This is a genomic window from Pseudomonas sp. KB-10 (genome assembly GCF_018221585.1).
Lineage (GTDB): Bacteria > Pseudomonadota > Gammaproteobacteria > Pseudomonadales > Pseudomonadaceae > Aquipseudomonas > Aquipseudomonas yangonensis.
Genome location: NZ_QYYB01000009.1, coordinates 56517 through 168167, shown reverse-complemented (window position 1 = coordinate 168167; position 111651 = coordinate 56517). Strand labels below are relative to the sequence as shown.

108 protein-coding genes and 1 tRNA gene (2 of these 109 running past the window's edge) are annotated in these 111651 nt (G+C 62.9%); 62 read left to right on the top strand and 47 right to left on the bottom strand.

Translation table 11 applies throughout. The features are described from left to right. Both DXK50_RS22235 and DXK50_RS22230 read left to right on the top strand, forming a co-directional pair. Nucleotides 1-476 carry the 3' portion of a paraquat-inducible protein A gene (locus DXK50_RS22235; protein WP_161867488.1) on the top strand. It extends 142 nt beyond the left edge of the window, so only the last 476 of its 618 coding nucleotides appear in the window; the start codon falls outside the window, past its left edge; the stop codon is at nt 474-476. Continuing rightward, entirely contained in the window at nt 469-2772 is a 2304-nt protein-coding gene (locus tag DXK50_RS22230; protein WP_212631771.1) for a PqiB family protein, read from the top strand. Before DXK50_RS22235 ends, DXK50_RS22230 begins: the two co-directional genes overlap by 8 nt. A gap of 141 nt (nt 2773-2913) precedes the next feature. Here the strand turns inward: DXK50_RS22230 and mksF are convergent, their stop codons facing one another. From mksF to mksB, 3 genes are all read right to left on the bottom strand, one after another. Continuing rightward, nucleotides 2914-5745, bottom strand: coding sequence for an Mks condensin complex protein MksF (mksF, locus tag DXK50_RS22225; protein WP_212631770.1), 2832 nt, complete (start codon nt 5743-5745; stop codon nt 2914-2916). After that, a complete protein-coding gene (gene mksE / locus DXK50_RS22220) occupies nt 5742-6434 on the bottom strand; it encodes an Mks condensin complex protein MksE (protein ID WP_011921066.1) in 693 nt (230 codons plus the stop codon). The genes mksF and mksE overlap by 4 nt, the downstream gene beginning before the upstream one ends. A gap of 84 nt (nt 6435-6518) precedes the next feature. Beyond that, complete coding sequence (gene mksB, locus DXK50_RS22215) at nt 6519-7760, bottom strand: Mks condensin complex protein MksB (RefSeq protein WP_115290849.1); 1242 nt, start codon at nt 7758-7760, stop codon at nt 6519-6521. A 297-nt stretch (nt 7761-8057) separates the two neighbouring features. On the opposite strand from mksB, the gene DXK50_RS22210 reads away from it, so the two are divergent. From DXK50_RS22210 to DXK50_RS22185, 6 genes are all read left to right on the top strand, one after another. Beyond that, a complete protein-coding gene (locus DXK50_RS22210) occupies nt 8058-9068 on the top strand; it encodes a DUF6160 family protein (RefSeq protein WP_212631769.1) in 1011 nt (336 codons plus the stop codon). Nucleotides 9069-9070: 2 nt separating this feature from the next. Beyond that, the gene (locus DXK50_RS22205) at nt 9071-10132 is read left to right on the top strand and encodes a hypothetical protein (RefSeq protein ID WP_249186969.1); all 1062 of its coding nucleotides are present in this window, start codon (nt 9071-9073) and stop codon (nt 10130-10132) included. After that, on the top strand, nt 10119-10709 hold the full coding sequence (locus DXK50_RS22200; RefSeq protein ID WP_212631768.1) for a DUF6160 family protein: 591 nt from the start codon (nt 10119-10121) through the stop codon (nt 10707-10709). Before DXK50_RS22205 ends, DXK50_RS22200 begins: the two co-directional genes overlap by 14 nt. Nucleotides 10710-10720: 11 nt before the next feature. Then, nucleotides 10721-13048, top strand: a complete 2328-nt coding sequence (locus tag DXK50_RS22195; protein WP_212631767.1) for a DUF6160 family protein — start codon at nt 10721-10723, stop codon at nt 13046-13048. 215 nt (nt 13049-13263) lie between these two features. Then, on the top strand, nt 13264-14361 hold the full coding sequence (locus tag DXK50_RS22190) for a carboxynorspermidine decarboxylase (protein WP_161867494.1): 1098 nt from the start codon (nt 13264-13266) through the stop codon (nt 14359-14361). 134 nt (nt 14362-14495) lie between these two features. After that, on the top strand, nt 14496-15740 hold the full coding sequence (locus DXK50_RS22185) for a saccharopine dehydrogenase family protein (RefSeq protein ID WP_212631766.1): 1245 nt from the start codon (nt 14496-14498) through the stop codon (nt 15738-15740). Between the two features lie 63 nt (nt 15741-15803). Here the strand turns inward: DXK50_RS22185 and DXK50_RS22180 are convergent, their stop codons facing one another. Further along, complete coding sequence (locus DXK50_RS22180) at nt 15804-17429, bottom strand: methyl-accepting chemotaxis protein (RefSeq protein WP_212631765.1); 1626 nt, start codon at nt 17427-17429, stop codon at nt 15804-15806. A gap of 295 nt (nt 17430-17724) precedes the next feature. Here DXK50_RS22180 and DXK50_RS22175 point away from each other — a divergent pair, with 295 nt between their 5' ends. Both DXK50_RS22175 and rimI read left to right on the top strand, forming a co-directional pair. Beyond that, nucleotides 17725-18528: an energy transducer TonB gene (locus DXK50_RS22175; RefSeq protein WP_212631764.1), complete on the top strand. Its 804-nt coding sequence runs from the start codon at nt 17725-17727 to the stop codon at nt 18526-18528. Between the two features lie 31 nt (nt 18529-18559). Beyond that, nucleotides 18560-19012: a ribosomal protein S18-alanine N-acetyltransferase gene (gene rimI / locus DXK50_RS22170; protein ID WP_212631763.1), complete on the top strand. Its 453-nt coding sequence runs from the start codon at nt 18560-18562 to the stop codon at nt 19010-19012. Nucleotides 19013-19111: 99 nt separating this feature from the next. Here rimI and DXK50_RS22165 read toward each other — a convergent pair whose 3' ends face one another. From DXK50_RS22165 to hmpA, 3 genes are read right to left on the bottom strand one after another with little or no spacing between them, the layout of a single operon-like run. Continuing rightward, nucleotides 19112-20287, bottom strand: a complete 1176-nt coding sequence (locus tag DXK50_RS22165; RefSeq protein ID WP_212631762.1) for an NnrS family protein — start codon at nt 20285-20287, stop codon at nt 19112-19114. Continuing rightward, nucleotides 20274-20525: a transmembrane sensor/regulator PpyR gene (locus tag DXK50_RS22160; RefSeq protein WP_161867500.1), complete on the bottom strand. Its 252-nt coding sequence runs from the start codon at nt 20523-20525 to the stop codon at nt 20274-20276. The genes DXK50_RS22165 and DXK50_RS22160 overlap by 14 nt, the downstream gene beginning before the upstream one ends. A 20-nt stretch (nt 20526-20545) precedes the next feature. Beyond that, a complete protein-coding gene (gene hmpA / locus DXK50_RS22155; protein ID WP_161867501.1) occupies nt 20546-21727 on the bottom strand; it encodes an NO-inducible flavohemoprotein in 1182 nt (393 codons plus the stop codon). A gap of 192 nt (nt 21728-21919) precedes the next feature. On the opposite strand from hmpA, the gene norR reads away from it, so the two are divergent. Further along, nucleotides 21920-23470: a nitric oxide reductase transcriptional regulator NorR gene (norR, locus tag DXK50_RS22150; RefSeq protein WP_212631761.1), complete on the top strand. Its 1551-nt coding sequence runs from the start codon at nt 21920-21922 to the stop codon at nt 23468-23470. 125 nt (nt 23471-23595) lie between these two features. Here the strand turns inward: norR and DXK50_RS22145 are convergent, their stop codons facing one another. From DXK50_RS22145 to DXK50_RS22135, 3 genes are read right to left on the bottom strand one after another with little or no spacing between them, the layout of a single operon-like run. Further along, entirely contained in the window at nt 23596-24522 is a 927-nt protein-coding gene (locus DXK50_RS22145) for a class I SAM-dependent methyltransferase (RefSeq protein ID WP_212631760.1), read from the bottom strand. Further along, a complete protein-coding gene (locus DXK50_RS22140) occupies nt 24515-24853 on the bottom strand; it encodes an FKBP-type peptidyl-prolyl cis-trans isomerase (RefSeq protein ID WP_212631759.1) in 339 nt (112 codons plus the stop codon). Before DXK50_RS22140 ends, DXK50_RS22145 begins: the two co-directional genes overlap by 8 nt. Nucleotide 24854: 1 nt before the next feature. Beyond that, on the bottom strand, nt 24855-25283 hold the full coding sequence (locus DXK50_RS22135; RefSeq protein ID WP_212631758.1) for a group II truncated hemoglobin: 429 nt from the start codon (nt 25281-25283) through the stop codon (nt 24855-24857). 210 nt (nt 25284-25493) lie between these two features. Between DXK50_RS22135 and DXK50_RS22130 the strand changes: the two genes are divergently transcribed. The 3 genes from DXK50_RS22130 to DXK50_RS22120 all read left to right on the top strand — a co-directional run bounded on the left by DXK50_RS22130 (nt 25494) and on the right by DXK50_RS22120 (nt 29401). Continuing rightward, a complete protein-coding gene (locus DXK50_RS22130) occupies nt 25494-27857 on the top strand; it encodes a DNA polymerase II (protein ID WP_212631757.1) in 2364 nt (787 codons plus the stop codon). Nucleotides 27858-28054: 197 nt separating this feature from the next. Further along, nucleotides 28055-29041: a TerC family protein gene (locus tag DXK50_RS22125; RefSeq protein ID WP_212631756.1), complete on the top strand. Its 987-nt coding sequence runs from the start codon at nt 28055-28057 to the stop codon at nt 29039-29041. Between the two features lie 63 nt (nt 29042-29104). Next, nucleotides 29105-29401, top strand: coding sequence for a hypothetical protein (locus DXK50_RS22120; protein ID WP_212631755.1), 297 nt, complete (start codon nt 29105-29107; stop codon nt 29399-29401). Between the two features lie 27 nt (nt 29402-29428). On the opposite strand, the gene DXK50_RS22115 is transcribed toward DXK50_RS22120, so the two are convergent. From DXK50_RS22115 to DXK50_RS22095, 5 genes are all read right to left on the bottom strand, one after another. After that, nucleotides 29429-29869, bottom strand: coding sequence for a hypothetical protein (locus tag DXK50_RS22115; protein ID WP_233787554.1), 441 nt, complete (start codon nt 29867-29869; stop codon nt 29429-29431). Between the two features lie 89 nt (nt 29870-29958). Next, nucleotides 29959-30213, bottom strand: coding sequence for a cytoplasmic protein (locus tag DXK50_RS22110; RefSeq protein WP_161867509.1), 255 nt, complete (start codon nt 30211-30213; stop codon nt 29959-29961). A gap of 51 nt (nt 30214-30264) precedes the next feature. Further along, entirely contained in the window at nt 30265-30543 is a 279-nt protein-coding gene (locus DXK50_RS22105; RefSeq protein WP_161867510.1) for a Rho-binding antiterminator, read from the bottom strand. 10 nt (nt 30544-30553) lie between these two features. Next, a complete protein-coding gene (locus DXK50_RS22100) occupies nt 30554-30808 on the bottom strand; it encodes a DUF2024 family protein (protein ID WP_161867511.1) in 255 nt (84 codons plus the stop codon). Nucleotides 30809-30863: 55 nt separating this feature from the next. Then, nucleotides 30864-31094, bottom strand: a complete 231-nt coding sequence (locus DXK50_RS22095; RefSeq protein WP_212631754.1) for a glutaredoxin domain-containing protein — start codon at nt 31092-31094, stop codon at nt 30864-30866. A 115-nt stretch (nt 31095-31209) separates the two neighbouring features. Between DXK50_RS22095 and DXK50_RS22090 the strand changes: the two genes are divergently transcribed. The 3 genes from DXK50_RS22090 (at nt 31210) to DXK50_RS22080 (ending at nt 33539) form a co-directional block, all read left to right on the top strand. Continuing rightward, nucleotides 31210-31776: a MarR family winged helix-turn-helix transcriptional regulator gene (locus tag DXK50_RS22090; protein WP_161867513.1), complete on the top strand. Its 567-nt coding sequence runs from the start codon at nt 31210-31212 to the stop codon at nt 31774-31776. After that, a complete protein-coding gene (locus DXK50_RS22085) occupies nt 31773-32477 on the top strand; it encodes an MOSC domain-containing protein (protein ID WP_212631753.1) in 705 nt (234 codons plus the stop codon). The genes DXK50_RS22090 and DXK50_RS22085 overlap by 4 nt, the downstream gene beginning before the upstream one ends. A 108-nt stretch (nt 32478-32585) precedes the next feature. Further along, nucleotides 32586-33539 carry a helix-turn-helix domain-containing protein gene (locus DXK50_RS22080; protein WP_249186968.1) on the top strand — a complete coding sequence of 318 codons (954 nt, stop codon included), beginning with the start codon at nt 32586-32588 and terminating at the stop codon, nt 33537-33539. Here DXK50_RS22080 and DXK50_RS22075 read toward each other — a convergent pair. Continuing rightward, a complete protein-coding gene (locus DXK50_RS22075; RefSeq protein ID WP_212631752.1) occupies nt 33526-33909 on the bottom strand; it encodes a helix-turn-helix domain-containing protein in 384 nt (127 codons plus the stop codon). The genes DXK50_RS22080 and DXK50_RS22075 overlap by 14 nt on opposite strands. A gap of 215 nt (nt 33910-34124) precedes the next feature. Here DXK50_RS22075 and DXK50_RS22070 point away from each other — a divergent pair, with 215 nt between their 5' ends. The 5 genes from DXK50_RS22070 to DXK50_RS22050 all read left to right on the top strand — a co-directional run bounded on the left by DXK50_RS22070 (nt 34125) and on the right by DXK50_RS22050 (nt 39089). After that, nucleotides 34125-35240, top strand: a complete 1116-nt coding sequence (locus DXK50_RS22070) for an SMP-30/gluconolactonase/LRE family protein (RefSeq protein WP_212631751.1) — start codon at nt 34125-34127, stop codon at nt 35238-35240. Nucleotides 35241-35385: 145 nt separating this feature from the next. Continuing rightward, nucleotides 35386-36210, top strand: a complete 825-nt coding sequence (locus tag DXK50_RS22065; RefSeq protein WP_161867517.1) for an alpha/beta fold hydrolase — start codon at nt 35386-35388, stop codon at nt 36208-36210. Nucleotides 36211-36262: 52 nt separating this feature from the next. Further along, nucleotides 36263-36832 (top strand): cysteine hydrolase family protein, encoded by a 570-nt coding sequence (locus tag DXK50_RS22060; RefSeq protein WP_212631750.1) that lies wholly within the window; start codon nt 36263-36265, stop codon nt 36830-36832. Next, a complete protein-coding gene (locus DXK50_RS22055) occupies nt 36829-37563 on the top strand; it encodes a hypothetical protein (protein WP_212631749.1) in 735 nt (244 codons plus the stop codon). Before DXK50_RS22060 ends, DXK50_RS22055 begins: the two co-directional genes overlap by 4 nt. A gap of 86 nt (nt 37564-37649) precedes the next feature. Continuing rightward, nucleotides 37650-39089: a catalase gene (locus DXK50_RS22050; protein WP_212631748.1), complete on the top strand. Its 1440-nt coding sequence runs from the start codon at nt 37650-37652 to the stop codon at nt 39087-39089. Between the two features lie 57 nt (nt 39090-39146). Here DXK50_RS22050 and rhlB read toward each other — a convergent pair whose 3' ends face one another. From rhlB to DXK50_RS22025, 5 genes are all read right to left on the bottom strand, one after another. Next, nucleotides 39147-40595, bottom strand: coding sequence for an ATP-dependent RNA helicase RhlB (gene rhlB / locus DXK50_RS22045; RefSeq protein WP_212631747.1), 1449 nt, complete (start codon nt 40593-40595; stop codon nt 39147-39149). Between the two features lie 99 nt (nt 40596-40694). Further along, the gene (locus tag DXK50_RS22040) at nt 40695-41858 is read right to left on the bottom strand and encodes a dipeptidase (RefSeq protein ID WP_212631746.1); all 1164 of its coding nucleotides are present in this window, start codon (nt 41856-41858) and stop codon (nt 40695-40697) included. Nucleotides 41859-41956: 98 nt separating this feature from the next. Then, a complete protein-coding gene (locus tag DXK50_RS22035; protein WP_212631745.1) occupies nt 41957-42895 on the bottom strand; it encodes a GGDEF domain-containing protein in 939 nt (312 codons plus the stop codon). A 189-nt stretch (nt 42896-43084) separates the two neighbouring features. Next, a complete protein-coding gene (locus tag DXK50_RS22030) occupies nt 43085-44986 on the bottom strand; it encodes an acyl-CoA synthetase (RefSeq protein ID WP_212631744.1) in 1902 nt (633 codons plus the stop codon). A gap of 24 nt (nt 44987-45010) precedes the next feature. Next, nucleotides 45011-45670 (bottom strand): alpha/beta hydrolase, encoded by a 660-nt coding sequence (locus DXK50_RS22025; protein ID WP_212631743.1) that lies wholly within the window; start codon nt 45668-45670, stop codon nt 45011-45013. A gap of 476 nt (nt 45671-46146) precedes the next feature. Between DXK50_RS22025 and DXK50_RS22020 the strand changes: the two genes are divergently transcribed. The 4 genes from DXK50_RS22020 to DXK50_RS22005 all read left to right on the top strand — a co-directional run bounded on the left by DXK50_RS22020 (nt 46147) and on the right by DXK50_RS22005 (nt 50482). Next, nucleotides 46147-47175 carry an amino acid ABC transporter substrate-binding protein gene (locus DXK50_RS22020; protein ID WP_212631742.1) on the top strand — a complete coding sequence of 343 codons (1029 nt, stop codon included), beginning with the start codon at nt 46147-46149 and terminating at the stop codon, nt 47173-47175. Nucleotides 47176-47272: 97 nt separating this feature from the next. Further along, nucleotides 47273-48457 (top strand): amino acid ABC transporter permease, encoded by a 1185-nt coding sequence (locus tag DXK50_RS22015; protein ID WP_212631741.1) that lies wholly within the window; start codon nt 47273-47275, stop codon nt 48455-48457. Between the two features lie 9 nt (nt 48458-48466). Next, complete coding sequence (locus DXK50_RS22010) at nt 48467-49564, top strand: amino acid ABC transporter permease (RefSeq protein WP_212631740.1); 1098 nt, start codon at nt 48467-48469, stop codon at nt 49562-49564. A 156-nt stretch (nt 49565-49720) separates the two neighbouring features. After that, nucleotides 49721-50482 (top strand): amino acid ABC transporter ATP-binding protein, encoded by a 762-nt coding sequence (locus tag DXK50_RS22005; protein ID WP_212631739.1) that lies wholly within the window; start codon nt 49721-49723, stop codon nt 50480-50482. Between the two features lie 57 nt (nt 50483-50539). Here the strand turns inward: DXK50_RS22005 and DXK50_RS22000 are convergent, their stop codons facing one another. Beyond that, nucleotides 50540-51481: a GlxA family transcriptional regulator gene (locus tag DXK50_RS22000; RefSeq protein ID WP_212631738.1), complete on the bottom strand. Its 942-nt coding sequence runs from the start codon at nt 51479-51481 to the stop codon at nt 50540-50542. A gap of 151 nt (nt 51482-51632) precedes the next feature. On the opposite strand from DXK50_RS22000, the gene DXK50_RS21995 reads away from it, so the two are divergent. From DXK50_RS21995 to DXK50_RS21980, 4 genes are all read left to right on the top strand, one after another. Continuing rightward, complete coding sequence (locus DXK50_RS21995; protein ID WP_161867530.1) at nt 51633-52103, top strand: nuclear transport factor 2 family protein; 471 nt, start codon at nt 51633-51635, stop codon at nt 52101-52103. Nucleotides 52104-52204: 101 nt separating this feature from the next. Beyond that, nucleotides 52205-52924, top strand: a complete 720-nt coding sequence (pcsA, locus tag DXK50_RS21990) for a phosphatidylcholine synthase (RefSeq protein WP_161867531.1) — start codon at nt 52205-52207, stop codon at nt 52922-52924. Beyond that, a complete protein-coding gene (locus tag DXK50_RS21985) occupies nt 52921-53202 on the top strand; it encodes a GIY-YIG nuclease family protein (protein WP_212631737.1) in 282 nt (93 codons plus the stop codon). The genes pcsA and DXK50_RS21985 overlap by 4 nt, the downstream gene beginning before the upstream one ends. Before the next feature lie 65 nt (nt 53203-53267). After that, nucleotides 53268-54203, top strand: a complete 936-nt coding sequence (locus DXK50_RS21980) for a glutathione S-transferase family protein (protein ID WP_212631736.1) — start codon at nt 53268-53270, stop codon at nt 54201-54203. 18 nt (nt 54204-54221) lie between these two features. Here DXK50_RS21980 and DXK50_RS21975 read toward each other — a convergent pair whose 3' ends face one another. The 10 genes from DXK50_RS21975 to yjeH all read right to left on the bottom strand — a co-directional run bounded on the left by DXK50_RS21975 (nt 54222) and on the right by yjeH (nt 64105). Beyond that, on the bottom strand, nt 54222-54542 hold the full coding sequence (locus tag DXK50_RS21975; RefSeq protein WP_212631735.1) for a glutaredoxin family protein: 321 nt from the start codon (nt 54540-54542) through the stop codon (nt 54222-54224). A gap of 75 nt (nt 54543-54617) precedes the next feature. Further along, entirely contained in the window at nt 54618-55625 is a 1008-nt protein-coding gene (gene yejK, locus DXK50_RS21970) for a nucleoid-associated protein YejK (protein WP_017362552.1), read from the bottom strand. A 142-nt stretch (nt 55626-55767) separates the two neighbouring features. Continuing rightward, nucleotides 55768-56466 carry a hypothetical protein gene (locus tag DXK50_RS21965; protein ID WP_212631734.1) on the bottom strand — a complete coding sequence of 233 codons (699 nt, stop codon included), beginning with the start codon at nt 56464-56466 and terminating at the stop codon, nt 55768-55770. Nucleotides 56467-56470: 4 nt separating this feature from the next. Beyond that, nucleotides 56471-57067 carry a hypothetical protein gene (locus DXK50_RS21960; RefSeq protein ID WP_212631733.1) on the bottom strand — a complete coding sequence of 199 codons (597 nt, stop codon included), beginning with the start codon at nt 57065-57067 and terminating at the stop codon, nt 56471-56473. After that, a complete protein-coding gene (locus DXK50_RS21955) occupies nt 57064-57405 on the bottom strand; it encodes a hypothetical protein (RefSeq protein ID WP_212631732.1) in 342 nt (113 codons plus the stop codon). Before DXK50_RS21955 ends, DXK50_RS21960 begins: the two co-directional genes overlap by 4 nt. Further along, nucleotides 57398-58702: an AAA family ATPase gene (locus DXK50_RS21950; RefSeq protein WP_212631731.1), complete on the bottom strand. Its 1305-nt coding sequence runs from the start codon at nt 58700-58702 to the stop codon at nt 57398-57400. The genes DXK50_RS21955 and DXK50_RS21950 overlap by 8 nt, the downstream gene beginning before the upstream one ends. Before the next feature lie 12 nt (nt 58703-58714). Continuing rightward, nucleotides 58715-60610 carry a KAP family P-loop NTPase fold protein gene (locus DXK50_RS21945; protein ID WP_212631730.1) on the bottom strand — a complete coding sequence of 632 codons (1896 nt, stop codon included), beginning with the start codon at nt 60608-60610 and terminating at the stop codon, nt 58715-58717. A 13-nt stretch (nt 60611-60623) separates the two neighbouring features. Then, nucleotides 60624-61289, bottom strand: coding sequence for a hypothetical protein (locus tag DXK50_RS21940; protein WP_212631729.1), 666 nt, complete (start codon nt 61287-61289; stop codon nt 60624-60626). Between the two features lie 90 nt (nt 61290-61379). Then, nucleotides 61380-62708, bottom strand: a complete 1329-nt coding sequence (locus DXK50_RS21935) for a TAXI family TRAP transporter solute-binding subunit (protein WP_212631728.1) — start codon at nt 62706-62708, stop codon at nt 61380-61382. A 143-nt stretch (nt 62709-62851) separates the two neighbouring features. Next, nucleotides 62852-64105 carry an L-methionine/branched-chain amino acid transporter gene (gene yjeH / locus DXK50_RS21930; protein ID WP_212631727.1) on the bottom strand — a complete coding sequence of 418 codons (1254 nt, stop codon included), beginning with the start codon at nt 64103-64105 and terminating at the stop codon, nt 62852-62854. 123 nt (nt 64106-64228) lie between these two features. On the opposite strand from yjeH, the gene DXK50_RS21925 reads away from it, so the two are divergent. Beyond that, the gene (locus DXK50_RS21925) at nt 64229-64648 is read left to right on the top strand and encodes an Lrp/AsnC family transcriptional regulator (RefSeq protein WP_024309293.1); all 420 of its coding nucleotides are present in this window, start codon (nt 64229-64231) and stop codon (nt 64646-64648) included. A 6-nt stretch (nt 64649-64654) separates the two neighbouring features. Here DXK50_RS21925 and DXK50_RS21920 read toward each other — a convergent pair whose 3' ends face one another. Both DXK50_RS21920 and DXK50_RS21915 read right to left on the bottom strand, forming a co-directional pair. Next, nucleotides 64655-66004, bottom strand: a complete 1350-nt coding sequence (locus DXK50_RS21920) for an APC family permease (protein WP_212631726.1) — start codon at nt 66002-66004, stop codon at nt 64655-64657. Between the two features lie 3 nt (nt 66005-66007). Beyond that, entirely contained in the window at nt 66008-66808 is an 801-nt protein-coding gene (locus tag DXK50_RS21915) for a 50S ribosomal protein L11 methyltransferase (RefSeq protein ID WP_212631725.1), read from the bottom strand. 213 nt (nt 66809-67021) lie between these two features. Between DXK50_RS21915 and sbcD the strand changes: the two genes are divergently transcribed. The 6 genes from sbcD to DXK50_RS21885 all read left to right on the top strand — a co-directional run bounded on the left by sbcD (nt 67022) and on the right by DXK50_RS21885 (nt 75374). Then, a complete protein-coding gene (gene sbcD, locus DXK50_RS21910) occupies nt 67022-68236 on the top strand; it encodes an exonuclease subunit SbcD (protein WP_212631724.1) in 1215 nt (404 codons plus the stop codon). A gap of 356 nt (nt 68237-68592) precedes the next feature. Beyond that, nucleotides 68593-69552, top strand: coding sequence for a quinone oxidoreductase family protein (locus DXK50_RS21905; protein WP_212631723.1), 960 nt, complete (start codon nt 68593-68595; stop codon nt 69550-69552). Between the two features lie 251 nt (nt 69553-69803). After that, the gene (locus DXK50_RS21900; RefSeq protein ID WP_212631722.1) at nt 69804-70901 is read left to right on the top strand and encodes a GGDEF domain-containing protein; all 1098 of its coding nucleotides are present in this window, start codon (nt 69804-69806) and stop codon (nt 70899-70901) included. 69 nt (nt 70902-70970) lie between these two features. Continuing rightward, the gene (locus DXK50_RS21895) at nt 70971-71336 is read left to right on the top strand and encodes a hypothetical protein (protein WP_212631721.1); all 366 of its coding nucleotides are present in this window, start codon (nt 70971-70973) and stop codon (nt 71334-71336) included. 58 nt (nt 71337-71394) lie between these two features. After that, complete coding sequence (locus tag DXK50_RS21890; RefSeq protein WP_212631720.1) at nt 71395-74829, top strand: AAA family ATPase; 3435 nt, start codon at nt 71395-71397, stop codon at nt 74827-74829. A 2-nt stretch (nt 74830-74831) separates the two neighbouring features. After that, nucleotides 74832-75374: an isochorismatase family protein gene (locus DXK50_RS21885; RefSeq protein ID WP_212631719.1), complete on the top strand. Its 543-nt coding sequence runs from the start codon at nt 74832-74834 to the stop codon at nt 75372-75374. 247 nt (nt 75375-75621) lie between these two features. Here the strand turns inward: DXK50_RS21885 and rlmF are convergent, their stop codons facing one another. The 9 genes from rlmF to DXK50_RS21840 form a co-directional block, all read right to left on the bottom strand. Further along, nucleotides 75622-76620 carry a 23S rRNA (adenine(1618)-N(6))-methyltransferase RlmF gene (gene rlmF / locus DXK50_RS21880; RefSeq protein ID WP_212631718.1) on the bottom strand — a complete coding sequence of 333 codons (999 nt, stop codon included), beginning with the start codon at nt 76618-76620 and terminating at the stop codon, nt 75622-75624. 158 nt (nt 76621-76778) lie between these two features. Beyond that, nucleotides 76779-78608 carry an SLC13 family permease gene (locus DXK50_RS21875; protein WP_212631777.1) on the bottom strand — a complete coding sequence of 610 codons (1830 nt, stop codon included), beginning with the start codon at nt 78606-78608 and terminating at the stop codon, nt 76779-76781. A gap of 262 nt (nt 78609-78870) precedes the next feature. Continuing rightward, nucleotides 78871-79167, bottom strand: a complete 297-nt coding sequence (locus tag DXK50_RS21870) for a winged helix-turn-helix domain-containing protein (protein WP_212631717.1) — start codon at nt 79165-79167, stop codon at nt 78871-78873. Nucleotides 79168-79203: 36 nt separating this feature from the next. Continuing rightward, entirely contained in the window at nt 79204-80580 is a 1377-nt protein-coding gene (gene nhaD, locus DXK50_RS21865) for a sodium:proton antiporter NhaD (RefSeq protein WP_161867552.1), read from the bottom strand. Between the two features lie 186 nt (nt 80581-80766). Continuing rightward, a complete protein-coding gene (gene nhaC, locus DXK50_RS21860; RefSeq protein WP_212631716.1) occupies nt 80767-82197 on the bottom strand; it encodes a Na+/H+ antiporter NhaC in 1431 nt (476 codons plus the stop codon). A 140-nt stretch (nt 82198-82337) separates the two neighbouring features. Beyond that, nucleotides 82338-85169 (bottom strand): valine--tRNA ligase, encoded by a 2832-nt coding sequence (locus DXK50_RS21855; protein ID WP_212631715.1) that lies wholly within the window; start codon nt 85167-85169, stop codon nt 82338-82340. 137 nt (nt 85170-85306) lie between these two features. Then, a complete protein-coding gene (locus DXK50_RS21850) occupies nt 85307-85759 on the bottom strand; it encodes a DNA polymerase III subunit chi (RefSeq protein WP_212631714.1) in 453 nt (150 codons plus the stop codon). A gap of 60 nt (nt 85760-85819) precedes the next feature. After that, nucleotides 85820-86239 (bottom strand): DNA polymerase III subunit chi, encoded by a 420-nt coding sequence (locus tag DXK50_RS21845; RefSeq protein ID WP_161867556.1) that lies wholly within the window; start codon nt 86237-86239, stop codon nt 85820-85822. A gap of 120 nt (nt 86240-86359) precedes the next feature. Continuing rightward, a complete protein-coding gene (locus DXK50_RS21840; RefSeq protein ID WP_212631713.1) occupies nt 86360-87847 on the bottom strand; it encodes a leucyl aminopeptidase in 1488 nt (495 codons plus the stop codon). 143 nt (nt 87848-87990) lie between these two features. Between DXK50_RS21840 and lptF the strand changes: the two genes are divergently transcribed. Together lptF and lptG are read left to right on the top strand one after the other, a co-directional pair. Continuing rightward, nucleotides 87991-89109: an LPS export ABC transporter permease LptF gene (gene lptF, locus DXK50_RS21835; protein ID WP_161867558.1), complete on the top strand. Its 1119-nt coding sequence runs from the start codon at nt 87991-87993 to the stop codon at nt 89107-89109. Continuing rightward, nucleotides 89102-90166, top strand: a complete 1065-nt coding sequence (gene lptG, locus DXK50_RS21830; RefSeq protein WP_161867559.1) for an LPS export ABC transporter permease LptG — start codon at nt 89102-89104, stop codon at nt 90164-90166. Before lptF ends, lptG begins: the two co-directional genes overlap by 8 nt. Before the next feature lie 63 nt (nt 90167-90229). On the opposite strand, the gene DXK50_RS21825 is transcribed toward lptG, so the two are convergent. The 3 genes from DXK50_RS21825 to DXK50_RS21815 form a co-directional block, all read right to left on the bottom strand. Continuing rightward, nucleotides 90230-90727 (bottom strand): RDD family protein, encoded by a 498-nt coding sequence (locus DXK50_RS21825; RefSeq protein ID WP_161867560.1) that lies wholly within the window; start codon nt 90725-90727, stop codon nt 90230-90232. A gap of 104 nt (nt 90728-90831) precedes the next feature. After that, nucleotides 90832-91044 carry a cold-shock protein gene (locus DXK50_RS21820; protein WP_003246255.1) on the bottom strand — a complete coding sequence of 71 codons (213 nt, stop codon included), beginning with the start codon at nt 91042-91044 and terminating at the stop codon, nt 90832-90834. 339 nt (nt 91045-91383) lie between these two features. Then, a tRNA-Leu gene (locus DXK50_RS21815) sits at nt 91384-91468 on the bottom strand. Nucleotides 91469-91685: 217 nt separating this feature from the next. On the opposite strand from DXK50_RS21815, the gene DXK50_RS21810 reads away from it, so the two are divergent. The 7 genes from DXK50_RS21810 to DXK50_RS21780 all read left to right on the top strand — a co-directional run bounded on the left by DXK50_RS21810 (nt 91686) and on the right by DXK50_RS21780 (nt 98576). Further along, nucleotides 91686-92459 (top strand): substrate-binding periplasmic protein, encoded by a 774-nt coding sequence (locus DXK50_RS21810; protein ID WP_349292198.1) that lies wholly within the window; start codon nt 91686-91688, stop codon nt 92457-92459. A gap of 39 nt (nt 92460-92498) precedes the next feature. Beyond that, nucleotides 92499-93542 carry a tRNA preQ1(34) S-adenosylmethionine ribosyltransferase-isomerase QueA gene (gene queA, locus DXK50_RS21805; RefSeq protein ID WP_212631711.1) on the top strand — a complete coding sequence of 348 codons (1044 nt, stop codon included), beginning with the start codon at nt 92499-92501 and terminating at the stop codon, nt 93540-93542. Nucleotides 93543-93562: 20 nt separating this feature from the next. After that, entirely contained in the window at nt 93563-94678 is a 1116-nt protein-coding gene (tgt, locus tag DXK50_RS21800; protein ID WP_161867594.1) for a tRNA guanosine(34) transglycosylase Tgt, read from the top strand. A gap of 41 nt (nt 94679-94719) precedes the next feature. Then, entirely contained in the window at nt 94720-95049 is a 330-nt protein-coding gene (gene yajC / locus DXK50_RS21795) for a preprotein translocase subunit YajC (RefSeq protein WP_024309267.1), read from the top strand. Between the two features lie 70 nt (nt 95050-95119). After that, nucleotides 95120-96988 (top strand): protein translocase subunit SecD, encoded by a 1869-nt coding sequence (secD, locus tag DXK50_RS21790; RefSeq protein ID WP_161867563.1) that lies wholly within the window; start codon nt 95120-95122, stop codon nt 96986-96988. 9 nt (nt 96989-96997) lie between these two features. Then, on the top strand, nt 96998-97915 hold the full coding sequence (secF, locus tag DXK50_RS21785) for a protein translocase subunit SecF (RefSeq protein ID WP_161867564.1): 918 nt from the start codon (nt 96998-97000) through the stop codon (nt 97913-97915). A gap of 118 nt (nt 97916-98033) precedes the next feature. After that, the gene (locus DXK50_RS21780) at nt 98034-98576 is read left to right on the top strand and encodes a glycine zipper 2TM domain-containing protein (protein ID WP_161867565.1); all 543 of its coding nucleotides are present in this window, start codon (nt 98034-98036) and stop codon (nt 98574-98576) included. Between the two features lie 58 nt (nt 98577-98634). On the opposite strand, the gene suhB is transcribed toward DXK50_RS21780, so the two are convergent. Then, the gene (suhB, locus tag DXK50_RS21775; protein WP_061241128.1) at nt 98635-99450 is read right to left on the bottom strand and encodes a type III secretion system regulator SuhB; all 816 of its coding nucleotides are present in this window, start codon (nt 99448-99450) and stop codon (nt 98635-98637) included. 145 nt (nt 99451-99595) lie between these two features. On the opposite strand from suhB, the gene trmJ reads away from it, so the two are divergent. The 16 genes from trmJ to hisS all read left to right on the top strand — a co-directional run. Next, nucleotides 99596-100375: a tRNA (cytosine(32)/uridine(32)-2'-O)-methyltransferase TrmJ gene (gene trmJ / locus DXK50_RS21770; RefSeq protein ID WP_161867595.1), complete on the top strand. Its 780-nt coding sequence runs from the start codon at nt 99596-99598 to the stop codon at nt 100373-100375. Next, nucleotides 100368-101153: a serine O-acetyltransferase gene (gene cysE / locus DXK50_RS21765; RefSeq protein WP_161867566.1), complete on the top strand. Its 786-nt coding sequence runs from the start codon at nt 100368-100370 to the stop codon at nt 101151-101153. Before trmJ ends, cysE begins: the two co-directional genes overlap by 8 nt. A gap of 136 nt (nt 101154-101289) precedes the next feature. Then, on the top strand, nt 101290-101787 hold the full coding sequence (gene iscR, locus DXK50_RS21760) for a Fe-S cluster assembly transcriptional regulator IscR (protein ID WP_013716861.1): 498 nt from the start codon (nt 101290-101292) through the stop codon (nt 101785-101787). A gap of 29 nt (nt 101788-101816) precedes the next feature. Beyond that, complete coding sequence (locus DXK50_RS21755) at nt 101817-103031, top strand: IscS subfamily cysteine desulfurase (RefSeq protein WP_212631710.1); 1215 nt, start codon at nt 101817-101819, stop codon at nt 103029-103031. Nucleotides 103032-103103: 72 nt separating this feature from the next. Beyond that, nucleotides 103104-103490 carry a Fe-S cluster assembly scaffold IscU gene (iscU, locus tag DXK50_RS21750; RefSeq protein WP_017362576.1) on the top strand — a complete coding sequence of 129 codons (387 nt, stop codon included), beginning with the start codon at nt 103104-103106 and terminating at the stop codon, nt 103488-103490. Between the two features lie 13 nt (nt 103491-103503). Further along, entirely contained in the window at nt 103504-103827 is a 324-nt protein-coding gene (iscA, locus tag DXK50_RS21745) for an iron-sulfur cluster assembly protein IscA (RefSeq protein WP_003246232.1), read from the top strand. Nucleotides 103828-103835: 8 nt separating this feature from the next. After that, nucleotides 103836-104357, top strand: a complete 522-nt coding sequence (gene hscB / locus DXK50_RS21740) for a co-chaperone HscB (protein ID WP_212631709.1) — start codon at nt 103836-103838, stop codon at nt 104355-104357. Between the two features lie 44 nt (nt 104358-104401). After that, nucleotides 104402-106267, top strand: a complete 1866-nt coding sequence (hscA, locus tag DXK50_RS21735; RefSeq protein WP_161867569.1) for a Fe-S protein assembly chaperone HscA — start codon at nt 104402-104404, stop codon at nt 106265-106267. 3 nt (nt 106268-106270) lie between these two features. Then, nucleotides 106271-106612 (top strand): ISC system 2Fe-2S type ferredoxin, encoded by a 342-nt coding sequence (fdx, locus tag DXK50_RS21730; RefSeq protein ID WP_003459694.1) that lies wholly within the window; start codon nt 106271-106273, stop codon nt 106610-106612. A gap of 18 nt (nt 106613-106630) precedes the next feature. Continuing rightward, nucleotides 106631-106831 carry a Fe-S cluster assembly protein IscX gene (gene iscX, locus DXK50_RS21725; RefSeq protein WP_024309256.1) on the top strand — a complete coding sequence of 67 codons (201 nt, stop codon included), beginning with the start codon at nt 106631-106633 and terminating at the stop codon, nt 106829-106831. Between the two features lie 101 nt (nt 106832-106932). Beyond that, complete coding sequence (ndk, locus tag DXK50_RS21720) at nt 106933-107364, top strand: nucleoside-diphosphate kinase (RefSeq protein WP_017675177.1); 432 nt, start codon at nt 106933-106935, stop codon at nt 107362-107364. A gap of 26 nt (nt 107365-107390) precedes the next feature. Then, nucleotides 107391-108539, top strand: coding sequence for a dual-specificity RNA methyltransferase RlmN (gene rlmN, locus DXK50_RS21715; protein ID WP_212631708.1), 1149 nt, complete (start codon nt 107391-107393; stop codon nt 108537-108539). Between the two features lie 13 nt (nt 108540-108552). After that, nucleotides 108553-109314, top strand: a complete 762-nt coding sequence (gene pilW / locus DXK50_RS21710) for a type IV pilus biogenesis/stability protein PilW (protein WP_161867571.1) — start codon at nt 108553-108555, stop codon at nt 109312-109314. Further along, complete coding sequence (locus tag DXK50_RS21705; RefSeq protein ID WP_212631707.1) at nt 109311-110309, top strand: RodZ domain-containing protein; 999 nt, start codon at nt 109311-109313, stop codon at nt 110307-110309. The genes pilW and DXK50_RS21705 overlap by 4 nt, the downstream gene beginning before the upstream one ends. Nucleotides 110310-110312: 3 nt before the next feature. Then, on the top strand, nt 110313-111425 hold the full coding sequence (gene ispG, locus DXK50_RS21700) for a flavodoxin-dependent (E)-4-hydroxy-3-methylbut-2-enyl-diphosphate synthase (protein ID WP_161867573.1): 1113 nt from the start codon (nt 110313-110315) through the stop codon (nt 111423-111425). Between the two features lie 21 nt (nt 111426-111446). Next, on the top strand, nt 111447-111651 hold the start of the coding sequence (gene hisS / locus DXK50_RS21695) for a histidine--tRNA ligase (protein WP_212631706.1). The gene runs 1082 nt beyond the window's last position; the window shows 205 of its 1287 coding nt (coding positions 1-205); its start codon is at nt 111447-111449; its stop codon lies off the right edge, out of view.

The window sequence follows — 111651 nt, the reverse complement described above, 5'->3', positions numbered from 1 at the left end:
GGGCCTTGTTGCTGACGTCGGCGATTCTCTATATCCCGGCCAACCTGCTGCCGATCATGACGGTCAACAGTTTGGGCAAGGGGGCGCCAGCGACCATCATGGGCGGTGTAGTGGAGCTCGTTCACCTCGGTATGCTGCCGATTGCGGCGGTGGTGTTCATCGCCAGTATTCTGGTGCCCACGTTCAAGCTGGTGGGTATCGCTCTATTGCTGTATTCGGTGCAGCGGCATCAGCCGATGTCCGCTCGCCAGCGTATTCTCATGTATCGCTTCATCGAGTGGATCGGCCGCTGGTCGATGCTCGACATCTTCGTCATCGCGATTCTGGTGGCGCTGGTGAATTTCGGCAGCCTGGCCAGTATCGAGGCTGGAGCGGGCGCCGCGGCCTTTGCCAGTGTGGTGATCCTGACCATGCTGGCGGCGCTGACTTTCGACCCTCGCCTTATCTGGGACAACACGGAAACCGATCATGACTGACCTTCCCCTGGCCAAGACGCGTCCCGCTTCTAACTGGTCGGCCATTTGGGTTCTGCCTCTGATTGCCCTGCTGATCGGCGGTTGGCTGGCCTGGCGCGCGTACAGTGACGCCGGCATTCAGGTCGAGCTGATCTTCGCCAGCGGCGAGGGCATCCAGGCCGGCAAGACCGAGCTGATGTACAAGGGCATGGCGGTGGGCAAGGTTACCGCCATCAGCCTCGACGATAGCGAGAAGAACCGAGGCGTCGTAGCCAGGCTGGAGGTGAACCAGGAGCTCGAGCAGTACCTGCGCAGCGGTACACGTTTCTGGCTGGTCAAGCCCAATGTCAGTCTTGCAGGGATCAGTGGTCTGGAGACGCTGGTCTCAGGCAACTACATCACCTTCAGCCCGGGCGATGGGGAGCCGAGCAAGAGTTTTACCGCGTTGGCTCATGAGCCACCGATGGGCGATGACGTGCCTGGCCTGCATCTCACGCTGAAAGCAGAGCGGCTTGGTTCGCTCAACCGCGATAGCCCGGTGTTCTATCGACAGATCCAGGTTGGACGGGTGAAGAGCTACACCTTGGGAGAGGACCAGAGCACTGTCGAGGTGAAGGTGTTCATCGAGCCCGCCTACGCCAACCTGGTGCGCAAACATACGCGTTTCTGGAATGCCAGCGGTATCAGTGTCGACGCCGACTTCTCCGGCTTCAAGCTGCGCAGCGAGTCGTTGGCCAGCATCGTTGCCGGTGGCATTGCCTTCGCGACCCCTGAGCACCGCAAGGACAGCCCGCCCACTGACCCTGCGCTGCCGTTCCGCCTGTACGAGGACTACGACGAGGCCCAGGCAGGCATCAAGGTCGTGGTAACGCTGACCGATTTCGAGGGCCTGCAAGAAGGCCGCACGCCAGTGATGTACAAGGGTATCCAGGTCGGTTCGCTGAAAACCATGAAGGTGGACCGTGACCTCAACAGCGCCACCGCTGAACTGACCATCAATCCGCTGGCCGAGGAGTATCTGGTCGAAGGGTCGGAGTTCTGGGTGGTCAAGCCGTCTATTTCCCTGGCCGGTATCACCGGCCTCGAAGCCTTGGTCAAGGGGAACTACATCGCTGTGCGTCCGGGCGAGAAAGGCAAGCCGCCAGCGCGCAACTTCGTCGCACGCAGCAAGGCTCCGCCCTTGGACCTCGGGGCGCCCGGCCTGCATCTGGTGCTGTTTACCGAACAGCTGGGATCCATCGAAGTTGGCAGCCCGGTGCTCTATCGCCAGATCAAGGTGGGCTCGGTACAGAGTTACCAGCTTGGCCGCGACAACAGCCAGGTCGTACTGGGGGTGCATATCGAGCCGGACTACGTGCATCTGGTGAATACCTCTACGCGGTTCTGGAATGCCAGCGGCATCACCCTCAAGGGGGGATTGTCCGGTGTCGAGGTCAAGAGCGAGTCACTGCAGACCTTATTGGCTGGCGGAATCGCCTTCGAGACGCCGGATCTACAGGCCGTCAGGTCGAACCGCCAGGTGCAGCGCTTCGCCCTGCATGCGGACCGCGAAAGCGCCTTGCAGCTGGGGCAGCAGATCAGCATCCGCGTTGCTGACGGCGATGGCCTGCAGCCCGGTACTCTGGTGCGCTACAAGGGCCTGGAGGTCGGCAAGGTGGAGAACCTGAGCCTGACCGATGACCTGCAGGCGGTGATCCTGAATGTGCGCATCACCCAGGCGGCCGAGCAGATCGCCCGTGAGGGGACGCAGTTCTGGGTAGTGAAGCCGGAGTTGAGCCTGACCCGTGCCGCGAATCTCGGCACGCTGGTCAGCGGTCAGTATCTGGAGGTGCAGCTGTCGGCGCACAAAGGCACGCGCCGTACCGAGTTCGTCGCCCTGGCCAGTGCGCCGAATCAGGCGGTGCGCGAGGAAGGCTTACGACTGGTGCTGAGCGCGCCGCGACGCGGTTCGATCAAACCGGGCGTGATCGTCAGCTATCGTGAGGTACCGGTGGGCAAGGTGGTGGATTTCGAACTGGGGCCAACCTCGGATCGGGTGCTTGTCCATGTGCTGATCGAACCGCGCTATGCGCCGCTGGTGCGTTCGGGTAGCCGTTTCTGGAATGCCAGCGGCATCGGCGTGGATGCCGGGCTGTTCAAGGGCGTGAAGGTGCGCACCGAGTCACTGGAGGCATTGCTCGAAGGCGGCATCGCCTTCGCCACGCCGAACAATCCGGAGATGGGCGGCCCAGCCCAGCCGGGGCAGACCTTTGCGCTGTTCGAAGAGCCGCAGGAAGCCTGGATGCAGTGGGCGCCGAAGATCGTACTGGAGAAGTAAGACGATCATGAAAACAAAAGGGGCCGCAGTGAGCGGCCCCTTTCATTCTTGCGGCTATAAAAGCTCGCGGCTGAAGCGGAATGCCGCCCAGCCGCTCCTACGTGTGCGTGAGTCGTAGGAGCGACTTCAGCCGCGATGCGGTCAGGCCGGCTCGGTGGCTTCCTCCTGTTGAGGCGCTTGCGCCTTGGCATTCTCGCGTGGCTTGATGAACTTCCAGTCCGCCTCGTCGATATAGATGCCATTGGGGCCACTGCCGCCTTCCAGGTCGATGGCCACGTGGGCCGAGACCTGCGGCTTGACCGAAGCCAGGATGGGCACGAAACCGAGCTGCAGGCTGGTTTCGATCAGCGCCTGCTGGTTGCGTTCGTCGATGTCCGCCGCCTCGTCGAGGTAGTAGGGCAGGCGCACGCGCCCGGCCTGCTCGCGGTCCATCAGGTGCAGCAACAGGTACATGTTGGTCAGCGCCTTGATGGTCATGGTGGTGCCGTTGGAGGCCGCACCATCGATATCGGTGTGAATCACCGGCTGGCCGTGCACCTTGGTGATCTCGAAGGCCAGCTCGAACAGGTCCTTCAGGCCCAGCTGGTTGCCATTGGCCGCCACCAGGCGTGACAGGTAGTCCTTGGCCTCTTCGTTCTTGGCGTCCTGCTCGGCCGACTGCGACAGGTCGAACACCGACAGGGTTTCGCCTTCCTCGTACTGGCCGGCGCTGTGGATGATCTGGTCGATATGGCGCAGGGCTTCCTTGTTCGGCGCCAGGACGATGCGGAAGCTTTGCAGGTTGGAGACCTGGCGCTTGTTGATCTCGCGGTTGAACAGGGCCAGCTGATGCTCAAGGTTGTCGTAGTCGCTGCGGATATTGCGCAGGGTGCGGGCAATGTCGGTGACTGCTGCACGGCGCGCCTTGGCCAGGGTGAGGGCTTCGTCCTGGCGGTGGGCGTAGGCGTTGACCAAGAGTTGCAGGCGGCGCTCGACGTCGTCCTCGCTGTCGAACTTGGCCACGCCTTTCAGGCGTACCTGGGCGTACAACGCCTCGATCTGGCCGTCGATACGCTGCAGCGCCTGCCAGGTGTCCTGGTAGTCGTTGAGCAGTGGCAACAGGTTGTCCAGCGAGTCGTCCACCGGATCCATGAACGGCGTGCCGAAGGGCAGGTCAGCTGGCAGCAGTTGGCGACGACGCAGGGCGTCTTCCAGGGTGCGCTCCTTGGCTTCCAGATCGGCCAGTTGACGGCCGACCAGTTGCAGCTTGGCGGAGAGTTGCTGCACGCGCTCGGCGAAGGCATCGCTGGCGCGCTTGAGTTCGTCCTGGGCGCCTTCCAGCTCGGCCAGGCGCTCCAGCTTCTGCGGCTCCTCGGCAGCCAGGGTCTGGCTCTTGCGGAAGTCTTCCAGGGCCTTCTGCGCATCCAGCACGGCCTGGTACAGCGTCTCGGCCTGGGCCTTGCTGGCGGCGCGGTCGGCGGCGACCGACTGCTGGGTCTTGAGCTGCTTGAGCTCGCGCTCCAGGCGATCCTTCTGATCGCGCAGGGCGGCGCGGTCTGCCAGTGCCTGCAGCGCCGGTGGTTCGATATGGCTGAGGTCGATGGACAGGCCCGGCACGGCGAAAGTATCGCCCTTGAAGCGATCCAGTACCGCTTCGACCGCCTTGACCCAGTCGTCGCCGTCGGCCTGGATGCCTTTCTCGCCCAACGGCAGGCTGAACAACTGGCCGTTGAACAGGCGCATCAGACGGTCGACGTCCTGCTGGCTGAACTCCTCGCGCAGGCGCGAGTAGCTGTTGTTGTCGGCGTGGTCGAGCTGCTGCTTGACCGACTTGAGGCGTTTTTCCAGGTCGCGCAGGCGCTCGTCCAGGTCTTCACTGGAGAACTGGCGCGACTGCGCCAGGGCGCCGGCCAGCTCGTCGTGGGCGTCCTTGGCGGCGAGCAATTGCTCTTCCAGCACCTTGGGATTTTCCACCAGGGCGAAGCGGTTCTTCAGCACGGAAAGCTCGCCCAGCCAGCGCTGGATTTCGCTGATCTCGCGCTCCAGGCGCATCAGTTCAGCCGTGCCGCCGCGCTGCTCGTTCTGCAGGCCGTCCTGCTCGCTGCGGTAGTGCTCGGCCTGGATCACCAGCTCTTCCTTGCGCGCGTCGGCGTAGTCGTGCCAGGTGCCCAGCAGGTTGTCGAGCAGCGGCGAGAGGCGATGCAGCTTGCCGCGCAGCACTTCGCGTTGAGTCACGCCAGAGGCCAGCGCTTCGATCAGCGGGCCGGCGGTGACCAGCGCCTGGTAGTCCTGCTCCATACGGCGCACATCACGGAAGGCTTCCTCGGTGGCGGCGATATAGTCGACGCTGCCCGAACGCAGGCTGTGTTCGAAGGCATCGAGGAACAGCTGCTTGAGCTTGGCCGCGGTGATCTCGCGCATGTGCAACAGGTTGATGAATAGCGCGCGGAAGGTCTTCAGGCTCTGTTCGCTGGTCGAACGCAGCGGGATCAGGGTCAGGTCCAGCGGGATGCTGGTGTGACCGCCGACCAGCAGGCGTCGCAGTTCGTCGGGTTTTAGTTCGTAGGCAGTGATGCCGGCCTGGCCGAGGTTCTTGAACAGTTCGCGCTGGCGCAGGCAGGTGCCGTTCTGCTGGTAGTGCTCCAGGTCCAGCTCGCCAGCGTAGGCGAAGAACTGGTGGCCGAAGCCGCCACCCGGGCCACGACCGGCCACGCCGATCACGTGCGGGCCATGGGGCAGGGCAACTTCGACGAGGATGTAGCTGGTGTCGCTGGCGAAGTAGAACTTGCGCGAGGCTTCCAGGCTGTACTTGCCGAAGCTCATGTCCGACATGCGCGCCAGGATCGGGAACTGCAGGGCGTTGATCGAGGCGGACTTGCCCAGGTTGTTGGCGCCGTAAACCGACAGCGGGTTTTCCAGCGGGAACAGGCCGAGGCTGTAGCCGGCGGTGTTCAGCAGGGCGAAGCGGCGGATGCCGTAGCGTTCCTGGCTCATGCGTCCATCTCCTGTGCGGCGCGTTCTTCAGCCATGGCGCGGGCCAGGGCGTCTTCCTCGGATTCTTCGATATCGATGACAGCGGTCGCGTCGGCGTCGCCGTCATCATCCAGCAGCACCGGCGCCGGCAGCGGCAGGTCGCTGCTGTGCAGGCTGGCGGCCAGGTCGCGGTCATGCTGTACCGACAGGCAGACGTCGAGGAAACGGTGCATCGGCGGCAGGAAGCGGTACACGCCGTTGCTGTCCTCGGCGAAGCCGAGCTGCACCAGGCGGCGAATGATCTTGTCCTCCAGCTCCTCGAAGGTGGTCACCTCGGCCTGAAGGAACAGGTCGCGGTACTTCTCCAGCAGCGCCGGCAGCTCGTCACGGCCGATGCTGCCGCCGTCGAGCACGGAGAGCGGGTCGCGGCCCTGGTCGGCCAGATGCTCGACCAGGATGAAGGTGAACAGCGCCAGGCGCTGGGCGGTCTTGTTCACCTGCGGGGCGACCTGCTCGGGGACGAAGTAGTAGAAACCGCGCGGGTCGCACACCAGCTCGAAGCCGAGGGCGCGGAACAGCGCGCGGTACTGGTCCTGCATGCTGGACAGCTGGGCGTAGCACTCCGGCTCGCTACGGGAGATGTGGTAGCCCTTGAACAGATCGCGGAAGGCGGCCGCGAGCTGGGTCATTTCTTTCAGATCGATGTTCATACGCAATGCTCACGGGCAGTCGTAGGGTGCGCTGTGCGCACCAGGTCGTCGGTTGCGGTGCGCACAGCGCACCCTACGGGCAGCTCAGCCATTGGGCTGGCCTACCAGGGCAAAGGAGGCGAGGCTGACCTCATGGTCGCGGGTCAGGTACTGGCGGCGCTCCAGGCGTTCACGCTGGAAGCGCGACTCGCGCGACAGGCGCGAGAACCAGTAGAGCAGCTCGTCGGTGGCGCCTTCGGGCTCCTGTTCCAGCAGCCAGGTCATCAAATCCGGCAGCGGCAGGGCCTGCTCGCAGCGCTCGATCATTTCCCGCGCGGTCTTCGGCGCCTTGGGCGCGCCCCCCTTGCGGCTGCCGCTGGCCTTGGGGAAATGCGCCGGCTTGGCTTCGAAGCGCGCCAGAGCGTAGACGTAGGCCTCGACCTGGCTGGCTGAGCCGAGGAAGTTGCTCTGCGGCCGGGTGAACAGCGGCATGGCTGCCTGCGGCACGGCGTCGATGCCCTTCTTGCGGATTACCGACAGCGCCAGCGCCGCGCCACGGGTCACGGCGTTGTGCCGGCGGGCTTCCTCGCGCAGCGGTAGCAGCAGCTCGCGGGCCTTGCGCAGGGTCAACTGGGCGGTGGTTTGCATCTCCAGGATGCGCGCGTGGGTGCGCAGCAGCAGGTCGTCGTCGACCAGTTGGCCGAGGCGCTGCTGGTCGCCGAGCAGGCGCAGCAGCACCTGTTCGACCCGGCGCACGCCCTGCTCGAAGGCGCCGTCGGCAGCGACCAGCTGGATCATCGGCTCGACATATTCGTCCCAGGTGGCCAGCACCTCGGCGTAGCGCTGGCGCAGGGGGATCTGCCGATCGCTGGTCTTGGCCCGGTCGGCCACGCCGACCAGCGCCTGTTCGTCGTTGGCCAGCTTCTTGAGTACGTCGCGCACGCGCATATCGAGCAGGCGCAGCTGGCGCGCCAGGTCGTTGGCGTCGCGCACCTCGAAGGCGTCCTGGATATAGCCGGCCAGACGCTCCAGATGGCGCAGGTAGGCTTCGATCTCCAGGCACAGGCCGAGGCGGTGCTCGCGGCGCAGGTAGGCCAGGAAGTCGTGGATCTGCGCGTTGAGCTCGAAACGGTTGGGGCTTTTGGCCACCGGCACCAGGATGTCCAGGCGGATCCAGGTGTCGAGCAGGGCGGTGGTGTCGCTGGGCGTGGCGTCGGGCAACTGCGTGGCAAGCTGGCTGCGCAGCTCCACCAGGCTCAGGGTGCCGGCGTCGAAACGCTCGCAGAGCGGTTCGAGCAACGTCCAGTGTTCGGCGAGGGCGCGCAATACGCGCTTGGGATCGATCATCGAGGCGCCGGGTCCAGGCAGGTTAAAAGGGGAGATTGTACTGCAAGCTGGACGCCTGTTTTGAGTCCCAGTCGATCAGAGGCAGGTAAGTCGATAGGCGAGGTGGCAAGACGAGGAGCGGTGTTACGCAGTTGTAGCGGCTGGTAACACCCGTCTCGCTTCGATGAGCGTGCTGGCGGCGTTGTAGTGGCACTTTCTCGACTATGGGTCGGGTCGCTCTGGCGCTGATCTCCCTATAGTGGCCATAAGGATTCGAGCCGGAGTGCTCGACGTCACTATAAGAACAGGGGTTTCGCCATGCGCCAGTCCTTCCGCTTCGCCAAACATGCTCTGGCATTGGTATGCGCCGCGGCCTTGAGCGGCCCGGTCCAGGCCAGGATGGTCGAACTGGAGGACGGGGAACTGTCGGGTATCACCGGGCAGGCTTTCATCAACCTGACCACCGACACGGCCGGACAGATCAATTACACCCGGGTCAACTTTGGACTCAAGGTCGACACCCAGCTCAATATCAAGAAGCTGGAGCTGGGTAGCTACGCACGGGCGGGTGAGACTCGCCCCTCGGACATTCTGATTAACAACTTCGCCCTGGGTACGGTCGGTGCCAACGACAGCATCAACCCGTTTCAGATTGTCGACCCTTATCTGGAGCTGGCTTATGAGGGCAATCAGGTCGTAGGCGTGCGCATCGGCTTCGGCCAAGCCAAGGGCGTGTTGTCTGGTGACATCTCCCATCTGACTGGCAAGATCGCAGTGGACCTGGAAGGTAAGGCCAAGCCGCTGCTCGACGAAGCTAATTTCTTTCAGCGTCTGCTGCTCGGCGCGACGGTGAACGAGAACTCCACCATCCGCTCCGAGGCAGAGCTGGTCAGCAATGGGACGCCTGATTCGGTGCGCGCCAGTCAGGCCGGGCTGAAAAACGGCTCGGTCGTACAGTGTGTGGCCAACTGCAACCTGCTCGGCGGACTGCTCACCGCTTTCCCCTCGCAGGGTTGTCAAATCATCGGCATTGCAACCTGCTTCAACCTCAGTCAGTTCCAATCGCTGAACATCGGTAACGTAAGTGCCCCCGGTATGGATCAAGCCGCCAAGGGTGTTTTCATCTCGCTGCAAGTCAAAGACGTGCAGTGGCGCGATATGGATACCTCTGCGCTGATCAATACCGTCGCGGGTGCTTTTCTCAATATCCCCAAGTACCGCGATGCCAATGGCAACCTGGTGGCGGGTATCAAGTTCGATTTCGATCAGGCGCTCAACGGTATTCCGCGTCAGGATACCTGCCTGGGTAGCGCCATCTCGGGGTGCTGAGCATGATCAGTCGTAGTCTTTCGCTGATGATATTCGCAGCGCTTGGCGTCTCCGCTCAGGCCATGGAGCCCCTGAGCGATGCCGAGCTGTCCGATGTGCAGGGGGCAGGCCTGGGTTTCGTGCTCGATCAGGTAATGCTCGATGGCTCCGGCGCGCAGATCGTGATCAACGACATAACCGACGGCCAGGGGCGCAACGTGCCGATCTCGGTGAAAAACCTCTACCTCGGCGCTGCCGGCAGCAACAAGGGCAGCAACCTGAGTCCGGTGACCATCGGCAGCCTCGATCATCCCTTCGAGTTGGAGCTGGCCAAGGGCGAGGAGCTGCGCAGCCTGCGCGACGACGGGCAGTGGGTACAGACCACCCCGAACAACATCACCGTACTGTCGTTCAAGTTTCCCGAGCGGCTGGTCGCTGGTGGCAATCCCTGCATCGATGGTTATGCGGCGGCAGGCTCCAATTGCTCGACCTCCGCCAGCGGGCGCGCCGACCTGGGCGTGCGCTTCGATTTCCAGGTGGCAGCCGGGCGTACCGAGATGCTGGCGCTGGACTTCCACCAGCTGGTGATGGACGGCTCCTACCTGCGCCTGTGGGGCGACCCCGGGCAGAACGGCAACGGCGAGCTGGTCGGCGAGGCGCGCATCAACATCTTCGCCAAGACCCTGGAAGTGATGTCCTGCGCCCAGGCCAACTGCAATACCGCGGGCGAGACCGCCGCCCAGCGCGGCGCGCGCACCCTCTACATCACCAACGGCTACGCCAATATCGCCCTGGGCTATGGCAAGTCGCAGCCGCTGCGCCTGCGCTCCAGCGCCGACGGTCAGTTCGTCCTGGAACTGCAGAATCCAACTGCGGGCGGCACCACGGCGGCGCAGCGCCAGGCCCTGGCCAGTGATTTCTATGCCAACGCGCCGCGTACCAATCTGGTATTCGAGAACCTAACGGTCGGCGGCACCCGGAGCAGCCCGACCGCCATTCCCACCGGCGGCTACAACTTCGGTCGCAACGAGATTTCCGGACTGAGCTTCAACTACCTGAAGGTGAGCAGCTATGACCTGCGCTAGAACGGCTGGAGTTCTGCTATCGCTGTTGCCGGTGCTGGCCCTGGCGGAAATGCAGGCGCTGGAAGACAGCGCTCTCAGCGAGATGAGCGGGCAGGGCGGGGTCTATCTGTCCGGCGAGTTCAGCATCAACAAGGACGGTGGTGTGCTCTGGGACACGCCCACCACCAACGATCCGGCGCAGTGGACAGCCAACCAGCGTAGCTGCGCCCTGGCCGGTGCGGCCAGTCCGGAAAGCTGCGGCATGCGTGTTGCCGTGCGCTCCGGCGCCAACTCCGGCTGGTACGTGCTGGACAATCTCAAGGGCATCTTCAGTTTCGAAGGCCTGACCCTGGATACCCGCACGCTCACCAGCGCCACAGGTGAACGCGAGGTGCTGGCACTGGGGCTGCCCAATGAGATTCGCTTCAAGGACGGCAATTTCGCCTTCGGGGTGGCCAGCCAGGGCGGCTGGAAGAACAAGGCGCTAAGCGCCGCCAATGGTGGTGATCCGAGCTATCAGCAGACCAATATCTTCTCGGCCAGGATCGATGGCGCCATCCGCATGCAGGGCAGCGTGCTGGTGTTTCCCACGAACTGAGGGGGCGGATCATGCAGCGTTACGGATGGCTTGCGGCGCTCGCACTTGGCAGTTCACCGGTGTGGGCCATGCAGGCGTTGGACGATGATGGTCTGGCCAGCGTCAGTGGCCGCGGTGGTATCAGCATCGAAACCGCCGGTGGTGGCTGGTCGGCCGAAAGCCTCGAATACCGCGAGGACGGCCGGAGCCTGCGCGTCGAGGGTATTTCCAACCGGCCGCAGCAGGCCGGCAGTGTGTCTACCACGAAGATCGACGTTATCGATGACCGCCTGCATGTGGAGCATCAGGGCCGTCCGAATGAGCTGGCAGTGAACAACATAGGTTTCGCCGGCAGTGACAAGAGCTTCGGTGCGTTCCGTGCCTTCTATACCCTCGGCGCCAGCCTCAAACTCAGCGGGGGCGGTGCCAGCGGCGTGGCCGGTTTCAGCGTCGACGGTAGCCGCCTGAGCCTGGATGCGGTGACCTTCTATTACCGCGACAACGGCTTCGACCTGATCGTGCGCAACGCCTCTTTCGATGCCTACCTGAACAATGCTTATCTGGATATCGTCAGCGGCGGCGATGGTTCGGCGGTGCGTCTCGACCTCGGCGATACGCGTTTCGTCGCGCATGTCGGCGGTATCGGGCTGGACCTGGCTCACGGCGATCCGGTACCCGGTGTCGCAGTAACGCCCGGCGCGCCGGATACACGGCATCCCGATCACGCGCGCAGTTTCGGTCAGCTGGACATGGATCTGCGTCTCGGCGGCAGCATCCGCATCGCCGGTGGCGGTGCCAGTGGCGAGGGGCTGCGCTTGATCCCGCAGATCACCATCGCCAACAGCCTGTTCCAGTACAAGGATGATGGCGTGCTGCGCGCCGAGAACTTCGCCGGCGTGCTCAGCAGCCAGAACGGCATCACTCTCGATCTGGGCGAGGATGGCAATGGGCGCTACGCCCAGCTGGCCTTTCAGGATCTCAAGCTCAACGCCAGCCTCGGCGGGCTGATCATCGGCAACCCCAACAATCAGAAGATCGGCAGCCTGGCGCTGGACCTCAACTTCCAGGACCAGGGTTCCCGGCAGAACTGGTTCAAGCTGCGTCCGGGCGGCGATCCCAATTCCGGACTCAAGGGCATCACTGCAGACCTGTCATGGAACATGGTCAGCAGTTCGCTGTCGCTCACCGATAATGGCAACAGCATGTGGTTCAGCGGCCTGCGCACCCACGGTAGCGGCCAACTGACGGTCGATCTGACCAAGAGCTGCGCAGGTGGTATCAGCGCCGGCTGTTACGCCGGCAGCGCCAACACCCAGCCCGGTAGTGGCGGCTACGACGGTCATTTCGATGGCCTGCGCCTGGGCCTGAACAACGTCAAGGGCAGCTACAGCTTCGACGGCCTGCGCGTCGGCCGCGCCGATGCACCACTGCAGGGCGGTACCGAGTTGCTGGTGTTGCTGGAAATCTTCCCGGCCTACGATTTCACCCTCAATGGCCAACTGACCCTGCGCCCCGGTGGCGCCAGTGGCGATGGCGTGCGCTACAACGCCGACTTCGTCGTCACCGATGCCAATGCCGCGATCACGGTCGACGAAACCGGCAAGGGTCTGTGGCTGGCCGGCACCCGCTATGACATGCGCTTTCGCGATGGCTCGCTGGACGTGACGCAAAATGGCGTGCAGCTGAGCAAGGGCACCTACTGGTCGACCCTGGATGTGCACGATGTGCGTTGGGGCGATCGCAGCACAGGGCAGAGCCTGGGCCGTATCGTGCTGCGTCGCTACGAGCAGGGCTCCACGCTCAGTCTCAGCTCCGGTGGTGCAGGGGCGTTGTGCGTCGGAGGCAGTGGCGCCAGCGCATCGGCCTGCACGGCCAGTGGCGGGCGCTGGGAGGATCGTGGCAACGAAGGGCTGACGGCAGGGCTGAAGAACGTCTTCGTGCGCGATACCTCGGGCAACCCGGCCAGCAGCGTATCGACCAGCGAGAAGCGCAACCAACTGATCATCGAGACGGACCGTGTCGGTGGTGTCAACGGCACCGGTGCGCAGCTGGTGGTCGACAACTTCCATACCTCCGATGGCAACCCGAGCGATGCTAATGCCAACACTTACGGCGTGCGCGTCGATCTCAACCTGGACGTGGCGCCGACCAGGGTCTGCGACAAGGGCGCCAGCGGTTGCCCGCCAGTCTCGCCCGACCCGCTCGGGTTCGCCGTGAACGGCCGGGTGCACTTCAAGGAAATCAACATCGACCGCATCCAGAACGTGCACCCCACGGGCGGGGCGGTTACCTCCATGTACGGCATGAAGCTGCAGAATGCCGATATCCGCGCCAACCTGACCGCCACGCCGATCAACTGAGGTACCTCGGGGAAGGGCGCAGCTGCCTCGGTCATACCGCTGTAACCGCCCTGTCTTAAGGTCTGCGTGCAGGCGGGCCAATCTCCGGTCATCACCGGTTGTACAAAAAATCTCCAATGCCCTTTCGATATGCGCCGGTTATCGGCACAATTCGCGTCCACTTTTTTCCGGGGGGCTGAAAACCCTCCATTGGCCGACCTTGCTGGGGCGACGAGATGATCCAGACGCCGTACTACCTCATCGACAAACAGAAGCTTCTGGTCAACCTGGAGAAGATCGCCTACGTGCGCGAGAACTCCGGTGCCAAGGCGCTGCTGGCGCTGAAATGCTTTGCCACCTGGTCGGTGTTCGACCTGATGCAGCAATACATGGACGGCACCACGTCGTCTTCGCTGTATGAGCTGAAACTGGGCCGGCAGAAGTTCGCGGGCGAAACCCACGCCTACAGCGTGGCCTGGGCCGACGACGAGATCGAAGAGATGGTCGCCAACTGCGACAAGATCATCTTCAACTCCATCGGCCAGCTCGAACGCTTCGCCGAGCGTACCCAGGGCACCATCCGCGGCCTGCGCGTCAACCCGCAGGTGAGCAGCTCCGACTACCTGTTGGCCGACCCGGCGCGTCCGTTCAGCCGCCTGGGTGAATGGGACCCGGCCAAGATCGAGCAGGTCATGGGGCAGATTTCCGGCTTCATGTTCCACAACAACTGCGAGAACGGCAGCTTCGAGCTGTTCGACAAGATGCTGACGACCATCGAGGAGCGCTTCGGCCACCTGATCGCCCAGGTCGAGTGGGTCAGCCTCGGCGGCGGCATCCACTTCACCGGCGAGGGCTATCCGATCGATGCCTTCTGCGCGCGCCTGAAAGCCTTCTCGGAAAAATACGGCGTGCAGGTGTATCTGGAGCCGGGCGAAGCGGCGATCACCCTCAGCGCCTCGCTGGAAGTGACCGTGCTCGACACCCTGTACAACGGCAAGAACCTGGCGGTGGTCGACAGCTCCATCGAAGCGCACATGCTGGATCTCTTGATCTACCGCCTCAACGCCAAGATGGCGCCGAATGACGGCGAGCACACCTACATGGTCTGCGGCAAGAGCTGCCTGGCCGGGGATATCTTCGGCGAGTACCAGTTCGACAAGCCGCTCAAGATCGGTGATCGCCTGTCGTTCATCGACGCAGCTGGTTACACCATGGTCAAGAAGAACTGGTTCAATGGCCTGAAAATGCCGTCCATCGTGGTCAAGCAGCTCGACGGCAGTGTCGAGGTGGTTCGCCAGTTCGAGTTCGACGACTACCTGTCCAGCCTCAGCTGACAGGCTCATGTAAGGTGGACGGCGTTCATCCCTCCACCATTTGCCAAGCGCTGGTGGATGAGAAAAGCGTCATCCACCCTACAGTTTCCAACGCAACCATTGTCTAAAAACGCGGTATCCAGGAGGTGGAACAATTGAAGAAGAATGTCCTGATCATTGGTGCAGGAGGTGTTGCCAAGGTGGTGGCCCATAAGTGCGCGCAACACAACGACGAACTCGGTCGTATTGCGATTGCGTCGCGCAACATCTCCAAATGCCAGGCCATCATCGACAGCGTACAGGCCAAGGGCAGCCTGAAGCAGCCCGGCGAGATCAAGGCCTATGCACTGAACGCCCTGGACGTGGAAGCGACCAAGGCGCTGATCCGTGAAACCGAGTCGCAGATCGTCATCAATGTGGGCTCCGCCTTCCTCAACATGTCCGTGCTGCGCGCCTGTATCGATACCGGTGTGGCTTATCTGGACACCGCGATCCACGAAGACCCGAGCAAGATCTGTGAAACCCCGCCGTGGTACGGCAACTACGAGTGGAAGCACCTGGCCGAATGCCAGGAAAAGGGCGTGACCGCCATTCTCGGCGTCGGCTTCGACCCGGGCGTGGTCAACTCCTATGCCGCTCTGGCGCAACAACAGTACTTCGACAAGATCGAGTCGATCGACATCCTCGACGTCAACGCCGGTTCGCACGGCAAGTACTTCGCCACCAATTTCGACCCGGAAATCAATTTCCGCGAATTCACCGGCACGGTCTACAGCTGGCAGAACAGCCAGTGGACCAGCAACAGCATGTTCGAAGTCAAACGCACCGACGATCTGCCGGTGGTTGGCGTGCAGAACCTGTACCTGACCGGCCATGACGAGGTGCACTCGCTGTCCAAGCACCTCGACGTACCGAACGTCCGCTTCTGGATGAGCTTCGGCGACCACTATATCAACGTGTTCACCGTGCTGAAGAACCTCGGCCTGCTCTCCGAGCAACCGGTCAAGACTGCCGAAGGCCTCGAAGTGGTGCCGCTCAAGGTGGTCAAGGCCGTGCTGCCGGATCCATCCTCGCTGGCGCCGGGCTATACCGGCAAGACCTGCATCGGCGACCTGGTCAAGGGCACCAAGGACGGCCAGCCGCGCGAGCTGTTCATCTACAACGTGGCCGACCACGAAGAAGCCTTCGCCGAGACCGACAGCCAGGGTATCTCCTACACCGCCGGCGTACCGCCGGTCGCCGCCGCGCTGCTGGTCGCGCGTGGCGAGTGGGATGCCACGCGTATGGTCAACGTCGAGGAGCTGCCGGCCGAGCCCTTCCTCAAGCTGCTGGACGCGATGGGCCTGCCGACGCGCATCAAGGATGAGCACGGCGACCGCCCTTGGGATCAGCCAGCCTGATAGTGCCCGCAGCATGAAAAAAGGATCGCCTCGGCGATCCTTTTTATTTGCCTGCTCTTTGGCTCAGACCCGGAAGCGGCTCACCAGTTGGTTGAGATCGGCCGCCAGGCGCGACAGCTCATGACTCGAGGCGCTGGTCTGGTGCGCGCCGGTGGCGGACTGCAGCGACAGGTCGCGGATGTTCACCAGGTTGCGGTCCACCTCGCGAGCCACCTGGGCCTGCTCTTCCGCGGCACTGGCGATCACCAGGTTGCGCTCGTACATCTCGCTGATGCCCTCGGTGATTTCATTCAGCGCCTTGCCTGCGCTCTGCGCCAGTTCGCGGGTCGTGCGCGCCCGCTCGCTGCTCGACTGCATCGAGGTCAGAGCCTGGCTGGCGCCGTTGCGCATGCTGGAAACCATCTGCTCGATTTCCTGGGTGGAGTTCTGCGTGCGGTGGGCGAGAGCACGTACCTCGTCGGCCACCACGGCGAAGCCGCGACCGGATTCCCCGGCGCGTGCGGCCTCGATGGCGGCGTTGAGCGCCAGTAGGTTGGTCTGTTCGGCGATGGCGCGGATCACGTCGAGCACCTTGCCGATCTCCTGTGATTGCTCGGCGACGCGCTGCACCAGTGACGAAGTGCCTTCCACCTCGCCGGACAGGTCGTTGATCGCAGCGATGGTTTCTGAAACACGAGCCTGTCCGGCCTGCGCGGACTGGTTGGAGTGTTTCGAAGCCTCGGAGGTGGAGACGGCGTTGCGCGCTACCTCGTCCACTGCCGCGCTCATTTCGTTGACCGCGGTGGCGGCCTGCTCGATCTCGTCATTCTGCCGCTGAATACCGCGGCCGGCCTCTTCGGTCACCGCATTGAGCTCCTCGGCGGCTGCGGCCAGTTGAGTCGAGGAACCGCTGATTTCGGCCAAAGTGTCGCGCAGGCGCTGCTGCATCCGCGCCAGCGAGGTCTGCAACTGGCTGACCTCGTCGCTACCGGCGACCTGGATGCGCTTCGTCAGATCGCCCTCGGCAACATGCTGGGCGGCCTCGACTGCACTCCTCAGCGGTCCGACGATGCTGCGCGTCAGCAGCCAGGCCAGCAGCACGGTGACCAGGCCGGCGAGGACGATCACGGCGGTCACGATCAACCGCGATCGCGCGTACTCATCCGCCGAGACCTGGCCCTCCAAGGCGATGCCCTTGCTGTATATCTCGCCAAGTTCGGCGAGCTGAGCGCCGGTGCCGTCGACCACCGGCTTCATGTCCACCAGCAGTAGCTTGTAAAGTGCGTCGCGCTCACCCTTGCGGGCAAGTACGAAGGAGTCGGCCATACCGCGCTGGTAAGCAGCGAAGTCGCGGCGGAACTGGTCGTAGATGCGCTGTTCTTCGGGCGTGTCGACGAAGGGCTCGTAGTCGCGGATGTTCTGCTCCAGCACCTTGTTGCGCGCCTCGTACTGGCCCACATAGGTGCTGACGTTGGCAGGATCGGGGTCCAAGGCTACACGCAGGGAAATGGTGCGGATGCGCAGCATGTTCTCGCGAATGGAATCTACGGCGCGGATGCTCGGCACCCAGTCCGTTTCGATGTTGGTGGCACGCTCGCGGATGTTGGACATGGTGACGAGCGAGAAGATGCCGAGAAAGGCGACCATCAAAGCGATCAGGGCAAAGCCAAAGGCAGCGCGGGGCGCGATGTTCCAGTTGCGTAGCAGCATGTAAGCCTCGTAGGCGGGCAGATGTCGGTGTTGTCGGTGGTGTTTGGCTGGTCATGCGACCATGCAGAGAATAGTTACACGGTTGTGTGATGACTGACCACTCAAAGCGCAGGGCGGCGGCATTGATTTTGAGCGCCAGCAACTGCCGTCTAGCCCGAGCGACGCGCGGCTGGATTCGCAGCTGATTTGGTGCGCGCTGAGCAAGGTCGAACAGCCGCGCCGATGGGGCTATCCGACCACGCCGATTCACGCGACAATTGCCGCCCTCGAGAATCGATGTGTCGAGTACTGACGTTTGAATACAGAGCTGCGCCGCCGCGCCTATCTGGATGCCATGCAGGTTGCGACCTGGCTGCCGCGTGCCGAGCTGCCGTTCGCTGCGCCGTCGCGCCCGGAATTGCTCGAGCTGCCGCAGCCTGAAGTGGCGCCTGTCGAGGTTCCGCCGCAGCAGGCTGCCTCCGCTGCGCCGGCAGCCCGTGAAGAACCGGCGCAGGCGCCGACCGAGCGGCCGAAGATCGAAATTCCACGCCCGGGCGCCCAGCCGCGCCAGGCGGCTGTCGAGCCGGTGGCCGAGGCGGAACCTGTCGAGGAAAAACCGGCCCGGGTCAGTGTGCCGCCGCCGCGTTTTGCCTTGCAGTTGCTGCGTGCCGGCGCTTGTGCCCTGCTGGTGGAACTGCCCACCGGCCAGCCCTTCCAGAGTCGCGATCCGGCCTACATCCTGCTCAAGGATCTGCTGCGCGCCGCCGGTCTGCCGGACAGCCCGCAACTGCTCGGCGAGCCGGTGCGCTGGCCGCTGCTGGTGCGCGGCAACATGGATCAGGGGCCGGAGGCGGCGCTGGAATTCGTGCAGAGCTTCGTGGCTGCACGTCTGGAGGAGCAGCCCAGCGCCTGCCTCTGGCTGGTTGGCTTGCCGGCCATTCGCTTCGCCGGCGAGGGTGACGAACAAAGCTATAACCGCGAGCTGCAGATCGAAGGCCTTGGCGCCTGCTGGGCCTTGCCGGGCCTGGAGCTGCTGATGGAAGAGCCGACGCGCAAGCGTGAGCTGTGGCAGGCCATGCAGCGCGTGCGCCAGCGCTGGCTGGCGCCTGCACATTCTTGAGAGTCCTGTTTTTGCGCCCGAGTGACGCCCGATGAGCGATGCGATTTCCTTCCGCCCGATGACCGAGGCGGATCTCGATGCCGTGCTGAAGATCGAGTACGCCGCCTTTAGCCACCCCTGGACGCGCGGCATCTTCATCGACAGCCTCAAGTCCTATAACTGCTGGCTGATGTTCGAGGGCAATCAGCAGGTCGGTCACGGTGTGATCAACCTGATTCTCGACGAAGCGCACCTGCTCAATATCACCATCAAGCCGGAAAGCCAGGGCCGTGGCCTTGGCTTGCGCCTGCTCGAACACCTGATGAAAGAGGCCTTTGAACTGGGCGGGCGCGAGTGTTTCCTCGAAGTGCGCGCCAGCAACCAGAGCGCCTACCGCTTGTACGAGCGTTTTGGCTTCAACGAAGTGGGGCGCCGTCGCGATTACTACCCGGCAGTCGGCGGGCGTGAAGACGCGTTGGTGATGGCCTGCACGCTGGTCGATTGATGTAACTACCTTAAAAGCGTTGCCCGGATGCAATCCGGGGCAACGATTACCCGGATTGCATCCGGGCTACGGTCTGGCTGTTTGGTTGCACCAGGCGTTTCACCCCGGATGCCCATCCACTCGCGCCCGACACAGCATTGGCGCGTAATACCAGGCGAACAGGGCGAAGGCCACGGTCCAGCAGATCGCCGCCAGCCATAGCCAGCCGCCACCAGCCGTGACCCGAATCAGCGCGCCCAGATTGAGCAGGCCGAAGGCCCAGGCCATTGCCTTCGGCGGTTGCAATGCGCGGCCGGTATGACCGAGGCTGACTCGCGCCATCATCGCCAGGATCAGCCCGCCCATCGCACCCACCGCCAGCGCGTGGCTGGCCAGGCTGGGTTGCGCCAGCCAACCCAGGTGCCAGGCGGCCATGCCGAGCGTGGCGAGCAACAGCCAGGCGTAGGCCAGGTGCAGCGACCACAGCAGCGGCACGCGCCAGATGCCGCGCAGGTGCCAGCGCCACAGGCGCAGGCCGTGCAGCACGCTCAGTACGATGAAGGGCACGGCCAGCCATGGGTTGTTTTGCAGGTTGTGCCCACTGGCGAACAGTGCGGCGACCAGCACGCCGCAGACCAGCAGCAAGCGATCCAGCCAGGGATGGGCAGCGAAGGCCTCGACCCGCCCCAGGCCGCGCTGGGTGAAGAAGGGAATCACCCGACCGCCGATCAGGCTCAGCATCACGCCGATCAACCATAGCGCGGCCAGTACGCCACGGCGTTGCAGGTCGTCGTCGCCCAGCGCCAGGCCGGCCAGGGTGAGTGACTGGCACAGCGCGAGCAGGCCCAATACCAGCAAAATGGGGTAGTTGTTGCGTTGCCGTGCCGCGATCAGTTGGCGCGCCATCTGCGCGATGAACAGGCCGTTGAAGGCCAGTTGCAGCACAATCAGCACTGCCAGCGGCACAGGGATGAACCAGACCAGACGGGCCGCCAACCACAGCCCGAACAGCACGATCAGCGGGCGGCCGCTGAGCCCCGGACGACCCGTCCAGGTCTGCACCGCAGTGAGCAGGAAGCCGGCAATGATCGCCAGGCCGAAACCGAAGGGCATTTCATGACGATGCCAGGCCAGCATGCCGCCGGATACCGCAGGGCTTATCAGTCCGTGCAGCGCCGCCGCCCAGAGGGCGACGGCGAGCAGGGCGAACAGGGCGCCAGCGACAAAGAACGGGCGAAAGCCCAGGCGCCACAAGGGCGCGATGGCCAGAGCCCGCTTGCGATCAAGCAATTGCATGAGCGCTTGCTCTCTCTTTCAGGCGTTCCTGCGCGATCAGGCGCAGCACGTAGCCGATCTTCAGCACGCTGGGACCGATCAGTGTCAGGCTGTGTGCCAGCACCAACGTCGGTACGTTCAGGTGCCTCTCCAGGCCGTAGGCCGCCAGCACGCCCAGGAACAGGAGGACGAGTCCGGCCCAGAGCAGCTGGCTGGACAGATGCAGGATCTGCATGGGTGGGAGATTGAGCGGATACATGGTTCACCTCCTCATGTTGATCAGCTGTCCAGAGCCGAGGCCGGGCCGAAGAATTCGTAGCGGCTTTGCTCGGCCGGTACGCCCAGGGCCTGCAGGTGACGCTTGACCTGGGCCATGAAGGGTTTCGGGCCGAGGAAGTAGGCGTCCAGATCACGTTCGGCCGGCAGCCACTGCTCCAGCAATTCCTGGCTGAGGTAGCCGGTGGCATCCGCCAGGTCGCCCTCGCGTGGTTCGCTGTAGCAAACGTAGTGACTGATCTGCGGGTGTTCGGCTGCATGCGCGTCGACCCAGTCACGGAAAGCGTGGACATCGGCATTGCGTGCACAGTGGATGAAATGAATCGGGCGGCCCGAGTGCCGCGCGGCATCGAGCATGGCCAGCGCCGGAGTGATGCCTACACCTGCAGTGATCAGCGCCAGCGGCTTGTCCGATGGGCTCAGGGTGAAGTCGCCTGCTGGTGGGAACAGGTCCAGCACATCGCCCTCGTGGACATTGTCGTGCAGGTGGTTGGAGACGCGGCCGCCTGCTTCGCGCTTGACGCTGATACGGTACTCGCGGCCATCGGCCAGCGCCGACAGCGAGTAGTTGCGGCGCACTTCTTCGCCGTCCAGCAGCAGGCGCATGCCGATGTACTGGCCGGGCTGGTAATCGAGCAGGGCGCCGCCATCGACCGGTACCAGATGGAAGGAAGTGATCTCTGCGCTCTCGGCCACCTTACGGGCTACGCGGAAGGCGCGCGCACCGCGCCAGCCGCCAGGCGCCGTGGCGTTTTCCTGGTAGAGCTGCTCCTCGGCGCCGATGAAGATGTCGGCCAGTTGCTGGTAGGCCACGGCCCAGGCATCGATCACCGCGTCGGTGGCGATCTCGGCGCCCAGCACCTCGCGGATCGCGCGCAGCAGGCAGCTGCCGACGATGGGATAGTGCTCGGGAAGGATCTGCAGAGCGACGTGCTTGTTCACCACCTGGCGCACCAGCGGCCCGAGGGCTTCGAGGCGGTCGATATGGCGGGCGTACATCAGCACGCCATTGGCCAGTGCGCGCGGCTGGTCGCCGCTGGCCTGGTGCGCCTGGTTGAACAGCGGGCGTACTTCGGGATACTCGCTGAGCATCATCCGGTAGAAATGGGTCGTCAGCGCTTCGCCGCCGCTTTCCAGCAGTGGCACGGTGGCTTTGATCAGGTCACGTTGAGCATTGGTCAGCATAAGGGTATCTCCGCAAGACAAATAAAGACGCCGGTGTGGCTCGTCTGGCCAGTTATGGCGTGCTAGCGTTAGCGGTAGATACCTATCAGAAAGCGTGCCAGTTAAATAATCCTTAAATATCAATTGCTTGCTTGTTTTGCAGTATTAATGACTCGCTTTGCGTGCGGGTCATAACGACAAAGAGTAGTCTAAATGACCGCTAGCCCTCTGCTGGAAACCCTGATTCCCCTGGTGGCCGATCTGTCACGCGAGCTGGATGATGGCGAGCGTTACCGCCGGCTGCTCGCCGCCTTGCGCCAGCTGTTTCCTTGCGATGCCGTGGCGCTGCTGCGACTCGATGGTGAGGTGCTGGTGCCGCTGGCGGTGGAAGGCCTGAGCCCCGACACCCTGGGGCGGCGCTTCCGCGTCAGCGAGCATCCGCGCCTGGCCGCGTTGCTGGAGCATGCCGGGCCGACTCGCTTCGCCGCCGACTGCGGCCTGCCTGATCCTTATGACGGGCTGGTAGACGGCCTACATGGGCATCTGGAAGTGCACGATTGCCTAGGTTGCCCGCTCTATCTGGATGAGCAGCTATGGGGCCTGTTGACCCTGGATTCGCTGGACCCGGCCAGTTTCGGCCGGCTCGATCTGGACAGTCTCGATGCGTTCGCCAGCCTGGCGGCGGCCACGGTCAAGGTCAGTCAGCGCATCAGCGGCCTGGCGCAGCGGGTCGAGGCCGAGCGCCAGCTCACCGAGTTGTACAAACAGGCGCGCCAGCAACCGCGCGAGCTGGTGGGGCAGAGCACGGCGCTGCGCAAGCTGCAGGACGAAATTCGCCTGGTCGGCGACAGCCCGCTGACCGTGCTGATCACCGGCGAAACCGGCGTCGGCAAGGAGTTGGTGGCTGAAGCCATCCACGCCGCCTCGCCACGCGCCCAGCGGCCTCTGGTCAGTATCAACTGCGCGGCGCTGCCCGATGCGCTGGTGGAGAGCGAACTGTTCGGCCACGTGCGCGGCGCCTTCTCCGGGGCGATGAGCGAGCGCAGCGGCAAGTTCGAGCTGGCCGATGGCGGCAGCCTGTTCCTCGACGAGGTGGGCGAACTGCCGCTGGCGATCCAGGCCAAGCTGCTGCGCGTGCTGCAGAGCGGCCAGTTGCAGCGGGTCGGTTCGGATCGCGAGCACCGTGTCGATGTGCGGGTGATCGCCGCCACCAACCGCGACCTGGCGGCCGAAGTGCGTGCCGGACGCTTTCGCGCCGATCTCTATCACCGCCTGAGCGTCTATCCGTTGCCGGTGCCGCCGCTGCGCGAGCGCGGCCGCGATGTGCTGTTGCTGGCCGGTTACTTCCTCGAGGAGAACCGTGCCCGGCTCGGGCTGCGCAGCCTGCGTCTGAGTGCCGAGGCGCAGAAGGCGCTGCTGGGCCACGACTGGCCGGGCAACGTGCGCGAGCTGGAGCATCTGGTCGGTCGTGCGGCGATCAAGGCGCTGGCGCGCCACGGCGAGCGCCCGCGCATTCTCAGCCTGGACGTGCAGGACCTGGACTTGCCGACGGCCGAGGCGCCGCCCCTGATCGACGAAGTGCTGGCGCCCGGTGAGGCTATGCCGACGGGTGTGGAGCTGCGCACGGCGGTGGATGCCTTCCAGCGCAGACTGATCGAACAGTGCCTGGCGCGCCACCAGGGCAAATGGGCCGACGCGGCGCGTGAGTTGGGCGTGGATCGCGCCAACCTCAGCCGCCTGGCCAGGCGCCTGGGTATTCGCTAGCCGGATTGTGGGAGGGGCTTTAGCCGCGATCTGTTCACGTCGCGGCTAAAGCCCCTCCCACATCATCGGCATCTGCCCGTAGCCCGGATGCAATCGGGGCCAGCAATTCCCGGATTTCATCCAGGCTAAAGTTGGAACACCAGCGCCTTCAGGCCGCTCTCGGGGGAGATATCGGGAAACTCCGGCGGGTTGTCCAGGCGCTGCACGAAGCGCAGTTGTGGCGCTTCGGCCGCCATCCCTTCGATAAGGAAGTCCGGGCCGATATCCGGATCGTTGACGCAGGCCAGCACCATACCGTGCTCGCTGATCAGTTCCGGCAGGCGCCGGAGTATCTTGGCGTAGTCCTGGGTGAGGGCGAAGCTGCCTTTCTGAAAGCTCGGCGGGTCGATGATCACCAGATCGTAGGGGCCGCTCTTGCGCACCTTGCCCCAGGACTTGAACAGTTCATGACCAAGAAACTCCACTCGGGAGAGGTCATGCCCGTTCAGGCGATGGTTGTCGCGCCCGCGTGACAGCGCCGCGCGCGCCATGTCCAGGTTGACCACCCGCTCGGCACCGCCGGCAATGGCCGCCACGGAGAAGCCGCAGGTGTAGGCGAACAGGTTGAGCACGCGCTTGCCGGCGGCCTGCTCGCGCACCCACTGGCGACCCAGGCGCATGTCGAGGAACAGCCCGCTGTTCTGCTTGCTGCCCAGATCCAGCAGGTAGTGCAGGCCGTCCTCGATGATCGGCCATTGCGCCTGTGGCTCGCCGGCCAGCCATTCGCTCTCGCTGCCCTGTACATAGCGATGCTGCAGCAACAGGCCGCGCGCGCCGCTGGCCTGCCACTGCGGTGTTGCCAGCAACTCGATCAGCAGCGGTCGCAGCGCTGGCGATGGCTCGCGGAACAGCATCACCAGAACGATGCCGGACAGCCAGTCGACGGTGATCTGTTCCAGCCCCGGCCAGCAGCGGCCACGGCCATGGAACAGGCGGCGGGTCTCGCTGCCGGGGTGGTTGTCCAGCGCCTGCAGCAGGTGCTCGCGCAGGGTGGCGAGGGCGGCATCAGTCATCGCGGGTCAGCACTTCCAGCAGCTCGATCTCGAAGGTCAGGTCGGAGTTGGGCGGAATCGAACCGACGCTGCGCTCGCCATAACCCAGATGGGCCGGCACCTGCAGCTTGCGCTTGCCGCCCACCTGCATGCCCATCAGGCCCTGATCCCAGCCCTTGATCACCCGGCCGGTGCCGATCACGCACTGGAACGGTTTGCCGCGCGAGAAGGACGAGTCGAACTCGCTGCCATCGGCCAGCCAGCCGCGATATTGGGTGGTGATCAGGGCGCCCTTGACCACGGACTTGCCGTTGCCGGGCTCTAGGTCTTCAATGATCAGTTGATCAGTCATGTCAGGTTTCCTTGCGATGACGGTTTTGGCTGGCCTGCACCGAGCGTTCGGCGGGGACGCGCAGCTGGGTCAGCAGGTAGTCGGCGAACGCCGGCGCATAGTTCTGTAGGGCGATGGCGCCGGCCATGCAGCTCAGCCAGCTTTCCGCCAGTGCCTGGTCGATTGGCCACTGGGCATGGAAGGCCGGAATGCTGATGCTGCCGTATTTCTCGGCGAACAGGCGCGGCCCGCCCAGCCAGCCGCTCAGGAAGCACGCCAGCTTGTCGCGTGAGGCGCTCAGGTCGGCTGGGTGCAGGGCACGCAGTGCGGCGGCTTCGGGGCGTTCGTCCATCAGTCGGTAGAAGTCGTCGACCAGATGGCGCAGGCCGTCGATACCGCCAGCGGCTTGGTAGGAGGCATCGCCGGTGCCGTAGGGAGGTGTGTCGCTCATCGCGTTGTTCCGCGGAAAAGGCGCCATTGTAACCGCTGGCGTAGAATGCTCGGCCAGTTTGGTTCGAGGTAATGGGCAACTGCAGAGGCTGTTTTCTCCCCTCTCCCATTCATGGGAGAGGGGCCGGGGGAGAGGGGAATGCTTACACCCTCTCCCCAGCCCTCTCCCGCAAGCGGGAGAGGGGGCAGATCGTGCTTGCCTGAAAAGATGATGACGCAACCCCAGCAAGGCTTCGTGCTCAGCCGCCATTGGCGCGATACGCCGGAGGGCACCGAAGTGGCCTTCTGGCTGGCGACCGATGCCGGCCCGCGCCAGATACGCCTGCCGTGCCAGGAGACGGTGGCGTTCATCCCCGCCGAGCAGCGTGCCTGGGCCGAGCCGCTATTGCGTAATGAGAAAGGCGTCGAGCTACGCGAGCTGACCTTGCGTGACTTCAAGCGCCGCCCGGTGCTGGGCCTGTATTGCCGCCAGTACCGCCAGTTGCTGCAGTTGGAGAAGAAGCTCCGTCAGGTCGGCGTGGATGTGTACGAGGCCGATATCCGCCCGCCGGATCGCTACCTGATGGAGCGCTTTATCACCGCATCCGTCAGCTTCGAGGGTGCCGTTCAGGAAGATGGCAGCCTGCTGTGCAGGTCGCTCAAACCCGCTGCCGATTACCGCCCGGCGCTGCGTCTCGCTTCGCTGGATATCGAGACCAGCGCCCGCGGCGAGCTGTATTCCATCGCCCTGGAAGGCTGTGGCCAGCGCCAGGTGTACATGCTCGGCCCGGCCAACGGCGACGCCAGTATCGTCGACTTCGACCTGGAGTACTGCGACAGCCGCAAGGCGCTGCTCGAGCGCCTGAATGACTGGCTGCAGCGGCATGATCCGGATGCCATCATCGGCTGGAACCTGGTGCAGTTCGACCTGCGCGTGCTGCGCGATCACGCCGAGCAACTCAAGGTGCCGCTGCTGCTGGGGCGTGGCGGCGACGTGATGGGCTGGCGCCAGCACAACAGCAGCCAGCACTACTTCGCCGAGGCGGCCGGGCGGCTGATCATCGACGGTATCGAGGCGCTGCGTTCGGCCACCTGGAGCTTTCCTTCGTTCAGCCTGGAATCGGTGGCGCAGACCCTGCTCTGCGAGGGCAAGGCCATCGACACGCCCTATGCGCGAATGGACGAGATCCAGCGCATGTTCGACGAGGACAAGCCGGCGCTGGCCCGCTACAACCTCAAGGACTGCGAGCTGGTCACGCGCGTCTTCGCCCACACCGATCTGCTCGCCTTCCTGCTGGAGCGCTCCAGCGTCACCGGGCTGGCGGCCGGCCGCAGCGGCGGCTCGGTGGCGGCCTTCACCCACCTGTACCTGCCGCCCATGCACCGCCTGGGTTTCGTCGCGCCGAACCTCGGCGACATTCGCGGCGAGAACAGCCCCGGCGGCTTCGTCATGGATTCACGCCCCGGTCTTTACGATTCGGTGCTGGTGCTGGACTACAAGAGCCTGTATCCGTCGATCATACGCAGCTTTCTGATCGACCCGCTGGGGCTGGTCGAAGGCCTGCACCAGCCGGATGACGAACATTCGGTGGAAGGCTTTCGCGGCGCACGCTTCTCGCGTACCCGGCACTGCCTGCCGGCCATCGTCGAGCGCGTCTGGCAGGGGCGCGAGGCGGCCAAGCGCGACGGCAACAAGGCGCTGTCGCAGGCGTTGAAGATCATCATGAACGCCTTCTACGGTGTGCTCGGCTCCAGTGGTTGTCGCTTCTTCGACCCGCGTCTGGCGTCGTCCATCACCTTGCGCGGGCATCAGATCATGAAGCGCACCCGCGAGCTGATCGAGGCCGAGGGCCATGCGGTGATCTACGGCGACACCGACTCCACCTTCGTCTGGCTCGGTGGCGCCCACGACGAGGAGGAGGCAGCGCGCATCGGCCGCGCGCTGGTAGCGCGTGTCAACGCCTGGTGGCGCGAGCATCTGCAGCAGGAATACGGCCTGACCAGCGCCCTGGAACTGCAGTTCGAGACCCACTACCGGCGCTTTCTCATGCCTACCATTCGCGGCACCGAGGAGGGCAGCAAGAAGCGCTACGCCGGCCTGGTGCGCGAGGCTTGCGGCAGCGAACGCATGGTGTTCAAGGGGCTGGAGACGGTGCGCACCGACTGGTCGCCGCTGGCCCAGCGCTTCCAGCAGGAGCTCTATCGCTTGGTGTTCGACGGCCAGCCCTACGAGGACTACGTGCGCGACTACGTGAAACGCACTCTGGCTGGCGAGCTGGACGAGTTGCTGATCTATCGCAAGCGTTTGCGCCGGCGCCTCGATGACTACCAGCGCAACGTGCCGCCGCATGTGCGCGCCGCGCGCCTGGCCGACGAGCACAACCAGCGGCTCGGTCGGCCCTTGCAGTACCAGCGCGGCGGCTGGATCAGCTACCTGATCACCACCGGCGGGCCGCAACCGCTGGAGCGCCTGCTGTCGCCGGTGGACTACGAGCACTACATCAGCCGCCAGCTGAAACCGGTGGCCGACGCCATCCTGCCGTTCGTCGGCGGCGAGTTCGAACGGCTGGTGGATGGGCAGCTCGGACTGTTCTGAAATCCGTTGGCGGCCGCTCTGGGTAGAACTTCCGCGCGAGAAACGGGCTAATTGCCTTGAAATACTTTGCAAAATTCGCCCCGTTGAGCGGCGTTCAGGGCCTGAATATATTTGCGCCCGTGATGCCGGGCCCCTCTGGCGGTTAACACCGCGATGTCGGAATCACAGTCTGTTCAATCTGACTGTAGGAGGGGCTCATGACTGCCCTCGAACCGTTTCTCTTCGCCGACTTCCTCGGCACGGCCACCTGGTTGTGGCTGGTCTTCATCGCTGTCGTCATCTCCCTCTTGGCCTTCGACCTTGGCGTGCTGCATCGCGACCATCGCGAAATCGGCGTGCGCGAGAGCCTGTTGCTGTCGGGTGGCTACATCAGCGCCGGTCTGCTCTTCGGTGTCTGGGTGTTCTTCCAGAAGGGCGGCGACGCCAGCATGGATTACCTCACCGGCTTTCTGATCGAGAAATCGCTGTCGATGGACAACGTGTTTCTCATGGCCATAATCTTCAGCTTTCTCGCCATCCCGCGGCAGTACCAGCACAAGGTACTGTTCTGGGGAATCATGGGTGTGCTGGTGCTGCGGGCGATCATGATCGGCCTGGGCGCCGCGCTGATCCATGAGTTCGCCTGGATTCTCTACGTGTTCGGCGCCTTCCTGTTCTTCACCGGTGTGAAGATGCTGTTCGCCAAACTCGACGATGCCCCCGATCTGCAGAACAACGTGCTGGTCAGATTTTTGCGCAAACACCTGCGCGTGACCGATGAGCTGCACGGCCAGCGCTTCTTCGTGCGCCAGGACGACGGCAAGGGGCGCACCGTGCTCTGGGTGACGCCGCTGTTCCTGGCGCTGATCCTGATCGAATGTGCCGACCTGATGTTCGCCATCGACAGCGTGCCGGCGATCTTCGCCATCACCCAGGACCCGTTCATCGTCTACACCTCGAACATTTTCGCCATCCTTGGCCTGCGTGCCCTGTACTTCGCCCTGGCAGCGCTGATCCACCGTTTCGTCTACCTGAAGTACGCACTGGCGCTGGTGCTGGTGTTCATCGGCGCGAAGATCTTCCTGGTCGGCATCATCGGCAAGATTCCGGCGGCCGTGTCCCTGAGCGTGACCCTGGGACTGCTGATCGGTGGCGTGCTGTTGTCGCTGTACAAGACCCGTGGCCAGCCGCCCGCCACTATCTGACACAAGCACCTTGCCCGGCCTCGTCAACTGGCGAGGTTGGGTCTCGAAATCGGAGAAGCACAGATGTACGAATCCTGGAACAACCGTCTTGCTGCAGTTGCCCTTGGCGCGGCGTTGATCACTCTGGTTGGCTGTGAGGCGGCCGAGCAGTCCGCGCAGAAACTGGCCGAAGAGGCGAAGAAGGAGGCGCAGGCGCTGATCGAGGAGTCGGTCGGCGAGGTGGTGAATGAGGTCAATCGACAGGTTGATTCCCTGCAGGAGTCCACCAATCGGGCGCTGGGCAAGGCCGAGCAGAACGAGGAAGCCGAAGCTGCGCAGGACAAGGCCGAGAGAGCATTGGAGCAGGGCGCCGAGACTTGATGCCACGCCGGGATGCCCACTTATCTTTCAACGGCGCAGGCGGTCGAATCGCTCCAGCAATGCCGCTACCGCCAGTCCCGGTAACGAGGCCAGGCAAAGCAGCGGTAGCTGAGTGAGAAACAGCCCGCGAGCGATTTCGCCTGTTGTCCAGGTGTTGCCATAGGCACTGGCGAGCAGATTGACCGCGCAGTAGGCGGCGAAGGTTGCGCACAGGCCGAACAGTAGCAGCATGACGAGCGGGCCATGGCGGCGCAGCAAGCCGCCAGCGCCGGCCAGCAGAAACAGCACGAATGCCGGCAGGCAGGCCAGTGCCAGTTCCATGGCGACGTGCCCGTCCGGCTCTACCGGCAGTGGCCAGGCCAGCCCCAGGCCTCTGTCCTGTAAGCGGTAGGTCAGCAGACCGATGAACAGCGCCGTGGTGGGGAGCAGGAGCGATGCCTGCAGCAGCCTGAGCAGCGCACTCAGCATGTCGATAGCCGGGCGGCAATGCCGGAGTCGAGGGCCAGGTAATGGCACGGTTGCATGCTGCGTTTCATCCATCGCACAAGTTGAGTTCTTCAGGTTTTGCGGCTCAGGTACTGCGTGAGGGGCTCCGGTTGGAACAGTGGCTCACGGCCGATCAGCCTTACGCCATCCGGGCCACTTTCCAGCAGGCGCCGTTCGCTGTGCGCCACCAGCAAGGCGAGACTGTACCCTGACTGGCTGAGGCAGGCCGAGATTTTCCTGATTGCCTCCGGTGCACCAGGAACATCGGACTCGAAGTGGCCCAGCAACTGATCGTCCTGGCTAATGTTGAGTCGGAAGGTGGGCATGAGTGGTTCTCCTTGATGGTGTCACAAACGGGGTTCATGCAGGCGAGCAGCTCAGAAGGTGCAGTAATTGCCCGCCAGCTCGACCCGGCCAAAGCTGGCGCCGGCATTGAGCGGGGTGATGGCCTTCAGCTGGTCCAGGCGCAGCTCCTGCTGGCCCGCGTCGCCTTGCACCAGCAGAAACTCCTCCTTGCTGGCGGCCGTGCGCGTGGTCAGTGCCCTGGCCTCGAAGTTCGAACCGTCGAGCCGTTCAATGTGCAGGCGGTAGCCGTGCATACAGGCGATTTCCAGATAGTCATGCAAATCGCAGTTCAGAGGCTGGTACGCGTTCATGTTCTGTCTCCTAGCAACCTTCCAGAGGAATGATGAAGTAGCCTTTGTTGTCGATGGCTGCCGCGACTTCCGGGTGCGCGGGCTGGCTGTGGCAGAACTGGCAGCGGCTCTGCTCGATGGCATCGCCATGCAGCCCGCGCTCGGCCATCCAGTCCCTGGCGAACTGGCTGGCACGCGCCTGGTCGTTGCCTTCGATCAGTACGTCGAAGTGCAGATAGCGGCCGTCATGTGTACGCACGTGGGTGTCGAAAACATTCACTTTCATGATTTCCTCCTAAGCGGTTAGCGAGACGCCGTTGGGCGCCTCGCATGTTCTGGGATTACTTCAGGTCGTCGATGGAAGCGCCGAAGTTCAGGTGCAGCACCTGACCTTCAACCACCAGTGCGGGGACCGACCTGACGCCGGCCTGTTCGGCTTCCGCTACCCGTCCGGACTGCTCGCCGAGGTGAACGGTCTCCACCTTGACCTCCGGAGCCAGCAGGTTCAGCAGGGTCTGTTCGGCCGATACGCAGACGGGGCAACCGGCGTGATAGAAGCGTGCTTGAGTCATGGTCAATCTCCTGTAAGTAATTAGTATCGATTCGATACTGACTCGCAGGCTACGCTCAAATTGGTCTTTGTCAATATGGTGTTTAGTCGATACTATATTTCGACAGGAGTAATACATGACCGACACGACTCTCTTCGATCTGCTCGAACGGCTGTCCAGCCTGACCCGTATCTGGTTTCGCCAGCACCCGCTGCTGGCCGAGCTGCAGCCCATCCAGCTGAGCGCGCTGATGTACCTGGCGCGCTGCAACCGTTATTCGAATACGCCGCTGGGGGTGACCGACTACCTTGGCCTGACCAAGGGCACGGTGTCGCAGTCGCTCAAGGCGCTGGAAGGCAAGGGCCTGATCGTCAAGACGCAGGACGCGCGCGACAAGCGCAGCGTGCACCTGGCGCTGACCGATCCCGCCTGGCAGTTGCTAGAGGCTCTGCTGCCACCGGACTTTCTCGCCGCTGGCGAAGCCCGCCTGGGTGCACGAGGCGAGCAGCTCAAAGCCCTGCTGACCGATCTTCTGCGGGAAATTCAGCGCGACACCGATGTGCCTGGCTTCGGCCTGTGCGGCAGTTGTCGTTTTCATCAGCAGGTCGATGGTCAGCCGTTTTGCGCTCTGACCCGGGAGCCACTGCAACCGAGCGATGCCAGCCTGATATGCCGCGAGCACCAGCCCCCGGAGGCCGCATGAACGAACTGTTACTCGATGCCCTGCTGACGGGGCGTGCCCAACCTTTCACCCGGCCCGGCTCGCGCAGCGGCATCGCCAAGGCGCCACGCCAGGGGCCTCTGGCGGTGACCGCGCTGGGGCTGGCTGGCGACGAGCAGGGCGACTTGCGGGTGCATGGCGGCGTAGAAAAGGCCATCCACCATTACCCACGCGAACACTACGCCGCCTGGCGTCGCGAGCTTGGTGAACATCCCCTTCTGGAACAGCCTGGCGCCTTCGGCGAGAACTTCAGCACCACGGGTTGGACCGAAGGCGACGTTTGTCTGGGGGATGTCATAAGGGCCGGCAGCGCCTTGCTGCAGGTATCCCAGGGGCGCATGCCTTGCTGGAAGCTGAGCGACCGCTTCGGCATTGCCGATCTGGCGCTGCGGGTGCAGGAGTCCGGGCGCACGGGCTGGTACTACCGGGTCATCGAGGAGGGCATGGTTCGGGCGGGTGATCCTCTGCAACTGGTGGAGCGCGCGCATGCTGACTGGTCACTGAGCCGCCTTTCGGCTGTGCTGTTCGACAGGCGGGTGGAGCCGGAGCTGTTGCGTGAATGTCTGGCTCTGCCACTGGTGCCGTCCTGGCGCAGAACCCTGGAGCGGCGTTTGGAGAAAACCGAGGTCGAGGACTGGGCGCCGCGGCTGCAAGGCGCAGGCGTGGCCCAACAAGGCTCATGACCTGCGGATAATCGGCACGGCGCGCGGATACGAATGCTTCTACACTGGTTTCTCTTGTTGATTCCAGGGTGTCGACACCAAGCGCGGCGCGCTTGCTGTGAGGGCAGGATGAGCAGGTTGATCTGCGCTGATTTCGATGAGTTCGAGGAGGCCCTGTACGGTGTGGAAGGGCGCTATCTGCTACGTTCCCGTCAGCAGCGCGACTGGCGTTTGCGAGTCGTCGAGCTCGATGGCGTGGCGCTGATGTTCGGCCGTGAGGGGGCGGGCACGGTCTACAGCGGCGTTGGTCTGCCGGGCTTCTTCAATATCTTTCTACCGCTTAGCCGGCACGAATGTACGGTATTGGGCGGCAAGCGCCTTGACCGCCGGTTGATTGGCTGGATGGTGCCGGACGCCATGTTCCATATCGATGCCAGCCAGCCCGCGAGCTGGATGACGGTGGCCATGTCATGCGAGCTGGTACTGCGCTGGGCGCAGCAACATGAAGACGAGTTCGACCTGTCGATACTTCCCCGCAACCTGGTCTGCGTGGCTCAGCAGGACCTCGCGCCGCTGGTGTGGCTGGCGCTGCGTCTGCTGCGCATCGATCATTGCGCATCGCAGGACCTGCATGCTCCAGCGGCCGAGCGTGCTGCGCAGAGCGAGTTGATGGAGTTGGTGTTTCGTAGCCTGTTACCCGTGACGCCAGCTCCGCGAGATCACGTCGGGCATCAGCAGATTCTCCGTCGTGCCCTGGAACTGCTGGATGCGACACCGGATGCGCCGCTGCATATCTCCGACTTGTGTCAAGCGTGCGGCACCTCCGAGCGCACATTGCGCAATCTGTTCACCCGCTACCTGGGCATGAGCCCGCACCGCTATCTCATGCAGCATCGTCTTCATGCGATCCGCCGGGCAATCCTGCATGCGCACGCCAACGAGACCATCACCGAAATCTGTGCGCGTTTCGGGGTTTGGGACTCCGGTCGCTTCGCAGGTACATACCGGCTTTATTTCGGTGAGCTGCCATCGCAATCACTGCGCAATCGCCGCTCGTTCGCGGGGCCGCTTAGCCTGCGTTGAGCGGCCGCTGCAGCGTGGTGCTGGGATACTCGCCAAAAATCTTGTAGTACTCCGCAGCCATGCGCCCGCAGTCGCTATAACCGAAACGCCGTGCAATCGCCGCGACGCAGCTCCGTTGCCCGTCGGCCACTGCTAGCGCAGCGCGCAGCAGGTGCAGGCGTCGCAAGCGCAAGTAACGTGCCGGCGCCATGCCCAGCGTATCAACGAAGGCGCTGCGCAGGGTCCGTTCACTGACTCCTACCCGGCGACATAGCTCTCCAAGACGCGGAGGCCTGCCGCTGCCGACGGGCAGCAATTCCAGCACCTGCTGCAGCAGTTTCTCTTGTGAGATCTTGCGGGCGCGCTGGCGTGGCGTGATTCGTGTGTGCATGTTGGCTTTCCGGCCGTCTGGGACGTTCAGGCTGCACCGGTTCTTGATGGGGCACTACGTAAAACAGGCAAATCTACGGCTGGGAGAAGTTTGCCGATTTTACGTAGCGGGCATGGCTGACGAGGAAGAGTATCGGCGCAACGCTCGCCAGTCGCGGTTCGATCTGACGAGCCTTCATCGGCGCTCGATCTGGATCGACGCGAGGGGGAGGCTACATGGGACCGTCGTTATGCAGTGTTGGCGTGTGTCTGGCGCTGGCTGGGGCGTTGGCTGCTGCTCAGGCGCAGCCGATCGGACCGCGGATGCTCGATGTCGAGCCATTCATCGAGCTGCCGCGTGGGGTGCGCTATCCCGAAGGTCTGGCTGCCAACCCACATAACGGTGAAATCTACGTCGGCACGTTCGATGCCAGGCAGCCCGTCTCCGAGCGTAACAACCAACTGCTTCGTTATGCAGCTGATGGCCGCCTGCTGGCGCAACGAGCCTTCGGAGATACGCCGCTGACGGGGTTGGGCTACGCCGCTGGCCAGCTGTATATCCTCAATTTTGGTGCCGGTAAGCTGCAACGCATCGTGGCGGATTTCACTGCGGACAGCCCGCTGGAGGATGTGCTCGATTTCCCGCGGCTAGACCCGCCAGCGCCGGCGGCTCGCGTGGTGAACAACCCGGACGGCAGCCAGGACCGGATCGAGTTCGCTGCCAGTGGCATGCCTGCTCCCAACGGTCTGGTATTCGACGGCAATGGCGACCTCTATGTGTCCGACTCCTTCCAGGGCGCGCTGTATCGAATCGCTGACGCCACGCGCTGCAGACCCTGTTCGCTTGAGGTGCTCTCGCGTGATCCGCTCCTCGCGACGGCGGGTTTTCTGCCCTTTGGCGCCAATGGACTCGCCCTCGCCGATGGCGAGCGCCATCTCTATATCAACAATGCTGGCGATGGCCGCCTGCTGCGCATGCCCCTGCCTGCCGGTGAATTGCAGGTGGTCGCCGAAAGCCTGCCCGGTGCCGATGGTCTGCTATTTCACGATGGTCTGCTGTGGTTGCTGGCCAATCAGGTGGACCTGCTACTGGGGCTCGATGAGCAAGGGCTGGTGCGTATCCGTGCCGGAGGCTTCCAGGGCCTAAGCGCCAGCGGAGCACCGCTTGGCTTGCTGTTTCCAGCCAGTAGTGTCGTACAGGGCGAGTGGATGGTGATCAGTAATCTGGCACTGCCCCTGACTCCCGACGAGGGCGATGAGTGGGAGGAGCAGGTGCAAACCTGGAATCTGATGCGTCTGCGCCTGCCGTCGTCTTCGACCGAGGGAGTGCTCCGCCATGCCGCAACACCCTGAACAACCTCTGAATAACGGACGTCGCCAATTGCTGATCGGTTCTGCCGCGCTGGCAACGGTGATGTTGTTACCCCTGGGCGGCTGTGTTCGGGGCAATGCCCTGAGCGTCGCTCGTTCGCAAAACGACACTGGAGGGCATAGAACCATGGGCACCATCACCACACGCGACGGTACACAGATTTATTACAAGGATTGGGGCAGCGGGCCGGTCGTGGTGCTTAGCCACGGTTGGCCGCTGAATGCGGACAGCTGGGAAGCGCAGATGATGTTCCTGGCCAGCAACGGCTATCGGGTGATCGCCCATGACCGGCGTGGCCACGGTCGTTCCAGTCAACCCTGGGATGGCAATGAAATGGACACCTATGCCGATGATCTTGCCGCACTGCTCGATCATCTGGATGTACGAGACGCTTCGCTATTCGGGTTTTCCACCGGTGGGGGCGAGGTGGCACGGTATATCGGCCGGCATGGTACCGCCCGGGTGGCCAAGGCGGGGCTGATTGCCGCGGTTCCACCGCTGATGGTCAAGACCGAGGCCAATCCCGGTGGGCTGCCTATCTCGGTGTTCGATGGTATTCGCGCGGCCTCCTTAGCGGATCGCTCACAGCTCTATCGGGATGTCGCAAGCGGGCCGTTCTTTGGCTACAACCGCCCCGGTGCCAAGCCCTCCCAGGGCGTGATCGATGCCTTCTGGATGCAGGGCATGATGGCGGGTCACAAGAATGCCTATGACTGCATCAAGGCTTTCTCCGAAACCGACTTCACCGAAGACCTGAAGAAGTTCGATGTGCCGACGCTAATCCTGCATGGCGACGACGACCAGATCGTGCCCGTGGACGCTGCTGCCAGAGCTTCGGCCAAGTTGGTGCCACACGCCAAGCTGGTCATCTACCCCGGTGCGCCACACGGCATCACCGACACCCACAAGGAACAGCTGAGCGCGGACATGCTGGCGTTCCTGCGCAGCTGAGCCCTAAAAGCCCTTTATCCGGTGAAGGGCTCCATGCAAAAAGGAGAACGTCATGAGTGGCAAGAAGGCTTTGATCGTGGTGGATATCCAGAATGACTACTTCCCCGGGGGCCTATGGACCCTGAGCAAGGTGGAGGCTGCTGCCGCCAAGGCGGCGCAGGTGATCGCTGCGTTTCGCGAGAGCGGTGACCTGGTGGTGCATATCCGTCATGAGTTCACCAGCCAGGACGCACCATTCTTCCGCCCTGGCAGCGAAGGCGCCCAGCTGCATGCCAGCGTGATCAACCAGCCAGACGAGCCGGTGGTGCTCAAACACTTCATCAACTCGTTTCGCGAGACCGAGCTCAAACCGATCCTCGACCAGCATGGCGTCGACGAGATGATCATCGTCGGCAACATGAGCCACATGTGCGTTGACGGTATTACCCGTGCTGCGGTGGACTTCGGCTACCGCACCACGGTGCTGCACGACGCCTGCGCCACTCTCGATCTGGAATTTGATGGCGTGAAGGTGCCGGCCGCGCAGGTGCATGCAGCGTTCATGGCAGCGTTGAAGTTCGGCTATGCACCGGTGATCTCCACGGACGAGTACCTGAGCCAGCATTTCAGGAGCGCAGCATGAAAGCCCCGCTTGCGTTCGTGCTTGCCGCCGCCGCTGGGGTGGTCTGGGCTCATGGTCCAACGGGCATTCACAGTGAAAGGACCGAGAAGGTCGAGGCGGCTTTCGACCTGGTGCATACCCGCGTGTTCAAGCAGGGTAGCGATCTGGTCTTCGAGCAGTTGGTCGATGGTGAAGCCGGCAGCCGTCTGCCGGCAGCCAAGGGCAGCTTTGCCGGCTCCGAGGTCTACAGCTACGTCTGGCCGACCAGTCTGGACAGCGGCGCGGTGGGCTTCGAGCAGGCGTCGGGCATTCTCGCGCTGGCGCTGACCTCGCACCCGGATTTTGACGATACGCCGCAGCTCGATGAAAACGGTGATGGCGACAAGGGCAACGATGGCGGCCTGTGGCACTCGCACTGGGTGGTACTGACCAAGGAGGCCAGCTGTGGGCCCAGTGGCCTGACGGTACGGGATATTCCCGAGGGTGCCAAACCCAAGCTGCCCGCTACCTGGCCGGGGGTACCGCTGTATATCGATTCGCCAGGCTATGACCTGAGCGTTGAGAACGATGCGGCGCAGATTCGTGTTCCGCTAGCGGCTGTAGGGTTCCCCGCAAGTTTCAACTACGACGGCGTAACCGCTGCATTGCAGGTGAATGCGGATTTGCATGACCCACTGCTGTGCGTTTCCAGCGTCTGGGATATCGCCTCGGGTGACCTGTCTTTGCCCGCGACCTGGAAGACCTTGGAGTAATCCATCGTGAACGATTGTCGGCTGCCGTCCCGCTGGCGGCTGACGTTCGCCCCTTGTTTGGCGCATTCGTTTGAGGAGTACCTGTTATGTCCAAGCAGAAGCTGACCCATGCTACCGGGGCGCCGGTGGTGGACAACCTCAACATCCAGACTGCCGGGCCGCGTGGGCCAGCCTTGCTGCAGGACATCTGGCTGATCGAGAAGCTTGCCCATTTCGACCGCGAGGTGATTCCCGAGCGACGCATGCATGCCAAGGGAGCCGGGGCCTACGGCACCTTCACCGTGACGGGCGATGTCAGCCGTTTCACCCGCGCCAGTCTGTTTGCCTCGGCCGGCAAAGAGACACCGGTGTTCGTGCGTTTCTCCACGGTGGCCGGGGAGCGCGGTGCCGCTGATGCCGAGCGTGATATCCGTGGGTTTGCCGTGAAGTTCTACACCGATGAAGGCAACTGGGATCTGGTCGGCAATAACACACCGGTGTTCTTCTTCCGTGACCCGATGCGTTTTCCCGACCTCAATCACGCAGTCAAGCGTGATCCACGCAGCGGCCTGCGCAGTGCCAGCAACAACTGGGACTTCTGGAGTCTGCTACCCGAGGCTCTGCATCAGGTCACCATTACCATGAGTGACCGGGGCATTCCGCGTAGCTACCGGCATATGCACGGATTTGGCAGTCATACCTTCAGCCTGATTAACGCCAGCAATCAACGGGTCTGGGTCAAGTTCCACCTGCGCTGCCAGCAGGGTATCGAGAATCTGAGTGACGCCGAGGCTGCTGGTGTGATCGGCGTTGACCGCGAAAGCCATTTGCGCGACCTCTATATGAGCATCGAGCAGGGTGACTATCCACGCTGGAAACTGTGCATCCAGGTGATGACCGAGGAGCAGGCCAACCGGCACCGGCATAATCCCTTCGACCTGACCAAAGTCTGGTCGCATGCGGATTACCCCTTGATCGAGGTGGGCGTGCTGGAACTCAATCGCAACCCGGACAATCATTTCGCCGAAGTGGAGCAGGCTGCATTCTCGCCGGCCAACGTGGTGCCCGGAATTGGTTTTTCGCCGGACAAGATGCTACAGGCGCGCCTGTTCTCCTACGGCGATAGCCAGCGTTACCGGCTGGGAGTCAACTTCAATCTGATCCCGGTGAACGCTCCTCGTTGCCCGTACCACAGCTACCATCGAGACGGGCAGATGCGCACCGACGGCAATCAGGGCTCGACCATCGCTCATTACCCCAACAGCCAGGGCGAGTGGGAGGATCGGCAGGAGCTACGTGAGCCGGCGCTGGAGCTGGAGGGCGCTGCGACCAACTGGGACCACCGGGTGGACAATGATCACTATCAGCAGCCCGGGGATCTGTTCCGGCTGATGAGCCCTGCGCAGCGGCAGGCGCTGTTCGAGAACACAGCCAGGGCGATGAGCGACGCACCCGAGCAGGTCAAACGCCGTCATATCGGTAACTGCAACAAGGCCGATCCGGCTTATGGCGCCGGGGTGGCCAGGGCGTTGGGTTTGGGGGATTGAAGAGGGGAACATGAAAAAGGCGAAGCCACGGGCTTCGCCTTTTTGCTTGCTGCCGGCTCAGTGCCTGCGCGGCACCGGCTTGAGCAGTTCGTCCGGTGGCATCTCGCACTGGATCTTGCGGCCGATGAGCGCTTCGATCGGCGGCAGGGCGAAGGCGTCGTCCTCGCCGGCGAAGCTGATCGAGGTGCCGCTGGTGCCGGCGCGGCCGGTACGGCCGATGCGATGCACGTAGTCGTCCGGGTCTTCCGGCAGGGTGAAGTTGATCACGTGGCTGATGCCGTCGACATGGATGCCGCGGCCGGCCACGTCGGTGGCCACCAGCACGCGGATATGCCCGGCGCGGAAGCCTTCAAGCACCTTGATGCGCTTGTGCTGCGGCACGTCACCGGACATCTGTGCGGCGCTGACGCCGTCGCGGGTCAGGCGTTCTTCGATGCGGCGCACTTCGTCCTTGCGGTTGGCGAAGACCATCACCCGGTCCCAGGCGTTCTGCGTGATCAGGTTGTAGAGCAGCTTGTACTTGTCGCTGGAAGCCACGGCGTAGACGTGCTGTTCGACGGTGTCGCTGGCAACGTTTTCCGGCTCGATCTCGACGATGGCCGGGTTGACCGTCCACTGCTTGGCCAGGTTCATCACGTCGTCGGTGAAAGTGGCAGAGAACAGCAGAGTCTGGCGGTCGCCCTTCATCGGCGTCTGGCGGATGATCTGGCGCACCTGCGGGATGAAGCCCATGTCGAGCATGCGGTCGGCTTCATCGAGCACCATCACCTCGACCATGTCCAGGTGCACTTCACCGCGCTGGTTGAAATCCAGCAGGCGGCCCGGGGTGGCCACGAGGATGTCGCAGAAACGCGACTCCAGCTGCTTGAGCTGCTTGTCGAAGTCCATGCCGCCGACGAAGCTCATGACGTTGAGCTTGGTGTACTTGGTCAGTTCGGCAGCGTCCTTGGCGATCTGCACCACCAGTTCGCGGGTCGGCGCGATGATCAGTGCACGCGGCTCGCCCATGTAGCGCTCTTTCGGCGCCGGGGTCTGCAGCAACTGGGTGATGATCGAAATGAGGAACGCGGCGGTCTTGCCGGTGCCGGTCTGGGCGCGGCCGATGGCGTCCTGGCCCTTGAGGGTGTAGCCCAGCACGCCGGCCTGGATCGGTGTGCAGTAGGGGAAACCGAGGTCGTGGATGGCGTGCATCAGCTCGGGGGCGAGCTTGAAGTCATGGAAACGCGTCTTGCCTTCGGCTGGCTCGACCACGAAATCCTCCAGCTTCCAGGTGTCCACCGGTTTGGCCGGGCGTTCGCGACGCGGCTTGTCGGCTTTCGGCGGGCGCGGCTGTTGTGGCGCGGGGCTGTCGCTCACGGTCTCGCTGGCTGGGCGGGCGGGCTTGTTCCTGCGGGGACGCTTGTCGTCGGCGCCACGGCTCTGGGCGGGCGCTGCTGCGGGTGACGGCGCTGGTTGTGGCTGCTCGTCTTCGGCCTTGCCGAACATTTTCTTGAGTGCTTTGAGCACGGGCTTCTCATCGATTGGTTAAGGAGTGAACGCTCGCCAGTGTAATGCAAGACGCGGGCGTGGCGAAGGCCTTCGCGCGCGCCTGTCAAGAGGCGGGTCTCAGTTTTCGGGCAGGCTGGCCAGCAGCAGGCGCTGGACATTGCCGCCCATGATCGCGGCGATGGCAGCGTTGTCGAATCCGGCTTCTTGCAGGCCTTCGGTGATCTGCGCCAAACCGGTGACATCGAAGGGTGTATGTACGGTGCCGTTGAAGTCCGAGCCCAGGGCGACATGCTCGATGCCGACCTTGTCTGCGGTGTAGCGGATGGCCTTGACGATGGCCGCGACCGAGGTGTCGCACACGGCGGTGCTCCAGTAGCCGATGCCGATCACGCCGCCGGTGGCAGCGATGGCCTGCAGGTGCTTGTCGCTGAGGTTGCGCGTGCCGGCGCAGGTGCCCTCGACTCCGGTGTGCGAAACCAGTACCGGACGCTTGGTCATGGCCAGTACGTCGTCGATCAGCGGCCGCGAGGCGTGGGCCAGGTCCACCAGCATGGATTTTTCTTCAAGGCGCGCGATGACCTGCCGGCCCAACGGGGTCAGCCCGCCTTTCTCCAGCCCGTGGGCCGAGCCGCCGACTTCGTTATCGAAGAAGTGCGTCAGTCCGGCGATACGGAATCCGGCATCGTAGAGCCTATCGACGTTGTCCAGTTGGTTCTCGATGGGTTGCAGGCCCTCGGTGGCGAGCAGGCCGGCGACGCGGCGCGGGTCCTTTTCCCAGGCTTCGATGAAATTCGCCAGGTCCGCGCGGGTGCGGATCAGCACCAGGCGGCCGTCGCTGCCAGCGGCGGCGTCCTGGAGTTTCTGCGCCTGGTACAGCGCGCGTTGCAGCAGGCTGTTCCAGGTTTCCCGCGGCCAGCGCTGGGCCATGGCCAGCAGGGTGATGTTGTCGCTGTCGGCGCCGTTGCTCTCCATGTTCAGGCCGCGCGGAGTCTTGGTCACGGTGGAGAACACCTGCAGGCCGAGGCGGCCTTCGAGCATGCGCGGCAGGTCGGAATGGCCATAGTCATAGCGCTTGAGCAGGTCGCGCTCCCAGAGCAGCGCATCGTCGTGCAGGTCGGCGACGAACAGGCCCTGATGCAGCTTCTGCGCGCTGGCGCTGGCCGCATAGGGTGGCGGTTTGGCGACGCTGTTCATCTGCGCGTCGATCACTTGCGGCAGGCCGAGCACGGCGAGGGCAGAGAGGGGAATCAGCAGAAGCAGGGCGATCAGCAGTTTGCGCATGAGAAGCCATCCGGGCATGTTGTTATGCCCGGCACTCTAGCAGGGAAGCGTAGCGTACGGCGCGCTCGGGTACGCGTGCGCAGCGATGTTGGCAACGCTCAGCCGCAGAGGCAGTTGCGGCCCTGTTGCTTGGCCTGGTACAGCGCCGCATCGGCACGCGCGATCAGGCCCTGCAGGCTGTCCTGCTGCTGTATCTGCGCCAGGCCGATGGAAATGGTGACGCCGGGCAGCACGCCAACCGGCGAGTAGAACGAGGCGATCTGCTCCAGGCTGACGCGCAGGCGCTCGCCAATGCCGCGCGCGGCCTCGGCGGCGATCTCCGGCAGGAGGATGACGAACTCCTCGCCACCGAAACGTATCAGGCTGTCCTTGGGCCTGAGCTGGCTGCTCAGGGTATGCGCCACCAGGCACAGGGCGTAGTCGCCGGCCAGATGACCGTGCTGGTCGTTGTAAGCCTTGAAGTGGTCGACATCGAGCATCAGCAGCGACATAGGTTCATCGTTGAAGGCGCAGCGGGTGCTCTCGCGCTCGAACACGTGTTCCAGCCAGCGTCGGTTGAAGCAGCCGGTCAGGGTGTCGACATTGGCGTTCTGCTCGCTGTCGAGAATCTTCCGGTTGCCCTTGCGCACGCGGTCGCAGAGCAGCTCCAGCAGGTTCTGCATCATCTGTGGAGATTGTTCGAACAGCGCCACCAGGGATTCGCGATGCAGGCGCAAGACGATGGAGGGGTGCTCGGCTACCACGTAGGCAGAAGGATGCTCATTGTCGATGAAGCTGATTTCACCCGCGCAGTCGCCGACTTCGAGGGTGCTGACGGCCTGGTTGTCCAGTGAACCGAGGTAGACGCGCAACTGGCCTTCTAACAGCAGATAGAGGTGCTGGTTGCGGTTGAAAGGGGAGAGCAGCACTTCGCCTGCTTCCAACTCGCAGGCACGAAATTCCCGCAGCAACTGATCGAGGCTGCTGGTGGCGACATTCTGAAAGAGTCGCAACTGCTGAACTTGCTGCAGGTCTGCCTGCCAGTGCGCCGGTTTCATCGCAATCTCGTCGGGCCTGGCCGGGGGAATAGGCCGTAGGGCTCCACCAACGCTCCCTGTCGTGTCTACGGATGGCTCGACATTATTCCCGCGCGTCAGGCGTGGCAATGCTCGCCCAACGTTCGGCCGACAAGTGGCGGCACGAAAGTGCAAAGTTGTTAACTGGCGCGCGTCCTTGCGCGCTCTGGATCACGTTGCGAAGTGAATACGATGGCCTACCGCGTAGCCGGCCAGGCGCTCGTCGATGGCCTCGGCCAGTGTCTGATCCTGATTTGGCAGGTGAATGTGGGCCAGTTGACCGGCCTTGTCGTCGCTCAGAACTTCGACCCGAGCGGCAGGATGCAGCTCGCCGACGGCGGCCTGGTAAACGCGGGTGATGGCATCGAAGCGCAGCGCCGGCTTGAATGTCTTGCCCACTGCCGTGAGCGGAATGGCGTCGATGATCCAGGCGTCCTTTGGAATTGCAGCGCGCTCGGGAATGTGCGCGGCTGCATGCTCGAGCAGTTCCGCCTCGCTGACCTGGCTGCCGGGTTTGAGCTGCACGTAGACCACCGGCAGTTCGCCGGCCTTCTCATCCGGCTTGCCCACGGCAGCGGCAATGGCCACGGCCGGGTGTTTGTGCAGGGCTTCTTCGATCATCTGCGGGTCGATGTTGTGGCCGCCGCGGATGATCAGATCCTTGCTGCGACCGGTCAGCCAGATATAGCCATCGGCGTCGACGCGGCCGAGGTCGCCGGTGTTGAACCAGTCGCCATCGACCCAGATGCCGGCATTCTTGCTGGCCTGCAGATAACCCCTGAATACCGTGGCGCCACGGATGCACAGGTTGCCGATCTCATTCTGTGCAGCATCGCGAACATAGCGGCCCTGTTCGTCGAGCACCTTGATGCGCACCTCGCAGTAGGGCATCGGCAGGCCGATGGAACCAGGGCGGCGTTCGCCGGCGGGCGGGTTGGCGCAGCTGCCACAGGTGCCTTCGGTCAGGCCGTAGCCTTCGATCAGGGTCAGGCCGGTTTTGGCCTCGAACTGGCGGATCAGCTCGACAGGCATCGGCGCGGCGCCGCACAGCGCGTATTTCAGCGAGGACAGGTCATAGCCCTCGCTGGGCACCTGCAGCAAGCCGGCATAGATGGTGGGCACGCCGCTGAAGAAGCTGACCTTGTGGCGTTCGATCACCTTCCAGAAATTGCCGATCAGCGTGGTGTTGCGGTAGCCCTGTGGGGTGGCCAGCAGCACCTCGGCGCCGCCGATGAAGGCCGCCAGGCCGGTGACGATCACGCCGTTGACGTGAAACAGCGGCAGGCCGCAGAGCGTCACGTCACCGACGCCGAAGCGGGTCACCAGGTTCATGCTGTAGGCCATGGCCACTTCGTTGCCGTGGCTGTGCGGCGCCAGTTTCGGCGTGCCAGTGGTGCCACCGGTATGGAAGTAGCTGGCGATGTCCTCGGGCAGGATGTTGCGGCCGCTTTCCAGGCGGTCTGCGGGGCAGGCCGCGATGGCCTCGTCGAAGTCCAGCACGCCGTCGGGCAGGGGGCCGCGCTGGGCCTTGAGTGCACTGCGCTGGGGCTCCGGCAGCAGGTTGGCCAGGTCCACGCAGAGAATCGCCTTGAGCGCCGGTAACCGATCACGCAAGGCATCGACCTTGTCCCACAGGTCGGTGCCGGGGAAGGGGGCCAGGGTTACCAGTAGTTCAGAGTCGGAGGCGTGGATCAGTTCGGCGATGTGCTCGGGATCGAGCAGCGGGTTGATCGCATTGACGATCCCGGCCGCTTCGCCGCCCCAGATGGTGTAGTGGGTCTGCGGCAGGTTGGGCAGCAGGAAGGACACCGCCTTGCCCGGGCGCAAGCCCAGACGATGGAAGGCGTTGGCGGTTTGGGTGATTTTGCCGAGCAGCTCGGCATAGCTCAGGCGCAGCGGTGTTTCTTCTCCCGTACCCTGGAGAATGAACGACAGCGCCGGTGTATCCGGATAGGTCTGTGCCGTGCGGCGGACCAGCTCGAAGGTGCTGCCGGGTAGATCGCGCTCGCTCAACGGTGTGCTTTCGATCTGCTCGATATCCTGCAGGGTGCGAATCAGGGGCGCTGTGCTCATTTATCGTGCATCTCTTCGGTTCGGTCAGTCGGCCAGCAACTGGCCCAACCATTCGGCGATATCGCGAATCTCTTCCGGCAGGACCTCGTGGGTCATCGGATAATCGCGCCATTGCACCTGTGCGCCACTGGCGTGCAGGCGGTCGTACGCGGCACGGCCCATGTCGGGTGTCACCACGTCGTCGAATCTGCCATGCAAACAAAGCACCGGCAGTTGTCTTTTTGTATCCGCCAACTGCATGTCGTCACTGAATGTCGGCGCGTAGGTCGACAGCGCCAACACCCCGCCGAGGGGATGTTGGTAACGCAGGAAGGCGGTGTGCAGCACCACCGCGCCACCCTGGGAAAAGCCGGCCAGGACGATGCGCTCGGCGGCGATGGCGCTTTCGCGCTCGGCTTCGATCAGGGCGATCACCTGATCGGCGGACTCGTCCAGCTGCGCCTGGTCGATGGCGCGCGCCGGGCTCATGGCGAGGATGTCGTACCAGCTCGGCATGCTCCAGCCGCCGTTGATGGTCACCGGGCGGGTCGGTGCCTGCGGGAGGATGAAGCGCGTGGTAGGCAGGCGTTCCTGCAGCATCTCGGCGACCGGCAGAAAATCGTAGCGGTCAGCCCCCAGCCCATGCAGCCAGATGACACTGGCATCGGCGGTTTGCGGGGGCTGCAGAATCATGGGTGCGGTCATTGGTAGCTCCAGTGTGGTGCGGGTGCATCGATTTGGGGCGCGCCCCTGCTCAACGCTTGGCTAATCTGTGAACAAGTTGTCGCACGGGTGAATCTTTTGCTCTTGACCCTAGCGCATACGGCCATTTGCCATGTGCTGGTACGGGGCTTGCTATGGCTCATCCGGACTGACGACGCGGTGCGCTAACGGTAACACTGTGTAATGCGCGCTGCTCAACAGGCAGGAATCTGCTGTGGGGGGTTCCTAACAGACCGTCGGGGCGGTGTTACGCCCAGGCGGATGACGATCCGTCTCAGGCCCGTTCAACCAATGGGCAGGGTAGGAGCAGTTGGCCAGTAGAGGGAAATGCCGACTAGACTCCCGCCTGACGTTCGAACTTCTCGTCGATACCGTTGCTGCCAGCGGATCGCATGCCTCAAAAGGGTGGGGAAGGCGGACGGAGACTCCAACACAACAAGAGCAACTGGAGGTTTTTGATGAAGATGGTGAAATCCACCCTGGCTGTGCTGACCACCGCAGCTGTGCTCGGTGTCAGTGGCTTTGCTCAAGCAGGCGCCACCCTGGATGCAGTGCAGAAGAAAGGCTTCGTGCAGTGCGGTATCAGCGACGGTCTGCCTGGTTTTTCCTACGCCGATGCAAAAGGCAACTACATGGGCCTGGACGTCGACGTCTGCCGCGCTGTTGCAGCCGCGGTGTTCGGTGACGCGACCAAGGTCAAGTACAGCCCGCTGACGGCCAAGGAGCGCTTTACCGCGCTGCAGTCCGGCGAAGTCGACATCCTGTCGCGTAACACCACCTGGACCAGCTCGCGCGATGCGGCACTGGGCCTGAACTTCACCGGCGTGACCTACTACGACGGACAGGGCTTTCTGGTGAACAAGAAGCTGGGGGTTTCCAGCGCCAAGGAACTGGACGGCGCTACCGTGTGCATCCAGGCCGGTACCACCACCGAGCTGAACCTCTCCGACTACTTCCGTGCCAACGGCATGAAGTACACGCCCATTACCTACGATACCTCCGACGAGAGCGCCAAGTCGGTCGAAGCCGGTCGTTGCGACGTGCTGACCTCCGACCAGTCGCAGCTGTACGCACAGCGCATCAAGCTGGCCAACCCGGGCGACTACGTGGTGCTGCCGGAAGTCATCTCCAAGGAGCCGCTCGGCCCGTCCGTTCGTCAGGGTGACGAGGAGTGGTTCGATATCGTGCGCTGGACCCTGTTCGCCATGCTCAACGCCGAAGAACTGGGCGTGACCTCGGCCAACGTCGAAGAAACCGCCAAATCCACCAAGAACCCGGACGTAGCCCGTCTGCTGGGGACCGAAGGTGAGTTCGGCAAAGACCTCAAGCTGCCGAAAGACTGGGCAGTGCAGATCGTCAAGCAAGTCGGTAACTACGGCGAGACTTTCGACCGCAACGTCGGTGCCGGAAGCGAGCTGAAGATCGAGCGTGGTCTCAACGCCCTCTGGAACAAGGGTGGTCTGCAATACGCACCGCCGGTGCGTTGACCGTCCACAGCGGCAGACCTAGCGTCTGCCGCTGTCGTTTCCGATTAAGTGAACTCCGGCCTGATTGTATGCGGCCGGGGCTTCCGTGAGGGTTGTCATGCATACGACTGCTAATGCCCCGCGCCCGCGAGGATCGCTTCTGAACGATCCGCCGGTGCGCGCTTGGGCTTTCCAGATCATTGCCGTTGTCGCCGTCGTGGCGCTCGGCTGGTTTCTCTTCCAGAATACCCAGGCCAACCTGGAGAAGCGCGGAATCATTTCCGGCTTCGCTTTCCTCAACAACAGCGCCGGTTTCGGTATCGCCCAGCACCTGATCGACTACAGCGAAAGCGATAGTTACGGGCGCGTGTTCCTGATCGGCCTGCTCAATACCCTGCTGGTGTCCTTCATCGGCATCGTGCTGGCGTCCATTCTCGGCTTCGCGCTGGGCGTGGCGCGGCTGTCGCCCAACTGGCTGATCAGCAAACTGGCCACCGTCTATATCGAGATCTTCCGCAACATTCCGCCGCTGCTGCAGATCCTCTTCTGGTACTTTGCGGTCTTCCTGGCCCTGCCTGGACCGCGGCAGAGCCTGGATGTCGGTGAAACCTTCTTCCTCAACAGCCGCGGTCTGTACATGCCGGCGCCGAGTCCATCGGAGAGCTTCGGGCTGTTCACCCTGGTCCTGCTGGCCACCATCGTCGGCATCATCGCCCTGGGGCGCTGGGCCAAGCAGCGCCGCGAAGCCACCGGCAAGATCTTCCCGCTGCTGTGGACATCGCTGGCGCTGATCGTCGTCGTTCCCGGTCTGACCGTGCTCGTCGCCGGCAACCCACTGGTGTGGAGCGTGCCGGAGCTGACCGGTTTCAACTTCCGCGGCGGCTGGGTGATGATCCCCGAGCTGATGGCGCTAACCCTGGCGCTGACCATCTACACCGCGGCTTTCATTGCCGAGAATGTGCGTTCGGGGATCATGGCGGTCAGCCATGGCCAGACCGAAGCCGCGCGCTCGCTGGGCCTGCGCCCGGGCGTCACCCTGCGCCTGGTGATCATTCCGCAGGCACTGCGCGTGATCATCCCGCCGCTGACCAGCCAATACCTCAATCTGGCGAAGAACTCCTCGCTGGCAGCCGGTATCGGTTACCCGGACATGGTCTCGCTGTTCGCCGGCACGGTACTCAACCAGACCGGCCAGGCGATCGAGGTGATCGCCATCACCATGAGCGTATACCTGGCCATCAGCATCAGCATTTCCCTGCTGATGAACTGGTACAACAAGCGCATCGCGCTGACCGAGCGGTAAGGAGCAGCCATGCAGACTCATACATTCAAACCGGACCTGCCACCGCCGCGCATGAGCGTCGGCGTGCTGGGCTGGCTCAAGGCCAATCTGTTCTCCAACTGGTTCAACAGCCTGTTGACCCTGTTCGCGCTTTACCTGATCTGGCTGGTTGTGCCGCCGCTACTGCAGTGGGCGATCATCGATGCCGACTGGGTCGGCAGTACCCGCGCCGACTGTACCCAGTCAGGCGCCTGCTGGGTGTTCATTCAGCAGCGCTTCGGCCAGTTCATGTATGGCTTCTATCCTGGCGAGCTGCGCTGGCGGGTGGATGCTACCTTGTGGTTGGCCATTATCGGTGCGGCCCCGCTGTTCGTTCCGCAGATGCCGCGCAAGGCGCTCTACGGTTTGGCATTCTTGGTGATCTATCCGGTGATCGCCTGGTGCCTGCTGCATGGCGGCGTGTTCGGCCTCAGCGTGGTGCCCACCAGCCGCTGGGGGGGCCTGATGCTGACGTTGGTGATCGCCTACGTCGGCATCACCGGCGCCTTGCCGCTGGGTATCCTGCTGGCGCTGGGGCGACGTTCGAACCTGCCGGCGATCAAGGTCATCTGCGTCACCTTCATCGAGTTCTGGCGCGGTGTGCCACTGATCACCGTGCTGTTCATGTCGTCGGTGATGCTGCCGTTGTTCCTGCCCGAAGGCATGCACTTCGACAAGCTGATGCGTGCACTGATTGGAGTGATCCTGTTCCAGTCCGCCTATATCGCCGAGGTGGTGCGCGGCGGTCTGCAGGCCATTCCCAAGGGCCAGTACGAGGCGGCTGCGGCAATGGGCCTGGGCTACTGGCGGATGATGGGCCTGGTGATCCTGCCGCAGGCGCTCAAGCTGGTGATCCCGGGCATCGTCAACGTCTTCATCGCCCTGTTCAAGGACACCAGTCTGGTGATCATCATCGGCCTGTTCGATCTGCTCAACAGCATCAAACAGGCGACCACCGACCCGGCCTGGCTGGGTATGGCCACCGAGGGCTACGTGTTCGCGGCGCTGGTCTTCTGGATTTTCTGTTTCGGCATGTCCCGCTATTCGCTCCATCTGGAGCGGAAGCTGGATACCGGCCACAAGCGTTAGGAGTTGATCAGTATTTGCTGCGCGTCGACCAGGCGGCGTTGAAAACATTCTCGGAATGCTCACGTACAACAGTACGCCCCGCTCCCTCGAATGTTTTCGCCTTGCCTGGCTCTAGCGCGCTAAATCCTGAATCGAGCCCTCGAGAGGAATGAATTTATGAGTGAAGCAATCAAGCAACCCAGCGCCGAGCCGATGATCCTGCTGCAGGGCGTGAACAAGTGGTACGGCCAGTTCCACGTGCTCAAGGACATCAATCTCAGCGTGCAACCGGGTGAGCGCATCGTGTTGTGCGGGCCGTCCGGCTCGGGCAAGTCCACGACCATTCGCTGCATCAACCGTCTGGAAGAGCACCAGCAGGGGCGCATCGTGGTCGATGGCACCGAGCTGACCAGCGACCTCAAGCACATCGAGGCGATCCGCCGCGAAGTGGGCATGGTGTTCCAGCACTTCAACCTGTTCCCGCACCTGACCGTGCTGCAGAACTGCACCCTGGCGCCGATGTGGGTGCGCAAGATGCCCAGGCGTCAGGCCGAGGAAATCGCCATGCACTTTCTCGAGCGCGTGCGCATTCCCGAGCAGGCCAACAAGTTTCCGGGGCAGCTCTCCGGTGGTCAGCAGCAGCGTGTGGCGATTGCCCGTGCGCTGTGCATGAAGCCGAAGATCATGCTGTTCGACGAGCCGACCTCGGCCCTCGACCCGGAGATGGTGAAAGAGGTGCTCGACACCATGATCGGTCTGGCCGAAGACGGCATGACCATGCTCTGCGTGACCCACGAGATGGGCTTTGCCCGTACCGTGGCCAACCGGGTGATCTTCATGGACAAGGGCGAGATCGTCGAGCAGGCCGAACCGAACGTCTTCTTCACCAACCCGCAGAACGAGCGCACCAAGCTGTTCCTCAGCCAGATCCTGCACTGAGTCGGCATCGTGGCATCGACCAGGGAGCCTTCGGGCTCCCTTTTTCGTTGTCTGGCGCTAACTACGCCGCATGCGCTTGCGAAAGGCGCCGGGCGTCTCTGCGCACAGCTGTTTGAAGCGCTTGGCAAAGGTGGCGCGGTCGGCGAACCCGACTTCGCTGGCTATCTGCTCCAGTGACTGCGCCGAGTCGGCCAGCGCCTGTTGCGCGACGCTGATGCGCAGGCGCTGCAGATAGTCGCCAGGCGTCAGCCCGGTGGCCTGCTTGAAACGGCGCAGCAGGGTGCGCGCCGAGCAATGGGCCTGCTGAGCCAGGCGGTTGAGGTCGATGGCCTCGGCATGGTGCTCGCGCAGCCAGGCCAATAGCGGGGCCAGTGTCTTGTCTTCGCTGCTGGGTAGCAGCGGGGCGAAGCGCGTCTGCGTACCGCGCTGACGGTCGATCACCATGGCGCTGGCCACCTGTTGCGCCAGCCATTCGCCGGCATGCCGGGCGATCAGGTGCAGGCACAGGTCGAGGCCGGCCTGGGCGCCGCCGGAGCAGAACAGCGGACCATCTTCGGTCAACAGCAGATCGCTGCGCAGTTTCACCTGGGGAAAGTGGCGGCAGAAGGCCTCGGCCAGAGCCCAGTGGGTAGTGGCCTGGCGACCATCGAGCAACCCGGCGGCGGCCAGCAGGAAGGCGCTGCTACACAGGCTCGCCACCTGTTGCCGATCACGTCGTGCCAGCCAGGGCAGGAGCCCGGCGTTGCTCTCCAGGGTCTTGCGGATGGCGCTGCCGGTGGCAGGGACGATCAGCAGGTCGGCCTGCTCGGCCAACTGCAGGCCGCCCTCGACCTGAATCTGGGCGAACTCCAACTGCACCGGCTGGCCATCGAGGCTGAAGCGCTGCAACTCGAAGCAGGGCGTGTCGGCCAGGCGATTGGCCAGGCTGAAGGCGTCCTGCGCCATGCTCAGACTTGAGCAGATGGTTTGTGGGCAGACATACAGGGCGATGCGCAGCATGGAAATGGCTCTTACGTGGATTGGCGATTATTGACACAAAGTTGTCTTTATAGCCAATCGCCATCGTACCCTCCGGCGCACACACTAGGCTGCATTCACCGACGCAGCGCAGTCACTGCCGTCATCACCGACAGTCACGCAGGAGCGAATCATGAACCACCCCAACGCCGATCTACTCCAGCGTTTCTACAGCGCCTTCCAGAAGCTCGATGCCGAAACCATGGCGGCCTGTTACGCCGAGGATGTGCGTTTCTCCGACCCGGTCTTCACCGGCCTGCGCGGCGACGAGGCAGGGGATATGTGGCGCATGCTCTGCAGCCGTGCCGAAGACTTTTCGCTGACGTTCGACTCGGTGCACGCAGACGGCCATGCCGGCAGCGCGCGTTGGATCGCTCGCTACCGTTTCAGCGCCACTGGTCGTCAGGTGATCAATCACATTCAGGCACGCTTCGTGTTTCGCGACGGGCTGATCGTCGAGCACCGCGACCACTTCGATCTGTGGCGCTGGGCGCGTCAGGCGCTCGGTGGCAAAGGGCTGCTATTGGGCTGGGCGCCACCGGTTCAGGCGGCCATTCGTCGACAGGCGGCACGCGCTCTGGCCCAATTCCGCGCTTCGCGCTGAGGCGGGCGAAGGAACGCAGTGGTAGGCTACTCGGTCTTAGCCTTCAATAACGAGAGTGCGCACATGGGGTGCCGCACCTCCACTGCCAATCGAGACCTGCCGTGACCGAACTGATCGTTGCCGTAAAACAGGCCAAGGCCTGGGGGGTCCATGCCGTTACAGCCAGCGGCGTGATCCTTGCGCTGCTGGCATTGCTGGCTGTACTCGACGGCCAACCCAAGCAGTGCCTGATGTGGCTCGGCCTGGCGCTGCTGGTCGATGGCCTGGACGGATCGCTGGCGCGACGCTATGACGTCAAGGGCGTGCTGCCGCATTTCGATGGTTCGACACTCGATCTGGTGATCGACTACCTCACCTACGTGTTCATCCCCGCCATCTTCCTCTACCGCTTCATTCCATTACCGGATTACACGCCGCTGTTCGCCGTAGGGCTGATTCTGCTGTCCTCGCTGTTCTGCTTCTGCAATCTGAACATGAAGAGCAAGGACAACTACTTCGTCGGCTTCCCGGCGGCCTGGAACGTGGTGGTGCTGTATTTCTACATACTCGATGTCCATCCCTGGATCACCCTGGGCATGATCGTGCTGCTGGCCGGCCTGACCCTGACCAAGATGAAATTCCTGCACCCGTTCCGCGTACGTCAGTTCATGCCGCTGAACATCCTGGTGACCTTCGTCTGGATGTTTTCCAGTGCGCTGCTGATTTTGCAGTACCCGGCCAACCCGTTCTGGCTGCTGGCGCTGTGGTGGCTGGCTTCGGCCTATTTCGTCGGCATGTGCCTGTGGCGCTCGGCGCGTGAGTGGTTCCCTGCACGCGGATGAACGCGGCCGTCGAAAAGGCCTGGTTCGTCTACCTGGTGCGTGCGGCCAATGGCGCCCTGTATTGCGGTATCAGTGATGACCCGCAGCGGCGTTTCGTCCAGCACCAGAGCGGCAAGGGCGCCCGTTTTTTCCACACCAGCCCCGCGCTGGCGCTGGCCTATGTCGAGGCCTGTGCCGGCAAGGGCGATGCGTTGCGGCGTGAGCGGGCGATCAAACGCCTGAGCAAAAGCGCCAAAGAAGCGCTCATTCTGGCCGTTGATGGCGTTGCATCACCCTGAGACGGTGGGCGTAGCGAGGCGCTGCGGTTAAGCTGAGGTCTTTCGATCCTGCCACGGAGCGCGCCATGCACGAGCTGATCCTGCACCATTACCCGACCTCGCCGTTCGCCGAGAAGGCCCGCCTGATGCTGGGCTTCAAGCAGCTGTCCTGGCGTTCGGTGATGATTCCTCCGGTGATGCCCAAGCCTGATCTCACCGCGCTGACCGGTGGCTACCGCAAGACACCGGTGCTGCAGATCGGCGCCGACATCTACTGCGATACCGCGCTGATCGCTCGCCGTCTGGAGGCCGAGAAGGCCACCCCGGCGCTGTTCCCCGAAGGTCAGGAATTCAACGTCGGCCTGCTCTCGCAATGGGCCGACTCGGTACTGTTCCAGCACGTCGTGGCGCTGGTGTTCCAGCCCGAGTCGATGGCGCTGCGCTTCGCCAAGGTGCCGCCCGAGTTCGCCAAGGCCTTCGCCGCCGACCGCAGTGCGCTGTTTTCCGGTGGCAGCGCGACCCGTCTGCCGCTGGAGCAGGCCAAGCACCAGTGGCCGGCGCTGATGGGGGCATTGCAGCGCCAGCTGCAGCGCGAGCAGGGCGATTTCCTCTTCGGTGAGCCATCGCACGCCGATTTCTCCGTGGCCCATTGCCTGTGGTTCCTGCGCGGCACGCCGGTGACCTCGCCGCTGGTCGATGATTATCCCGAGGTCGCTGCCTGGCTCGCCCGGGTGCTGGGCTTCGGCCATGGCTCGTTGAGCGAAATGAGCAGCGAGCAGGCGATCACCGTGGCGCGCGAGGCGGCGCCGGCAGCGCTGCCGGACGAAGCCTTCATCGACCCCAACGGCTTCGAGGCCGGCCAGGCGGTGAGCATTGCGGCGGTGGACTACGGCGTCGACCCGGTGCAGGGTGAATTGGTGCATGCCGGGCGTGATGAGCTGATCCTGCGTCGCGAGGACGAGCGCGCCGGCATCGTGCACGTGCACTTCCCGCGCCTGGGCTTCCGTATCGAGGCGCGTTGAGGCCCGCTGCGCCGCCTGTCAGTAGGCGGCGCGGATGGCGCGCACGTCGTAGCCATGGATGACCTGCCCGCGCAGGTCGATCACCGGCACACCGCGGCCGCCAAGCGCCTGGTATCGGGCGCGGCCGGCGGCATCGGTCTCGATATTCACTTCGCGATAGGCGATGCCGTCCTCGGCGAACAGCTCGCGCGTCTTCGCGCAATAGCCGCACCATTGCGTGGCGTAGAGCACCACTTCACCGCTGGCGTTGCCGGCCTGGGGCGGGTCGATCCAGCGCTCGATCTTGTCCCAGTGTTGCCACAGGGCCAGGGCGGCGAGCAGCAGCACAAGCGTCTTCATCGTGTCGCGTCCTTGTGTGATGGCACGGTCGTGTCAGGGTAAACCGCGCCGGGTCATCCCGCCAGCCGTGCGCTATCAGTCCTGGCGACGCTTGAGCTGGTCCTTGAGCTGGGTCGGCAGCTGGCGAATGATGAGCATGTCACGGCCCTCGTCGTACTCGACCTTGGAGCCCAGCAGGTGTGCTTCGAAGCTGATCGACAGCCCCTCGGCGCGGCCGGTGAAGCGCTGGAACTGGTTGAGGGTGCGCTTGTCCGCCGGAAATTCCGGGGCCATGCCGTAGTCCTTGTTGCGAATGTGCTCGTAGAACGCGCGCGGACGGTCTTCGTCGATCAGCCCGGAAAGTTCGTCGAGGGTGATCGGCTCGCCCAGCTTGGCCTGGCTGGTGGCGTAGCCGACCAGCGTCTTGGTTTTCTCGCGGGCCTGCTCTTCGGGCAGGTCCTCGCTTTCCACGAAATCGCTGAAGGCCTTGAGCAGGGTGCGTGTCTCGCCCGGGCCGTCGACACCTTCCTGGCAGCCGATGAAATCGCGGAAGTAATCCGAGACCTTCTTGCCGTTCTTGCCCTTGATGAAGGAGATGTACTGCTTGGACTGCTTGTTGTTCTGCCACTCGCTGATGTTGATGCGCGCAGCCAGGTGCAGTTGGCCCAGGTCAAGGTGCTTGGCCGGAGTCACGTCCAGTGCGTCGGTCACCGCCACGCCTTCGCTGTGGTGCAGCAGGGCGATGGCCAGGTAGTCGGTCATGCCCTGCTGATAGTGAGCGAACAGCACATGGCCGCCAGTGGACAGGTTGGACTCTTCCATCAGCTTCTGCAGCTGCTCCACGGCCTGGCGGCTGAAGGCGGTGAAGTCCTGCTCGCCATCGAGATAGGCCTTGAGCCAGCCGCTGAAAGGGTAGGCACCGGATTCCTCGTGGAACAGGCCCCAGGCCTTGCCCTGCTTGGCGTTGTAGCTCTCGTTGAGGTCGGCCAGCAGGTTTTCCATGGCTTGCGACGTGGCCAGCTCGCTGTCGCGGGCGTGCAGCACGGCCGGGCTGCCGTCGGGCTTCTTGTCGATCAGGTGGACGATGCAGTGACGGATCGGCATGGCGGTCTCGTGGGCAAATGAAACAGGAGGCGAAGTTTACCCGAAGGTGGCGGATACGCCTTATTCGACCTCGGTAAGCCGCTTCTAAACACGGTTTGGTTCAAGCGCAGATCTGAAGTCTATCTTCAAAGAAGCCTTGTCTTCAGGCGGCCTCCAGCTGGAGTGAATAGTGATCGTGGATATACCGGCTGTAGAACAAATAGGCTCCACCACCCAGGCAAATTGCCACGGCGCTGGCTAGTGCCATGGCTCCGTAGAGCGGGAAAGACACGGCAGGCAGATAATCACCCAAATTTCGCAGTACCACTCCGTGCAAGGTTATAGCGGAGGATGGCATCAGAATCGAACCGTAAGCCAGGCACGTTACATAAGTCGAAATAGCCCAGCGGAAACCAAGCAGACGTGACAATGGAGCAGACCACTCCCGCAGGCGTTGTTCGGGGAGTTGCCAAAGCTCATGACAGATGGATTGGCAATCACTGCGCTCCTCTGACAGTGCGGCGATTTCCGTGTTCAGCCGGGCACCTAGTGCGCTACCCGCATGGAACAGGCCATCCTTACGACGTCGCAATTTTCGTCCCTCTACTTCGATCTGTTCTAGTCGAGCGTCTATTGCGCGGGTGCGGGCCTGATTTTCGGACAGTTCCTGTTGTTCCTCCTCGTCGAGTAGTATTTCCGCCTCGTCTGGAGTACGGGGATGTTTGGCATAGAGAAACTCGCATATCAGCCAGCCCAGCCAGATGAAGGAGGTGGCGAGAATGGTTAGTAGAAATACTATCCAGCCCAGCAGCCACAGCAACAGCCCTGCCGGATTACCTTCCTGTTTCTTCTTTCTGCTCATGGGATTAACACTCGGGGAAGGCGATGTTGGCGTCGCGTGATGGCGCTCGACCTTTGACTCGACTCATGACTTGCACGAGCAATGCCCGACACTCGTCACGCTTCTGTTTGTGGCTGAACATCAGTTGATAGGAGCCGAAGTCGCCGGACAGATTCAGCCCGTATTGTCTGCGGTTGCTCTTACCACGTCGGATGCGCTGGGTATCGTTATCCAGTCGTTCTATATCGTTGATGGCGACCCGAATACGTCTGGCATGATCGAAAAAGCGCCGGAGGCTGAGAATGTCATGCAGGCTGTTTTCTAGGTCGTCGGCGCTGAAGGTAAGAGTGTTAGATACCGGATCGATTCGGATGCCGGCGGACTGCGCCTTCCAGACTCGCCAGGCAAACAAGCTGGCCGAAAACAGACTGCCGCAGAGACACAGAGAGACCCATATCTCCGGGCGAAAATCGCTCAGCAGCAGCCAGATCAGCAGACCTCCCGATAGTAGGAGGCTGAAGAACATACTCAGCCAGCAGGCGGCAGTGACTCTTATGGCGTGCCAGATGTCCACGATCATATAGGCTTTGCGATGCAGTGAGCGGCGATGTCTGTTACTCATGAAAGCCAGCCTCGAAATAAAATTACCGCAACAGCTACGCCGCCGAGGATAGCCGGCAGATAAAAATGCCAGTTGGCGAGTGTTTCTAGGGCGTTTTCTTGAATTATGGGGCGCTCCTCGTGTGGCGGTTGCGCTGCTTGAAAGAGGCTTGGAGGCGGTTCGGCAGGCGCGTCGAAGTGGATCGCGACATCTGCCTGCGTGCTTTCCGTGGGGGCCTCATCAACTTGATCCAGAGCCTGGCGGAATAAACCTTCCACATCTGCTAGCAATTCAACGCCATAGGCTTCTATGTAGGCGTGGGTGTGGCGCAGGCTGGTTTTCAACTGCTCGCTACTCACTTGGGATGTCCTCCACGGTCAGCGTGCGCAGTTGGTCGCGGCTGGGATTGTCGATTTGTGCCAACCGGTTGGCGTGGGCCTGCATTACCTCTTCGAAGAAAGTGCGGACTTCCCGTGCGTTGCCGAAATGCTCGCCGCCCCTAATCCAACGGTTCTTGATGACCTGTGCGCTCTTTTGCCAAGCCTCGGCACGAAAGCGCAGCTCGTGTCTGTCGCATAGGCGGCGGAAAATCCGCAAGAGATCCGCAGGTTCGTAGTCGTCAAAATGTATATAACGGGTGAAGCGCGACTTAAGACCGGGATTGGACTCGATGAACGTCCGCATCTCCTCGGTGTAGCCGGCAACTATCACGATCAGGTCGTCGCGGTGGTCTTCCATCAATTTGAGCAGAACGTCCACTGCTTCATAGCCGTAGTCACTATCGGTTCGGCCTTTCACTAGGGCATAGGCTTCGTCGATGAACAACACGCCGCCGAAGGCGCCTTCGACGACTTCGCGAACTAACCCAGGCGTCTCGCCCAAAAACTTACCGACCATTCCCGAGCGATCTGTTTCTACTAGATGGCCTTTGCGCAACAGGCCGATATCGCGGTAAATATCGGCGATCAGTCGCGCCACAGTGGTCTTGCCCGTACCGGGGTTGCCGGTGAAGACCATATGCATGGAGATCGGTGGTACCGGCAGACCATTTTCTTTGCGATTGAGGGTGTAGCGAACGAAGTTGACGCTGTTACGCACCTCGCGTTTGACACTATCCAGCCCCACCAGAGTTTCCAGTTCCTTCAACGCTTCGCCGGGCGCTAGAGGCGAGTGGCTGGAACGAGGCCCGGTTTCGAGCTCGAAGTGCTTGCGAATCGGCTGCAGCACCTGTTCCGCTCGATCCATGTCATCCGGTGTTTTGTCGCCGTCCCAGGCAATGGCCGCCTGGATCAACTCGTCCAAGCAGGGATAGGCTTCTTCGCAAAAGCCCGGCTGTAGGCGCTCGGCTATCAGCAGGAAGGCCGGCAGTACCTGTGGGTCGAACGCCATGTTACGGTCGCGCAGGGCGCCATCGGCCAGATTCAGCGTCCTTGCACTGAGGCTGTTGACCAAGATGGTGTTGATGAACTCTCGATGCTGCGAGCCGATCTGGCGGTCGCCGGTCATCACAAAGTCGAGCATCGGGAACAGCCAACCCAAGGTAAGCCGCACTAGCGAGTGCGGCAGCTTGGGATTGGCACGGGTAAATCGCTCATCCAGCCCGCCTGCAATCAGTAAGTTGAGCAGGTGCATCATGGCAATTTTGGCTTGGTTCAAATGCATGCACGTTTAGCCCAGAATATCCAATAGTTTGCGGATGCGTGGCAGGGTTTCGTTGTGAAAGCCCTCTATATTGGGCTCCAAGCCACTTGATGGATTTTGGGGGAGGTTGATGCCAAACCATCCAGCCAAACCTGGTTCATAAAAACCTGCGTCGGATATGTGCTTGAGCAGAGTGGGATTGAGTTTGGCCTTTGGGATAAGGAAATAAATTGTAAAGCGAGGTAGGGTATTCTCCGTATGTAGAACGATATCTATTTGTTCAAGACCGTCTGGACGAATTGGATAGTTTACTTTCCCGGTATGTTCGAGTGTCCATTCATCTTCATTCTCTTTAGTGGTTTTGCGGCCGTGTATGCGGCCCAAACGGTCCTCGCCGATATGTTCTAGTAGTGTATCTAGTATATTTCGGCAATGCTTGTGAGCGTCTTCCTTGGTTATTTCAGGACTCGGGACTTGGTTGTCGGCGCTGTCGGTCTCGGTGATGTTGGTTGAACGTAAAGTTTTTCGCAGCGCTTGCAGGCCGCCAGGTTCGGCAGCTAGATCGTTCAGCTCCCAGATAATGTCCCGAATTTCAATAGCTTTCGCCGTCAGTTCATAATGAAGTATCAAATCCAGAAGTGGTGACTGCCAGCTACATTCATCGTAGTTGAATTCGTCTTCCAAAATTTCACGCTGCTGTTCGTGCTCTTCCATTGTAGATAGTTGCCAAATAGTACGAGGTGCCTCGTCGTCCCACATCTCTATGTTTGGCAGTCTGGATAAGGCTTTGTGAATATCGGGGAAGGAAACCTGCAAGCAGACGACAGCTAGTAATATCTTGAACTGTAATTCTTTTGAGGCCGTTGCAGTATGTGAAGTCTTGTCTGTGTCTTCTTGTGGGCTGCTGTCGATGATGCTCAGTAACGAAACGGTATTGACGATACGCTTGATACTTCTGGGGACGCCATCGGTTGCTGATACGACTATATCAGTTACGCTTTTTATGAAAAGCTCTCGGTTAGCGGTTTCAACTGTACCTGGTAGCACCGTTTCGATCAGTCGTTCGAGTAGATGCGGTATATTGCGGTGGTAGTTGCCGACCGGCATAGAAAATGGAATCTGGATGATTTTGTCGAAATATTGACGGAATTCTCGTTGGTTTTTACCTTGTTCTCCAAATTTTTTGCGCAGCCCCTTGATCACGACGTCATAGTCGATGGCTAGGACGGAAATGCAATGTTCAATGTCAAATACATTTTTGAGTACATCTAGAACCTCCACTGCCGTTTCAGGTTGAATCCTGTCAAGATCGTCAACGAAGATAACTATTCTTTCGAGTCTGTTTGATTTATCTGAGATCAACGAGCGAATGGCATCACTCATATCCTGCCTGAGGCGTTTGAACGCCCTTGATGGGCGTTGTTGTGTTTTTTCAGCACTTTCACCGCTGGCGGGTAATGGTATACCGGCAAACGCAGCCGTTAGGCGGACGACGGTAGAGCCCAAGCGTATGATATTTTGTTTTTGTTCTTCGTTTATTTTTAGCTTTCCACTTTTTCCTTTTTCAATAATCTGCTCTTTGAGTTCTTCGTATGCACTGTCAAGCAGGGATAGTGCAATTTCTCCACTTTTTCCAGAGTTTGCAAAAAGTGACTGCTGCCAAGCATTAACGTTTATACAAAGGCTATCGCCACTTTTCTCAAGTTCATGTTGCAGTAGGTTTATCAGGCTGGTCTTGCCGCTTCCCCAACCACCTTGGATGCCAATAGTGATGGGTGCATCGGCAATCTTAATAAACTGCAACAGTCCTTTAGCGTATTGGTTATTTTTAAGGTGATCATCTTTGTGAGACGTAATGGGTTGGTCGTTAAAGCAACTGCGTTTTTGGGGTTCATTATGTGGAGCTAATATATTTTGTGTCATTTTCTAGGTTTTTTTAATTGGCCCAGGCCTTTTCGATTAATGCTTGGGTAATATTTTCTGGGAACCGTTTGTACTTGGCACGTTGAATCAGACTGATACAGTCGGATAGGGACTCGCCATTTTCACCGACCGGCGTCATCGGATTGAATTTGTTCAGTGCGTGGGCGAATAGCTTCAGCAATTCTTCCCGGTCATCCGCATAGTTCTCGGGGGCTAGGGCCAGTTCTTCGAGGATGGCCAATTCAATCAACTGGGTGGTCAGCCAGTCGACGGAATGACGATAGGCGAATGCCCAGCGGGTCTTGTTGACCAGCAGGGGAAACCAGAGGTTGGAGTCACACGCGCCGACTAGGCAACTGCTGACGATGACGCCTTCGATCTTGTCGCCATACAACGCGACCTTTTCCAGAATGGTGCTGGCTCGGCCATTGGCGATTCGGTTTTCGGTGCCATGGGCGCCGATATAGAGAAGCTGGCGTTTCTCCTCTGTATGAATCAGGTCTTCCGCCAAGGCTCTTTCGAACCCTGCTGTGTCATAGAAGGTTGAGTAGTAGATATTGAAGTAGTCGTGCAGGCGCTCCAGGCTCTGAAAGAAAGGAAGCGCAGAAGCACGAGTGGGGTTCGACTTCGGAGTCCACCATGGGGACTCGAGCAGCAGAAGGGCAAAATCTTCCGACATGGCAATCCTGGCCTTTTGTAAATCCAAGCAGCTTGATAGCACATTGCCCTTTGGACGTCACTACTATGACCAAGCTTGTCCCTCTTTAACTCACTTTGTGATACGCCGCTGCTGTAAATCGCGCAGTCGCTCGATCACGTAGCGTACGTGAAGGTGCAACTCGTACAGCTGGTTGGAATACGACAGCGGCACTTCCACGGATGCCAGCTCGTCCTCCAGGTGCTCAAGGCGGGCGATCTCGTTATCCAGCTCGTCGGGCAGCGAGCCTGCGTGCAGCTTGCGGTCGATCTCGCGCAGGTATTTGTACCAGCGATAGATGCGCGCGCGGATGCGCCACTGGTAGAGCGGCCCGACGGCCTTGAGCAGCGGGATCATCACGACGATCAGCGGGATCAGCAGGATGATGTAGCGGTCGGCCAGCGAGGCAATGCGAAACGGTACATAGCGCTGCAGAATCGGCAGGCCTTTGTCGTAGTAGTGCCTGGCGTCCTTGTGCAGGTCGAAGGTGCGCGGTTCGGCGCTGGGGAAAGTGCCGGCAGCGTCGAGCAGCGTACCCTTTCTCATCACTTCGCGGCTGGCCTCGAGGAACAGCGGCACCAGGCCGGGGTTGAACTCATCGTTGACCACCAGCGTCGCGACCGGAGCCAGGGTGACGATGTCGCGATCCGGCGCGTTGCTGGCCAGGTCGAGCAGGCCTTCGCCGACCTCTACCCGATTGAAGAACGGCAGGCGCGCCTCATAGGCGGCAGCACGGCGAAAATGCGCCAGGACGATATCCGGGCTGGCAGCCAGCTGCTGTACCAGGGCGTTCTCAGCCGGGCCGACGAAGAACGCGGCGTCCAGTTCGCCGGCCAGCAGTGCGCGGGCCGCCTTGCCGCCGCCGATGCTTTGCCAGCTGTCCGGATACTGCTCGGGGGCAATGGCATTGGCGCCGAGGATGGCATCGCTGGCGGCGCGGGTGCCACTGCCGTCGCCGCCCAGACCAAGGCGCAGTGAGAGCAGGTCGGCAATGCGATCGAGCTCCACATCGCGTCGGTAGAACAGCCACAGCGGCTCCTGATAGATCGCTCCCAGGCTCTCCAGCTGGCGCTGCTCTTCGGCCGTCAGTTGGCGCTCCAGGCCGCTCTGTACCAGGGCGATCTCCACTTGCGGGTTCCTGGCCAGCAAACGCTGCAGGTTGTCACGCGAGCCGGAGGTCGGTACGAGATGGAGTTCGAAACCTTCCTTGGCCAGCTCTTCCTTCAGGCGCTCGGCGAACTGCTGGTAGGCCCCGGTCGGAGTGCCGGTGGCCATGCTCGCGCTCATCGGCGGCGGTGGCGGGACGAATTGGAACAAGGCCCAGACGAGTGCCCCGACCACCGGGACTATCCACAGGTTGGTCAGGATCATGATTTTCAGGTCGTTCAGTACGCGGCGCATTGGGCATCCTTTCGGCGTTATCGATTCAAGGATAGAACCCCTGAGCGACGAAGGTCACGCCCGACTGCGACGCTACATGGGTTACGCCGTTTTTGACCCTGAACTGCCGCGCAGGTGCAGGTTGCGTGGCGCGGGCCGCTGCGCTAGGTTATGGCCTTGTGCATGACGCGCAGGCGATCGAGCAGCAGCAACGCGCCGAGCAGCGCCACGGCATACAGCGCATCGCTGCCGAGCGTCAGTAACAGACCGGCGCAGAGCACCGCACTGAGCCCGGCCAGCAGGCGCCAGATACCTCGTAGCAGCACCCAGCCGGCCGCCATGCTCAGCAGATAGATCAGCACGAAGTTGCCGTTGGCATAGCGAATCAGGTCGTCCACCGACAGGTTCAACGCCGCCGAAAGCGTGGTGCACAGTGCGCAGCTGATCACCACCAGCAGCAACGCTCTGCCGGGAACGCCATGGCGATTGCGCGCAGCCATTCTGGCCGGCAGGCGGCCCTCGTCGGCCAGGCTCCAGATCAGCCGGGCAAAACCCTGGATATAGACGTTCATCGAGGCGAAGCAGGCCAGATAGCCGAGCACCGCCACCAGTACGCGCGCCTGCTCGCCGAGCAGCAGGGAGAACAGGCGGGGCAGGGCAGTGGTGTCGCTGTGCACGTCGCCATAGGTGGCAAAGCTCAGTACAGCCACCGAACAGGCCCAGTACACCAGGCCGGCCAGCAGCACGCCGAGCAGCAGTGCCAGCGGGAAGTCACGCTCGGGGCGCTTGAACTCCTCGCCCAGATGGGTGAATGCCTCGATGCCGACGAAACACCAGAACATCACCCCCAGCGCCGTCGGCAACAGGTGCCATTGGCCGTCCATCACCGGCAGCAGCGGTTGGCTGGCGCGCGGCAGATCGCCGACCCACCAGATCAGCGCCACGCTGGCGACGATGGCCACGGCGATCAGCCCCTGCAGCATGCCCGAAGCTTTCGGCGGGCGCTGGCCAAGCAGGAGGATGGCGCCCAGCGTAGCCAGTTCGATCAGCAGCAGGCCGCTGCGATCAAGGCCGAACAGGGCCAGCCAGAAACCGCTGGCGATATGCAGGGCAGCCGGCAGGCCGACCGGCAGCACGGCGAGAAACAGCAGGGCACTCACGCCCTCCATGCGCAGACCGAAGGCGCGACCGATCAGGTGCGGCGCGCCACCGGCGTGCGGGAAGCGCTTGCCCAACTGGGCGAAGGTGAAGGCCACCGGCAGCACCAGGGCGATCAACAGCAACCAGGCCCACAGCGAGGCCGCACCGGCAGCGGTGGCAGCCAATGCCGGCACGACAAAGATGCCGGTGCCGAGCAGCGAAGTGCTGAGCAGGGCGATGCCCTGCAGCAGGCCCAATTCCTTGTTCAAGCGACTCATGGGGTATGCTCATCCTTTTTGCGATACCGCCATGGTAGAGCGCCGGCCGCTTGCAGGCTGTCGCCTTTTGCCGACGAATTGGCGGTTTTCTCCGTCAAACTGATTGCCGCCCGAGAAGCCCCCGTGGACAAGTTCGATCGCCAGATCCTCGCCCTGCTGCGCAGCGATGCGCGCACCTCCGTCAGCCAGATCGCGCGTGAGGTGAATCTGTCACGTTCGGCGGTCAGCGAGCGGATTCGCCATCTGGAAAGCAGCGGGGTGATTCGCGGTTACCACGCGCAGGTGGCCGAGGCTGGCGAGACGGGGGTCAAGGCATTCCTCGAGCTCTTCTATCAGGGCCGGCGCTGCGAGGAGTACGTCGAGCACATGCGCGCGCTGCCCGAGGTGCGCCATTGCAGCGGTATCAGCGGGGAAACCGACATGCTGGTGTTCATCGAAGCGCCGAGCATGACGCGCCTGAGTGAGGTGCGCAGTGTTATCGAGGCGTTCCCCGGCATGCAGAAGGTCAAGACCCACGTGGTGGTCAAGGACTGGGCAATGTAGCGCAGCTCATTCGGCATGCTCGCCTTGCCGGGCCGGTAGTGGGCGCTGCAGGACCAGCAACGGCAGGCCGGCCCCCAGTACCAGCAGCCCCAGCAACGCGCCACTGCCGGCATAGAGCGTGCTGGAATAGAGCAGGCCGAGGCAGGTGGCGGCGAACAGAATGGGCGTCAGCGGATACAGCGGCACGCTGAACGGCCGGCGTACCCAGGGCTGGCGCTGGCGCAGGCGAATCAGCGCCAGGGCGACGAGGAACATGAACAGCCAGAACACCGGAGCGGTATAGGCGACCATGGTCTCCACGCCGTTCGCGCTCAGCGCGCCGAACAGAATCAGCGGCAGGGTCAGCACGCATTGCAGCAGCAAGGCGCGCACCGGCGTGGCGCCGCGCTCGTTCCAGCGGCCGATGAAGGCGAGCAGCGGCACGTCGCGGCCCAGGGCGTAATACACCCGTGCGCCGGTGAACAGGGTGGCGTTCAGCGTGCTCAGGGCAGTCAGGCAGACGAACACCGCCAGCAGTGCCTCGGCCCTCGGCCCGGCGACGATGCTCATCAGATCCGCCGCCACGGCGTCGCTCTGGCGCAACCCGTCGAGGCCGAAAATGTTCAGGAAGACCAGGTTCGCCAGCAGGTAGATGGCGGTCACCAGCGCAGTACCGATCAGCAGTACGCGGCTCATGTTGCGCGCCGGATTGCGCAGCTCGCCGGACAGGTAGGCCGCCTCGTTCCAGCCGCCATAGGTGAGCAGCACGAAGACCATGCCCATGCCCAGCATCCCCGCCAGGCTGCCGCCGGCAGGGGCGCTGCTGGCACTGGTCTGTTGCGGTTCGGCCAACGCCAGTCCGGCGAGCACCACCGACAGCAGCGCCAGCACCGTCACCCCGGTGAAGAACACCTGAGCGCGTCGCGATTCGCGTGTGCCGAGCACATTGAGCAGGGTCAGCGCCACCACCACCGAGGCTGCATGCCAGGCGCTGCCATACTCGCCGAGCGGCAGCAGGCGCTGGGCGTAGTCACCGTAGATGAAAGCGACCACGGCGATGGCGCCGGTCTGGATCACTGTGCCGCGCGCCCAGGCGAACAGCAGGGCGATCTGCGGGCCCCAGGCCAGGCTCAGATAATGGTATTCGCCGCCCTGATCCGGGTGCGCTGCGCCCAGCTCGCCATAGCACAGGGCGCCGATCAGCATCACCAAACCGCCCACCAGCCACAACGCGAGGTACAGCTCGGCGCTGCCGGCATGCTGCGCCACCAGCGGCGGCAGGCCGAAGATGCCGACGCCGATCACCACACCGACCAGCATGGCAACTGCATCGACGACCGACAGCCCGGCACGCCGGGAGGAGGCTGGCGAGGTCATGGTTCAGCTCCTGTATGCGACCCAACCCTGCTGCGCGCCTTCCGCCGGCACGGCCTCGATGCGGTCGCCATTGAGCTGGCCGACATACAGCCGGTCGTCGAGGGTGAAGTGCAGTTCGTTGCCCTTCAGCTGGCCCCTGAGCCCGGCGGGATGACCTTCCACCGTACCCGTGACTCTCTGAAAGCGCTGATCGAGTTCGACCTGATAACGTTTGCCGTCGAGTTCGAGGGTCCACTGACCCGCCACCTTGGCCGGCACGATCCACAGAAATACCGAGCTGCCGTTGATCACGTCGCTCTGATCGGGCTTCCAGTCACCGAGGCTGAAGGCGTGCGACACCACTCGGGTGCCGGGTTTGAGGGTGTCTAGAATCACCGGGCGCAGGCGCATGTTGACCGTGGAAAGCAGGTACATGGTCAGCACGTCGGCCTCGGAAATATCCTTCTGGAACAGGTCGCCCTGCTCGAAGGTGACCTTGTCGGTCACGCCCTCGCGCTCGGCGTTTCCCCTGGCTTCTCTGACGCGCTCGGGGTCCAGATCGATGCCGAGCGCGGCCTTGGCGCCGTGATCCTGCACTGCAGAGATGGCAATGCGACCGTCGCCCGAACCCAGATCGATGAGGTAGTCGTCCGGGCCGACTTCCGCCAGCTTGAGCATGTGCGCGACGACAGGCTCCGGCGTCGGTACGTAGGGCACGTCGAGACGCGGTGGTTGCTGGGCCTGCGCAGGGCCGATCAGCAGACCGGCCAGCAATCCGACGGGCAGGGTGAGGGAGGCGAAGCTGCGTAGGGATGGAACGCTCATCGGGAAGGGCTCCTCACGGGTGGCGGTTTTTTTCCGACTGGCGAGTGGGGCCTAGGTTCGTCTCGAGATGCGGCAGGATCGGGCAAGAATGCCCTTCAGACCCGTAGCCGCAACGCCTGCGGCTGTGTAACGGGATGTAATGCCGCGCTCGGCATTGCCAGTATCTGGCCGTGCAGGCACTGTAGGCGGGTTTTTCGCTTTGGTTGTTTTCGCATGCGCATCCTGCACACTTCCGACTGGCATCTGGGCCAGCATTTCATGGGCAAGACCCGTCAGGCCGAGCATCAGGCCTTCTGCGCCTGGTTGCTGGAACAGGTGCGCGGGCATGAAGTGGACGTGCTGTTGATTGCCGGCGACGTGTTCGACACCGGGGCGCCGCCCAGCTACGCCCGCGAGCAGTACTACCGGCTGGTCGTCGACCTGCGCGATGCCGGCTGTGCCCTGGTGGTGCTCGGCGGCAACCACGATTCGCCGGCCATGCTCGGCGAGAGCCGCAGCCTGCTGGCGCAACTGGGTACCCAGGTGGTGCCTGGCGTAGGTGTCGATCCGGCCGAGCAGGTGCTGGTGCTGCGTGATCGCACAGGCGTGCCGGGCGCGATTCTATGTGCCATCCCCTTCATCCGCCCGCGCGAGGTCATGGCCAGCCAGGCCGGGCAGAGCGCGCAGGACAAGCAGCAGTCGCTGCAGCAGGCCGTTGCCGAGCATTATCAGGCCTTGTACCAGCTGGCCCTGAGCCAGCGCGAGGCGCTTGGTTCGGCGTTGCCGATCATCGCCACCGGCCACCTCACCACGGTGGGCGCCAGTGCCAGCGAATCGGTGCGGGAAATCTACGTCGGCAGCCTGGAGGCCTTCCCCACCAGCGCCTTCCCGCCTGCGGATTACATCGCCCTCGGCCATATTCATCGCCCGCAGAAGGTCGGCGGCCTGGAGCACATCCGCTACAGCGGCTCGCCGATCGCGTTGTCCTTCGACGAGGCGCGCCAGCAGAAGGAGGTGCTGCTGCTGGACTTCGGTGCTGCCGCGCTGCAATCGATCACGCCATTGCCCGTACCGGTGTTCCAGCCCATGGCCAGCCTGCGCGGTTCGCTCAAGGAGCTGGCCGGTGCCATCGCTGCGGCCGCTGAACAGGGCACACCCGAGCGCCCGGTCTGGCTGGAAGTGCAGGTGAGCACCGACGACTACCTGAGTGACCTGCAAAGCCGCATCAACGCGCTCTGCGAAGGGCTGCCAGTGGACGTGCTGCGCATTCGCCGCGAGCGTGGCACGGCGACCGCCAGCTTGGCCAGCGAAGCGCGGGAGACGCTGGACGAACTGTCCGTGGAAGATGTCTTCTCACGCAGACTGCAACAGGAAACGCTGGATGAGGACGATAGCCAGCGGTTGCAAGAACTGTATCGGCAGGTACTGGAAGCGCTGCCGCAGGCTTAGAGGCCTGGCGCGCTTGCTCGCTGGCGCGCGACCTGTGCCGACACGCTCCTGACCCGGTTCATCCGCCACTCAACGCCAAGCGCAAGATGGCGAACCTGTTCCGATCAAATCGTCGCCTGAAAGCGGCGCGGGAAGTCGGGCCAGAATGACGGGCCAGTTTCCCTGCGTAGGCTCACTTATCCAAATCCGATGGAACAACGTCGAGAAGTCGACGTTCTGAATCAGTGTCGTTTCGCTACCGGAATACGGTAGCCGGAGCGGATCTTGAGGCCGACTTGATGCCGACAACTTGCTCCAGTCGAAGCAGGTTGAGCGCACTCATCCACAGCTTGATTCGGACGAGGAGTAGATAAATTGTGAAAGCAGCAGTCTACGATACACCCGGCGCCCCTAGTGTTCTGAAATACATCGATCTTCCAACACCCGCAATTGGACCCGGCGATGTGCTGATTTCCGTTGAGGCCATTTCGCTCGAGGGGGGTGACCTGATCAACCGTCGCTCTACACCGCCGCCCCATCCATCCTGGGTGGTCGGTTATGCGGCATCCGGCACTGTGATCGAGATCGGTGCGCAGGTCAGAAACCGCAAGGTCGGGGACAGGGTAGTCGCCTTCAGTATGCAGGGTTCGCATGCGGAACTCTGGTCTGTGCCGGAGTCACGAACCTGGCGCATACCCGATGAGTTGGATGCCTCGGATGCTGCAGTTGTCCCGATCTCCTTTGGAACCGCTTACCACTGTCTGTTCACGCGAGGCGCACTTGAACCGGGAGAGACGGTTCTCATCCAGGCGGCTGCCGGTGGAGTAGGGGTTGCAGCTCTTCAGCTCGCAGCACGATCGGGCGCGAGGGTTATCGCGGTAGCAAGCGGGGCACAGCGCCAGGATCGCCTGATCGAACTCGGCGCTGACCACGTAATAGACCGCGCTAACTGTGACGTGGTGGAAACCGTTCAGAAACTCACGGAGGGCGCAGGCGTCGACCTGGTGATCGATCCGGTTGGAAAGACTCTGCAGGCCTCCCTTTCCTGTCTCGCGCATGAGGGCCGTCTTGTCTTTGTCGGTAATGCGGGGGGCGGCAGCCTGACAGCTGACCTGTGGCCACCGATGCAGGCCAACCAGACACTCCTGGGCGTGTTCATGGGGACCCTTTTCGAGAGACCCTCCGTACGTTCGAGTGTTGACGACATGTTGAAAGGCATCGCTACGGGCAGTCTTCGCAGCGTCATCGAGCGAACTTTCAAGTTATCGGAGGTTGCCGCCGCCCATGAATATGCCGAGAAGGAGAAGCCGCTCGGGCGCATCGTCATCACACCGTGAAACCCGGTCTGAGCAGGAATTCGAACGCTCATTCACAGCGGTGAACCGCGCCTCTTCCCAGTTTTGCCCTGTCTGGCCAGTGCTGAAGCCGCTTCGTTGTGACCAATTGGGTTGACCGTTCCAGTTGCCGGGGCGTGGATTCGGCCCGCCTGCGCTCCTCCTTCCCCGCAGCCCTCAGGCCTCGTCTTGTGGTCTGTTCCGCTGCAGGCGTTCTATGCTGTGGATGATGGCCATTTGGCAGAGGTGCAAAGGTGCCGTTGTTGAATTCCTTGATACGTGCGCTGAACCCCCTGCACGGGGCGCCCGAGACGACTCGGCAGGCGTTCGTCAGCTGGTACCTGCAGGCGAAGATTCCGCAGATTCGCTACGTCGCATTCCTGACGATGGCGCTGTACCTGATCTATGCCGCCATCGAGCAGAACGTGGCGAGCGAGCAGGTATGGGCTCGTTTCATCGTGCACGGGCTGATGGTGCCCGGAGCGCTGCTGGCAGTTGGATTGTTGAGTTTTCAGCCGAGCCGCCAGCGCACCATGTTCGCCATTCTCATGGTGGCGCCCGTGTGTACGGCGGCAGCCAATCTCTATTTCAATTACGGCACACCGCTGTTCGTCCATTACGCACCGGAGATCTACCTCAACCTGATGTGGACCTTCGCCGTTTCCGGGCTCACCCTGCGTCAGGCCAGCGCAACGGCCTCGGCGTCGGTGCTGGTGATTCTCCTCGTCACTCTCGGCGATTCGCTGCAGCCGGGCATGCAGCGCCTGCACCTGATCTGGATTCTCGCCTCGTTCTCCTTCGGCCTGCTCAGCGCATTTCTGCTGGAAAAGGCATACAAACGCATGTTCCTGCATCAGGACAGCCTGGTCCTGAGCGCCAGCATCGACAGCCTGACCGGGTTGTGGAATCGCGCGCGTACCCTGCACTTTCTCGTCGAAGAAGCTGCACGGGCCAACCGCTACGGCACGCCGTTCTCGGTGGTGCTGATCGATATCGACCACTTCAAGACTGTCAACGACACGCACGGTCATGCGATTGGGGACAGCGTGCTGCGTCAATTCGCCGGATTGCTGCGCGACGGTGTGCGGGTCGTGGATAAAGTCGGCCGACTCGGCGGCGAAGAATTTCTCATCGTCCTCCCCGAGACCGATGCAGAGCATGCGATGCGGGCCGTGCAGGCGCTGCAGAAGCGCATCAACGGCTTTTCGTTCGACCGCGTTGAGCGCAACAGCGCAAGCTTCGGCATTGCCGAATACCGCACGGGTGAAAGCCTCGACAGCCTGATGGAGCGTGCGGATCAGGCCATGTACCGGGCCAAGGCCAATGGCCGCGACCGTATCGAGATCCTTTGAGTACAGACCTGAACCGGCCATGAGCCGCTCTGGTCGAAAGCGACTACCCCCATTGCTGTGGAGACCTTCATGCAAAGACCTGCGCATTTTCTTCTCGCGACTGCTGCCGTTTCCCTCTTGCTCACTGGCTGTGCGAAAGACTCCAGCGAGCAGGACGCCAGGCTGACCGAGCAATGGCTGGGGCGCTGGAACGGCCCGGAGGGCACCTATCTGGAGATCAGCGGTACGCCCGCCGACTACCGGCTGACCATCGCCAACCTCGACGGCCCGCGACGCTTCGTTGGCCGTGCGCAGGGAGCGAAGATCGTCTTCGTTCGCGATGGCGTAGTGGAGAGCATTCGTGCCACCGACGGTGAGGCCACTGGCATGAAATGGCTGCTGGACAAACAGAACTGCCTGACCGTGCGCAGCGGCGAGGGTTACTGCCGCGATTGAGCCGTTACGCCACACAGATATGCCAGAATGAACGCCTTCAACGGCTTACGACCTGTGCATGAAAATCCTCAGCCTGCGCCTCAAGAATCTCAACTCGCTCAAGGGCGAATGGAAGATCGATTTTGCCGCCGAGCCCTTCGCCGGCAGCGGCCTGTTCGCCATTACCGGACCGACCGGCGCGGGCAAGACCACACTGCTCGATGCCATATGCCTGGCCCTGTACCACCGCACACCGCGCATGAGCACGCTGTCGGCCAGCGGCAACGAGCTGATGACCCGGCACACCGCCGACTGCCTGGCCGAGGTGGAATTCGAGGTGAAAGGGCAGGGCTATCGCGCCTTCTGGAGCCAGCGCCGCGCGCGGGACAAGGTCGAGGGTGCATTGCAGGCGCCCAAGGTCGAGCTGGCGCGCATTGCCGACGGTGAAATCCTCACCGACAAGATTCGCGAGAAGGAACACCTTACCGCCGAGCTGACCGGCCTGGACTTCGAGCGTTTCACCAAATCCATGCTGCTGGCCCAGGGCGGCTTCGCGGCCTTCCTCGAGGCCAACGCCAACCAGCGTGCCGAGCTGCTGGAGGAACTGACCGGTACCGAGGTGTATGGACTGATCTCGCAGCAGGTCTACGAGCGCACCAAGGCGTCCGAGCAGGCGCTGAACCTGCTGAAAAGCCGTGCTCAGGGCATGGAGCTGCTGGACGAGGCGCAGCGCGCCGAATTGCAGGCCGAGCATCAGCGCCTGAACCAGGAGGAGGCGCCGCTGTTGGCGCAGCAACAGGCCCTGCAGGGCCAGCGCCGCTGGCGCGAAGCCCTGCAACAGGCCGAGCAGCAATGCGAGCGGGCGCGGCTGAGACTGGAGCAGGCGCAGCAGGCACGCAATGACGCTGCCGATGATTTGCAGCGCCTGGCCGCCAGTGAACCGGCCGCGCGCCTGCAGCCGTTGTATCAGAGCTGGCAACAGCTGCAGCAGGACCGGCAGCAGGCGCAGCAGGAGCTGGACGACCTGCAGGCGCAGCAGCGCCACAGCAGCGAGCGCGAACATCAGCAGCTCTGGCTGGCCAGCCGCTACGCTTGGCAATGCCTGAGCCTGCGCCAGAGCGAACAACAGCGTCTGACCGAGCAGCGTGACGCTCTGCAAGCACGCCTGAGCGATGCGCCACAGCGAGCGCGGTTGGGCGAGTTGCTAGGGGGCTGGCGTGCTCAGTTCGATCAGCGCGGGCAGCTGCTCATGCGGCAGCAGACGCTGCGCGAGAGCATGGCGCGGGAGCGCGAGCAGCTCGCTGCCTTGCAACAGCAGCGTGATCAGCTCGCCGCGCAGCAGACGGGCGCGGCGACGCGGCTGGAGCAGGCGCAAGCCCGCGAAGCCGGACAGCACAGCGAGCTGCAGGCATTGCTCGGCGCGGACGACGAGGCCGGGCTGCGGCAGCGCTGGCAGCAGCTGCAGGTGCAGGGAAGGGCGCTGGATCGCCTGGAGCAATTGGCGCAGAGCCGCGAGCAGACGGCCGAACAGATCGCCGAGCTGACCCCGCGCCTGGCGCAGCTGCAAACGCAGCACGCCGCCAAGAACGATGAAATCACCGGTCTGCGCGAGCGCTACAAGGTGCTCAAGCAGCAGGCCGCCGACAAGGAAAAGCTGCTGGAGCAGGAGCAGCGCATTCAGGATCTGGAAGCCTATCGTGCTCAGTTGCAGGCAGGTGAAGCCTGCCCGCTGTGCGGCTCGCACGAGCACCCGGCGGTCAGCCAGTATCAGGCGCTCAATGTCTCCGCCACGCGCCAGGCGCTGGAGCAGTGCCGCAGCGAGCTGGCGCAGCTGGAAAGCCAGGGCGGCACTCTGCGCGATGAGCTGACCCGTCTGGCCACGCAGATCGCCCAGCTGCAGCAGCAACTGGAGCAGGCCCAACAACTGGCCACTCAGCAGGAGGCGCAGTGGCGGCAGCAACTGGCCGAACAGGCCTTGCAGGTCGCCGATGGCGCCGCGCTGCGTCAGCTGCAGCGAGAGCACGAGCAGAGCGTGGTGCAACTGCAGGAGCGACTCGCAGCCGTCGAGCGCCAGCAGGCGCAGCTGGCACAGCTGCGTTATGCGCGTGAAGTAGCCGAGCGTACCCTGGCCGATACTCGGCAGCGCCAGGCGTTGCTGGCGCGCGATGAAGAAAACCTGCTGGCGCGTCAACGCGAACAGGGCGAGCGTCTGCAGGGGCTGGAGCAGGAACTGCGGCATCACGATCAGGCGCTGCTGACCAGTCTCGACGGCTTCGCCTCGGAGTTGCCGGCGCACGCCGACACCTGGCTGGCCGAGCAGGCCAGTGCCTGGCGCGACTGGCAGCAGGCCCAGGTGCAAGACCAACAGCTGCAGGAGCAGCTGCGCGAAATCCAGCGTCTGCTCGTCGAAACCGAGGCCCGGGCCGAGCAATGGCAGCAGCGCTGGCAGGGCGAACAGGCGCAGGCACTGATCGAGCCCGAGCCAGTGGCCCAGCCCGAGCAAGCCCTGCAAGGTGCCATCGACAGCCTGGCCAGCGCGCAGCGCGAAAGCGATGCCCTGCGTGGCCGGCAGCAGAGCCAGCAGAGCCTGCTGCAGCAACTGCAGCAGCGCCTGAGCGAAGCCGAGCAGCGCTGGCAGCGGGCGCTGGCGGCCAGCCCCTTCACTGACCTGCAGGCATTTCTCGCCGCGCTGCTGGACGAGGACGAGCGCGAGCGTCTGACGAGTTTGCAGGCGCGTCTGCAGCAAGCCCTTACCGAGGCGACGACGCTGCTGGCTGCCGCCGACGCGCAATGGCAGCAACTGAGCACGACGCGGCGGACCGAGCTGACGCTGGCCGAGCTGGACGAGCAGCTACAGGCGCTGCAGCTGGCCTTGCGCGAGCTGAGCCAGCGCCAGGGCGAGCTGCGCGCCCAGTTGCAGGCTGACGATGCGCGGCGCAGCAGCCAGCAGGCGCTGTTCGCCGAGATCGCTGCACAGGAGAGCGAGCACGCGTTGTGGCAGCAGCTCAACGGCCTGATCGGTTCGGCCGACGGCGCCAAGTTCCGCAAGTTCGCCCAGGGCCTGACCCTCGATCACCTGATCCATCTGGCCAATCGCCAACTGACCCGCCTGCACGGCCGCTACCAGTTGGCGCGCAAGAGCAGCGGCGAACTGGAGCTGGAGGTGTGCGACACCTGGCAGGCCGACGTGGCGCGCGACTGCCGCACGCTGTCCGGCGGTGAGAGCTTCCTGGTCAGCCTGGCGTTGGCCCTGGCGCTGTCGGATCTGGTCAGCCACAAGACCAGTATCGACTCGCTGTTTCTCGACGAGGGCTTCGGTACGCTCGATGGCGAAACCCTGGAAGTGGCGCTCGATGCCCTGGACAACCTCAACGCCAGCGGCAAGACCATCGGCGTGATCAGTCACGTCGAGGCGATGAAAGAACGCATCCCCGTACAGCTGCGGGTGCACAAGGGCGTCGGCCTCGGCTACAGCCGGCTCGACGCGCGTTTTGCGGTGAAGGAAGGAGCGTAGCGATGCTGATGCGAGCAAAGGATTCCACCCTGCTGGTGATCGACCTGCAAGAGCGGCTGCTGCCGGCGATCAACGGCGGCGCGGCGGTGGTCGAGCAGGCCGCCTGGCTGGTGCAGGTGGCGCAGCACCTGCAGGTGCCGGTGATCGCCACCGAGCAGTATCCCAAGGGCCTCGGCGCGACCGAGGCCGGCCTGCGTGCGCTGCTGCCGGGCGAGGGGCTGCGCGAGAAGATTCATTTCTCGGCGACTGGCGGGGCCGGGCTGTTCGATCTGCCGGGCGGCGAGCGCCGGCAGTTCATCGTCTGTGGCACGGAAACCCATGTCTGCGTGCTGCAGACCGTGCTCGGTCTGCTGGCGGCCGGGCGCGAGGTGTTCGTGGTGGACGAAGCCGTCGGCTCGCGCCGGCTGCGCGACAAGGCGTTGGGCCTGGCGCGCATGGAGCGCGCCGGGGCGGTTATCGTCTCGCGCGAAATGGTCGCCTTCGAGTGGCTCGAGCAGGCGGGGACGGAGGTGTTCCGCGAGGTCAGCAAGGGGTTTATTCGCTGAGTGAGCGGGGAATTTCGCGGCTGAAGCCGCTCCTACGGAACCATAGCCCGGATGCAAGCCGGGACTCGCGGCGGCAGGCCCCGGATTGCATCCGGGCTACGAGGTTTGCGGAGTCAACTGTCGTGGGAGGCGCTTTAGCGGCGATGGTTTGTCGCGGCTAAAGCCCCTCCCACGGTTTGCGGCGGTTTTCTAGGCTGGGCATTTCGCGGCTGAAGCCGCTCCTGCAGAACAACGCTGTAGGGCGGACTCAGGCGCCTCCCTGGCGCCAGGCGCAGCGCTGCCCGGCATCCTTGAAGGTCCAGGCCACCAGGCGGCTCTGCTTCTGTCCCTGGGACATGCCGAGGATGCGTACCTCCGCCGCGCCAGCACTGGCCAGCCAGCCTTGCAGCAACTCCACGTTGCTGCCCTTGGATACCAGGCTGCTGAACCACAGCACCTGCCTGGCTACCTGGGCGCTCTCGCTGGCCATGCGCTTGAGAAAGGTGGCCTCGCCGCCCGGGCACCACAGTTCGGCGGCCTGACCTCCGAAGTTGAGCACCGGCAGTTTGCGTCTGGGGTCGAGCTTGCCGAGGTTGCGCCATTTGCGTGTGCTGCCGCGAGTCGCCTCCTCGGCACTGGCATGGAAGGGCGGGTTGCACAAGGTCACATCGATGCGTTCGTCCGCCTGCAGCAGACCGAGGAAGATATGCTCGGCATTGGCCTGCTGGCGCAGCTCGATGCCCCCCGTCAGTTGCGGGTTGGCCGCCACGATGGCGCGCGCCGAGGCCAGCGCGGCCGGGGCGATATCGGCGCCGATGAAACGCCAGCCGTATTCACAGTGGCCGATCAGTGGGTAGATACAGTTGGCACCGACGCCGATGTCCAGCGCACGAATACCGGCACCACGGGGAATCTGCCCGTCATTGTCGGTTGCCAGCAAATCGGCGAGGTTGTGCAGGTAATCGGCGCGGCCGGGAATGGGCGGGCACAGGTAGCCATCGGGAATGTCCCAGTGGCGAATGCCGTAGTACTGCGCCAGCAGTGCGCGATTGAACACCTTGACCGCCGCCGGGTTGGCGAAGTCGATACTCGGCTTGCCATAGGGATTGGTGATGACAAACCGGCCCAGCTCGGGGTTGGCCTCGATCAGCGCAGGAAAGTCGTAGCGGCCCTGGTGACGGTTGCGTGGATGCAGCTCGCCCTTGGCCGGAGCGGTTTTCACGGCGGCGGAGGCGGGCTTGCGTGGGCGTTTCGGCGGCTGGGGCATGAACGGGTATCGGTGAGTCGGGCGCGGGATTTTCCCATAGTCGGGCCGGGCTTTGTAGGAGCGAGCTCTGCTCGCGAATTCGTTGACCTTCAGCGAAGCTGGCTGGTGGCAAAAGTTTCGCGAGCAGAGCTCGCTCCTACGCTCGATGATCTTCCGCGTTAAAGCGGAAAGATCAGCGGCACCAGCAGCACGCTGACCATCATCACCAGCAGGGTGAAGGGCACGCCGATGCGCACGAAGTCGCCGAAGCGGTATTGGCCGGGGCCGAGTACCAGGGTGTTCACCGGCGAGGAGATCGGCGTCATGAACGCTGCCGACGCCGCCAGTGCCACGGTCATGGCGAAGGGCAGCGGCGAGGCGCCCAGCGCCTGCGCCGTGGCGATGGCCACCGGGGCCATCAGTACCGCCGTGGCGGTGTTGGAGATGAACAGGCCGATCACCGCGGTGAGGACGAACAGGCTGGCCAGGATCAGATGCGGCCCGGCATCGCCCAGGCCGCCGACCAGTCCCTGCACGGCCAACTCGACGCCGCCGGTCTGCTGCAGCGCCTGGGCGAAAGGCAGCATGCCGACGATAAGGATCAGCGTCGGCCAGTGAATGGCGCGGTAGGCGCTGTCCAGATCGATGCAGCGAAACGCGCCCAGCAGCAGGCAGGCAATCAGCGCGGCCTGCACGTTGGGCACCAGCCCGCTGACCATCAAACCCACCATCACCGCCAGGCTGAGCAGCGCATAGGGCGCCTTGCGCGCGGCCGGCGCCACCTCGGCCACTTCCGCCGGCAGGCTGAGCACCAGAAAATCGCGGCTCAACCCCTGCAGGCGGTGGATGTCGCGCCAGGCGCCGGCCACCAGCAGGGTGTCGGAGGCCTTGAGTTTCTCGTCCACCAGCACGCCTTCCAGCGCCTGGCCCTGGCGGCGCAGGCCGACCACGTTGAGCTTGTGCCGCGAGCGAAAGCCCAGCTCCTGAATGGTCTTGCCGGGCAACTGCGATTCCGGCGGCAGCGCCACCTCGGCCAGGCCCAGTTCGTGGGCATGCAGGCTGAAATACGAATGCGGCAGCGGCATGGGCTCCAGCCCCAATGTCTGGTAGCTGCCGAGCAGGCCGATGGTGGGGCTGGCGATGTCCACCAGCAGCACGTCGCCCGGCTCCAGCAGGGTATTGCCGCTGGCCATCAGCAGCAGGGTGCGCAGGCGCTGGCGGCGTTCGATGGCGATGACATTGATGCCGTGGTCGCGGCGCAGTTGCAACTCGTTGAGCACCTGATTGGCCAGGGGCGAGTCGGTGCGCACCCGCAGGCGCCGCTCGCGTTCGCTCAGGCGATAGCGCTCGGCCAGGTCGGCCAGTGTCAGACGCGGCGGCTCGGCGTTGCCGTCGGCCTCATTGCGCACCAGCCAGCGGCGAGCGACCAGCATATAGCCAACGCCGAGCACCAGCACGGCCAGGCCGATGGGGGTAAAGGCGAAAAAGTCGAAGCCGTCCAGGCCGGCGCGACGCAGTTCGGCGTGCACCACCAGATTTGGCGGGGTGGCGACCAGCGTGAGCATGCCGCTGATCAGCCCGGCGAAAGCCAGCGGCATCATCAGCCGGCCTGGGGCGATGCGCAGGCGCGCAGCCACGCCCAGCACCACCGGGATGAAGATCGCCACCACGCCGGTCGAACTCATCACCGAACCCAGCCCGGCCACTGCCAGCATCAGCAGAACCAGCAGCCGCGTCTCGCTGCTGCCAGCCTTGGCCACCAACCAGTCGCCCAGGCGGTAGGCGATGCCGGTGCGCACCAGGCCATCGCCAATAATGAACAGCGCGGCAATCAGGATGACGTTGGGGTCGCTGAAACCGGCCAGGGTCTGCTGCAGGTCGAGCACGCCGGTCAGCGGCAGGGCGACCAGCACCAGCAGGGCCACCACGTCCATGCGCGGCTTGCCGATGATGAAGAGAGTGATGGCGCCGGCCAGCAGGCCGAGCACCCAGAGCAGGTCCGGATTCATCGCATATCCCATGAAGGGCGCCTCTAAAACTACCTGCGTTGTCATCACTGCGTTAAAAACAAGCTCGTGCGCGAGTCCGATCAAAATGCTCATTTACAGCTCGTAAAGTCGAGCGCGACTCCGACCGTTTTTCGCTTGCTTGACTCGCTGGCGCTCGCCCTTCGGGCCAGCCTTCGGCCGTTACTCCCGCTGGTCGTTGTGCCTTGTGCTGACTGCCTCGCCTAGGTTTTTAGAAGCGCTCTGAAGTAAAGGCGCGATTATCTCAGGGATAACCCAGCGTCGCCTTGATCTGCTGCAGGTTGGCGGCGATCCAGCGTTTGTTGATCGGCCCCCAGTCGTGAATCCGGTAGTGGCCGGCGTTGTTGCGCTCACCTTGGTTCTGCTCGAACTGGCAGTCGATATCCAGCTCGGACAGTGCGGCGAGGGTGTCCTGCGCGGTGCGCCGCGGCATGCCGGTGGCCTCCATCAGCGCGGGGACGCTGACGGCCTGGCCGCTGTCGATCAGCCAGGCTACGTAAAGGCGACGATAAAAGCTGGTGCGGGTCTTGCTCGTCTGCATGGCGACTCCCTGTACCTGTTGGTGTGCCGCCGCGGGTCAGGCGGCGAACAGCAGCATGTAGGTTGCAGCACCGGCCAGGTAGCCGGCGAAGGCCAGGCCGGTGATCTTCTTCAGATACCAGATGAAGTTGATCTTCTCCATGCCCATGGCCGCCACACCCGCAGCCGAGCCGATGATCAGGCAGCTGCCGCCCGTGCCGGCGCAGTAGGCGAGCATTTCCCAGAAGTTGCCGTTGACCACGAAGTTGCGCAGCCAGGGCAGTTCTTCCGCCGCAGCGGTAGCCAGCGTTTCGGGGCTGATCAGGGGATACATCTTCATGGCGCCGGCGACCATCGGCACGTTGTCCACCACGGCCGAGAGCATGCCGATGGAAATGGCGATGCTGTAGACGCTGCCCAGGCTGTCCTTGAGCAGCGTCGCCACCTGGATCAGGTGACCGGCGCTGGACAGTGCCGAGACCGCGAGCAGGATGCCAAGGAAGAACAGCACGCTGGTGATGTCGATTCGGCGCAGCACGCCGACCACCGACAGCGGGTCCTTCTCTTCGCTGTTCTTGCTGCGGTGGATGATTTCGGTGGTGATCCACAGCAGGCTGAGGCCGAACAGGATGCCCATGTACGGCGGCAGATGAGTGATGGTCTTGAAGATCGGCACGAAGACCAGCGCCCCCAGTCCGAGAGCGAACACCAGGTTGCGTTCGAATGGAGTGGTCGGGTCACGGCGGCTCTCGGCGCTTTCCTTGATGCGCGGTTCGGCTACGTCACCCTTGAGGACGAAGCTCATGATCAGCAGCGGCACCAGCAGGCAAACCAGGCTGGGCAGGAACAGGGCAGCGCTGATGCCGGTGGCGGTCACCTGATTGCCGATCCACAGCATGGTGGTGGTGACGTCGCCAATCGGCGACCAGGCGCCGCCAGCGTTGGCGGCGATGACCACGATTCCGGCGTAGAACCAGCGCTCGTGTCGGTCGGCGATCAGCTTGCGCAGCAGCGAGATCATCACGATGGTGGTGGCCAGGTTGTCCAGTGCGGCGGACAGGAAGAAGGTGATCAGCCCCACCAGCCACAGCAGGTGCACGCGCTTGTGCGTGCGAATGCGGTCGGTAATGACCTTGAAACCTTCGTGGGCGTCGATCAGCTCGACGATGGTCATGGCGCCCATGAGGAAGAACAGGATTTCGGAGATTTCACCCAGGTGGTGGCGCAGTTCCTCGACCACGTGATGAGTGTTGGTGCTGGCCCCGGCCGTGCCGGTTCCGAGCATCGGCAGAATGCTGTCCGCACCGAGTACCAGCAGGGTCCAGGCGATCACGGCCGTGAGCAGGGCTGAGGCTGCCTTGTCGATCTTTAACGGGTGCTCGAGTGCAATGCACAGGTAGCCGAGGACGAAGACGAGTGCCATCAACGCATACATGTTCGGAGTTCCGCTCTGATTCTTATTGGGGGGACATGCCGGGGGGATGCAGCCAGGCGGGTGAAGATGCCTGAAACAATTGGAAAAAGGGAAGATTTTTTATAGCGAAAAGGGCAAAGAGATGAACGCTTTGCTACCTATTGAGGAGGTTCGGGCCGGCGCACCGGCCGGCCCGAGGGTACAAGTTCAGAGGGCGGTTTGCCGCTTGGGTGGCAACAGGTAGGTGAGGGCGATGGCCAGCACCGGCATGATCAGGTTGAAAAAGCAGTACGGCAGGTAGCTCAGCGTGGCCACGCCCAGGGTGGCGGCCATGTAGGCGCCGCAGGTGTTCCAGGGCACCAGTACCGAGGTCAGGGTGCCGCCGTCTTCCAGTGCACGCGACAGGCTGGTCGGCGCCAGGCCGCGATTCTCGTACTCGGCGCGATACATGCGGCCCGGCAGCACCAGGGCGATGTATTGATCGGCGGTGATGATGTTGGCGCCGATGGTGGTGGTGATGGTGCTGGCAACCAGGCCGCTGTCACTGCGCACCATGCGCAGCGCACTCTGCAACAGGCGCTGCAACAGGCCGAGGCGTTCCAGCACGCCACCGAAGCACATGGCGCAGATGATCAGCCACACGGTGGTGAGCATGCTGCCCATGCCGCCCTTGGACAGCAGGCCATCGAGCTCGGCGTTGCCGCTGGCCGACTCGTAGCCGGCGAACAGCGCACTCCAGACGGTTTTCAACGGGGCCAGGGCGCCAGCTTGTGGGTCAGCCAGGCGCGCCATCACCTCCGGCTGAAACGCCACGGCGAATACCGCGCCGAGCAGGGCGGCGAGAAATACTGCAGGGAAGGCGGCCCACTGGCGCACCGCGAGCAGCAGCAGGAAGGCCACTGGCAGCAGCAGATGCCAGCCCAGGCGGAACTGCGCTTCCAGGGCCGCCAGTACCTCGGCGATACGCCCGGTATCGTGGCTCGCGCCGGCCTGCTGGCCAAGTACGAAGAAGATCACCAGTGCGATCAGCAGCGCCGGCGTGGTGGTACGCAGCATATTGCGGATATGCGCGAACAGGTCGGCGCCGGCAGACGCCGGGGCCAGATTGGTGGTGTCCGACAGCGGCGACAGCTTGTCGCCGAAGTAGGCACCGGAAATGATCGCGCCGGCGGTGACCGCCGGATCCAGGCCCAGGCCTGCCGCCACGCCCATCAGGCCGATGCCGAGGGTCCCGGCCACCGTCCACGAGCTGCCGATCGACAGCGCGGTGAGGGCGCAGATCAGGCAGCTGGTGACGTAGAAATACTCGGCGCTGATCAGTTTCAGGCCCAGCCAGATCATGGTCGGCACGGTGCCGGCGAGAATCCAGGTACCGATCAGCGCACCGACCGCCAGCAGGATCAGGTTGGCCTTCATGGCCATATGGATGCCGGCCAGTATGCCCTCCTCGATCTCGGCCCAGCGCAGGCCGTTCTTCAGCCCGATCAGGCCGGCGACGAAGGCGGCACTCATCAGGGCGATCTGGTTAGGGCCACTGGAGGAGCTGTCGCCGAACAGGTAGACGGAGAGGCTGAGGAGCACGACCAGCACGCCAATCGGTAGCAGCGCGTCGAGCAGGGAAGGGGAGCGGGTGGTCATGGGGAATACCGGAAAATCAGATGAGCCGTGGGAGGGGCTTCAGCCGCGGCTTTGCAGTTGAAGCTCGCGGCTGAAGCCCCTCCCACAAAAAACAAAACCCGCGCCGGTCAGGACGCGGGTCTTTCTGTGGCGCGCTGTGATCAGAGAGCCGCGATCTTGCCGCGCTGCTCGACCATCTTGGCCAGGGCCTGCTCGGCCTCGGCCAGCTTGGCGCGTTCCTTTTCCAGCACTTCGGCCGGGGCCTTGGCGACGAAGCCTTCATTGGCCAGTTTGCCACCGACGCGCTTGACCTCGCCGTCGAGGCGGGCGATCTCCTTGTCCAGGCGCGCCAGTTCGGCGTCCTTGTCAATCAGCCCGGCCATCGGCACCAGCACCTCCATCTCGCCGACCAGGGTGGTGGCGGACATCGGCGCTTCCTCACCGGCAGCCAGCACGCGCACGGATTCGAGCTTGGCCAGCTTGTTCAGCAGCGGCTCGAAGTCGGCCAGGCGACGCTGATCCTCGGCACTGGCGTTGGCGACGATGATGTCGATGCGCTTGGCCATGGAGATCTTCATCTCGCCACGGATCTGCCGTACGCCGAGCATCAGCTGCTTGACCCACTCGATGTCGCCTTCGGCGGCGGCGTCGATGCGGCTTTCATTGGCCACCGGCCAGGGTTGCAGCATCAGGGTGTCGCCCTGCACGCCGGCCTGGCCCTTGATGCGCTGCCAGATTTCTTCGGTGATGAAGGGCATGAACGGGTGAGCCAGGCGCAGGATGACTTCCAGCACCCGCACCAGGGTGCGACGGGTGCCGCGCTGGCGCTCGATCGGCGCGTTCTCGTCCCACAGCACCGGCTTGACCAGCTCCAGGTACCAGGCGCAGTACTGATCCCAGACGAACTCGTAGAGCGCCTGGGTGGCCAGGTCGAAGCGGAAGGCGTCGAGCTGGCGGGTGACTTCGGCCTCGGTGCGCTGCAATTGGCTGATGATCCAGCGATCCACCGAGGACAGCTCGACTTCTTCGCCATTCACGCCGGTGTCCTGGCCATCGGTGTTCTCGATGACGAAGTTGGCGGCGTTCCACAGCTTGTTGCAGAAGTTGCGGTAACCCTCGACGCGGCCCATGTCGAACTTCACGTCGCGGCCGGTGGTGGCCAGCGAGCAGAAGGTGAAGCGCAGGGCGTCAGTGCCGTAGCTGGCGATGCCTTCCGGGAACTCGGCCTTGGTCTGCTTGGCGATCTTCTCGGCCAGCTTGGGCTGCATCATGCCGCTGGTGCGTTTTTCCAGCAGCGCGTCCAGGGTGATGCCGTCGACGATATCCAGCGGGTCGAGCACGTTGCCCTTGGACTTGGACATCTTCTGCCCCTGGCCGTCGCGCACCAGGCCATGCACGTAGACGGTCTTGAACGGAATCTGTCCGGTCAGGTGAGTCGACAGCATGATCATCCGGGCGACCCAGAAGAAGATGATGTCGAAGCCGGTGACCAGCACGTCGGTGGGGTGGAAGGTCTTGAGGAAATCGGTCTGCTCGGGCCAGCCGAGGGTGGAGAAGGTCCACAGGCCGGAGCTGAACCAGGTGTCCAGCACGTCTTCGTCCTGGCGCAGGGCGACGCCTTCGAGGTTGTGCTTGGCGCGCACTTCCGCTTCGTCACGGCCGACGTAGACGTTGCCGGCCTCGTCGTACCAGGCCGGGATGCGGTGGCCCCACCACAGCTGGCGGCTGATGCACCAATCCTGAATGTCACGCATCCAGCTGAAGTACATGTTCTCGTACTGCTTGGGCACGAACTGGATCTCGCCGCTCTCGACCACGGCGATGGCTTTCTCGGCCAGCGGCTTGGTGGAGACGTACCACTGGTCGGTCAGCCAGGGTTCGATCACGGTGCCGGAACGGTCGCCCTTCGGCACCTTCAGCGCGTGATCTTCGATCTTTTCCAGCAGGCCGGCAGCCTCGAAGGCGGCGACGATCTGCTTGCGCGCCTCGAAGCGATCCAGCCCGGCGAACTGCGCCGGAATGCTCGCCTCGATCTGCTCGTTGACGCTGCCGTCGAGGTTGAACACCTGGGCCTGAGCCAGCACTGCGGCGTTCTTGTCGAAGATGTTGATCAGCGGCAGGTCGTGGCGCTTGCCCACTTCGTAGTCGTTGAAGTCGTGCGCCGGGGTGATCTTCACGCAGCCGGTGCCGAATTCCGGGTCGCAGTAGTCGTCGGCGATGATCGGGATGCGGCGGCCCAGCAGCGGCAGTTCGACGAAGCTGCCGATCAGCGCCTTGTAGCGCTCGTCTTCCGGGTGCACGGCCACAGCGCTGTCGCCGAGCATGGTTTCCGGGCGGGTGGTGGCGACGATCAGGTAGTCGTTGCCTTCGGCGGTCTTCTTGCCGTCGGCCAGCGGGTAGCGCAGGTTCCACAGCGAGCCTTTCTCGTCGTGGCTCTCCACCTCCAGATCAGAGATGGCGGTGTGGAACTTGGTGTCCCAGTTGACCAGGCGCTTGCCGCGGTAGATCAGGCCGTCTTCATGCAGGCGTACGAAGGCTTCCTTGACCGCTTCGGACAGGCCGTCGTCCATGGTGAAGCGCTCGCGCGACCAGTCCACCGAGCTGCCCAGGCGGCGGATCTGCCGGGTAATGGTGCCGCCGGACTGGTTCTTCCACTCCCAGACCTTCTCCAGAAACTTCTCGCGGCCCAGGTCGTGACGACCGATACCCTGTGCGGCGAGCTGACGCTCCACCACCATCTGGGTGGCGATACCGGCGTGGTCGGTGCCCGGCTGCCACAGAGTGTTGCGGCCCTGCATGCGGCGGAAGCGGATCAGCGCATCCATGATCGCGTTGTTGAAGCCGTGACCCATGTGCAGGCTGCCGGTGACGTTCGGCGGCGGGATCATGATGGTGTAAGGCTCACCGCTACCTTGTGGGGCGAAGTAGTTGTTCTGCTCCCAGGTCTGGTACCAGTTGGATTCGATGGCGTGCGGCTGGTAGGTCTTGTCCATGCGCGGCGGGACCCTTGTGACGGCTGATCGGAAAAGCCGGCAAGTATAACGGGGATGGAGCTTGCGGCGTAAGGGCTGCGCGTCAGAGGGCGATGGCGCGGCGCTGGGTGCAGACGCGCCGCGTGGGTTGGCGCGCGTCAGGGTTTGCGCGGCGGCAGCAGGCGCGGCAGGCGGGCTTCGAGGCGGCGTTTGAGTTCGGCCTCGATCTGCGGCACGAAGTCATCGATCACATCCTGCAGGATCAGTTGCGCCGCTGCGCGCAGTTCACCATTGAGGTGCTGCAGCTCGCGTGCGCTGTCATGCAGGCGCGGCTCGATACGCTCGCGCAGCGGGCTCGCGGACGGAGCCGTGCTGGCTGCGGGTGCCGTCGGTCCGAGAGCCTGCGAGGTCCTGGCCGCCTGCGTGGCGTGGAAGGGCGGTGGTGGGCCGGGCGGCGCGCTGACGATATCGGACAGCACCGGAATGCTGTCCGGGTCGAGCGAGTCGATCAGCAGCGGCGGTTCGGAACTGTCGTCACCCAGCAGCTCGCGAATCGACTCCAGGTCGTGCAGCAACTGAGCAGGTTTTTGCGGAGGCTTGGGAGTGTCCATGGCGGTCGGTGCGGCGGGCAAAAGGGCAGAAGTAGCCTGAATTGTGAGCGCCGACGGCCACTAAAGTTCGACGCGCTGCGGATCATACCCGCGCTGGCGGTAAGTGCGGAAATTCTCGCGACAGGCACTGAGTAACTCGGGTTGCTGGTTGACGATCTCGATGATGCGGGAGAAGCGCTCGACGTGTGGCGACAGGCTGCTGCCGAGGTTGATCAATACCCCTTGATCGGCGCTCGGGGCTTCGTCGATGCCCAGCACCACGGGCGACAGCGGTGCATCCTGGTGCAGATCGTGGGGCACGAAACGCTCGCCCTTGAAGCTCCAGAGCAGTTCATCGAGCTCGCCACACTGGGTCTCGTCACTGGCGCGTACGAACACCGGCAAACCAGCGTTCCAGGCCTTGAGCGCCAGTTGGCAGGCGGCGCGCAGGCGCCCCAGGGCGTCAGCGGAAGAGAGGACGTAGAACTCGATTCTGGGCATCAGGGGTTTCAATAGGTCAGGGAGTGATGGCTGGATGCTGTAGGAGCGGATTCATCCGCGATAACTCGCGAATTATCGCGGCTGAAGCCGCTCCTACACAGGCATGGCCCGGATGCCGGATCAGGCTTTAGCGCGGTCCAGCAGGTACTGGGTCAGCAGCGGGACCGGCCGGCCACTGCCACCTTTGTCCTTGCCGCCGCTGATCCAGGCGGTGCCGGCGACGTCCAGGTGCGCCCAGTGGAAGTTCTTGGCGAAGCGCGACAGGAAGCAGCCGGCGGTGATGGTGCCGGCCTTTGGCCCGCCGATGTTGGCGATGTCGGCGAAGGGGCTGTCCAGCTGTTCCTGGTACTCGTCGTACAGCGGCAGTTGCCAGGCACGGTCGTCGGCGGTTTCGCCGGCCTTGAGGATCTGCTTGATCAGCGTGTCGTTGTTGCCCATCAGGCCGGAGACGTTGCTGCCCAGGGCGACAATACAGGCACCGGTGAGGGTGGCCACGTCGATCACTGCCTGCGGTTTGAAACGCTCGGCGTAGGTCAGGGTGTCGCACAGCACCAGACGGCCTTCGGCGTCGGTGTTGAGAATCTCCACGGTCTGCCCGCTCATGGTGGTGACGATGTCACCCGGGCGGGTGGCGCGGCCGCTGGGCATGTTCTCGGCGCAGGCCAGCAGACACACCAGGTTGATCGGCAGCTGCAGTTCGAGCACGGCCTTGAGGGTGCCGAACACGCTAGCGGCACCGCACATGTCGTACTTCATCTCGTCCATGCCGGCAGCAGGCTTGATGCTGATACCGCCGGTGTCGAAGGTGATGCCCTTGCCGACCAGGGCGAAGGGTTTGTCGTCCTTCTTGCCGCCCTGGTAGTGCATGACGATCATCCGCGGCGGCTGCTCGCTGCCCTGAGCCACGGCGAGGAAAGCCCCGGCGCCAAGCTCCTTGAGCTTCTTCTCGTCAAGAATGTCGACCTTGAGGTTCTTGTGCGCCTTGCCCAGGGCCCTGGCCTCGTCCGCCAGATAGCTGGGGTGGCAGAGGTTCGGCGGCAGGTTGCCCAGATCCTTGGTGAAGGCGACGCCCGTAGCGATGGCACGTGCATGCTGCAGAGCGCGCTCGGCATCGGCCAGCTCCGCTTTGTCGACGGCCAGGATGATCTTCTTCAGCGCGCGCGGATCGGCCTTCTGGCTCTTGAACTGCTCGAACAGGTAGGTGCCGTCGGCCAGGGTTTCAACGATCAGGCGGGTCTTGCCGTAGGCGTCGCGGCCCTTGACCTTGAGTTCACCCAGGGCGAGCAGCGCGTCGCTGCCACCCAGGCCCTTGAGCACGCCGTGCACGCTTGCAACCAACTTGCGCAGTTGGCGGTCGGATAGGTCACCCTTGCCGCAGCCCACCAGCAGCACACGTTCTGCCTTGAGTCCCGGCAGGCTGTGCAGCAGCAGGGTCTGACCCGGCTTGCCGGCAATGTCGCCACGCTTGAGCACCGCGCTCAATGCGCCATTGCTGGCCTGGTCCACGGCCTTGGCCGCAATGCCGAGCTTGCGGCCCTCACCGATGGCGACCACCAGGGTGGCGGTTTTCAGGGTTTCCGGACGGGTGCTTTTGACGAGGAATTCCATAGTGAGCTGTCCCCAAGACAAAGAGTCGGGTTTGACGGATAATGGCCGCCATTTTTCGAGGGTCCACCCTAGGGTGGGCCGGCAAGTAGGTGCGGCTAGTTTGAGCGCTCGCGCCTGAGCCTGACAACCCTGGAGCGTCCGGTTTGATCGTCTTCCGTTATCTGTCCCGCGAAGTGCTGGTGACCCTCAGTGCGGTGAGTGCCGTACTGCTGGTGATCATCATGAGCGGTCGTTTCATCAAGTATCTGGCCCAGGCGGCGCAGGGCGTGCTCGACCCAGGTGTGCTGTTTCTGATCATGGGCTACCGCATTCCCGGTTTCCTGCAGCTGATCCTGCCGCTGGGCCTGTTCCTCGGTTTCCTGCTGGCCTACGGGCGCCTGTATCTGGACAGCGAGATGACCGTGCTCTCGGCCACTGGTGTCAGTCAGCAGCGCCTGACGGCCTACAGCATGGCGCCGGCATTGGTCATCGCATTGCTGGTGGGCTGGCTGAGCCTGGGGCTGGCGCCGCAAGGCGTGGCCGGTGTAGCGCGCATCCTCAACGAGCAGGATGCGCTGACCGAGCTCGATACCTTGGTGCCTGGGCGTTTCCAGTCGCTGCGCGATGGTTCGCGCGTGACTTATTCGCAGGAGCTATCGGCGGATCGCAGCGAGTTGCGTGGTGTGTTCATGTCGGAGAAGCGCTTCTCCAGCGATGGCGCGTCCGAGCGTGGCATCACCGTGCTGGTGGCTGAGAGCGGGCGCCAGGAAATCCAGGAAGATGGCAGCCGCTATCTGATTCTGGAAAATGGCTACCGCTATGACGGCGAGCCGGGCGAGGCGGATTATCGCGCCATCCAGTACGACACCTACGGCGTGCTGCTGCCCAAACCGGAGGTGGCCATCGAAGCCAGTGAGCGCGAGGCAACGCCGACCCGTGAGCTGCTGGGCAGCAGCGACCCGCGCATGCAGGCCGAGCTGCAGTGGCGTCTGTCGCTGCCCTTGCTGGTATTCATCGTCACCTTGCTGGCCGTGCCGCTGTCAAAGGTCAACCCGCGTCAGGGGCGCTTCCTCAAGCTGTTGCCGGCGATCTTCCTTTATATGGCTTATCTGGGGCTGCTGATCGCCGCGCGTGGCGCACTGGACAAGGGGCGTTTGCCCGCCGCGTTGGGGTTGTGGTGGGTACACGGCATTTTCCTCGCCATCGGCCTTGCGTTGCTGTACTGGGAGCGTTTGAGTCTGTGGTGGGCCAGCCGTCGTGCGTCGGAGGTGGCTCATGGCTAAGCTGGATCGCTACATCGGCGCCCAGGTGTTCTATGCCATTCTGGCGGTGCTGGGCGTCATCCTGGGCCTGGCGCTGCTGTTCGCCTTCATCGACGAGTTGGGCGACCTGAACAAGGGCGACTATGGTCTTGCCCAGGCGCTCTGGTACGTATTGCTGACGGCGCCGCGCCGCGCCTACGAGATGCTGCCGATGGCGGCGCTGATCGGCTGCCTGATCGGTCTCGGCACCCTGGCCAGCAACAGCGAGCTGACCATCATGCGCGCCGCTGGCGTGTCCATCGGGCGTATCGTCTGGGCGGTGATGAAACCCATGCTGGTGCTGATGCTGGCCGGCATTCTGATCGGCGAGTACGTTGCGCCGCTGACCGAGAACCAGGCCCAGGCCGACCGTGCGCTGGCGCAGGGCGGCGGTGCAGCGCAGAGTTCCAAGCGCGGCATGTGGCATCGTCAGGGGCAGGAGTACGTGCATATCAACGCCGTACAGCCAGGCGGTGTTCTGCTGGGGGTCACGCGCTACCGTTTCGACGGCGAGCGTCGCCTGCTTTCGGCCAGTTTCGCTCGCCGTGCTGAGTACCGCGACAATCACTGGATGCTGAGCAACGTGCAGACCACGCTGCTGCATGAAGACCGGTCCGAGGTGGTCAATCAGCGTGAGGAGCGCTGGGACATCGAACTCAATCCGGAGCTGCTCGGCACCGTGGTGATGGAGCCCGAGGCGCTGTCGGTGACCGGGCTGTGGCAGTACATCCACTATCTGGGTGAGCAGGGGTTGAACAACGCCCGCTACTGGCTGGCGTTCTGGACCAAGGTGTTGCAGCCGCTGGTGACCGCTGCCCTGGTGCTGATGGCGATCTCCTTCATCTTCGGCCCGCTGCGCTCGGTGACCCTGGGGCAGCGCGTGTTCACCGGTGTATTGGTCGGCTTCATTTTCCGTATCGCTCAGGACCTGCTGGGACCGTCCAGTCTGGTGTTCGGCTTTTCGCCGCTGCTGGCGGTGCTGGTGCCGGCTGGCATCTGCGCGCTGGCCGGCTTCTGGTTGCTACGGCGTGCCGGTTGAGCAAGATGTTGCGCCTATGAAAAAGCCGGTTCGATGAACCGGCTTTTTTGCATCTGCCGCGCGTTACTTCTTGTGGATGTTCTTCGGTAGTTGCACCACGCGGCTGTCGGAATAGATGTCATGCCAGGTACGGCCCTGCTTGTCCCACAGCAGCCAGAGAAATCCCAGGCCGGCGAACAGCCAGGAACCGATGGCGACCACGAAGCGCAGCAAGGCCTGCCACAGATCGATGGCGCTGCCGTCGGCGTTCTGAATGCGCAATCCCCAGGCCTGCATGCCCAGCGTCTGGCCGTTATGCGTCCAGAACTTGGCGAAGAAGGCGAACAGCGACAGCAGCACCAGGCTGGCGAGAATCGGGTCATGGTCCAGGGCGCCGGCTTCGGCCATCGCCAGCAGCGTATCGCCGCCATGAATCAGGCGCAGAATGCCCTGCTGGTAGATCAGGGTGACGACCATGATCAGTGCCACGCAGAGCAGGAAATCGTAGAAGAGGGCCGCCAGGCGACGAATCAGCCCGGCTGTGGGGAAGTCTCCCTGCGGGCGTAGCTGGTGTTTCGGCATGATGGGCTCGCTGTGACGAAAGTGCGCGCCATTCTAACCGTGACTTTTCCTCAGGCATAAAAAAACCCCTGATCGAGATCAGGGGTTCTTCAAAGCAGCGGCAATCAGCCCAGGATCTGAACCTGGTCGGCCTGCATGCCTTTTTGACCTTGCACAGCGATGAAGCTGACTTTCTGGCCTTCTTTCAGGCTCTTGAAGCCGTTACCTTCGATCGCGCGGAAGTGCACGAACAGATCCGGACCGCTTTCGGGAGTGATAAAACCAAAACCTTTCTCGTCGTTAAACCACTTGACGGTACCGTTCTGACGATTCGACATGTCTTTTTCCTTGAAACTAGAGTTGATGACAGCCTCCAAATAATAGAGGGCTGAGACTGGTTGCAAGGAGTAATAGAAGTCGAGCGGGATGTAGCGGATCTAGATGATCTGCTGCACCAGAGTCACGATTCACAGCGACCCATGCAAACAGTTCGATCACTCTACGCTAACTTTTGCGCAATTGCCAACCCCTGCCAGCAAGGTCGCCAGCCAGGTTTTACGGGGCCTGCCGCGGTGCCGGAAAAGTGTGTCGGCAACATGCAATTGCAACAATTGCCCAAGTTGCTAATGCCAATACGAAAAAGCCCGCAAGACCAATGTCTTGCGGGCTTCGAATCGTGGTGCCCCGGGGGAGACTCGAACTCCCACTCCTTTCGAAAACGGATTTTGAATCCGCCGCGTCTACCGATTCCGCCACCGGGGCACGATGGCGGCGCAGTATAGGGATGCACCTTGCGCCGGTCAATCGGCGACAGTGCCGTAATCGGCTATCGGCGCGTTCCTGTACTAACGGCCAATGGCAGCGATGATGGCATCGGGCTTTTATATCGCGGTTGCGGCTAGAATCGCGGCTGTCATCTGGATTGCCGATATGGCGCTTATATAAATGCCCCCGGGGTGATGCGGTCATGGGGAAAGGTGTGATCAATGGGTTATGCCGGGTGCTCGTTGCCGGCCTGCTACTTGTGCCGGTCTCTCGGGCCGAGACCTTGACCTATGCCGTTACCGACGAAAGCTGGGCGCCCTACTGGATAGTCGAGGAGGCGCGCGTCGGTGGCATTCTCCATGAGTTCATGCTTGCTCTGGATGAGCGCTTGCCGGAGCAGTTGCACGCCAGTCATCCATTGCCGCCGTTACGCACGCAGAAGCTTCTCCGCGAGGGGCAGTTGCAGATCGAGTGTTGCGTCAGCAAGAGCTGGCGCGGTGAGGCGGAGCAAGCGCAGGTCTCGTTGTGGACGGTACCGGTGCTGGAAACCGAGGAGATGCTGATCTTCCCGCCGGGCCGGGCATTTCCCTACAGCCGTATCGAGGATTTGCGCGGTCGTGCCATCGCCACGGTGCGTGGCTATGGCTATGCCGGTAGCGAGCACTTTCAGCGCAACGATGGTGCCGATGTTCGGGCGCTGATCTACCGCGTCGCTCAGGGGCGCAGTGAGGCCGGCATTCTCGATCGCCGCGAGTGGCGTTATCTGCAGCTAGTGGACGAGCAGCTTCGGGCCCCTCGCTGGCAGGTGGAGGAAGGCCCGACGATCCATCGCTCTCAGTTGCGTTTGCGGTTGCATCGAGATCAATTGGGGCGGCTGGAGGCGTTCAACGTCGCCATTCGCTCGTTGCGAAGAGATGGCACGCTGGCGCGGATCGTCGCCAAGTATGCGCCGCAGGCTCACGTGGTCGGACCAGGGGAAATCCGGTAAGCTTTGCCGCCCTGCAAAAATACCCCTCCGAATCGAATCATGCGTGTTGCCGATTTCCACTTCGATCTTCCCGAGTCGCTGATCGCCCGTCATCCCCTGGCCGAGCGCCGGGCCAGTCGTCTTTTGCAGCTGGACGGGCCAAGCGGGGCGCTGCGTCATGGCCAGTTCACCGATGTGCTGGAGCAACTGCGCCCCGGTGACCTGATGGTGTTCAACAACACCCGGGTGATTCCGGCGCGGCTGTTCGGCCAGAAGGCGTCCGGCGGCAAGCTGGAAGTGCTGGTGGAGCGCGTGCTCGATCAGCACCGGGTACTGGCTCATGTGCGCTCGAGCAAATCGCCCAAGCCGGGCTCGCAGATTCTTATCGAGGGCGGTGGCGAAGCCGAGATGGTCGCGCGCCACGATGCCCTGTTCGAGCTACGCTTCGCCGAACCGGTGCTGCCGCTGCTGGAGCGGGTCGGGCATATGCCGCTGCCGCCTTATATAGACAGACCGGATGAGGCGGCCGACCGCGAGCGTTATCAGACCGTCTACGCCGAAAAGGCGGGCGCGGTAGCGGCCCCCACCGCCGGTCTGCACTTCGATGACGAGCTGCTCGCGGCGATCCGCGCCAAAGGTGTGGAAACTGCGTTCGTGACGCTTCATGTCGGTGCCGGCACCTTCCAGCCGGTGCGGGTCGAGCGCATCGAAGACCACCACATGCACAGCGAGTGGCTGGAGGTCAGCCAGGACGTGGTCGATGCCGTGGCGGCCTGTCGCGCCCGTGGCGGTCGTGTGGTCGCCGTTGGCACCACCAGCGTGCGCTCCCTGGAAACCGCGGCGCAAAGTGGCGAGTTGAAGCCGTTCAGCGGCGATACCGACATCTTCATCTACCCGGGCCGACCCTTCCGTGTGGTCGACGCCCTGGTTACCAACTTCCACCTGCCCGAGTCGACCCTGCTGATGCTGGTGTCGGCCTTCGCCGGCTACGCCGAGACCATGGCCGCCTATCGCGCGGCGGTGGAGCAGGGCTATCGCTTCTTCAGTTACGGTGATGCCATGTTCATCACCCGCAACCCCGCCGCGCGCGGGCCCGAGGTTTGAGTATGTCGCGCACCTGTCGCATGTCCTTCGAGTTGCTGGCTACCGACGGCAAGGCCCGTCGCGGCCGCCTGACCTTCCCGCGTGGCGTGGTGGAAACGCCGGCCTTCATGCCGGTGGGCACCTACGGCACGGTCAAGGGCATGTTGCCGCGCGATGTCGAAGACATCGGCGCGCAGATCATCCTCGGCAACACCTTCCACCTATGGCTGCGGCCGGGCATGGAGGTGATCAGGAAACATGGCGACCTGCATGACTTCATGCAGTGGCAGGGGCCGATTCTCACCGACTCCGGCGGTTTCCAGGTGTTCAGCCTGGGGGCGATGCGCAAGATCAAGGAAGAGGGTGTGTACTTCGCCTCGCCGGTAGACGGCGCCAAGGTGTTCATGGGCCCGGAAGAATCGATGCAGGTGCAGCGTGACCTGGGCTCGGACATCGTGATGATCTTCGACGAATGCACGCCGTACCCGGCCGAGTTCGATGTGGCCAAGCGCTCCATGGAGCTGTCTTTGCGCTGGGCCAAGCGCTCCAAGACCGCCCATGGCGAGAGTACGGCGGCGCTGTTCGGTATCGTCCAGGGTGGCATGCACGAAGAGCTGCGCATGCGCTCGCTGGAGGGCTTGTGCGAGATCGGTTTCGACGGCCTGGCCATCGGCGGGTTGTCAGTCGGTGAGCCGAAGGAAGAGATGATCCGCGTGCTCGACTTCCTGCCGCCGCAGATGCCGGCCGACAAGCCGCGCTATCTGATGGGCGTGGGCAAGCCGGAAGACTTGGTCGAGGGCGTGCGCCGCGGCGTGGACATGTTCGACTGCGTGATGCCGACGCGTAATGCGCGCAACGGTCACCTGTTCGTCGATACCGGCGTGGTGAAGATCCGCAACGCGGTGCACAAGCTCGATGATTCGCCGCTGGACCCGACCTGCGACTGTTACACCTGCAAACACTTCTCGCGCGCTTACCTGCATCATCTGGACAAGTGCGGCGAAATGCTCGGTAGCATGCTCAATACCATCCATAACTTGCGGCATTATCAGCGGGTTATGGCTGGTTTGCGCGAGGCTATCGGACAGGGTACATTGGCCGCCTTTGTCGAAGCCTTCTATGCCAAACGCGGCCTTCCCGTGCCGCCTCTGGACTGATTTCCCGTACGTTTGAAGATCCTTTCCATTAGGAGTGTTACATGAGCTTTTTCATTCCCGCCGCCTACGCTGACACCGCGGCTGCCGGTCCTGCCGGCAGCGGTTTCGAGTGGGTTTTCCTGATCGGCTTCCTGGTCATCTTCTATCTGATGATCTGGCGTCCGCAGGCCAAGCGTGCCAAAGAGCACAAGAACCTGCTCGGCAGCCTGCAGAAGGGCGACGAAGTGGTCACCAGCGGTGGCATCGCTGGCAAGGTGTCCAAGGTTACCGACGATTTCGTGGTGATCGAGGTGTCCGACACTGTCGAGCTGAAGTTCCAGAAACAGGCCATCGCCGCCACCCTGCCCAAGGGCACGCTGAAAGCCATCTGATTCGGTTCTTTCTAGTTTTCATTCGACGGGGCGCTTTTAGCGCCCCGCGTCATAAGCGGGCGGCTCGTTAATGCTCAATAAATATCCTCTGTGGAAGTACCTGCTGATTCTGTCCGTACTGGCGATCGGTCTGGTCTATTCCATTCCCAATCTCTATCCAGATGATCCTGCCGTACAGATCAGCGGTGCCAGTTCGGCGCTGAGCATCGAGCAGACGGACGTCGACCGCGCCAGCAAGGCGCTGACCGATGCCGGCATTGCCGTCAAGGCTGCCAGCATCGACGAGCGTGGCCGTGGCGGCCTGATCCGTCTGACCAAGCAGGATGACCAGTTGCCGGCCAAGGACATCGTCCGCCGCACGCTGGGCGATGACTACGTAGTGGCGCTGAACCTGGCGCAAACCACCCCCGACTGGCTGCGCAGCCTGGGTGCGAGCCCGATGAAGCTCGGCCTGGACCTGTCCGGCGGTGTGCACTTCCTGCTGGAAGTCGACATGGACAAGGCGCTGGATGTGCGCCGCAAGGTCTACGAAGGCGAGATCAAGAGCCTGCTGCGCAAGGAGCGCGTACGCTACCGCAGCATGCCGGAAAGCAACGGTCGCATTCAGCTCGGCTTTGCCGACAGCGACACGCTGGAAAAAGCCCAGCGTCTGATCCGCAAGGATTACAACGATTTCGAGCTGACCACCGTCGAGCGCAATGGTCAGCAGATTCTGCAACTGGGTCTGACCCAGGCGAAGATTGCCGAGATTCGCGAATACTCCATTCGCCAGAACCTCACCACGGTACGTAACCGCGTCAACGAGCTTGGCGTGGCCGAGCCGCTGGTGCAGCGCCAGGGCGCCAACCGCATCGTGGTCGAGCTGCCGGGTGTGCAGGACACCGCCGAGGCCAAGCGTATCCTCGGCAAGACCGCCAACCTGGAGTTCCGTCTGCAGGCCGATCTCGATGCGCCGCGCGGTGCGACCGAGGCCTTCGGTTTCCGCGAGGAGGGCCGTCCGCCGGTGCAGCTCGAGCGTGAGCTGATCATCACCGGTGACCAGGTCACCGATGCGCAGGCCAGCTTCGACGAGAATGGCCGTCCGCAGGTGAACATTCGCCTCGACGGCCATGGCGGCGACCTGATGAACCGCGCTACGCGCAACAACGTCGGCCGCAGCATGGCGGTGATCTTCATCGAGCAGAAGCCGGTCACCCGCTACGTGCGGCAGACCGTCGACGGTGTCGAGCAGGAAGTCGCCGTTTCCTCGTTCGTCGAAGAGAAGAAAATCATCAGCCTGGCCACCATTCAGTCGGCACTGGGCAGCCAGTTCCGCATCACTGGCCTGAACGGCCAGGGTGAGTCCTCGGAACTGGCGCTGCTGCTGCGCGCCGGTGGCCTGGCGGCGCCGATGTACTTCGCCGAGGAACGCACCATCGGTCCGAGCCTGGGTGCCGAAAACATCGCCAAGGGTATCGCTTCGACCGAGTGGGCGATGCTCTTCGTGGCCGTCTTCATCATCGCCATCTATCGCTTCTTCGGGGTGCTGGCGACCGTTGCTCTGGCGTTCAATCTGGTGCTGCTGGTGGGCCTGATGTCGGCCATCGGCGCGACCCTGACCCTGCCAGGTATCGCCGGTATCGTGCTGACGCTGGGGATGGCGGTGGACGCCAACGTGCTGATCTTCTCGCGGATACGTGAAGAACTGGCCAATGGTTTGCCCGTGCAGCGCGCCCTGCATGAAGGCTTCGATCGTGCCTACTCGGCGATTCTCGACAGTAACCTGACCACCTTGCTGGTGGGCGGCATCCTGTTCGCCATGGGCACCGGACCGGTCAAAGGCTTCGCGGTGACCATGTCTCTGGGCATCATCACTTCGATGTTCACAGCCATCATGTTCACCCGAGGTCTGGTCAACCTGATCTTCGGTGGCCGCAACGTCAAGAAGCTGTGGATCTGAGGTGCAGCCATGATCAAATCAACCATTCGTTTCATGGCGATCCGCAATATCGCCTTCTCCATTACGGTCGTGCTGACGCTGATCGGTCTCGGGGCGCTGTTCACCAAGGGGCTTAATTTCGGCCTGGATTTCACTGGTGGCACCCTGATCGAGCTGCAGTACGAGCAACCAGCCAATCTCGATCTGATCAAGACCGAGCTGGGCCAGGCGGGTTACAACGATGCCGTGGTGCAGAGTTTCGGCGCCAGCACCGATGTGCTGGTACGCCTGGCTGGCGACGATCCCGACCTCGGCAATCAGGTCGCAACTGCGCTGCGCAAAGTCGATGAGGCGATGCGCTTTGAGGTCAAGCGCGTCGAGTTCGTCGGCCCGCAGGTAGGTGAGGAGCTGCGTGACCAGGGCGGTATCGCCATGCTCCTGGCGCTCGGCGGCATCCTGCTGTACCTGGCGTTCCGCTTCCAGTGGAAGTTCGGCGTTGGTGCCATCGCATCCTTGGTGCATGACGTGGTGATCACCCTGGGCGTGCTGGCGTTCTTTCAGATTCCGTTCGATCTGACCGTGCTGGCTGCCATCCTGGCGATGATCGGCTACTCGCTCAACGACACCATCATCATCTACGACCGTATCCGTGAGAACTTCCGTGTGCTGCGCAAGACCTCGCTGATCGACAACGTAGACATTTCGATCACCCAGACCTTGCTGCGTACCATCGCTACATCGTTGTCCACCGCCCTGGCGTTGTTGGCACTGCTGTTCTTCGGTGGTGACGTGCTGGCAGCCTTCGCCCTGACCTTGCTGGTGGGTGTTGTGGTGGGAACCTACTCGTCGGTCTATATCGGCGCCACGGTGCTGGTATGGCTTAAGCTCAGCGTGGAGGATCTGATTCCTCCGGTGGCGGAAGCCGAGGCGGACGACGGTCGCCCCTGATGATGTGACCGGCTTCAAGAAAGTCAGCGAAAGCCGCGGCAAGTCGAACTTGTCGCGGCTTTTTGCTGTCCTAGGCGAGGAGAAGGGCGCGAGTCGCCGAGCCTAGGAGACACATAAAATGAACAAGTCAATGTTGGTAGGTGCCGTACTGGGTGCTGTGGGTGTGACCGCTGGTGGTGCTGTGGCCACTTACAGTCTGGTTGATCGCGGTCCCGACTATGCCGAGGTGCTGGCGGTAACGCCGATCAACGAAACCGTGAAAACACCGCGTGAGGTGTGCAAGGACGTGACCGTTACCCGTCAGCGTCCGGTGCAGGATCAGCACCAGATCGCCGGCACTGCTATCGGCGCCATCGCCGGTGGTCTGCTGGGTAATCAGGTTGGCGGCGGCTCTGGCAAGAAGATCGCCACCGTGGCCGGTGCGGTCGGCGGTGGTTACGCCGGCAACAAGATTCAGGAGGGCATGCAGCAGCGTGACACCTACACCACCACTGAAACCCGCTGCAACACCGTGACCGATACCAGCGAGAAGCTGGTGGGCTACGACGTGAAGTATCAACTGGGCGAGAAGGTCGGCACCGTTCGCATGGACCGTGATCCGGGCAGCCGTATTCCGGTCAACAAGCAGGGCGAGCTGGTGCTGGTGCAGCAGACTCAGTGATAAATTCGAGTAATAAAAAAACGCCCCTCGGGGCGTTTTTTTATTACTCGATGAAAGCTCAGCGCTTCATCGAGGGTGCCAGGTGCGGCTGGATTGCGGTCAGCACGGCTTTGAAGCACTTGGTGTTGCCGGCCACGATCTGGCCCTTCTCGAGGAATTCATGGCTGCCGCTGAAATCGCTGACCAGGCCGCCAGCCTCCTGGATCAGCAGTGCGCCTGCCGCCATGTCCCACTCGGACAGGCCGAACTCCCAGAACGCGTCGAAACGGCCGGCCGCAACGTAAGCCAGGTCCAGGCTGGCAGCGCCTGCGCGGCGGATGCCGGCGGTCTGGCCAGTCAGGCTGCGGAACATGTTCAGGTAGTTGTCCAGGTGATCGAGCTGGCCGTCGCGGAACGGAAAGCCGGTGCCGAGCAGGGCGCCTTCCAGACTCTTGCGATTGCTCACGCGCAGGCGGCGGCCGTTGAGGGCGGCGCCACGACCGCGGCTGGCGGTAAATTCTTCCTGGCGAACCGGGTCGAGAACGATGGCATGCTCGAGACGACCGCGGTATTTGCAGGCGATGCTGATGGCGAAGTGCGGCACGCCGCGAACGAAGTTGGTGGTGCCGTCCAGCGGGTCGATGATCCACTGATAGTCGGCGCCTTCGCCGCTGCCTTCCAGTACCCCGCCTTCTTCGCCCAGGAAGCTGTGGGTCGGGTAGGCCTTGCGAATGGCCTGGACGATCATCAGTTCGGCGGCCTTGTCGACCTCAGTGACGTAATCCTTGGCATCCTTCTCGTCGACCGAGATGACATCCAGGCGCTCGATGGAGCGAAAGATCATTTCACCGGCGCTGCGAGCGGCGCGCAGGGCGATATTCAGCATGGGCTGCATGGGAGGTTCACCTGGGGCGTTAAAGAAAGCCGGCCATGTTAGCAGAAAACCGATATTGATGAAGCGCCGTCTGTGCCTTGCATGGCAATCACGCCATGCCTTGGGTAAGATCGTCGGCCCCTAATCGTTTCTGAGAGTGTCTGCGTTGCTGGACAATATTCGCGTCGTTCTGGTGGGTACCAGTCATCCGGGCAATATCGGCGGTGCCGCACGGGCGATGAAAAACATGGGGCTGTCACGCCTGGTACTGGTGGCTCCTGAGGATTTCCCCAGCGGAGATGCCGTCGCGCGTGCCTCTGGCGCCACCGATGTGCTGGACGCTGCGCAAGTGGTCGGTACGCTGGAAGAGGCCTTGGTTGGCTGCACGTTGGTCGTCGGAACCAGTGCGCGTGATCGGCGCATTCCCTGGCCGCTGCTCGATCCGCGCGAGTGCGGTGTGGCCAGCTGCGAGCAGGCTGCTGCCGGCGGCGAAGTGGCGTTGGTGTTTGGCCGCGAATATGCCGGCCTGACCAACGAGGAGCTGCAGCGATGTCAATACCACGTGCATATCCCGTCCAACCCGGAGTTCAGCTCGCTGAACCTGGCGGCGGCGGTGCAGGTGCTGGCCTATGAGGTGCGCATGGCCTGGCTGACGGCGCAGAATCTGCCGAGCAAGGTGGAGAAGCTGGAAACCACGGCGATGCTCAACTCCCAGGCGGCGACGGCGGATGAGCTCGAGTCTTTCTACGGCCATTTGCGCCGCGTGCTGGTGATGATCGGTTTTCTCGATCCGCAGAAGCCGCGGCACCTGATGACCCGCCTGCGTCGACTTTACGGGCGCAGTGCGGTGAGCAAGCTGGAAATGAATATCCTGCGCGGCATCCTTACCGAGACGGAGAAGGCCGTGCGTGGAGAGCCTCACAAGCAGGGGAAGTCTGATGTTTGAACGCATGCGAGAAGATATCCAGAGCGTTTTTCACCGTGATCCGGCGGCGCGCAATGCCTTCGAGGTGGTGACCTGCTACCCGGGGTTGCATGCCGTCTGGCTGCATCGAGTGGCTCATGCGCTGTGGCGTTCGGGGTGGAAGTGGCCGGCGCGCGTGGTATCGAATTTCGGACGCTGGATGACGGGGATCGAGATTCATCCGGGGGCGAAGATCGGCCGGCGCTTCTTCATCGACCACGGCATGGGCATCGTCATCGGTGAGACCGCCGAAATCGGCAATGATGTGACGCTGTATCAGGGGGTGACCCTGGGCGGCACCAGCTGGAACAAGGGCAAGCGCCACCCGACGCTGGAAGATGGCGTCGTCGTCGGGGCCGGTGCCAAGGTGCTGGGCCCGTTTACGGTCGGCGCCGGTGCCAAGATCGGCTCCAATGCCGTGGTGACCAAGGCGGTGCCGGCCGGCGCCACGGCGGTCGGCATTCCCGGCAAGATCATCGTCAAGTCCGATGACGAGCAGGAGGCCAAGCGTCAGGCCATGGCCGAGAAGATCGGCTTCGATGCCTATGGCGTCGGTCAGGACATGCCGGACCCGGTCGCGCGAGCCATCGGCCAGCTGCTCGATCATCTGCACGCGGTCGACGGGCGTCTGGAGGGGGTGTGCAAGGCGCTGACGGCATTGGGGAGCGACTATTGCGCCAAGGACCTGCCGAGCCTGCGCGACGAGGACTTCGCCGACGTATGCAAGGATCAGCAGTCGGGCGACAAGCCTGCTGCCTGATGCATGCAGGGGCGGCGTTTGCTATGATGCCGCCTCCTTTCGCGGTCAATCCCGAGTAAGTCAATCGGTCTTATAGTTGACTTAAATACTCGGGAATCGCATACTTCGTCGCAATTCAGTGATTCGTGGTAGAACCATGCGACTGACCACCAAAGGCCGTTACGCCGTTACCGCCATGCTCGATCTGGCGCTGCACGCGCAGCACGGTCCCGTTTCCCTGGCCGATATTTCCGAGCGGCAGGGCATTTCCCTGTCCTATCTCGAGCAACTGTTCGCCAAACTGCGCCGCGGCAACCTGGTTTCCAGTGTGCGTGGGCCCGGTGGTGGCTATCAGCTGTCGCGCGACATGCGCGGCATTCAGGTGGCGCAGGTGATCGATGCGGTCAATGAGTCCGTGGATGCCACGCGCTGCCAGGGGCAGGGCGATTGCCACTCTGGCGATACCTGTCTGACCCATCATTTGTGGTGCGATCTCAGTCAGCAAATTCATGAGTTCCTCAGTGGCATCAGTCTGGCCGATCTGGTCGTGCGCCGTGAGGTTCAGGAGGTCGCGTTGCGCCAGGATCAGCGTCGCTGCTCCGGCAGAAGCACTACGCCGCATTTGGATAAGATTGAAGCGTCTGCCATCGAGTGAGCAGGGCGTTTGCCTGATAGGAGAAACCAATGAAATTGCCCATTTACCTCGATTATTCCGCCACCACGCCGGTCGATCCGCGTGTCGCGCAGAAAATGAGCGAGTGCCTGCTGGTCGACGGTAACTTCGGCAACCCGGCGTCGCGCTCGCACGTATTCGGCTGGAAGGCCGAGGAGGCAGTGGAGAACGCGCGCCGTCAGGTCGCCGAGCTGGTCAATGCCGATCCGCGCGAAATCGTCTGGACCAGCGGCGCCACCGAATCCGACAACCTGGCGATCAAGGGCGTGGCGCACTTCTACGCCAGCAAGGGCAAGCACATCATTACCTCGAAGATCGAGCACAAGGCGGTGCTGGACACCACGCGTCAGCTCGAGCGTGAAGGCTTCGAAGTGACCTACCTGGAGCCCGGTGAGGATGGTCTGATCACGCCGGCCATGGTCGAAGCCGTGCTGCGTGACGACACCACCCTGGTGTCGCTGATGCACGTCAACAACGAAATCGGCACCATCAACGACATCGCTGCCATCGGCGAGCTGACCCGCTCCCGCGGCGTGCTGCTGCATGTCGATGCGGCGCAGTCCACCGGCAAGGTGGAGATCGACCTGGAGAAGATGAAGGTCGACCTGATGTCCTTCTCCGCGCACAAGACTTATGGCCCCAAAGGCGTTGGTGCTCTCTACGTGCGCCGCAAGCCGCGCGTGCGTCTGGAGGCGCAGACTCACGGTGGCGGTCACGAGCGCGGCATGCGCTCGGGTACCCTGGCCACTCACCAGTGTGTTGGCATGGGCGAGGCCTTCCGCATTGCCAAGGAAGAAATGGCGGCGGAGAACCAGCGCATCACCGCTCTGCGTGATCGTTTCTATCGCCAGCTGGAAAACATGGAAGAGCTGTACGTCAACGGCAGCCTGACTGCCCGCGTGCCGCACAATCTCAATCTGAGTTTCAACTACGTCGAGGGCGAGTCGCTGATCATGGCGCTCAAGGATCTCGCCGTATCGTCCGGTTCGGCCTGCACCTCGGCTTCTCTGGAGCCGTCCTACGTGCTGCGCGCCCTTGGCCGCAACGACGAGCTGGCGCATAGCTCGATCCGCTTCACCTTCGGTCGCTTCACCACCGAAGAAGAAGTCGACTACGCCGCTGCCAAGGTCCGCGAAGCCGTGGACAAGCTGCGCGAACTGTCGCCCCTGTGGGATATGTTCAAAGAAGGTGTCGACCTTTCCTCCGTGGAATGGGCAGCACACTGATAGCTGCCGAGGCGGATCGCTCAATTGGCGCTCCGCATGAAGAGCGGCACCTGATGAGAGAGGAAGTACAACATGGCTTACAGTGACAAGGTCATCGACCACTACGAAAACCCGCGCAACGTCGGCAAGCTGAATGCCGAGGACCCGGACGTCGGTACCGGCATGGTCGGCGCACCGGCCTGCGGCGACGTGATGCGTTTGCAGATCAAGGTCAGCGAAAGTGGCGTGATCGAAGACGCCAAGTTCAAGACCTACGGTTGCGGTTCGGCTATCGCCTCCAGCTCCCTCGCCACCGAGTGGATGAAGGGCAAGACCCTCGATGAGGCGGAAAGCATCAAGAATACCCAGCTTGCCGAAGAGCTGGCGCTGCCGCCGGTGAAGATTCACTGCTCCGTACTCGCCGAGGACGCCATCAAGGCCGCCGTTCGCGATTACAAGCAGAAGAAAGGCTTGCTCTGATACGAGGTTTGCAATGGCCATCACCATGTCTGAAGCAGCGGCCCGCCATGTGCAGCGCTCTCTCGAGGGGCGCGGCAAGGGCGAGGGCATTCGCCTCGGTGTGCGTACGACCGGTTGTTCCGGCCTGGCCTACGTGCTCGAGTTCGTCGATGAACTGGCGGCAGAGGATCAGGTATTCGAGAGCCATGGCGTCAAGGTGATCATCGATCCCAAGAGCCTGGTCTATCTCGATGGCACCGAGTTGGACTTCGTCAAGGAAGGCCTCAATGAGGGCTTCAAGTTCAATAACCCCAACGTGCGCGGCGAATGCGGTTGCGGCGAAAGCTTCAATGTTTGAGGCCCTGAATGGGTAACCCCTGTCATTTCGCCCTGTTCGAGCTGCAGCCGAGCTTTCGTCTGGATCTGGATCAGCTGGCCGCGCGTTATCGTGAGCTGGCTCGTCAGGTTCATCCGGATCGCTTCGCTGACGCCGGTGAGCGTGAGCAGCGCCTGGCGCTGGAGCGCTCTGCCTGCCTCAACGAGGCTTATCAGGTTCTGAAAACGCCGTCGCAGCGAGCGCGCTATCTGCTGGCCATGCGTGGCCCCGAGCTGCCGCTGGAAGTGACGGTGCAGGATCCGGATTTTCTTCTGCAGCAGATGCAACTGCGCGAAGAGTTGGAAGAACTGCAGGATGATGCTGATCTCGCCGGCGTCGCTGCGTTCAAGCGGCGCCTGAAAGCGGCGCAGGAGCAGCTCAACGAGAGCTTCGCAGCATGCTGGGACGACGATGCTCGCCGTGAAGAGGCCGAGCGCCTGATGCGCCGTATGCAGTTCCTCGACAAGCTCTCTCATGAAGTGCGCCAGTTAGAAGAGCGCCTCGACGATTAACCTGTAGGTTGCCGCGGCAGCCTGCCTGATGATTCAAGAAGACCATGGCCTTATTGCAGATCGCCGAGCCAGGACTGAGTCCGCAACCGCACCAGCGTCGGCTGGCAGTGGGAATCGACCTGGGCACCACCAATTCACTGGTTGCTGCGGTGCGCAGTGGCCTGGCTGAACCCCTGGCTGACGATGCCGGCAAGGTCATCCTGCCTTCTGCCGTGCGTTACCACGAAGCAAGTATCGAAGTCGGCGAATCGGCCAAGCGCGCCGCTGCCAGCGATCCATTCAATACCGTGCTGTCGGTCAAGCGCCTGATGGGCCGTGGTATCGCTGATGTTCATCAGCTTGGCGAGCAGTTGCCTTATCGCTTCGCGGCGGGCGAGTCGCATATGCCGTTCATCGAGACGGTGCAGGGTGCGAAGAGCCCGGTCGAGGTTTCTGCAGAAATTCTCAAGACGCTGCGTTTGCGTGCCGAGCAGACTCTGGGTGGCGAGCTGGTCGGTGCGGTGATTACCGTACCTGCCTACTTCGATGACGCTCAACGTCAGGCCACCAAGGATGCCGCGCGTCTTGCCGGTCTCACTGTTTTACGTCTGCTCAACGAGCCTACCGCTGCGGCTGTCGCCTATGGTCTGGATCAGAAGGCCGAAGGTGTGGTCGCGATCTACGATCTGGGTGGCGGCACCTTCGATATCTCCATCCTGCGCCTGACCGGCGGTGTGTTCGAAGTATTGGCGACTGGCGGCGACAGCGCGCTGGGTGGTGATGACTTCGATCACGCCATCGCCGACTGGATCATCCAGCAGGCCGGCATCTCCAGCGATCTCGATCCGGCGACCCAGCGTAGCCTGCTGCAGGCCGCCTGCGCAGCGAAGGAAGCGCTGACGGAGGCCGACAGCGTCGAGCTGAGCCATGGCGACTGGCGGGGATCGTTGTCGCGTCAGCAATTCGAGGCGCTGATCGAGCCGATGGTGGCGCGCAGCCTCAAAGCCTGCCGTCGCGCCGTTCGCGATTCGGGCGTCGAGCTGGAGGAGGTCAGTGCGGTGGTCATGGTCGGTGGCTCGACCCGCGTGCCGCGCGTACGTGAGGCGGTGGGCGAGCTGTTCGGGCGCGCGCCGCTGACCAATATCGACCCTGATCAGGTGGTGGCCATTGGCGCTGCGATCCAGGCCGATGCCCTGGCCGGCAACCAGCGTGGCGATGGCGAGGAGCTGTTGCTGCTGGACGTGATCCCTCTGTCGCTCGGTCTGGAAACCATGGGCGGGCTGATGGAGAAGGTGATTCCGCGCAACACCACCATTCCGGTGGCGCGTGCGCAGGAGTTCACCACCTACAAGGATGGCCAGACGGCCATGATGATTCATGTGCTGCAGGGCGAGCGCGAGCTGATCGCTGATTGCCGCTCCCTGGCACGTTTCGAGCTGCGCGGCATTCCACCCATGGTCGCCGGTGCGGCGAAGATTCGCGTGACCTTCCAGGTCGATGCCGACGGCCTGCTCAGTGTTGCGGCGCGCGAGCTGAGCTCCGGGATCGAGGCGAGCATTCAGGTCAAGCCGTCCTACGGTCTGACCGATGGCGAGATCGCCCGCATGCTGCAGGACTCCTTCCAGAACGCCGGCGACGACAAGGCCGCGCGCGTGCTACGTGAGCAGCAGGTCGATGCCCAGCGCCTGATCGAGGCGGTCGAAGGTGCCCTGGAGGCCGATGGCGAGCGCTTGCTGGATGCCGAGGAGCGCGAGGTCATCGAGCTGCAGGTGCAGGAGTTGCGCGATCTGCTGGCCGGCAGCGACGGCCTGGCCATCGAGCGCCAGACCAAGCGCCTGTCGCAGGTCACCGATGCATTCGCTGCCAGGCGCCTGGATTCGACGGTTAAAGCCGCGCTGGCCGGGCGCAATCTGAACGAGATCGAGGAATAATTGATGCCGCAGGTAATTTTTCTGCCCCACGAGCGATTCTGCCCGGATGGTCTGGTGGTCGAGGCCGAACCCGGTATTTCCATCCTCGAGCTGGCCCATGAGCACCATATCGAGATGGAAAGCGCCTGCGGTGGCGTGTGTGCCTGCACCACCTGTCACTGCATCGTACGCGAGGGCTTCGATTCGCTAAACGAGGCTGACGAGCTGGAAGAGGACTATCTGGACAAGGCCTGGGGGCTGGAGGCCCAGTCGCGCCTGGCCTGCCAGGCTATCGTCGGTGAGGAAGACCTTACCGTCGAAATTCCCAAGTATTCGCTCAATCATGCGGCCGAAGCGCCGCATTAAGTCCAGGAGGCATCTGTCATGAGTCTGAAATGGGCCGATGTACTGGACATCGCCATCGAGCTGAGCGAGCAGAAGCCGGATGTCGATCCGCGCTACGTGAACTTCGTCGATCTGCATCGCTGGGTAGTAGCGCTGCCGCAGTTCTCCGATGACCCGCAACGCGGCGGTGAGAAGGTGCTGGAAGCGATCCAGGCCGCCTGGATCGAAGAGCTCGATTGAAACAGGCGCTTACGGCGCCTGCCCTACGCTTTTAACCTGAACCCGCGTATAATTCGCGGGTTTAATTTTTCGCTTTAACCCTAAAGTTTCTGGAGCTTCACATGGCTGTTCAACGTACTTTCTCCATCATCAAGCCTGACGCCGTTGCCAAGAACGTCATCGGTGAGATCACCACCCGTTTCGAAAAGGCCGGTCTGCGCGTCGTCGCTTCGAAGATGGTGCAACTGTCCGAGCGCGAAGCTGCCGGTTTCTACGCTGAGCACAGCGAGCGCGGCTTCTTCAAGGATCTGGTTGCCTTCATGACTTCCGGTCCGGTCATCGTTCAGGTTCTGGAAGGCGAGAACGCCGTTGCCAAGAACCGCGAACTGATGGGCGCCACCAACCCGAAAGAAGCTGCTGCCGGCACCATCCGTGCTGACTTCGCCGTTTCCATCGACGAGAACGCCGTTCACGGTTCGGACTCCGAAGCTTCCGCTGCGCGCGAGATCGCTTATTTCTTCTCCGCCACCGAGCTGTGCGCGCGCATTCGCTGATTGGCGAATGAAGCGAGGGTGAAGCCATGACCAATACCACCGGCAAGATCAACCTGCTGGGCCTGACCCAGCCGGAAATGGAACAGTTCTTCGAGTCCATCGGCGAGAAGCGCTTCCGTGCCGGCCAGGTGATGAAGTGGATTCACCACTTTGGCGTCGATGATTTCGCCGCCATGACGAACGTCGGCAAGGCCTTGCGCGAGAAGCTCGAGGCCTCTGCCGAGATTCGCGGCCCGGAAGTGGTCAGCGAAAATATTTCTGCCGATGGCACGCGCAAGTGGGTGGTGCGTGTGGCGTCGGGCAGCTGCGTGGAAACCGTGTATATCCCGCAGAACGGCCGCGGCACCCTGTGCGTGTCGTCGCAGGCCGGTTGTGCCCTGGATTGCAGTTTCTGTTCCACCGGCAAACAGGGTTTCAACAGCGATCTGACCAGCGCCGAGATCATCGGCCAGGTATGGATTGCCAACAAATCCTTCGGCAGCGTGCCGGCGAAGATCGATCGCGCCATCACCAATGTGGTGATGATGGGCATGGGCGAGCCACTGCTGAACTTCGACAACGTCGTATCCGCCATGCAGATCATGATGGACGACCTCGGCTACGGCATCTCCAAGCGCAAGGTGACGCTGTCCACCTCCGGCGTGGTGCCGATGATCGACAAGCTGGCCGAAGTCATCGACGTGTCCCTGGCCCTGTCGCTGCACGCGCCGAACGATGAGTTGCGCAATCAGCTGGTGCCGATCAACAAGAAGTATCCGCTGGACATGCTGCTGGCGGCTTGCAAGCGCTATATATCCAAGCTGGGCGAGAAGCGCGTGCTGACCATCGAGTACACCTTGCTCAAGGGCGTCAACGATCAGCCCGAGCACGCTGAGCAGATGGTCGCACTTCTGGCCGATGTGCCTTGCAAGATCAATCTGATTCCGTTTAATCCCTTCCCCTTCTCGGGGTACGAGCGGCCGAGCAATAACGCCATTCGCCGCTTCCAGGACCTGTTGCACAAGGCCGGGCATAACGTCACGGTACGCACCACCCGTGGTGACGATATCGACGCTGCCTGTGGCCAGCTGGTCGGCCAGGTCATGGACCGTACTCGGCGCAGCGAGCGTTACATTGCCGTGCGCCAGCTGGGCAGCGAGGCACCAGAGCCTCGTACTGCCGCCAATCGAAATTGAAGAGAGGATGCCTATGACCTTGCGCCCTGCGCTGTTATTGCTCGTTGCCAGTCTGCTCGGTGGGTGTGTGACCACTGGCGATGTCGACCCCATGCGTACGGCGAAAGGGCGTGACCAGGCACGCGACGCTTATGTTCAGTTAGGCATCGCCTACATCCAGCAGGGCGATACACAGCTCGCCAAGGTGCCGCTGAAGAATGCCCTCGAACTGGATTCGTCCAATGCCGACGCGCATGCCGCTCTGGCCATGGCCTTTCAGTTGGAAATGGAGCCGAAACTGGCCGACGAGCATTTTCGCAAGGCGCTGTCCCAGCGGCCAACGGATGCCCGTCTGCTGAACAATTACGGCGGCTTCCTGTTCGAGCAAAAGCGCTATCAGGAGGCCATGAGCACCTACCTCAAGGCCGCCGAGGACAATCTCTACCCGGAACGTTCCCGTGTGTTCGAGAACCTGGGCATGACGGCTCTGCAACTTGGCCAGCGTGAGCAGGCCAAAGAGTATTTCCAGCGGGCCTTGCGTCTGAGCAGCCGCCAGCCACGCGCCATGCTGGAAATGGCCGCGCTGTCCTTCGAGGACAAAGAATACGTGCCGGCCCGTCGTTACTACGAAAGCTATAGCGAAATGGCACCGCAGAACGCACGCAGCCTGCTTCTGGGGGCGCGCCTGGCCGAGATATTCGAGGACCGTGACCAGGCGGCCAGCCTGGGACTGCAACTGCGGCGCCTGTATCCGGCTTCTCAGGAATATCAGCAATATGTTTCGGGGCAACGATGAAAGCGGCGGATAGTGAAGTGAACCAGCCGATGCCGAGCAACCCGGGCGATAGCCTGCGTCAGGCCCGTGAGCTCAAGGGCTGGAGTGTCGCCGAGGTGGCGGCGCAGCTCAATCTGACTCCTCAGCGTCTCGCCCAGCTCGAGGCGGGGGCTTTCGACAAGCTGCCGGGGACCACCTTCGCCCGTGGTTACATTCGTGCCTATGCCAAGCTGCTCGAAATGGACCAGAACCGCCTGGTCATGGAGTTCGACCAGTTCACCGGTACCGATGCCACTGGTAGCAGTGTGCATGCTCTGGGGCGTATCGAAGAACCTGTACGTTATTCGCAAAGTATTCTGCGCCTGGTCAGCTTCCTGTTGTTGCTGGCGTTGATCGGTGGCGGTTTTGTCTGGTGGCAGGATCAGGGGCGTCCAGTCACCAGCCTGGCTGATCTGGGGCTCGAGCATGTGGAAGTCGAAGGCGCCGATGGCGCTACTCAGGTGCACTCGCTGGCCGAGCCGGAAGACCAGGCTGTGGTAGCGGCCCAGGGCGGCGAGCAGACCAGCCCGTTGTTGCTGCCAACGGAGCCGGGCGAAGCTCCGGAAGAAACCGCTACCGCCGAACAGCCTGCTGCAGAGTCCGGCGCGGCTGAGGGCGATACAGCTGACGCAGGAGCCGAGGCTCCGGTCGCTCCCGAACAGGATCAACCTGCTGTGACCGCCACCGCGCCGGCCCCCGTCGCCGAGCCCGCCGCACCTGCTGCGGTGCCTGCCGGTCAAGGTGCGCTGAAGGTGCAGTTCACCGCCGATTGCTGGACGCAGGTGACCGATGCCGATGGCAAGGTCCTGCTCAGCGCACTCAAGCGTAGTGGTGAGCGTATCGAACTGACCGGCAAGGCGCCGCTGAAGTTGCACCTGGGCTTTGCTCGTGGCGCTCAGGTGACCTACAACGGCGAAAGCGTTGACGTCACGCCGCATATCTCTGGCGAAACCGCGCGCCTGACACTGGGGATGTAAAGCATGCATTGCGAATCGCCGATCAAGCGCCGACTGTCGCGCAAGATCTGGGTTGGCTCGGTACCGGTAGGCGGCGATGCGCCGATTGCCGTACAGAGCATGACCAACACCGACACCAACGATGTGGCCGCCACCGTGGCGCAGATCCGTCGTCTGGAAGATGCCGGTGCCGACATCGTGCGCGTGTCCGTACCGGACATGGACGCCGCCGAGGCCTTCGGCCGCATCAAGCAGCAGGTGCGCGTACCGCTGGTGGCCGACATTCACTTCGACTACCAGATCGCCCTGCGCGTGGCCGAGCTGGGCGTCGACTGCCTGCGCATCAACCCGGGCAACATCGGCCGCGAGGATCGCGTCAAGGCGGTGGTCGAGGCTGCACGCGACAAGGGCATCCCGATCCGCATCGGCGTCAACGCCGGCTCCCTGGAAAAGGACCTGCAGAAGAAGTACGGCGAGCCGACGCCCGAGGCCTTGGTCGAGTCCGCCTTGCGCCACGTCGAGCACCTCGATCGCCTGAACTTCCCTGACTTCAAGGTCAGCGTGAAGGCCTCCGATGTGTTCATGGCCGTCGAGGCCTATCGCCTGTTGGCCAAGCAGATCGAGCAACCGCTACACCTGGGCATCACCGAAGCCGGTGGCCTGCGCTCCGGTACCGTGAAGTCGGCGGTTGGCCTGGGCATGCTGCTGGCCGAGGGCATTGGCGATACCATCCGTATCTCCCTGGCTGCTGATCCGGTGGAGGAGATCAAGGTCGGTTTCGACATTCTCAAGTCGCTGCGCCTGCGTTCGCGCGGCATCAACTTCATCGCCTGCCCGAGCTGCTCGCGGCAGAACTTCGATGTGGTCAAGACCATGAACGAGCTGGAAGCTCGCGTCGAGGACCTGCTGGTGCCGCTGGACGTGGCCGTGATCGGCTGCGTGGTCAACGGCCCCGGCGAAGCCAAGGAGGCGCATATCGGCCTCACTGGCGGTAGCCCGAACAACCTGGTCTACATCGACGGCAAACCGGCCTCGAAGCTGACCAACGAAAATCTGGTGGACGAGCTGGAAAAGCTCATCCGCGACAAGGCTGCCGAAAAGGTCGCCGCCGATGCCGCCGTGATCGTGCGCGGCTGATCCGTGCTTTAAGGAAAACAATTGAGCAAGTCCCTGCAAGCCATTCGTGGCATGAACGACATCCTGCCGGAGCAGACGCCTGCCTGGCGCTACCTGGAAAGCACCTTGGTCAGCCTGCTCGATGGCTATGGCTACAAGGAGATCCGCCTGCCCATCGTCGAGTACACCGAGCTGTTTGCCCGCGGTATCGGCGAAGGCACCGACGTGGTCGACAAGGAAATGTACA

What these genes read in the sequence shown, in the direction of transcription:
- DXK50_RS22230 (WP_212631771.1), top strand. Translation starts at nt 469, where the DNA reads ATGACTGACCTTCCCCTGGCCAAGACGCGTCCCGCTTCTAACTGGTCG.
- mksF (WP_212631770.1), bottom strand. Translation starts at nt 5,745, where the DNA reads ATGAGCCAGGAACGCTACGGCATCCGCCGCTTCGCCCTGCTGAACACC.
- mksE (WP_011921066.1), bottom strand. Translation starts at nt 6,434, where the DNA reads ATGAACATCGATCTGAAAGAAATGACCCAGCTCGCGGCCGCCTTCCGC.
- mksB (WP_115290849.1), bottom strand. Translation starts at nt 7,760, where the DNA reads ATGATCGATCCCAAGCGCGTATTGCGCGCCCTCGCCGAACACTGGACG.
- DXK50_RS22210 (WP_212631769.1), top strand. Translation starts at nt 8,058, where the DNA reads ATGCGCCAGTCCTTCCGCTTCGCCAAACATGCTCTGGCATTGGTATGC.
- DXK50_RS22205 (WP_249186969.1), top strand. Translation starts at nt 9,071, where the DNA reads ATGATCAGTCGTAGTCTTTCGCTGATGATATTCGCAGCGCTTGGCGTC.
- DXK50_RS22200 (WP_212631768.1), top strand. Translation starts at nt 10,119, where the DNA reads ATGACCTGCGCTAGAACGGCTGGAGTTCTGCTATCGCTGTTGCCGGTG.
- DXK50_RS22195 (WP_212631767.1), top strand. Translation starts at nt 10,721, where the DNA reads ATGCAGCGTTACGGATGGCTTGCGGCGCTCGCACTTGGCAGTTCACCG.
- DXK50_RS22190 (WP_161867494.1), top strand. Translation starts at nt 13,264, where the DNA reads ATGATCCAGACGCCGTACTACCTCATCGACAAACAGAAGCTTCTGGTC.
- DXK50_RS22180 (WP_212631765.1), bottom strand. Translation starts at nt 17,429, where the DNA reads ATGCTGCTACGCAACTGGAACATCGCGCCCCGCGCTGCCTTTGGCTTT.
- rimI (WP_212631763.1), top strand. Translation starts at nt 18,560, where the DNA reads ATGAGCGATGCGATTTCCTTCCGCCCGATGACCGAGGCGGATCTCGAT.
- DXK50_RS22165 (WP_212631762.1), bottom strand. Translation starts at nt 20,287, where the DNA reads ATGCAATTGCTTGATCGCAAGCGGGCTCTGGCCATCGCGCCCTTGTGG.
- DXK50_RS22160 (WP_161867500.1), bottom strand. Translation starts at nt 20,525, where the DNA reads ATGTATCCGCTCAATCTCCCACCCATGCAGATCCTGCATCTGTCCAGC.
- hmpA (WP_161867501.1), bottom strand. Translation starts at nt 21,727, where the DNA reads ATGCTGACCAATGCTCAACGTGACCTGATCAAAGCCACCGTGCCACTG.
- norR (WP_212631761.1), top strand. Translation starts at nt 21,920, where the DNA reads ATGACCGCTAGCCCTCTGCTGGAAACCCTGATTCCCCTGGTGGCCGAT.
- DXK50_RS22145 (WP_212631760.1), bottom strand. Translation starts at nt 24,522, where the DNA reads ATGACTGATGCCGCCCTCGCCACCCTGCGCGAGCACCTGCTGCAGGCG.
- DXK50_RS22140 (WP_212631759.1), bottom strand. Translation starts at nt 24,853, where the DNA reads ATGACTGATCAACTGATCATTGAAGACCTAGAGCCCGGCAACGGCAAG.
- DXK50_RS22135 (WP_212631758.1), bottom strand. Translation starts at nt 25,283, where the DNA reads ATGAGCGACACACCTCCCTACGGCACCGGCGATGCCTCCTACCAAGCC.
- DXK50_RS22130 (WP_212631757.1), top strand. Translation starts at nt 25,494, where the DNA reads ATGACGCAACCCCAGCAAGGCTTCGTGCTCAGCCGCCATTGGCGCGAT.
- DXK50_RS22125 (WP_212631756.1), top strand. Translation starts at nt 28,055, where the DNA reads ATGACTGCCCTCGAACCGTTTCTCTTCGCCGACTTCCTCGGCACGGCC.
- DXK50_RS22120 (WP_212631755.1), top strand. Translation starts at nt 29,105, where the DNA reads ATGTACGAATCCTGGAACAACCGTCTTGCTGCAGTTGCCCTTGGCGCG.
- DXK50_RS22115 (WP_233787554.1), bottom strand. Translation starts at nt 29,869, where the DNA reads ATGCTGAGTGCGCTGCTCAGGCTGCTGCAGGCATCGCTCCTGCTCCCC.
- DXK50_RS22110 (WP_161867509.1), bottom strand. Translation starts at nt 30,213, where the DNA reads ATGCCCACCTTCCGACTCAACATTAGCCAGGACGATCAGTTGCTGGGC.
- DXK50_RS22105 (WP_161867510.1), bottom strand. Translation starts at nt 30,543, where the DNA reads ATGAACGCGTACCAGCCTCTGAACTGCGATTTGCATGACTATCTGGAA.
- DXK50_RS22100 (WP_161867511.1), bottom strand. Translation starts at nt 30,808, where the DNA reads ATGAAAGTGAATGTTTTCGACACCCACGTGCGTACACATGACGGCCGC.
- DXK50_RS22095 (WP_212631754.1), bottom strand. Translation starts at nt 31,094, where the DNA reads ATGACTCAAGCACGCTTCTATCACGCCGGTTGCCCCGTCTGCGTATCG.
- DXK50_RS22090 (WP_161867513.1), top strand. Translation starts at nt 31,210, where the DNA reads ATGACCGACACGACTCTCTTCGATCTGCTCGAACGGCTGTCCAGCCTG.
- DXK50_RS22085 (WP_212631753.1), top strand. Translation starts at nt 31,773, where the DNA reads ATGAACGAACTGTTACTCGATGCCCTGCTGACGGGGCGTGCCCAACCT.
- DXK50_RS22080 (WP_249186968.1), top strand. Translation starts at nt 32,586, where the DNA reads ATGAGCAGGTTGATCTGCGCTGATTTCGATGAGTTCGAGGAGGCCCTG.
- DXK50_RS22075 (WP_212631752.1), bottom strand. Translation starts at nt 33,909, where the DNA reads ATGCACACACGAATCACGCCACGCCAGCGCGCCCGCAAGATCTCACAA.
- DXK50_RS22070 (WP_212631751.1), top strand. Translation starts at nt 34,125, where the DNA reads ATGGGACCGTCGTTATGCAGTGTTGGCGTGTGTCTGGCGCTGGCTGGG.
- DXK50_RS22065 (WP_161867517.1), top strand. Translation starts at nt 35,386, where the DNA reads ATGGGCACCATCACCACACGCGACGGTACACAGATTTATTACAAGGAT.
- DXK50_RS22060 (WP_212631750.1), top strand. Translation starts at nt 36,263, where the DNA reads ATGAGTGGCAAGAAGGCTTTGATCGTGGTGGATATCCAGAATGACTAC.
- DXK50_RS22055 (WP_212631749.1), top strand. Translation starts at nt 36,829, where the DNA reads ATGAAAGCCCCGCTTGCGTTCGTGCTTGCCGCCGCCGCTGGGGTGGTC.
- DXK50_RS22050 (WP_212631748.1), top strand. Translation starts at nt 37,650, where the DNA reads ATGTCCAAGCAGAAGCTGACCCATGCTACCGGGGCGCCGGTGGTGGAC.
- DXK50_RS22040 (WP_212631746.1), bottom strand. Translation starts at nt 41,858, where the DNA reads ATGCGCAAACTGCTGATCGCCCTGCTTCTGCTGATTCCCCTCTCTGCC.
- DXK50_RS22035 (WP_212631745.1), bottom strand. Translation starts at nt 42,895, where the DNA reads ATGAAACCGGCGCACTGGCAGGCAGACCTGCAGCAAGTTCAGCAGTTG.
- DXK50_RS22030 (WP_212631744.1), bottom strand. Translation starts at nt 44,986, where the DNA reads ATGAGCACAGCGCCCCTGATTCGCACCCTGCAGGATATCGAGCAGATC.
- DXK50_RS22025 (WP_212631743.1), bottom strand. Translation starts at nt 45,670, where the DNA reads ATGACCGCACCCATGATTCTGCAGCCCCCGCAAACCGCCGATGCCAGT.
- DXK50_RS22020 (WP_212631742.1), top strand. Translation starts at nt 46,147, where the DNA reads ATGAAGATGGTGAAATCCACCCTGGCTGTGCTGACCACCGCAGCTGTG.
- DXK50_RS22015 (WP_212631741.1), top strand. Translation starts at nt 47,273, where the DNA reads ATGCATACGACTGCTAATGCCCCGCGCCCGCGAGGATCGCTTCTGAAC.
- DXK50_RS22010 (WP_212631740.1), top strand. Translation starts at nt 48,467, where the DNA reads ATGCAGACTCATACATTCAAACCGGACCTGCCACCGCCGCGCATGAGC.
- DXK50_RS22005 (WP_212631739.1), top strand. Translation starts at nt 49,721, where the DNA reads ATGAGTGAAGCAATCAAGCAACCCAGCGCCGAGCCGATGATCCTGCTG.
- DXK50_RS22000 (WP_212631738.1), bottom strand. Translation starts at nt 51,481, where the DNA reads ATGCTGCGCATCGCCCTGTATGTCTGCCCACAAACCATCTGCTCAAGT.
- DXK50_RS21995 (WP_161867530.1), top strand. Translation starts at nt 51,633, where the DNA reads ATGAACCACCCCAACGCCGATCTACTCCAGCGTTTCTACAGCGCCTTC.
- DXK50_RS21985 (WP_212631737.1), top strand. Translation starts at nt 52,921, where the DNA reads ATGAACGCGGCCGTCGAAAAGGCCTGGTTCGTCTACCTGGTGCGTGCG.
- DXK50_RS21980 (WP_212631736.1), top strand. Translation starts at nt 53,268, where the DNA reads ATGCACGAGCTGATCCTGCACCATTACCCGACCTCGCCGTTCGCCGAG.
- DXK50_RS21975 (WP_212631735.1), bottom strand. Translation starts at nt 54,542, where the DNA reads ATGAAGACGCTTGTGCTGCTGCTCGCCGCCCTGGCCCTGTGGCAACAC.
- yejK (WP_017362552.1), bottom strand. Translation starts at nt 55,625, where the DNA reads ATGCCGATCCGTCACTGCATCGTCCACCTGATCGACAAGAAGCCCGAC.
- DXK50_RS21965 (WP_212631734.1), bottom strand. Translation starts at nt 56,466, where the DNA reads ATGAGCAGAAAGAAGAAACAGGAAGGTAATCCGGCAGGGCTGTTGCTG.
- DXK50_RS21960 (WP_212631733.1), bottom strand. Translation starts at nt 57,067, where the DNA reads ATGAGTAACAGACATCGCCGCTCACTGCATCGCAAAGCCTATATGATC.
- DXK50_RS21945 (WP_212631730.1), bottom strand. Translation starts at nt 60,610, where the DNA reads ATGACACAAAATATATTAGCTCCACATAATGAACCCCAAAAACGCAGT.
- DXK50_RS21940 (WP_212631729.1), bottom strand. Translation starts at nt 61,289, where the DNA reads ATGTCGGAAGATTTTGCCCTTCTGCTGCTCGAGTCCCCATGGTGGACT.
- DXK50_RS21935 (WP_212631728.1), bottom strand. Translation starts at nt 62,708, where the DNA reads ATGCGCCGCGTACTGAACGACCTGAAAATCATGATCCTGACCAACCTG.
- yjeH (WP_212631727.1), bottom strand. Translation starts at nt 64,105, where the DNA reads ATGAGTCGCTTGAACAAGGAATTGGGCCTGCTGCAGGGCATCGCCCTG.
- DXK50_RS21920 (WP_212631726.1), bottom strand. Translation starts at nt 66,004, where the DNA reads ATGACCTCGCCAGCCTCCTCCCGGCGTGCCGGGCTGTCGGTCGTCGAT.
- DXK50_RS21915 (WP_212631725.1), bottom strand. Translation starts at nt 66,808, where the DNA reads ATGAGCGTTCCATCCCTACGCAGCTTCGCCTCCCTCACCCTGCCCGTC.
- sbcD (WP_212631724.1), top strand. Translation starts at nt 67,022, where the DNA reads ATGCGCATCCTGCACACTTCCGACTGGCATCTGGGCCAGCATTTCATG.
- DXK50_RS21895 (WP_212631721.1), top strand. Translation starts at nt 70,971, where the DNA reads ATGCAAAGACCTGCGCATTTTCTTCTCGCGACTGCTGCCGTTTCCCTC.
- DXK50_RS21890 (WP_212631720.1), top strand. Translation starts at nt 71,395, where the DNA reads ATGAAAATCCTCAGCCTGCGCCTCAAGAATCTCAACTCGCTCAAGGGC.
- DXK50_RS21885 (WP_212631719.1), top strand. Translation starts at nt 74,832, where the DNA reads ATGCTGATGCGAGCAAAGGATTCCACCCTGCTGGTGATCGACCTGCAA.
- rlmF (WP_212631718.1), bottom strand. Translation starts at nt 76,620, where the DNA reads ATGCCCCAGCCGCCGAAACGCCCACGCAAGCCCGCCTCCGCCGCCGTG.
- DXK50_RS21875 (WP_212631777.1), bottom strand. Translation starts at nt 78,608, where the DNA reads ATGAATCCGGACCTGCTCTGGGTGCTCGGCCTGCTGGCCGGCGCCATC.
- DXK50_RS21870 (WP_212631717.1), bottom strand. Translation starts at nt 79,167, where the DNA reads ATGCAGACGAGCAAGACCCGCACCAGCTTTTATCGTCGCCTTTACGTA.
- nhaD (WP_161867552.1), bottom strand. Translation starts at nt 80,580, where the DNA reads ATGTATGCGTTGATGGCACTCGTCTTCGTCCTCGGCTACCTGTGCATT.
- nhaC (WP_212631716.1), bottom strand. Translation starts at nt 82,197, where the DNA reads ATGACCACCCGCTCCCCTTCCCTGCTCGACGCGCTGCTACCGATTGGC.
- DXK50_RS21855 (WP_212631715.1), bottom strand. Translation starts at nt 85,169, where the DNA reads ATGGACAAGACCTACCAGCCGCACGCCATCGAATCCAACTGGTACCAG.
- DXK50_RS21850 (WP_212631714.1), bottom strand. Translation starts at nt 85,759, where the DNA reads ATGGACACTCCCAAGCCTCCGCAAAAACCTGCTCAGTTGCTGCACGAC.
- DXK50_RS21845 (WP_161867556.1), bottom strand. Translation starts at nt 86,239, where the DNA reads ATGCCCAGAATCGAGTTCTACGTCCTCTCTTCCGCTGACGCCCTGGGG.
- DXK50_RS21840 (WP_212631713.1), bottom strand. Translation starts at nt 87,847, where the DNA reads ATGGAATTCCTCGTCAAAAGCACCCGTCCGGAAACCCTGAAAACCGCC.
- lptG (WP_161867559.1), top strand. Translation starts at nt 89,102, where the DNA reads ATGGCTAAGCTGGATCGCTACATCGGCGCCCAGGTGTTCTATGCCATT.
- DXK50_RS21825 (WP_161867560.1), bottom strand. Translation starts at nt 90,727, where the DNA reads ATGCCGAAACACCAGCTACGCCCGCAGGGAGACTTCCCCACAGCCGGG.
- DXK50_RS21820 (WP_003246255.1), bottom strand. Translation starts at nt 91,044, where the DNA reads ATGTCGAATCGTCAGAACGGTACCGTCAAGTGGTTTAACGACGAGAAA.
- queA (WP_212631711.1), top strand. Translation starts at nt 92,499, where the DNA reads ATGCGTGTTGCCGATTTCCACTTCGATCTTCCCGAGTCGCTGATCGCC.
- tgt (WP_161867594.1), top strand. Translation starts at nt 93,563, where the DNA reads ATGTCCTTCGAGTTGCTGGCTACCGACGGCAAGGCCCGTCGCGGCCGC.
- yajC (WP_024309267.1), top strand. Translation starts at nt 94,720, where the DNA reads ATGAGCTTTTTCATTCCCGCCGCCTACGCTGACACCGCGGCTGCCGGT.
- secD (WP_161867563.1), top strand. Translation starts at nt 95,120, where the DNA reads ATGCTCAATAAATATCCTCTGTGGAAGTACCTGCTGATTCTGTCCGTA.
- secF (WP_161867564.1), top strand. Translation starts at nt 96,998, where the DNA reads ATGATCAAATCAACCATTCGTTTCATGGCGATCCGCAATATCGCCTTC.
- DXK50_RS21780 (WP_161867565.1), top strand. Translation starts at nt 98,034, where the DNA reads ATGAACAAGTCAATGTTGGTAGGTGCCGTACTGGGTGCTGTGGGTGTG.
- suhB (WP_061241128.1), bottom strand. Translation starts at nt 99,450, where the DNA reads ATGCAGCCCATGCTGAATATCGCCCTGCGCGCCGCTCGCAGCGCCGGT.
- cysE (WP_161867566.1), top strand. Translation starts at nt 100,368, where the DNA reads ATGTTTGAACGCATGCGAGAAGATATCCAGAGCGTTTTTCACCGTGAT.
- iscR (WP_013716861.1), top strand. Translation starts at nt 101,290, where the DNA reads ATGCGACTGACCACCAAAGGCCGTTACGCCGTTACCGCCATGCTCGAT.
- DXK50_RS21755 (WP_212631710.1), top strand. Translation starts at nt 101,817, where the DNA reads ATGAAATTGCCCATTTACCTCGATTATTCCGCCACCACGCCGGTCGAT.
- iscU (WP_017362576.1), top strand. Translation starts at nt 103,104, where the DNA reads ATGGCTTACAGTGACAAGGTCATCGACCACTACGAAAACCCGCGCAAC.
- iscA (WP_003246232.1), top strand. Translation starts at nt 103,504, where the DNA reads ATGGCCATCACCATGTCTGAAGCAGCGGCCCGCCATGTGCAGCGCTCT.
- hscB (WP_212631709.1), top strand. Translation starts at nt 103,836, where the DNA reads ATGGGTAACCCCTGTCATTTCGCCCTGTTCGAGCTGCAGCCGAGCTTT.
- hscA (WP_161867569.1), top strand. Translation starts at nt 104,402, where the DNA reads ATGGCCTTATTGCAGATCGCCGAGCCAGGACTGAGTCCGCAACCGCAC.
- fdx (WP_003459694.1), top strand. Translation starts at nt 106,271, where the DNA reads ATGCCGCAGGTAATTTTTCTGCCCCACGAGCGATTCTGCCCGGATGGT.
- iscX (WP_024309256.1), top strand. Translation starts at nt 106,631, where the DNA reads ATGAGTCTGAAATGGGCCGATGTACTGGACATCGCCATCGAGCTGAGC.
- ndk (WP_017675177.1), top strand. Translation starts at nt 106,933, where the DNA reads ATGGCTGTTCAACGTACTTTCTCCATCATCAAGCCTGACGCCGTTGCC.
- rlmN (WP_212631708.1), top strand. Translation starts at nt 107,391, where the DNA reads ATGACCAATACCACCGGCAAGATCAACCTGCTGGGCCTGACCCAGCCG.
- pilW (WP_161867571.1), top strand. Translation starts at nt 108,553, where the DNA reads ATGACCTTGCGCCCTGCGCTGTTATTGCTCGTTGCCAGTCTGCTCGGT.
- DXK50_RS21705 (WP_212631707.1), top strand. Translation starts at nt 109,311, where the DNA reads ATGAAAGCGGCGGATAGTGAAGTGAACCAGCCGATGCCGAGCAACCCG.
- ispG (WP_161867573.1), top strand. Translation starts at nt 110,313, where the DNA reads ATGCATTGCGAATCGCCGATCAAGCGCCGACTGTCGCGCAAGATCTGG.